We start from the raw sequence: 115343 nt of genomic DNA, 5'->3' as shown, positions 1-115343 counted from the left end.
CCCTGATTGGACACCGATCCCGCCTGGATTGTCCAACTAAATAAACGATTGATTATGCAAAAGCTAATCTAAAAATCAGCTAAAAGCCTCTTATGAAACCATACGAAATCATCTAACCCGGCGTAATGAAATTATAAATTTCCTTTTATTATCAGTAAATTGAAATCAACCACATCAACTTTCTCACCGCCATCATCGAGGGCCGCTGGTTATGCACACTTTTTTCACGCGGCTCGACCAAGCCGGCCTCTCTCCCCTTGCTGATGTGCACTTTGGCTCCCGGGCCGCACTTTTGCCAAGCGGCTCACATTTCAAGAGGTGACAAGGGCGCACAAATCTCCATCCATGCTTGCCGGTTCAGGGGGATCCTGTCCCGCCGTCTCCTTATTCTCATTTGGCTGACAAACCCAAACATCTGTTTTTAAACAGCTTTAACTCAACATTGGCCAATACTATGGCATAAACAAAAATGCGAACCGGCTCACAGGGTGAGGGGACTGACACAAAAATCCAGTAAAGGGCACATATATCCGATTTCGGTGACATGGCTTGGGAGAAACAATAGGCAGGTCAATCGTTTGCTCCATTCGTTACTCATATCACCAGGGCTCGCAGAGCCAGGAGACACCTATGCTCACCACCTTGATAGATGAAGGACTGATCTGCCTCGACATAGCAGCCACCGACAAGCAGGGACTGTTTGTCGAACTGGCCGCCCGGCTCAACGCCTGCGGCAAGATAGGCAATCAGGATCAGTTCGTGCGCGACCTCTGGGCGCGGGAAAACCTCGACAACACGGGTTTTGAACAGGGGGTTGCCCTGCCCCACGCCAAAAGCGAGGCCGTGCTGCAGCCCGCCATCGTCATCGGCATCAGCCGGCAGGGGATCGACTACGGCGCCGAAGATGGACTGCCCTCCAAACTGTTCTTCATGATTGCCTCCCCGGCGGGCGGCGCCAACCACCATATCGAGGTGCTGGCCGAGCTCTCCACCAAGCTGCTGGAACCCGGCTTTATCCCCCGGATGCAGGCGGCCACCAACAAGGCCGAGGTGCTCAAGCTGCTGGCGGCCACGGCGCCTGTCGGCCTAGCCGGCAAGCCGCCGGTGCGCGCCGAGGCAGCAGCTCAACCGCGAGCCAGTGCACCTGAACCCCAGGATCGCAGCATCAAGGCCCAGCTCAACACCCTCAAGCAGCACCTGCTGTTTGGCACCTCCCACATGATCCCCTTCATAGTGGCAGGGGGTGTGCTGCTGTCGCTGTCGGTGATGATGAGCGGCAAGGGCGCCGTGCCCGAGGCGGGCGTGCTCAAGGACATGGCCGACATGGGGATAGCGGGGCTCACCCTGTTTACCGCCGTGCTCGGCGGCTACATCGCCTACTCAATGGCGGACAAACCGGGGCTGGCGCCCGGCATGATCGGCTCCTGGATAGCGGTGCAGCAGTTCCACACAGGTTTTCTCGGCGCCATCCTGGTGGGCTTTATCGCCGGGCTTATCGTCAATCAGCTCAAACGCATAAAACTACCGGACTCCATGAGTTCGCTCGGCTCCATCTTCATCTATCCGCTGATCGGCACCTTCCTGGTGTGCGGCATCGTCATGTGGGTGATAGGTGCGCCCATCGCCGCCATGATGGAGGGGATGAACCACTGGCTCTCCAGCATGGCGGGCTCCGGCAAGGTGATGCTGGGCGCCATCCTGGGTGGCATGACCGCCTTTGACATGGGCGGCCCGGTCAACAAGGTGGCGACCCTGTTCGCCCAGACCCAGGTCAACACCCAGCCCTGGCTGATGGGCGGGGTCGGCATCGCCATCTGCGTGCCACCGCTCGGCATGGCGCTGGCAACCCTGCTCTCACCGCGTCGCTACAAGAAGGAAGAGCGTGAAGCGGGCAAGGCGGCCGCCATCATGGGCATGATCGGCATCAGCGAGGGGGCCATACCCTTCGCCGCCGCCGATCCTGTGCGGGTCATTCCGGCAATCGTCGCGGGTGGGATCGTCGGCAACATCACCGGCTTCATGATGCACAGCATCAACCATGCCCCCTGGGGCGGCTGGATAGTGCTGCCGGTGGTGGAAGGCAAGATGGGTTATATCCTGGGAACCGTGCTCGGCGCCCTGACCACGGCCCTTATCGTCAACCTGCTGAAAAAGCCGGTGACCGAAGATGAGACAGTGACGGCCGACGATAGCGGCTATCAGATCATCGAAGCGGAAGGGGAAGCGGACGTGCTCGCCATCACCGCCTGCCCGTCCGGCGTGGCCCACACCTTCCTCGCCGCCAAGAGCCTGCAAAAGGCAGCCGCCAAGGCCGGGATCAAGCTGAAAGTGGAGACACAAGGCGCCAACGGCATCATCAACCGCATCAGCGCCAAGGACGTGGCCAACGCCCGCTGCGTCATCCTGGCCCACGATGTGGCCATCAAGAACCGGGAGCGCTTCGCCAATATCGAGGTCATCGATGTGAAGACCAGGGAGGCCATCCACAACCCGGAAGGGCTGCTGGCCCGCACCCAGCCGGGCAGCAAGGTGGCCTGACGAGGGCGCTTTATCTGATGTGCAACAGGAGGGGCCCAAGGCCCCTTCGTTTATTTCCATCCATAGATTCTCAATGCCAGGCAGGAGCCAAGCACCAACCCGCTAGCCGTTACCCGGACGGGGATAGCGCCCCCAGCCTGCGACCCGATAGGATAGGCGCCATAATGCACCTTCACATGCCCCACGGCCCTGCGGCCCCTCACGGACGGAGCCTTTAAGCTCATGGAATTGACTGACGTACTGCTCACCCTGGCGGGTCTGGTGACCGCCGGCATCATCCTCAAGAATCGCGCGGTAACCCAGCCAGACTGGGACAAATTGCCCACCCTGCCCGAGTACCTCAGCCTGCATCCCGAGTGCACCACCGAGGATGACGAGAATGCCAGCTGCTGTGCCTGCGGCTCCCACAAGGTGCTGTTCCAGCCGCTGACTGGCGCCGGGGATTACCGCCTGCGTCACACCTGCCTGGCCTGCGGCAAGGTGCTGTTTCGCAGTCGCGCCATTCTCTGACAGGATGCCGCCCCCATGCCATGACTGTACGCCTCCCCCTTGACGGCTTAACCTTCATAACAACCAAACCCAAACAGCACGAAGGGATTTGATGACACCAGATCTGGATCTGAACACCTTGCGCAGACGCTGGCTTAAAAAACATTTGCAAGAACTGCGGGCGGCAAAAAACGAGGAAGAAAAGAAAGGAGGCATGCTGGGATTCGTCGGTATTCTATGCGCTCTGATCCCCTTGCTGACAGCGGCTGTGTACTTTGTGGGAATGCGTTATTACCACGGTTATCTGGGGCAATTCGGACTGGAGTATCCCGAGTTCTCTCAACCCGCAGATGTCACTCTTTTTACCGGTTTCTATCTGCTGATCCAGCTGCTTTTACCCTACGTAGTCCCAGTAATCGTTGCGCTAGGAACGCTTTTTCTTGCTCTCTTTGCCATGTTGTTTGCCGTGAGGTGGCGTCTGACACTCTCCTGGTGGGTTATCCGCTTCTTTGTCCTAAGCCCTCTCGTACTAAAGGGAGGAAAAATCGCCAATAACTACCCAGCCCCCTTAACCTTCAACATCATGCTCTGGTTGCAGAGTTCTATTTTAAAACTCGCTGTTTTTGTCGTGCCTCCCTTGTTGGTCATCATGGCGTCTGAACACCTCAAGCCGATGGGAGAAGCTTTTGCCAAAAAGCAGATAGACCAGTTAGAGCAAGGCAAGTGGCCGCTTACCGAGGCCCATAGTCAGTCTCCTCTGCTGGGGGATGAGCCCCATATCCGCATCGCCTGCAACGGCTCTCACTGCGCCTATCGCCTCAAGGGGGGCGATACCCTGATCCTGCGCTTCGATCAGATAGAGCAGACCCGTTACAAGCCTGAAAAGGCGGCCTCGAAATAAACAAGCCGCCCAGAGGCGGCTTGTTTTATCCGGCGTGCAGCTCCTGCAGCGCGCCTATCAGGGCATCGAGGCCTGTATCTACCTTAGATCGCGGGCAGCCGACATTGAGGCGAAGATAGCCTTTGCCTTCGGGGCCGTAGGTGTCGCCGCGCATGATGGCAACCCGGTACTTCTCCACCAGCAAAGCTTGCAGCGCATCCATCCGCTCGGTGGAGTCGATGCCAAGGCCGCGCAGATCAATCCAGGCCAGATAGGTCCCCTCGGGCACCCGATAGTCGATGGCGGGGAAGGCGGCGTTGAGCCGCGCCGCCACCTGGGCGAGGTTGCCGTGCAGATAAGCTTTCAGGGCGTCGAGCCAGGCGCCGCCGTCCCGATAGGCGCTGATATGGGCCAGCACCCCGAGAATGGGTGGCGATGACAGGCCATGGGCCGCCTTGAGCCGCCGCAGATAGGCGGCCCGCGCATCCGCGTTGACGATAAAGGCGTAGGCACCGCCAAGGGCCGGGATATTGAAGGATTTCGAGCCCGAGCTGACCAGCGCCCAGCCATCATCCACCGCCACCTCACTCCAGGGCAGGTAGGGGGAAAAGCTTATATCCATATGGATGTCATCCGAGATCACCTTGACCCCGTGGCGCTGGCAGATGGCGGCCATCCGGCTCAGCTCATCCCGCGTCCAGACCCGGCCTGTGGGGTTGTGGGGGCTACACAGCAGCAGGATGCGGCAATCGGGGCGAGCGGCCTGTTGCTCGAAGCAAGCCCAGTCGATCTGGTAACTCCCCTGCGCCTTTATTAGCGGGCAGGGAAGCAGCACCCGATCGCTGGCGGTCAGCATATTGCCGAAGGCATCGTAGGCCGGGGTATGTACCAGTACACCCTCGCCGGGGGCCGACCAGAGGCTCACCAGCTGGGCGATCACATAGATGACAGAGGGGCCGTAGACCAAAGTCTCGGGGTCGAGCTTGGCCCCGTAGCGGCGGGCAAACCAGTCGCTGACAGATCCCTTGAAGTCGCCGTGATTCCAGCGGCTGTAGCCAAAGACCCCGTGCTCGAGGCGCGTTGCCAGGGTCTGGCGAATGCAGGGGGCTGTCTCGAAATCCATGTCGGAGATGGTAAAGGGGAGCAGGTCGGCGTGGCCGAAGCGGTCGGCCACATAGTCCCACTGGGTACAGTAGGTGCCGTGGCGATCGACCAGGCGGTCAAAATCAAACGGTTCTGTGTTGGACATCTCTTTTTCTCTCGCCAGCAAAAGCACGAATGAACAAGGGGGCATGGCGCCCCCGTAGGATCAAGGCAACAGGCGGGCCGGATCAGGCCCCCATCAGGCTCTGCAGCTGGTTTTTCACCAGATGCACCTGAGGGCCTATCACCACCTGCAGGTTGTGCTCGTCGAGCTTGATCACCCCGATGGCGCCATTCGCCTTCAATACCTTGTCATCGACCCGGCTCATGTCCTGCACCGACATCCGCAGGCGGGTGATGCAGTTATCCAGCGCCAGTATGTTGTCGGCACCGCCCAAGGCGTTGAGGATGATTTCACCGTTGTAACCGCTGTTGCCCGCCTTCTTGCCCGCTGGCTGGGCGGTCTCGCCGGTTTCGCTCTCCCGGCTCTCTTTTTCACGACCAGGGGTTTTCAGGTTGAAGCGCACTATGGCGAAGCGAAACACCCCGTAGTAGATGGCAAACCAGATGGCCGCCGCCACCGGCACCAGATACCACTTGGTGGCGGTGCCTTGCAGCACGCCGAACACCAGAAAATCGATGAGGTTGCCGTCTGTGTTGCCTATGGTGACACCGAGCAGCCCCATGGTCATGAAGCCCAGACCGGTCAGGATGGCGTGGATGACGTAGAGCACGGGCGCCACGAACAGGAACAGAAACTCCAGCGGCTCAGTGATGCCACCGATGACGCAGGCCACCACGCCGGAGACCAGCAGCGCCTTGATCTTGCCGCGATTTTCCGGGCGGGCGCAGTGATACATGGCGAGCGCCGCCCCCGGCAGGCCGCCGAGGAAGGCGGGCATCTTGCCCTGAGAGAGGAAGGAGGTGGCCGACACCGAGAACTGGGTAGTGTCGGCGCAGGAGAGCTCGGCGTAGAAGATATTGAGGGCGCCGCTTACCTCGTTGCCGCACACAAGCGACGTGCCGCCCGCTTCGGTGAAGCGAATGAGCGCCACCAGAATGTGGTGCAGGCCGAGCGGCAGCAGCAGACGCTCGCCGGTACCGAACAGGAAGGGGCCGAAGGGACCGGCGTGGGAGATAAGCGTCCCTATGCCGTTGATGCCGGCCGCAAACCAGGGCCAAACCAGGGGCACCACCAGACCGACCACTCCCAGCACCAGCGCCGTGATGATGGGCACGAAGCGGGCACCGCCGAAGAAGGCGAGCGCATCCGGCATCCGGTAGGTGTAAAAACGGGCGTGCAGTTTGGCGACTATCACCCCGACTATGATGGCCCCCAGAATGCCGGTGTCGATGGAGCTGATGCCGAGGATGGATTTCACCCCGTAGGCCTTCTCCGCCGCGGCATCACCGATGACATGAGCCACTGTGAGGTAGAAGTTGATGGAGAGGTTGAGCGCCGCATAACCGACGAAACCGGCAAAGGCGGCCACCCCCTTCTCTTCACGGGCCAGTCCCAGCGGAATGGCCACTGCAAACATCACCGGCAGGTAGATAAAGGCCACCAGCCCCACCTTAGTCATCCAGAGGAAGAGCAGTTGCAGCACCATGTTGTCGAGGAAGGGCATGCTCTGCTTGACCGCATCGCTGGTGAGCGAACTGCCGACACCGAGCAGAATACCGGAGAAAGCCAGCAGGGCGACCGGCAGCATAAAGGTCTTGCCGAGGCTCTGCAGAAACTCCCATATGGTGGATTTGGCGGGGGACTTGGCCATGTGTCTGATCCTTGTGAAGTGAAGGTCGCGTCTCGATGCCGATCTCCCGCACTGCGCTCGGCGAGGGCAAACAGCGGAGAGAGCCTGCATCAGGTTTTGCGGATGATAAAACGTTTTATCAACTCGCAAGTGCCGACAGGATCACAGAATGGCGGGCCCGAATGGCGAGAGGATCAAAATCTGTGAGCCAGATCGGCGCAGCCGTGATGTAACGTTTCACTTGGGTATACGAGGGGGTATGCTGTGGTTCTCCGGTCTCTTTGCCCATGGCTGCAGCACTCGCCCTATGTCGTCACAACCCATGCCGTCCAAATCTATGTCGCCCAAACCGCTTGTATCGAAAAACGCCAAGATCACCGATGTCGCCCAGCTGGCGGGGGTCTCGGTCACTACCGTCTCCATGGTATTGCGCGGCAAGGGGCGCATCTCGCCGGCGACTGCCGAGCGGGTGCAGCAGGCCATCAAACAGCTCGATTACGTGCCCAACAGCGCCGCCGCCAACCTGCGCAGCCAGCAGTCCAACCTGGTGGGCCTGATCCTGCGCGACATCACGGACCCCTTCTATACCGAGGTCACGGCAGGGGTGAGCGAAGTGCTGGAGCAGCAGGGCTATCTGCTGTTTCTGACCCAGTGCGGCCACAGCCCGGAGCGGTTGCAGCAGAGCATACAGTCGCTGTCACGGCAGGGGGTGGCAGGCATCATCTTCAATCCGGTGCGCGGCGCGGCGGCCAAAACCCTGGAGACCCTGCTGGGCTCACAGCTGCCGGTGGTGTGCGCCGCACGCTCCTACTATCGTGATGACGTGGACTTTATCGGCCCCGACAACACCCACGCCGCCCAGCAGGCCACCACCTATCTCATCGAACAGGGCCACCGCCATATCGCCTACGTGGGCGGGCGGGCCGACTCCCTCACCCGTGCCGAGCGTATCGGCGGCTACTGTGCCAGCCTGCTGCAATACGGCCTCCCCTTCAAACCCGAGTGGGTGCTCGAGTGCGAACGCACCCAGCGCAGCGCCGCCGACACAATCGCCCAGCTGCTGCACCAGCATCCCAAGGTGACCGCCGTGCTCTGCCACTACCCCGAGGTGGCGCTCGGCGGCATTTACGGGGTGGAGGCGAGCGGGCGCACCGTGGGCAAGGACAACTACATAGGCCAGCAGGTCGCCCTGCTCGGTTTTGACGACGTGGCGGAAGCCGAGCTCACCTCCCCCGCCCTCACCTTCGTCAGCTCACCGGCCCGCGAAATTGGCCGCCAGGCCGCCCAGCGGCTGCTGACCCGGATGCAGCAACCGGAACTTGCCCCCCATCGCCATATCATCACCCCCAATCTGCAAAAACGAGAGTCGGCCTGAGTTGGCAAGGCAGGCCTGTCTGCAGCAGCCCGAACTTGCCCCCATCCGCCATATCATCACCGCTCACCAGCAAACCGCAAAAGCGGGCATCGGCTTGAGGCACACGGTTGCAGCGCGCAGGCCAGGGGCAGCTGTGGTCAAGCAGAAAAGTGCGAGCGCAAAAATGTGAGCCTGCTCACTGCGTCGGCAAGGAGAGATTGAGAGCCAAGTGGAGAGGGATATGATGGGCGCCCACTCTCTTCACGAGCTCCTTTATGAGCAACCCGCACGACCAAAACCCGCCGAGTGAAATCCATCGCTGTGACAAATGCCGGGAGCGCACCCGCCATATCGTGGTGCTGGTAGCCCGCGATCACAGCCAGGACATCATGCCCAAAGAGCCGCGCAAGGCCTTCTGGCAAGCCTTTCGCGCCAGCATCCTCACCAACTGGGCATTTGGCGAAACGCTGGCTTACCAGACCACCCATGTAAAGCACCTGATCTGCGAGCGCTGCGGCGAGAAGTTTCTTGAGTATTGAGGCCCAGAGGACGGCGCGCCCCGGATAATCACTAACACAGAGCAAGATAAAAGCGAGATAAAGATGACGTTTGTCGAGATGGACCCCGGTCAACTGCCGCTGGCGCTGCTGCTGGAGGCGGATCCCGCTGAGCAGCGCATTGCCGCCTATCTGCCCGGATCCTGGGGCTTTGCCGCCCTGGCGGGCAACAATGGCAACGAGGTAGTGGGAGCCTGCGTGGCCGGTCTGGTGGGGGAGCAAACGGCCGAAATCTTCAATATCGCCGTTGCCCCCAACCGCCAGCAGCAAGGCATCGGCTCCGGCCTGCTGCGCTTCGTACTGACGAGCCTGGCCGAGAAAGGGGTATGCCGCGTCGAGCTCGGTACCGGCAGCTTCGGCCACCAGCTCACCTACTACCAACGCCACGGCTTTCGCGTCGATACCGTCGTAAAAAATCACTTCCTTATCCACTACCCGGAACCCTTGATGGAGCACGGCATCCAGCACAAGGATATGCTGCGACTCTACCTTGAACTGGGCTAGGCTATCCCTACCCTCAGCAGCCTGTAGCGCCCTGGGGATAAATGGTGGGGGGATCAATTCAGCGTCGCCACATCTCATCGAAAGCAACGAGAGCCATATCGATCGCCATGACACTGGTAAAGGGATGAATGCAGGATGCAGACAAGAAAAGCCAGCCCAGATGAACTGAATGCCATCTTCTGGATGGGCTTTGATGCTTGGGGCGAAGGACTGTCACCGACTGAATATCTGGCGAGCTGCCACGCCAGTCAAAAATACCGCTCCGGTGTGTGGTATGTCCTTATTGTGGACAATCAGCCTGTCTCTTCCCTTATCGTCTATCGGGACCGATTTGGCCTTGGCCAGGGCTGTTTTGGCATAGGTTCACTGGCAACGACACCTGCGATGAGGGGGCAAGGATTTGGCACCCATCTGCTACGTGGGGTGACAGGCATGCTGCTGGGTAGTCCCGATGCCGTCGCCACCTTCCTCCATGCAGATATCGACCATCACTTCTACGAGAGGCTGGGGTATAGGCGCATTCCGGGGGGTGATTGCATGTATTTCTCTCATAGGCGGCCACGCTATGTCGGCGAACCGCCAACCTACTTTTAATCCACTCTCAGCGTCATCACCTCTACTTTCCAGCCTCCAGATATCTGTTCCAGAAAAGAGCGGTTAAATATCCGCGAGGTCAATCTGGACACTCTTGTCTGGCAGCCAGGCGGCTTTAACCAAAAACGACCCAGCATGAGATTGACTTTGCCATTCAAACACTTGCCCAAGAGCCCTCATGGGTGGTCGAAGGGATATTTGGTGCCTTGGCCGAACAGCTGCTTGATACCGCCGATACCTTGCTATTTCTGGATCTCGACTGGTCTGTATGCCGTGATTCACTGATATCGCGCGGCTCGGAAAACACCAAGCAACGGGATGCAATGGCAGCCGAAGATAACTTTCACAAACTGCTGGTGTGGGCATCGGAATATGGGCAGCGAGCCAGCAAAAGCTCCCGCCAATTCCATCGCGAGCTATTTGAACGATGCCAAAGTGATAAGCGCCATTTCACGACTCGCGCAGAGGTAAATAGCTATCTCACTCAACTGGCCATTCATAGCTAACGGGGGACTGGATGACGCAACACGAGCTGGCAAAGATGGGGAGTGCCTCCGTAAATATCCAGATGCTGGATGGCACTCCTTGCATCAGAAAAAGCGGAGCATCACCGGTCGAGCGCCATTTTTACCAACGCGCAGCTCCCCATTTGCGCGGGGTCAACACCCCGGCTCTGCTCAGAGTCGAGGGGGAGGCCCTGTTCCTTGAGCAGATCCCCAATCCGGTCACCCTCACGCAACTGCACCACAGCGAGCAGACCTTTGTTCAGCTGGCCAGTCTGCACAACAGTCGCTATCAACCCGATTTTGCGCTGAAAGCGCACAGCTGGTCGCTCGCCGATACCGACGCGGCGCTCTCTGTGCTCTGTCTGCCGGAATCAGCCAGTGAGACAATTCACCATATTCAGCAGCTTGGTCACGAGCTGTTTGCGGAGCCTTGTCTCATCTCGGGGGATAGCAATGAGGGTAACTGGGGCACCCGCGACAATGGTGAGCTGGTGTTGTTTGACTGGGAGCGATTTGGTTATGGCAGCCCGGCCATCGATCTGGCTCCGTTGGTGCCACAGGTGGGTTCACTGGCGGAGTATGAAGCCATCATTGAACACTACCTGCGCCACAGTTCGCTTCTCTCTGGCGACCGGTTGCTGCGCCATCTCATCATGGCGAAGTGCTGGCTGATTATTGAGGTCACCAATCTGCTGACCAGAAGAGAGAAACCGCAAGCGCAGCGCTATCTGGACTGGTATCGGCAACGGGTTCCGCACTGGCTCGATTCGGTCGCGCATATGATATAACCGCCTCGCAAAGTGAGCTTTCGCTCCCCTCTCCTGCCAAACCCATTTCTCCAGTTTTTCCTCCCGTGATCTCTTCTCATCTTCCCCAATCACTGCCATTTGTGTGCGTTGGTTCACATACCACCACAGTTTTTCACCTCACAAATTTATAGAAAGAAATAACCTCTCGCTCGAGCAAACACTCGGAGAACAGCCAGAGCACCTCATCACAGAAAAGAATAAAAGCATGATTTATAAAAAAAATAAAATAACAGGCGATTCAATCCATCCCCATCCCTCTTGTCTCCCCGCTTTGCGATCGGGGTCACACTCGAGGTGATGGCGCACAAAAATCCAGTATTCCGCAGCTTTGTCCGATAGGTGTGCTGCCCTGCGGGCGGGATAATAGTGAGGTCAATTTTGTCTGCATGCCGTGCCAGCACGGGTGGCATGCCAACAGGCTCCATCGAGGAGCGGGGAGAACACCATGATCACCACCCTTATCAACGAGCAGCTGATCGCGCTCGATTTAAAGGCCACCCGCAAGGAAGAGGTCTTCAGCGAGATGGCCCGCTTGCTGGTCGCGCAGGGCAAGGTCAGCGATGAGCAACAGTTCATCAAGGACCTGTGGGCCCGGGAAGCGCTGGACAATACCGGCTTCGAGGAGGGCGTTGCCCTGCCCCACGCCAAGAGCGCGGCGGTGAGCACCCCGGCGGTGGCCATCGGCATCAGCCGCAGCGGCATCGACTACGGCGCCGAGGATGGCAAGCCGTCACAGCTGTTCTTCATGATTGCCTCCCCGGCCGGTGGCGCCAACCACCATATCGAGGTGCTGGCCGAGCTCTCCGCCAAGCTGATCGAAGAAGGTTTCATTGCCAAACTGCTGGCCACCAAGACCCCGGCCGCCGCGCTGGCCCTGCTGCTAGAGAAGAAAGAAGAGCAAGCCGCCCCTGTTGCCGACAAAGGCTTCATCATAGGTGTCACCGGCTGCCCGGCCGGTATCGCCCACACCTATCTGGCGGCCGAGTCCCTTGAGCGTGCCGCCAAGGAGCTGGGTTACGAGGTGAAGGTGGAGACCAACGGTTCCATCGGCGTCAAGAACAGTCCGACCACGGCCGAGATCGCCCGCGCCAGCGCCATAGTCGTGGCCTGTGACAAGCAGGTGGACATGGCCCGCTTCAACGGCAAGCCGCTCATCAAGACAGGCGTCAAGGCCCCCATCAAGGATGGCAAGGGACTGATCGAGCAGGCGCTGAAGGCGCCGGCCTATGTGGCTGGCAAAGAAGACAAGAAGGGTGAAGAGAAGAGCACCGGCGGCAGTTCAGACCTCTATCGCTACCTGATGAACGGCGTCTCTCACATGATCCCGTTCGTGGTGACCGGCGGTCTCTTGATTGCGCTGGCACTGGCCATCGGCGGCAACCCGACCCCGAGCGGCATGCAGATCCCGGAAGGGAGCATGTGGAACCAGATCCTCAACGTGGGCGTGGCCGCCTTCACCCTGATGATCCCCATACTGGCGGGTTACATCGCCTACGCCATCGGTGATAGACCCGCGCTGGCACCGGGCTTTATCGGCGGCTGGATCGCCAACAACGGCAGCTTCTACGGCGCCGACGCCGGTACCGGCTTTATCGGTGCCATCATAGCGGGCCTGCTGGTCGGTTATCTGGTGCGCTGGATTGCCACCCGCCAGTACCACAAGATGGTGCAGCCGCTGGTGCCTATCCTGATCGCGCCCATCGTCGGATCGCTGTTTATCGCCGCCGTCTTCATCTTCATCATAGGTGCCCCCATTGCCGACATGATGACGGGTCTGAACACCATGCTGCTCTCCATGAGCGGTGGCTGCCTGGTGCTGCTGGGGATCGTACTGGGGGGTATGGCCGGCTTTGATATGGGTGGCCCGGTCAACAAGGTGGCCTTCCTGTTCTCGGTGGGCATGATAGCCTCCGGCCAGACCCAGTTCATGGGGGCCATGGCCTGCGCCATCCCGGCCGCGCCGCTCGGCATGTCGCTTGCGACTGTGCTCGGTCGCAAGCTGGGGATCTTCGATGCCTCCGAAATTGAAGCGGGTAAAGCCGCCGGTGCCATGGGTCTGGTGGGTATCTCAGAGGGCGCCATTCCGTTCGCCGCTCGCGACCCGCTGGCGGTCATTCCGGCCAACGTGCTGGGCAGCATGACAGCCGCCGTCATGGCCTTCCTGTTCGGCATCACCAACAGCGTGGCCCACGGTGGCCCCATAGTGGCCCTGCTGGGTGCGGTCAACAAGCCGCTGCTGGCCCTGCTCTGCATGATCTGCGGCGCCATCGTCACCGGCGTGGTGGCGGTTGCCCTGAAAAAACTGCGGGTGAAGAAAACCGACGAGGTGGAACTGGCCAAGGCGGCCTGATCCCCCGTGAATACTAGCTTGGAGAGGCCATTCGGCCTCTCCACTTTTTACCCCGCGCTCATCGTTTCCTCTTATCACTGCAACCATTTTCTACAAATTGAGTGCCGTTTCCTGACGGAGTGCACCTCACCATCTCCATAGAATGACCTCCAGACACACAACAGGAGGTTCAATGCAGATCCAAGCCCTACAGACACTCGTCAATCAGCAAATCAGCCAGTTAGGTCACGCCGATCAAGCCGGTCGTCTTGGCAATAGCGGCCGTGGCAACATTGGTGCGGGTGCATCCAGCCAGGAGCATGCATTTGCCAGCGCAGTACTGGAGCAGGTTCGCAACATCTCCCTCAATCAGCAGGAAGTGGCAGGCTTGCTGCCGCATATCGCCAACTTCAAGCTACAGCAAGATACAGGTGGCAATGCAATTCTCGCCGGATTGCGCTCCGATCAGCTATCACTCGCGGATGCCAAACTGCTGCTGGATGCCGCCTCTCGCCAACTGCCACCACCGCTACCCGAGCGCGCCACAACACCGGCTCCCGCCCTGCCTCCCCGTGGCCAGAACGGCATGGTGGATCTGTGCCACCATTTCGCAGGACAAGATGTGCAGGTATTGGCCAGCAAACCGGCCCCCGGCACCAATGCTGCCGCCATTTGGCCCAGTGCCAGCAAGCCGGGACAATTCGGCATATTTATTCCGGACCAAGGCATGAAACACGCACCGACGCTGGCAGATGCCAAGAGTCAACTCGACGCTTACAGTGCCAGCCAGCAAACTCGACAGCTCGAGGCTCGTTGGGGCGGCGCCGTCAGCGTGCTCGCAGAAAAACCGGCAGCCAACTTCGACCGCCCCGCGATTTGGCCCAGCGCCAGCAAACCCGGCAGCTTCGGCATCCATATTCCTGGCAAGGGTGCTCTTCGCGCAGAGGATCTGGCCAAAGCCGACAGCCTGTTTGCCAAAAATGATATTGTCGCCCGCCTGAGCGATGGTCTGCACATCAAGGTCAGCGGCACCAATCTGCCCGAGGCTGCACGCGCTTCGCTGGAGCGGCAACACCAGATAGCTATCACACCCATCACCATCAATGGCAAAGAGATAGCCTATCTGTTCAGTGGCCAACAGCAGCTCAACCGCAATGTGCTCTTCTCATCCCACGGGAGCGGCGTCAATGAGGGGACCTTCACCAAGCCGGAAGGGATTGAATTTGATTTTGCCTCGACCCGCAACAACGTGCTGGTCTCCAACACCATGGCCTTTGCCGAGAAGCTGAAGGATGATCGGGTCGCTTTCCGGGATGAAAGCCAGATCTATGGCACCTTGAGCCGGGAGGCGACCAACTACCGGCTGGATGGCGGCATCCGTACCCAGCCCGAGCAAGCGGCCGAGCTGATCGGCAGAATGAACCGGGACGGCGCCGCGCAACCATTTGACTTCGTGCTGCTCAACCGTGAAGCCAAAGGCGTTCATTTTGCCGATCTACTGCAGGGGTTCAAGGACACGCTGGGTTGGCTGCCGGATCAGCTGGTCTGCCACTTCTGTCGCCCGCAGGATGAGAACAAGGGCCGCTTCAACGTCAGCAACAACTATCTGGGATGAGTCAGACCATGAACCTCTATACGACTCGCCTTGGCGAACTGGCTGCACACCTCGACATCGGAACCATAGATCAGGATGAGACGGGCCATGCCTGCCTCACACTGGACAAACTCTGGGCCATCCATCTGGCCCCACTCGACGGGGAGAGCCTGGTCATGTTTCTGCGTGCAGGCGTGCTTGGCGGCGAAGCGCAGGCCCGCGAGCTGCTGCAGGATAACCTCTTCAGCCCCGAGCCCGGCACTATCCGGGTTGCCTTGGGTCAGGACAATCACCTGATCCTCTGGTGCCAGCTGTCACTGGCGAAGGCCGAGGCACCGCAGCTCCAGCGGGCCTTGCAACAACTGGTAGCAAAAGCAGTGATGCTGGCCAGCGAAACGGGAGAAAGACCACGTGGCGACAGCGTGCCAAGCCTGAGGGTGTAGAAATAGAGATAGGCCACCGCAAGGTGGCCTTTCAACTGTATGGCTCCCCCACCAGTTCGGCACTCGCGACCAGACTCCATGCTTCTCTCACCAACCATGCATCCTCATCCACAGCAGACCCCACCACCAAACAAGCTGAAATGGCGGCAATATGCCGCCACGCTGTGATCCCCTTCACGCTTCATGGCCGGATCCCGCCAAACTAGGAAATTTTCCTAATGCCCCTAGGGATGGCTCTCACGCCATTTGCGCCGCGCCTCATTAAAGTCACGCTACCTGATGTAGTTACCCGACCCTCGCAGTGGCGCAGGGAGTGGGCATGGGTTCAATCGACAGGAGAGCGAGGCGCACAGTCCAACCTCTTGCTGTTGTCCTTTCCGTGGCGCGACCTCTAACACCAACCAAAAAGTGAGGGGCGCGGCGGAAATACCGACTATCTCGCAGAGGATGAATATGTTGGATTTTCTCAAGCAGGTGCGGGTCCCGACCCTGGACTTGCCGGTCGCAGCCCGGCGCAAACTCTGGTTCAAGCCCTTTATGCAATCCTATCTGGTTGTATTTATTGGCTATCTGACCATGTATCTGATCCGCAAGAACTTCAACATTGCGCAGAATGACATGATCCAGGAGTACGGTCTCTCCATGACCGAGCTCGGCATGATTGGCCTTGGCTTCTCCATCACCTACGGGGTGGGCAAGACGGTCGTCTCCTACTACGCCGATGGCAAGAACACCAAGCAGTTCCTGCCGCTGATGCTGATCCTCTCCGCCCTCTGTATGCTGGGCTTCAGTGCCAGCATGGGCGGCACGGGTTTCAGCCTCTACTTCATGATCTTCTTCTATGCGCTGAGCGGCTTCTTCCAGAGCTGCGGCGGCTCCTGCAGCTACTCCACCATCACCAAGTGGACCCCCCGCAACAAGCGCGGTACCTATCTCGGCATGTGGAACCTCTCCCACAACGTGGGCGGTGCCGGTGCAGCCGGTGTGGCGCTGTTCGGTGCCAACTACCTGTTCGATGGCAACGTGCTCGGCATGTTCATCTTCCCGTCCATCATAGCGCTGGTGGTCGGCTTCGTTGGCCTGCGTTTCGGCAGCGATTCACCGGAAGCCTATGGCCTGGGCAAGGTAGAAGAGCTGTTTGACGAGGTGGCCAGCGAAGAAGACATCGCCACCGAAGAGCAGAAGCTGACCAAGGGCCAGATCTTCGTCAAGTACGTGCTGATGAACAAGGTGATCTGGCTGCTCTGCTTCGCCAACATCTTCCTCTACGTGGTGCGCATCGGTATCGACCAGTGGTCCACCGTCTACGCTCACCAGGAGCTGGGCTTCTCCAAGGAGATCGCCATCCAGGGCTTCACCTTCTTCGAAGTGGGCGCCCTGGTCGGCACCCTGATGTGGGGTTACCTCTCGGATCTGGCCAACGGCCGTCGTGGTCTGGTGGCTTGCGTGGCACTGGCGCTGATCATCGCGACCCTGGGTCTCTACCAGCACGCCACCACCCAGTTCATGTTCCTCGGCTCACTGTTCACCCTGGGCTTCCTGGTGTTTGGTCCGCAGCTGCTGATCGGCGTGGCCGCCGTGGGCTTTGTACCCAAGCAGGGCATAAGCGTGGCCGATGGCGTCAAGGGCACCTTCGCCTACCTCATAGGTGACAGCTTCGCCAAGCTGGGTCTGGGCATGATCGCCGATGGCACCCCCATCTTCGGTCTGACCGGCTGGGCCGGCACCTTCGCGGCGCTGGACATGGCAGCCGCCGCCTGTCTGGTGCTGATGGCCTGCGTGGCCGTGGCCGAGGAGCGCAAGATCCGCCGTATCAAACGGGAACTGAAAGCCGCTACTCTGGCTACCCAATCCGTCTGAACCAGCGTGAACTGAACGCCGCCGAGCTGGCAACCCAGTCAGCCTGAACCCGCGTTAACTGAATGCAACCGGCCCCGCCTTCTGGCGGGGCCGGTTTTTTATTGTCGCTCCCATCGTCAGCAGATGAATCCAGGCCCTTGCCATCCCCTGTGCACGCAGGCACCACTGGGCTGCCAAGATCCCATTTTTGCCCCGCAGCTTTGGCAAAGTCCGCCCCTTGGCGCTATCTTGTTGGCCCACCTCTCTTTGCTTCGAGAACCGATGAAGATCCTCGCCGTCACCGCCTGCCCCACCGGCATAGCCCACACCTACATGGCCGCCGAGGCGCTGCAAAAAGCCGCCGACAAGCTGGGGCTGAAGATCAAGGTTGAAACCCAGGGCGCCATGGGACTGGAGAACATTCTCACCGCGCGGGACATCGCCTGCGCCGATCTGGTGCTGATCGCCTCCGACATCGAGATTGAGCAGAAGGATCGCTTCCTCGGCTGCCGGGTTCGCCAGGTATCGCTGGAATCCGTGCTGCTGGACGCCAACGCCGTGCTCAAAACCGCCACCGTCGACGCCTGAATGCTCACCCGCGAGCTCACCTTCTTCTGCCAGCTGGGATTGACCATCACCCAGGCCAAGCAGCTGAGCCGGCTGGCCGGACTGTTCAAGTCCCATATCCAGTTCATCAACGTCAGCCGCCGCCAGACGGTGGAGGCGACCAACCAGCTCTCCCTGCTCACCCTGGCCACCCAGCCCGGCGATCTCTGTCTGCTGCTCATCGAAGGACTGGATGCCGAGCTGGCCCACATGGCCTTCACCTGCTGGTGCGTGGAGCTGGGCCAGCCCCTTGGCCGCCCCGCCACCGCCGCCCAGGCCGAGCAGCGCCTTGGCCAGGCGCTGCCCGACTACTGTTTTTCCCTCGCCCAGCTGGGGCACGCGATGGCATCGCTGGACAAATCCCTGGCCCTGAGGATGCTGGTCGATCTCTTGCCCGTCGAGCTGGTGCGCGACAGGCCCATGCTTGAGCAGGCCATTGCCAAGCGCGAACAGATCGCCGCCACCATCATCCGGCCCGGCCTCGCCATGCCCCACGTGATCTGCCCCGCCATCCGCCAGCCCGCCCTCTCGCTGCTCAGTTGCGCCGAGCCCATCGAGTGGGGATCGGCGCTCGGGCCTGTGCAGACCATCATATTGCTGGCGATCCCGGCCGGGCTCGCCCCCGAGCAGTTGCGCCCCCTCACCCGGCTGGCCCGCGCCATGATGGACGAGGTAGTCAGCACGGCGTTGCTGCACGCAGGCTCGGCCCCCGCCCGTCAGGCCATCGTCATCGAAGGGCTGCTGAGCTGAGATGCTCTGAATAGGGTGCAATTCACCCCGTTCATTGCCCTCAGGGCGTTGGCCTGCCGGGTGAGCGCATCCCCATGCCCCATCCACTCGGCCCCCTGTGATACACTGCGCCATCCCCTGTTTTTGGTATGCATGCGATGAAATCTGCCCGCCCCCGTCTCTCCCTCCAAGGCCGCACGACCGCCTCCGGCCGCACCGCACAGGATGACGCCAACCGGCCCGGTCTTGCCCGCTCGCGGGCCGGCACCCGGCACGCACACGAGGCTGAACAGGCCGGGCAGAAACCGCAGGTGGACCCCGCCGATCGCAAGTTGCTGCTGCTGAACAAGCCCTACATGGTGCTCTGCCAGTTCACCGACGAGGCGGGGCGGGAGACCCTCAAGGATTACATCAAGGAGCCCGACATCTATGCCGCGGGCCGGCTGGACAGAGACAGCGAGGGGCTCTTGCTGCTCACCAACGACGGCAAGCTGCAGGCGCGCCTCACCCAGCCGGGGGAAAAGACCCCCAAGACCTACTGGGTGCAGGTGGAAGGGATCCCAAGCGAGGAGGCGCTGGCCGCCCTGCGCGCCGGAGTCGAGCTCAACGACGGCATGACTCTGCCCGCCGAGGCAAGGCTCATGGACGTGCCCGCTGTGTGGCCGCGCACTCCGCCCATTCGCGAGCGCAAGGAGATCCCCACCCGCTGGCTGGAGATAAAAATCATCGAGGGGCGCAACCGTCAGGTGCGACGGATGACGGCCCATATCGGTCACCCCACCCTGCGCCTCATTCGCTACGCCATCGGCGACTGGAACTTGGGTAACTGGCAAGAAGACGGGCTGGCCCCCGGGCAGAGCCGCAGCCTGCCCGCCCCCGAGTTGGCGCCGGCCCAGCGCCAGCGCAAACCCTCATCACCCCGCTCGGATGGCAGCGCAGCCAAACCGGCAGGCGAGACGCCACGGCGGGCAAACCAACCGAGACGGGATCAACGGCCCCGCAGCACAGCATCGACCACTAGCCCGACCGGCGGCAAGCCCCGCAGCAGCGGTCGCGGCACGGCCCGCCGTCCTGCCCGTCACACCACAGACAAGGAGTCATGATGATCAAGCACCCGCCGATGGAAGAGAGAATGCAAGCCAGATTGACGGTTGCCGCCCTGGTGCACTGGCAGGGCCGCTTTCTGCTGGTGGAGGAGGAGATCAAGGGCCAGCGCCGCTTCAATCAACCCGCCGGCCATGTGGAACCGAGCGAAAACCTGATTGAAGCGGCCTGCCGCGAGCTGAAAGAAGAGACGGGCCTGACCGCCGCCCCCAGCGCCTGGCTAGGCACCTATCTGTTCAAACCGGCCGACAGCGAGGCCACCTTTGTGCGCACCGCCGTCATCTTCGACCTTGAAAAGGCGCCGGGTCAGCACCATCCAGAGGATCCTGACGGCGACGTGCTGGCTTGCCACTGGCTCACCCTGGAGGAGATAGCCGAGTGCAAACCGGCCCTGCGCAGCCCGCTGGTGTGGCAGTGCATCCAGGATTATCTGGGGGGCACCCGCTTGCCACTGTCGGCCCTCAAGGCCTTTATTTGAGAACCTGCCCACGATCTTGCTGCGAGGCCGTGATCAAGGCTCATGTGCTGCTCGCTTGTTTGTAATCAGGAAAGCTCATGTGTATTTACACACTCCGGTTCCTGCGCTGCTCTTTACCGAGCTTCCGGCCTCTCGTGACAGATCGTGAACAGGCCATGTGATGTCGTTTGGCGCCATTTTTTCATCATGGTGCCGACAAATAGAAAAACGATTTCCTGCCGCTGCGCGCCCGATGGGAGCCAGGGCATGGATATGTGACCGGGGGCGCGAAATTCTGGTAGAATACGCCCCGTTTAAACGAACTGGTAACTTCGACTAATGACAGACAACAGCCAAATCAAGGTGATCGTCGGCATGTCCGGCGGCGTGGATTCTTCCGTCTCGGCCTACCTGCTGCAGCAGCAGGGTTATCAGGTCGAAGGCTTGTTCATGAAGAACTGGGAAGAAGACGACACGGACGAGTATTGCTCTGCCTCCCAGGATTTGGCTGATGCCAAGGCCGTCTGCGACAAGCTGGGTATGAAACTGCATACCATCAATTTCGCCGCCGAGTACTGGGACAATGTGTTCGAGCACTTCCTCGAAGAGTACAAGGCAGGCCGCACGCCGAACCCGGATATCCTGTGCAACAAGGAGATCAAGTTCAAGGCGTTCCTCGAATTTGCCGCCGAAGAGCTGGGTGCCACCTACATAGCCACCGGCCACTACGTGCGCCGTGACGACAGCACAGGCCACCCGCGCCTGCTGCGCGGTCTCGACAGCAACAAGGATCAGAGCTACTTCCTCTACACCCTGAGCGAAAAGCAAGTGGGTCAGAGCCTGTTCCCGGTCGGGGATCTGGAGAAGCCGGAGGTGCGCCGCATCGCCGAGCAGCTGGATCTCATCACCGCCAAGAAGAAAGACTCCACCGGCATCTGCTTCATCGGTGAGCGCAAATTCAAGGACTTCCTGGCCAAGTTCCTGCCCGCCCAGCCCGGCCCCATCGAAACCGTGGACGGCAAGGTGATCGGCGAGCACCAGGGCCTGATGTATCACACCCTGGGTCAGCGCAAGGGGCTCGGCATAGGGGGTCGCAAAGACGCCACCGAAGAGGCCTGGTATGTGGTCGACAAAGAGGTCGAGCGCAACGTGCTGGTGGTGGCGCAGGGCGAGCATCCCCGCCTCTACTCCGACGGCCTGGTTGCCAGCCAGCTGCACTGGGTGGATCGCACCCCGATCCGCGCCCCGCGCCGCTGCACCGTCAAGACTCGCTATCGCCAGCAGGACATCCCCTGCCTCATTCAGCCCATCGACGATGAGACCATCAGGGTCATCTTCGACGAGAAGCAGGCTGCGGTGACCCCGGGCCAGTCCGCCGTCTTCTACGACGGGGAAGAGTGCCTGGGCGGCGGCATCATAGAACAGCGTTTCAGCCACCCGGTATAAATGAACAACGAGGGCCGCAACGCGCGGCCCTTTGCAGACCGCATTCGGCCAGCGGGCTTGAATGTGCTTTGAATAATTAACAGAAGGCCGCGAACGTGATCGACAAATTCCAAGGCCGGATCATGGCCTTCGGCGGCATCAGCCGGTGAACGAACAAGACAGGGCCGTGAACATATGACCGACAAATTCCAAGGCCGGATCATGGCCTTCGGCGGCATCAGCCGGTGAACGAACAAGACAGGGCCGTGAACATATGACTGACAAATTCCAAGACAGAACAATGGCCTTTGCCGGCATCTGCCAGGCAGCCTATCTGGTACAGAAAGTAGCCCGCGACGGCAGCTGCGACGAGGCCTCGCTGCGCGAGAGCCTGCAAAGCGTGCTGGTGACCGACCCCAAGCAGCCGCTGGAGGTGTTCGGCAACCACCTGGCCATTCGTGATGGCTATCGCGCCCTGGTCGAACAGCTGGGCGCCGACGGCAGCCAGAAGAACGCCGAGCTGACCCGCTACGTGGTCAGCCTGATCGCACTGGAGCGCAAGCTGGCCAAGCGCAAGGACATACTCAACATGCTGGGGGAGCGGATCGGTCAGATCGGCCGCCAGCAACAGCATTTCGATCTGCTCGACGAGCAGATCCTGGCCAACATGGCGAGCATCTACAGCGATCTTATCAGCCCGATTGGCCCCAGAATCCAGGTGGCGGGCACTCCGCTGTTCCTGCAGCAGCCGCTGGTGCAGCACAAGGTGCGCGCCCTGCTGCTGGCGGGCATACGTGCCTGCGTGCTGTGGCGCCAGCTCGGCGGCAGCCGCACCCAGATCATCTTCGCTCGCAAGAAGATGGTGGAATTGGCCAAACGTTTTTAAGAATCGGCTCGGGCTCCGTCGTGAGAAGCCGGAAGCAAGGTGAAGCGCAGCGCAGGTACCGGAGTTTATGTCGATAAATGAGAACTCTCGGTTACCAACAAGCGAGCAGCACATGAGCCTTGATGACGGCCTAGCAACAGGCGCGCGAGTTGATGAGAATCCCCCACACCAAACATCAGGAGTTCACCCCATGGAGCTGTCCGCGCTGACTGCTGTTTCCCCGATTGACGGTCGTTATGGCGACAAGGCCGATGCCCTGCGCCCTATCTTCTCCGAATTCGGCCTGCTGCGTTTTCGCGTCGAAGTTGAGGTGCGCTGGTTGCAGAAACTGGCCAGCCACGCCGGGATCCCGGAAGTCCCTGCCCTGAGCGCGGCCGCCAACGCCCTGCTCGACGGCATAGTCCTCAACTTCAACGAGAGTGACGCCGCCCGCATCAAACAGATAGAGCGCACCACCAACCATGATGTGAAAGCGGTGGAGTACTTCCTCAAGGAGAAAGTCGAAGTAAACCCCGAGCTGGCTGCCGTCAGCGAGTTCATCCACTTCGCCTGCACCTCGGAAGACATCAACAACAACTCCCACGGTCTGATGCTGAAAACCGCCCGTGACGAGGTCATCAAGCCTTACTGCGAGAAGCTCATCAGCGAGCTCAAGCGTCTGGCCCATGAGTACCGTGACATGCCGCTGCTGTCGCGCACCCACGGCCAGCCGGCCACCCCGAGCACCATGGGCAAGGAGATGGCCAACGTCGCCTATCGCCTGGAGCGCCAGTTCAAGCAGATCATGGCGGTGGAGATCCTCGGCAAGATCAACGGTGCGGTCGGCAACTACAACGCCCACGTCAGCGCCTATCCGGAAGTGGACTGGCACCAGTTCTCCGAGGAGTTTGTCACTTCGCTCGGCCTGAACTGGAACCCCTACACCACCCAGATCGAGCCGCACGACTACATCGCCGAGCTGTTCGACGCCATGGCTCGCTTCAACACCATCCTCATCGACTTCGATCGGGACGTGTGGGGCTACATCTCGCTGGGTCACTTCAAGCAGCGCACTGTGGCGGGCGAAATCGGCTCCTCCACCATGCCGCACAAGGTCAACCCCATCGACTTCGAGAACTCAGAAGGCAACCTGGGTCTGGCCAACGCCGTGTTCCAGCACCTGGCCTCCAAGCTGCCCATCTCCCGCTGGCAGCGTGATCTCACCGATTCGACCGTGCTGCGCAACCTGGGTGTGGCGGTCGGTTACTCCCTGATTGCCTATCAGGCGACCCTGAAGGGCATCTCCAAGCTGGAAGCCAACGCCGGTGCCATGGCCGCCGATCTGGATGCCAACTGGGAAGTGCTGGCCGAGCCGATCCAGACAGTGATGCGCCGCTACGGCATCGAGAAGCCCTACGAGAAGCTCAAAGAGCTGACCCGTGGCCGCCGCGTCGATGCCGAAGGCATGCGTACCTTCATCGACACCCTCGAACTGCCGGAAGCGGTCAAGGTCGAGCTGAAGAAACTGACCCCGGCCAACTATATCGGTCAGGCTCAGCGTCTGGTTGATCTGCTGAAATAAGCGGATAAATGACGTTACCGGGGCCCTGTGCATGATCTGCAACAGGGCCCCGGTTATTTTATGTGACACCCTATACACAGTTTGCAAGAGGGCTTGCCCGAGGCCGGCAGCCGCCTCTGGCAAGACCTCTCTTGACCTTTGTCGAACCCTTTGACGAGAAGACCTATGTACGAACTCAATCTGGATATCGCTCACTTCCTCGAGCATTACTGGCAGAAGCGCCCGCTCCTTATCAAGGGCGGCTTCAAGAATTTTCAGGATCCCATCAGCCCGGACGAGCTGGCGGGTCTGGCCATGGAAGAGGTTATCGAATCCCGTCTGGTGACCCGCTTCGACAACAAGTGGGAAGCGGCCCACGGCCCCTTCGAATCTTATGATCACCTGGGGGAAGAGAACTGGACCATTCTTGTGCAGGCCTGCAACCATTGGGCCCCCGAGGTCAACGAGCTGGCACTGCCGTTCCAGTTCATTCCGGGCTGGCGCTTTGACGACGTGATGGTGAGCTTCTCCACCCCTCACGGCGGGGTCGGTCCCCACATCGACAACTACGACGTCTTCATCACCCAGGGCCTTGGCAAGCGTCACTGGCGCGTCGGCGATGCCAAGCCTCTCAACGAGTTTGCCGCCCACGCGGCCCTGCTGCACTGCGAACCGTTCGAGGCGATCATCGACGTCATCATGGAGCCGGGCGACATCCTCTACATTCCGCCTGGATTCCCCCACGAAGGCTACGCCATCGAGCCTTCCATGAACTTCTCCGTGGGCTTCCGGGCGCCGGATGCCAAGGCGCTCATCTCCTCCTTTGCCGATCACCTGATCGACAACGAGGTGCGCACCGAGCGTTACGGCGATGGGGATCTCAAGCCCCGCGCCCGCCACGGCGAGATCCTGCCCCATGAGATGCACCGTCTGCGCGAGCTGATGCAGCAGGCCCTCGATGACGAGACCCTGTTCAAGGAGTGGTTCGGCACCATGATCTCCGAGGCCAAGCACGATCTGGACGTCAATCCGGTCGAGCCTGACTACAGCGCCGAGGAAGTGGCCGACCTGCTGACCCAGGGCGAGCCCGCCATCAAGGTGCCTGGCCTGCGTACCGTCTGGTTCAGCGGCGACAGTCAGCAGTGCTATATCGACGGCGAAACCTGGACCCTGGCAAGCGAAGATGCAGCCGCCATTTCGCTCTTGTGCGACAAGGACATCATCACTCAGGCCGACATGGTTACGCTTACCGATCAGGCCGGTTTCCTGCAACTGCTGACCCGTCTGGTCAACCGTGGTTACTGGTTCTTCAGCTGATTTGGCTGACTGACAGAAACGACAGAGGCGCCTTGATGGCGCCTTTTTTGTTACTCCGCGGCAGTACAATTAACAATCGATTCGCGAAGCTGAACCCACTCTTGACGAGCAAACAGATGGTGCTTTCTTGAGCGAAACCGGACCAGTATCATGCGTCCGTCCCTGTTCAGAAGAGAAGCGTCACCATGCAGATCAGCTCCCGGCCCATGCCGCTGCCCGATTACAGCAAGTATCCCTCCTACCCCGACGTAACGCCTGAGCAGATCAATCAGGCCCGCAACCAGGCACTGGACAAGAAGGATGAGGTGCAGGCGCAGAGCGAGGAGAAGGCAAGCGCCCGCAGAACCATGGCAGTCTCCTATGCCGCCCACCAGCAGGATAAAGCCGTGGTGGAGCGTTACCTGCAAGCAAGCGGGCAGGAGAGCAGTGAAACAACCGCCCCCAGCGCCACCGACATCTATCGGATGGAGAATCGCTACCAGCGCCAGCAGGTGCGCATCGACTACCTGCAATACCGGCAGAGCCCGCTTGGAAAACAGCTGGAGGGCATGACGGGTGCCGAGGATCGCAAGGGTAACCTGCTCGATACCAGCGCCTGAGCAAGACCCAGTGCAGAGCGTGGGATAACCTAAAAAAAGCCCTCGCTGAGGGCTTTTGAGTTTTGCCGATAAGGGCGCTGCTTATTTGCGGCACTGTCACGCTCAATACGGGCCCTTCATGGCCCAGAGATTGAGAGGGTACTGGCTGCGTTATTTAGGAATAAATGCATTCTTGTAGAAGGATCTGAATCCATTATCCGGCACCTGAAACTCAACCCCATTGTGCAATGACAATGAGGCATCGCCAGTCTTATTCATAATTGCGCCATAGCGGGCATAACCACTTTTTCCATCGTGATACATAAAGTCCATCCGCGAAACCAGATCGTTGGTTTTCTTGAACAACCTGCCAACTATCGGCGAGTCTGAGGACAGGGGATTATTGATGGTCCGCAGTAGTTTCATACTGGTATAGTCACCATTGTCATCCCGGGTCAGCAGATAATGGTAGCGGGTCTCGGGAGCCTGCAGACCATTTAACCGATAGATCAAATTCACGTTGGTACCGAGTGCCAGTGCATTCAGACCATAGGTTATCGGTGCATCGCGCTGACCGACAAAGTCAGATATTATCCTGCGTGCTACACCACCTTTCACCTGATAGATGTGTCGGGTAGTAAAGATAAGGAACATGGTCTCATCAAGGCCATTGATGGCAACCACATCCAGCGGATATTCTTGCCACTCCAGATTTAATTGACTCGTCAGCTCATTGCTACTTGTCGGGGCATCTTCCAGATGAGAGGTCAAGAAGGCGCGTGAAAAGCTTGAGCCGTTGCCTAGCACCACGAATATTGCGGCGCGACTATTATTGCTTGCCTGACTCTCAACGGCATGCCAGCAGGTCTGCAAATCACTCCCCGGCCGCCAGTTACTGATTGGGGTTGTGGCTCCCGCCGTGAAGAAATTCGATATATTTCCGTAGCCTGGCTTCTGAATATTGGCAAAGTTATAAATCTTGCCATTTCTTGGGGAGGTTACCAATGCCCCTGGCTGAGTATAAATCGGGTTATCATGATCAGCGATACTTGGGACGTAATCCCAATCGGTATTCATGGTCCTTGCATCGAATGCGCATACCAGAGTACGCTTCCAGTAACTGGATACCCGGCAAATATATGCACCAAGGTCTTCATACTCAAGCCCTCGTGGTTTAATATATTCGTTGGTATATCTCGCGATTGGGGTAGGTTTGATCTCTTCTTTCTTGAGTAACGAGTAGATCCACTGGGCGATGGCCACCACTATGCCTATCACCGCAATAATAATACCCAAGGGGCCGGCAATGGCAACCCCCATAAAAGAGGCAATGGCAACGCCCAACGCCACAGTGGCGACCAACATATTTATTGCAGCAAATATAATATCCCCAACATCCCCGCCCTCGACAGCCTGATATAGGTTATACGCGGCCAGGGCTGCCCCCAGCGCCGCCAATCCAATAAAACATATATTGATAACCCGAGCGATATTTTGAGTGGCGAGAAACATCTTGCTGGCTATCTGCCGCTCTAGCACATTCGTGAGATGCTGGCCTTTGGCTGTAAGGTTGCTCAAGAATTGACTGAATTTCCCCATATTAATGGCTATGCTATTTATGATGCCTTCACCATTGCCATAAATAAACATGGTCACTTTATCAAGGAACCGACCGAGCTGGATCAGATTCAATGTCACATCAAAAAGGGCCGCCCCCAACTCCATCAAAGGAACAGGGTTGCTCCATTCCTCCCGATCGGTCGCCGTCAACCAGGTAAAGTTGCCCACCCCCAGCAACAAGGTGAACACGGAAAGGAATGAATCTATGGAGAAGGCAGCGGGAGCCACACCGGAGAAGGCTGTGGGAGCCATGCTGCCCGTCGCCCCTGCCAGAGCAGGGTATCTTTGAAGAATACGCTGCCGGGCATCCCCATCCTGCAAGGTGCTCGTTCTCAAGCTCATATTATTCAGTTCATTCCAGAAGCTATCCGGGCTATTTTGGTTGAAGAAATTGTTCCAGAAGGTGCGCTGAGTACCGCTTTCATTTCTCAACAAGGTCACCACATCATCGAAATTTCTCCTGTTGGCCAGGACTGTGTATTTCTCGCTTTGGTGACCCCAGCTCATGTTCATGGCAAACCCGCTGTAAACAGAACCCGCCATGGTGCGTTCAAATTTTTTCAGCTCATCACTGGAGATGTGACTACCGGATGAGATATTAAGCGCTCTTACTTTATTGATGGTGTTATATACTTTCCACATCGCCTTTTCAAACGATGAGCCTGACCCCAGATACTCCTGAACTTTAAAAGAACTGATAAGTTCGTCTAACACCTCATTCTTGGAGTAGTGCCCGATAAGTTGACGAGCCCAGTTTTCTCCCCCTGCTTTGTAGGCGGTTAACTTTCCATTTTGACAATAATGGGTGGCGACAGAGTATAGCTGATCGATAATCTCTTTAAATTGCGCCCCCTTTTCTGCTTGCTTGATATTCGCATTTACCTTCACCATATCCCAAGAGTTATACAGCTTCCGGTCAGCCACTGTGACATCTTTTTGTTTGCTATATGAGTGCTGCAACAAGCCACTCACATATTCAACCATATTATCGGTAAAATAGCGTCGATTGCTGTTGAAAATAGCGTTGACCGAGTTGATGCCATCACTCATTGTCAGCACATTATTATTAGGCTTCATGCCAGCGCCCAAGTCTGCACTTAATGTGCTGTTCTGATACTGGAATTCGAATTTCATCAACTCTTGAAACATCACCTGTGCAAGATATTGAGCCTCATCGGTTTCTTGTACAAAGTTGACCCGATTTGAATCAACGGTGGGCTGGTTAGACGCCATCACGTAAAAGTCGATCGCATCCAGTTCGGCGAAAGTGCCACTATTCAGGATAGAAATAGCGGCCTTCACCGGGGCAGGAAAAACGCTGCTCGCCGCCAAGCCAAGCAATGACATGGAAGAGAAAGTGAGGAAATCGCGACGACCCTGTGAAACTTCACGATGGATTATTTCTGAAAGTTTTTTCATATAATATATCCCTATCAGTGCTCAATGGTTTTTCCAGATTGATCGATATCTTCAGACAATAGCTGGGCAGGCATATCATCATGACCGAGCATATGGTTGTTGTTTTCCGGTGAGAAAATAAAATAGGTTACCGTATCAGAATGATTGATACGCATATGACAGCAACGCTACTAATATATATAAGACAAGGGCAGGTATAGATAATCAAGACCATGGCAATCGCGCCGGGCCTCCTTGTTTATATATTTCACAACCTACCTTTACATCCTCATTTGAGTCAAACATCAATAATGAGGTCAAACCAGAAAATGTTACCCGTTAGACAAAAACAGATCTTGCTGAGAGCAAAATTGTAACAAGATATTGCAACGAAACACGTCCGGAAAAATGCAACGACGTGCAATCAGACAGCGAGTCAGCACCGTCATATTCAGGGATATGGCGACTTGCTCCGTATATCCCGATACGGGGCCAAGATGCGTTTACTCAATTGCATGGTCGCGGATATTGCCCAGGATGATTAAGCGGGGGAGTACAGCGACTCATCGGCTATTCGAGGGGGAAAGGCAGAGCGCTTGCTGCTCATTCAGATAACAAAACGGCAGCCAAAGGGCTGCCGTTGCTTTGCTCATTGTTCTTCGGGAAGCTCGTCAAACAGCGGGTGGTAGAGCACCTCGCCGGCCATGCCGGCCAGCCCCCCTTCCTGCAGCTCCATCGCCAGAAAACAGTCGGCGGGCACCTCGTAGATGCAGTGCAGGCCGAACTCGCTGGCGGGACGAAAACCGAAGCGGCCGTAATAGGTCGGGTCGCCGAGCACCACCACCGCCTTCCAGTCCATCTCCAGCGCCGTATCCAGCCCCTCACGCACCAGATCCGAGCCTATGCCCTGCCCCTGCCAATCCGGATGCACGGCCACCGGCGCCAAGCCGAGCCAGGGCCCTTCCAGGCCGTTAATGGTGATCGGGCTCAGCATCAGGTGCCCCATGAACTCGTACTCTTCCTCTTCGACCATGGTCACCACGGCGGCGCCACACTCGCGCAGGCGGTTGACCAGTTCGGCCTCATCGGAACGGCCAAAGGCGGCGCTCACCAGTTCATAGACCGGCAACATGTCGCCGGGGCGCTCGGTTCTCAGCATACAGCGTTACTCCTCGTACAGCAGAGCGGGCATTATTCCACAAAGTGCCGGTCAGCCTGAGCACCTTTGTCCAGAAATGGGAGGGTGGACTCAGGAAAACGAGCCGCAAGTTGCCGCAGCAACCCCAGCAAGGCCGCCGGCGTCAGGGTGTCAATGGCCTCGCGGTAGGCCGCAAACAGCCCGGCATCCTCTCGCTCAAGCCGTGCCAGCGCCAGCTCGGGCCCCTGATGCCAATGCCCGGCCAGCTCATCGATGAGGGCAGGCAGCTCCACCAGCAGCCAGAGCTGGCGATAGCGCCCTGCCACCGCCTCCCCGGCACTGGCCTCGGTCGCGGGCAGGCCGGTGCGGCGCGCCATCTTGCCAATCCAGCCGAGCCGCTGCTGTCGCTGCGCGCGGGTGAGCAGGACGGGCCCCTGACGCCGCAGGCTGGCCAGTTGCAGCAGGCAGGCAAGCCCCTGCTCATCCCTGTCCTTGAGCAGCACACCACCCAGCAGAGGCAGCCGCTCGGGTTCGGCCAGATCCAGCTCACTGAGCGGATAGCAGATGACATCGAACCTGGCCCCATCATCAGAGGCGACCCCCGGCGAGTCGGGATCATAGCCCTGCTCATCCAGAAACAGGGTGAGCTGCGATGGGCGGCCATGTTCCAACCCTGTCTGTGCATCGGCACCCTGCAGGATAGCCACGGCCACCCGCCCGTCCGCCAGCCAGGGCGCCAGTTGCCGGGTCACTGGCTCGGGCAGGCTGATGGCCCTGTCCAGTCGCCAATAACTCACCTCGCACGGCTGCTGGGCGGTTCGGCCGCGCAGCCCGCGATAGTGCATGCCGAGCTTGGCCATCACCCGGCCGGAGGCGAGGTTGCCCGGCATGTGGCGCGCGGTCAGCGCCGGCAGCTGCAAGGTGTCGAATGCAAAGGACTTGACCCGCTGCGCCGCCCGGGTGGCCAACCCCTGGTTCTGCCAGGGGACGCCGACCCACCAGGCCAGCTCGCCGTTCCAGTGCAGCGAGATCACCCCGACCAGCGGGGCCACTTCCTCCCCCAGTGGCAGCGTCATGGCCCAGCTCCAGCCCAGCCCCAGTGCCGCCTTGCGCCAACTGCCGACGAGCCAGTCACTGGCCCCCTCCGGCGGGTAGGGGTGGGGAATGTTGAGGGTATAACGGGAGAGCGCCTCGTCACCGCAGTAGCGCACCACTGCGGCCTCGTCGTCGGCCAGCAGCGGCCGCAGCACCAGCGCAGCCGAGGAGGACGCAGCAGCGGGCTCACGCAGCAGGGGCACGGTCAAACGGCGGGCGAGCAGGCGGTTGAGCACGGCGCCCATGTCGTCGTCCGCGGTCAGCACCAGATCGGCCCCGAGCGGACCCAGGGTAAGCAGACCGCTCTCCTTGGCCAGGGTCAGCAGGGAGGCAGAGGCGCTGATGAGGATCTGGCGGCTGGGGTCCGCCTGACCATCCGCGATCAAATCGCCGTCGAGCCAGGCGGCCAGCAGCGAAGTGGCCGAGAGGAGGCCATCGGGTCGGCAGGTGGACCAGAGATCATCCTCCTCTGCCAGATGGGACTCGGCCTCCTTGCTGAGCAGCAGTTGCCAGCGATGGCCCTGCCGCTGCCAGGCCTGCAGCACTTGGGCCCAATGGGGTTGCCACAGCGCCCGTTCGATCAGCAGCTCCATCAGCCGGCCTGACAGGCCGCAGGCAGGCTCAGGTGACGAGGATGGGCTTCTATGCGGGCGATCCAGGCCTGGATGGCGGGCCAGCCCTGCAGCGAGAAGATCCCCTCCTCCGCCACATGGGTGTAAGCATAGAGGGCGATATCGGCGATGGTCGGTGCCTCGCCGCACAGATAGGGGGTTCGCTTGAGCTGCTGCTCCATCACCGCCAGCGCCCGCTCGCCACCGGCCTTGAGGCCGTCGAGTCGCGCCTCCTGGGACTCGGGGCGGCCCAGATAGTGAACGATAAAGCGCGCCACCGCTATGTAGGGCTCGTGGCTGTACTGCTCGAAGAACAGCCACTTGAGCACCTCGGCCTGCTGACGCGGCTCCGCCGGCCAGAGCGCCGAGCCCTGCGCCAGATAGAAGAGGATGGCGTTGGATTCCGCCAGGGTATCGCCGGGGGCCAGCTCCAGCACCGGGATCTTGCCGTTGGGATTCATGGCCAGAAAGGCCGGGGTTTGGGTGTCACCGGCCTGGATATCCACAGAGACCCAGTCGAGAGGCAATGCCAGCCAGCGGGCCAGCAGCCAGCCCTTGTAGCAGTTGCCGGATCTCAGATCGCCATACAGACGCATACAGACTCCTTGTCAGCACAGGATTGCAGAGGATAAGCGGGGGATCAGGGGGCCAGCCGCTCTATGTGCCAGCCTTCCCCTTCACGGCTGTAGTAGAAACGGTCGTGCAGCCGGTGCTCACCACCCTGCCAGAATTCGACCGTGTCGATGACCACTCGGAAGCCGCCCCAGAAACTCGGCAAGGGCACCTCGCCCTTGGCAAATTTCTGTTTGAGTTCGAGGAATTTGGCCTCCAGCACGCCACGGGCCGAGATGCGGGTCGACTGCTGGGAAACCCAGGCGGCTATCTGACTGTCCTTGGGGCGGCTGTGGAAGTACTTCATCACCTCGAAGGTGCTCATCTTCTCCACCCGGCCGGTCACGTGCACCTGGCGGTCCAGGGTATGCCATGGGAAGAGCAGGCTGATGCGGGGGTTGCCCTCCAGCTGGCGCGCCTTGCGGCTGCCCATGTTGGTGTAGAACACCATGCCCTCTGCGTCGTAGTGCTTGAGCAGCACGGTGCGCTGCCAGGGTTGCCCCTCCGCATCCACGGTCGCCACCACCATGGCGGTGGGATCGGTCAACTTGGCCTCGCAGGCCTGGGCCAGCCACTTCTCGAACAGTGCCAGGGGGTCGGTCGGCAGATCGGCCCGGTGCAATCCGCCCCGGGTGTATTCACGGCGCAGATCAGCCACATCCATCATCTTGATTTTCCTTCTCTCTTGCCGCCGATGCGGCCATGCGTGCTGGCATTGTGCGACGAGCACGCCATGGGTACAAGCCTCAGGGCGGCCAAATGCCAGCGCCCAAAAAAGAAAGGGAGGCTTGCGCCTCCCCTTTTCTGCCCACACCCGGCTGCGGGCTTATTGCTTGCCGGCGGCCGGTGGACAATGGGCCAGCATGCGCTGGTTATATTCGGCCGCATAGGCCCTCAGCCTGGCCTGAGCCTCTTTCTGATCGGGCTTGATGACATCCCCCAAGCCCTCCAGATAACGCACGCCACAGCGCGCCTTGGCCGCTTCCTGCTCACCGGTCGCAATGCCGGGCGCCACTTCGCCACGCCCGGCCCGCACTATCAGCCGGTAATCCTGCCTGGCAAGGCTGGCGCTGACCGCCTGCTCCAGGGTGTCGGCATCCGCCTGACAACCCCCTAGCAGCGTGAGCAGCAGCAAGCCGGTGACTCTCATGCCCGCCTCCGTTGCCAGCCGAGCAGGGCCAGCGCCAGTGTCCAGAAACCGAGCGTACCGCCACCACCACCGCCCGAGTTGCCGCCACTTTGCACCACAGGCAACTTGAGCGGGCTGATGGCGAAGAAGATGTTGTCGCTGCAGGCGACTTTCAACCTGACGCTGCTGGTGAGCTTGGCCGGCAGGGTGACGGTAGCCGAGCCGCTGTTGGGCTGGCCGGTGGCCAGGGTCGCCCAGTTTGCGCCCTCATCCTGAGTCACGGACAGGTCTACCTTGCTGCAGTTGATCGGGGCTGCGCTGGTGCCAGCCACATCCCAGCCGACCGCCTGGCTGGCGCCCGGCGTCACCATAACGCCAAGGGGGCTGGTCAGGCGGAAGGCGCTGCCGGTGTTGACCACCTGCACCTTCATGTCATCGCTGGCGACGCCGCCCTTGCCGTCACGCACCGTGAGCCGGAAGTTGAGATCCCGGTTGGTGGTGGGCCAGGCCTCGCCCTTGGCCAGCGAGCCGGAGAGCAGGGATGGCAGGCTCGGCAGGATCCGCTCCGGCGAGCTGGTCGGCGACACGAAGCGGAACAACGGACGGGAGCCGTCATCGATCATGTCGAGGGCGCTGCTGGACGGGTTGCCCAGATCAATCTGCTCCCAGGTGTAGGTCAGGGGATCCGTGTCCAGATCAGCCCCGGCCCCCTTGAGCACAAACGGGGTATTGGCGGGAATGATATGGCCGGCCCCGGCAGCCGCCTGGGGAGCATTGTTGGCAAGGGGCAGCGTGGTGCCGCAGGTCGGCACGGTTGCCATGTGCGCCCGCATCTGCTCGATGGATTTGCTGTGGAAATAGGGGTCACTGTGGGGCTGGATGTTCTCGTCACCACAGATACCGGCATAGGCCATGATGGAAGTGCCGCTGCCCGGCTCCCAGGCCTGTGCCGCCTCACGGTTGCCACCGCCACAACTGCCAGTGGTGCCGTTGAAGGTGTGATCGGCACCGAACTGGTGGCCGATCTCGTGGGCCACATAGTCGATAAAGAAGGCATCCCCCACCGGGGTGGATGAACCCGTCATGCCATCCGACTTGGTGGCCGTACAGAGCACACCCAATCCGGCCAGACCACCACCGCCCGTGTTGACCACATGGCCTATGTCGAATGGTCCCAGCGCCCCGCTGGGCAAGGTCTGCGCATTGGCCTGTACCGCACCGTTGACATCGACATCCGTGTCGTCATTGTTGAACGGATCGCTCGCCGGATCGGTAAAGATGATGGCGTCATTGCCGCTGGCCAGCTGGAACTCGGCAGCAACGTCACGCTGGTACACCTCGTTGACCCGGTTGAGCAGGGTGGCGAGAGCGCCCATGGTCAGCACCTTGGAGCCCCCGTGGAACTGGGTATACTCCCCGGCCGCCGAGATGGCGATGATGTAGCGCTTGCGCTCGTTGCCATCCACTTGCACCTTGCGGGCCAGGGCTTTGGCGTCGGCCCCGATCACCTTGTCGGCCTCTTCTTCCAGCCGGCTGTAGGCATCCTGCTGGTAATAGACGGCATAGCCTTCGGCATTGCGCAGCGGATCGACGAACACCGTCTTGCCCTGGTGGGTGAACATGGCGTGGAAACCTTGCGGGCCCAGGTCGAAGCGACCCGTCTCCACCGGCGCCGCCGGGTTATGGCCCTTGAAGGTCAGGATCTCGGGATACTTGGCGGCGAGATCGGCGGGCAGCAGGTCATAGGCCTGCAGGGTGAAGCTCACCTCACCCCCGTCCGGCAGTGGCAGGGTCAGCTGACGCGCCCCGGCCTGCAGCCCGGCAAAGTAATCGAGGGGCACCTTGGCCACCCGGAACTGGTTGGCCCGCACTTCATAGCCGTCCGCCGCCGTGGCGCGCGCCGCCACCGTGTTCCACTCCTTGGCCGCGAGGCCACCCGAGCTCATCAGGCTGGCCACGACCAGCGCCAAGGGAGAATATTTCATTAACTGCATCTTTTTAGTCCTTTTAAATGCACTCACCTGAACTACAACCGGCATCATTTTCCTGCTGGTCTGATTAGTCCAGCGCCATCGTCTGTATATTCCCCGAATGGGGAGTGTTGCACCAACCCTGTCTAGCCCCTATCATTGCGCGGATTTATCAGTTTTAGAGCTGCGTCACCATGACGACAGTTCGTCTTTATCTGACCAAGGTTAATCTCATGCTCAAATCCCCACTGTTGCCCCGTTTCGGGGACCTGATCGTTGCCATTGTTGACGATGTGCTGGGCCAGGGTCTCACTCTGGACCGCGCCTATGCCCGTCACTTCTCCGGCATCGAACTCAAACCGCAAGAACAGGCAAGGATTGCTCTGGTCACTGGCGATCTGCTGCGTCGCCTCAGCCTCTATTGCGCCCTGACTGGCATTCAGGTACGTCAGGCCGAGAAGAATGTCTGGCCGCTACTGCACAGCTGGCACGCTTTTCACAAGATAGCTCAACCCAACCATCCGACCCTGGATCGTTTCAATGAGGAGGCATTCCGTCGCCGCCTGACCGAAGCGAAGAAGAACCCCGTGCTGATGGACGGTTGCCCCAGCTGGCTGGAAAAACTGGGCAGCGAGCAGCTCGGCGAGGCCTGGCCTGCCGAGCGCGCCGCCCTGGCCTGGATGCCCAAGCGTTACCTGCGGGTCAACACCCTCAAGTGCACCCGTGAAGAGCTGCAGGCCATTCTGGCCAAAGAGCATGTCACTACTATTCCCGTTGAGGGCGTGGATACCGCCCTGCAGGTCACCTCGGACGCCGCCCTGTTCCGCACCAAGGCCTTTGCCGATGGCTGCTTCGAGCAGCAGGATGCGGGCTCCCAGCTGGTGGCTGCCGCGCTGGAAGTGACGCCTGGCATGCGCGTCATCGACGCCTGCGCCGGCGCCGGCGGCAAGACGCTGCACATCGCCGCCATGATGAACGGCAAGGGCCGTCTGCTGGCGATGGATGTGGAAGAGTGGAAGCTGGAAAACCTCAAGCAGCGCGCCCGCCGCGCCGGTGCCCACAACGTGGAAACCCGCGTCATCGAGAGCAGCAAGACTGTCAAGCGCCTCAAAGGCACCGCCGATCGCGTGCTGCTGGACGTGCCCTGCTCGGGCCTGGGCGTGCTCAAGCGCAACCCGGATGCCAAGTGGCGCGACACCGCCGAGCGGCTGCCTGTGCTGGTCGCCCTGCAAGAGGAAATCCTGCAGCGCTACAGCCAGATGGTGAAGGTCGGCGGCCTGCTGGTCTATGCAACCTGCTCCATCCTGCCCCAGGAGAACCGCCAGCAGGTGGACAAGTTCCTGGCTGCCAACGACAACTATCGTCTGCGGGATGACCACACCGTCAGCCCGTCCGCGACCGGTTTTGACGGCTTCTACATGGCACGGATCGAACGCATCGCCTGATGCCAGTCGTGGAATAAAAAAAGGGGAGCCATTGGCTCCCCTTTTTGCATGATGCAGATGCGACCTTATTCGGCGGCAGCGTCATCCTGCTTGTGCTTGGCGGCCGTTTCCTTGATCAGGGTCTGCAGCTCGCCGGCCTGGAACATCTCGATCAGGATATCGCAGCCACCGACCAGCTCACCCTCGACCCACAGCTGCGGGAAGGTGGGCCAGTTGGCAAACTTCGGCAACTCGGCACGGATGTCCGGGTTTTGCAGTATGTCGACGTAAGCAAACGGCTCGCCACAGGACATCAGAGCCTGGGAGGCCTGGGCAGAGAAACCGCAGCTGGGTAGCTTGGGGGAACCCTTCATGTAAAGGATGATGGGATTGTCAGCCAGCTGCTGTTTGATCTTTTCAATAGTTTCCATAGGTGCCTCACTAGAGCGATTTCGGCGGCCATTCTACTGCAATCCGGGCAGACCACAAACTGACAAACCGTCCCGGATGCAAGAAGTGATGAATCAATACGCCGCAGCTTGATCCAAGTCATGGCGAGAATCAAGAGTTGTTAGCCCATCTTTGATGCTGGTACAATCGATGGGCTTTGGGCCGTTTGGCCCCATCATTTCAAGAACAATTCTTTTCAAAATAGAAAAGAGTACGCAATGTCTTGCAACCGTCGCCTTCGCACGGCCAGCCAATGGAGAGTAGAAAATGGCATTCGAACTTCCCGCTCTGCCCTATGCAATCAATGCTCTGGAACCGCACATCTCCCAGGAAACTCTGGAATACCACCACGGCAAGCACCACAACACCTATGTGGTCAACCTGAACAACCTGGTGCCGGGTACCGAGTTTGAAGGCAAGTCCCTGGAAGAGATCATCAAGACCTCCACTGGCGGCATCTTCAACAACGCCGCCCAGATCTGGAACCACACCTTCTACTGGCACTGCCTCTCCCCGAACGGCGGCAACGAGCCGACCGGCGCCCTGGCTGATGCCATCAACAAGGCGTTCGGCTCCTTTGCCGAGTTCAAGGATGCGTTCACCAAGTCTGCCATCGGTAACTTCGGTTCCAGCTGGACTTGGTTGGTGAAGAAAGCCGACGGCTCCCTGGCCATCGTCAACACCTCCAACGCCGGCTGCCCGCTGACCGAAGCCGGGACTACCCCGCTGCTGACCGTCGACCTGTGGGAGCACGCCTACTACATCGACTTCCGCAACCTGCGTCCCAAGTACATGGAAACCTTCTGGACTCTGGTCAACTGGGAATTCGTGGCCAAGAACCTGGCTGCCTGATAGCCGCTTCTTGCCAAACGCCCCGCACTGCGGGGCGTTTTTTTATGGGCGGCATTCGCGGCACCGAGATGAAAAAGGCGCCCACAGGCGCCTTTGTTGCACAACCAGTGGCATCACTGATCGATTTCATCCAGGTATTCATCCAGATTGGTGTCGTCCACCTTCTCCTTCTGCTCCTGCTTGATCTCGGTCTGGCGACCCGTCACCTTGTTCTGGTTGTATTGCAGATAGAAGTCCTTGGTCAGGGCATAAGGATCGAGCGCGTTGTCAATGATCCGCTCCTGATCGATCAGCTTGGAGCGCGTACCCAGGCCATCCAGCGCCCAGTGCGTGATGCGCAGCGGCAAGGTCAGCAGGGCATAGGGGAAGTAAATGGTATCTATGGTGTCCCCCACCAGCTTGCGGGTCGTGGTCGGGCCGTAGACGGGCACCATCAGATAGGCGCCATCACCGATGTCGGCACGCCCCAGCACAGTATTGAGTTCCAGCTTGTTGCGCTCGAGCCCTGTATGCTTGGCCACATCGAAGATCCCCAGCAGCCCTACGGTCGTGTTGAGGGTAAAGCGGCCCAGGTTGGTCCCCGCCCCCTTCAGATCCCCCGTGATCAGGTGGTTGACCATACTGCTCGGTTCGTTGAAGTTCTCGACCAGGTTCTCGATGCCGTCCTTCATCCCTTGCGGAATATAGCGGGCATAGCCATGCACCACGGGGCGGGCCACATAGGGCTCAAGCACATCGTAGTTGACCGCCCACATGGCCCGGTTGGCCCCCTGGAACGGGTCACGGCCATCGCTGGCCGTGCTGGTCGCCTCTGGTCGACTCGGGGTCTCCTTGAGGTCAAGGCTTTCGGGACCCGGCTTGGGCGGGCCACCTGCACAGCCACCCAGCAACAAGGCCACCATCAATGCCCCTAAACGCACATGCATATGGAAGTCCTAGCTTTTTATTGTGATTAATCTGAATTATAGGTAGCCCGGCCCCATCGAGGGGCCGGGCCAAAGGAGTATTAGAGGGCGTGATCGATGCGGATGTCAATCGGTGCTGACGGAATGGCGTCCGTCGGGATCGGAGCCGATACCCCTTCAAACGCCCCCTCCTTGTTCATGACGTTGCCACCGCGGGAGAGCCGCGCCTTGAACTGCAACTGCGGGTAGGTGGCGAGCTTGCTGCCCTCCATCATGGCATCGCCATCCCCCAGTGACAGGGTCAGCGGGAACTGGGGACCCGGGATGCGCTTGACCGCGATGGGCATGGGCGGACCGTTGGGGATCACCGCAAACACGAACAGATGGGCATCCTCCGGCAACTGGATGCCGGGAGCCAGGGTGACATGCAGCGGGAACTCACCGGCCTTCACTTCCAGCACCTGGGCAGGCGCCTGGCTCTGTGCCTGTTCGCCTTGGGTCACCGGCACGCCTGGCGCCGCCATGCCACGCTGCTTCAGCTGCTGCTCGGCATAGTCGATGGAGCGCTCCACCATGGCGTAGCGGGTCGAGCCCTTCTCCATCAGCGGCAACATCTCGCGCCAGCGCAGCAGCGCCGTCTTGAAGTCCTCTTTTTGCAGCGCCATGAAGGCATAGACGGAACGCGCCTCTATGTTGGCCGGATCCAGCGCAATAGCACTACGCAGCAGCTCATCGGCCTGGGCGTCATCCCCTGTCATCATCAGCGCCTGGGCATAGGGCACGGCCACCATGGCCTTCTGTGGTGCCAGCGCATAGGCCCGCTCCAGCGCCTCACGGGCCATCTCGGGATCATTGCCATCCAGCGACAGGCGACCCAGCAGCAGCCAGCCGCGATAATCGTTCGGTTCGTCTTTCAGACGGGTGCGCAAGCCCAGCATGAAGTCCATCAGATCCTGCTCGGTTACCTGGGCATCCCGCTCCACCAGGATGCGGTTGCTCAGCTCACCGAGCCGGCTGTTGGCATCCTGCCAGCGCTGGACTTCCCGCCAGGAGCCAAGCTGGTAATAGAGTCCCAGACTCACCACCACCAGCACCAGCACACCCGGGATCCAGATCAGACTCTTGCCACCCCGGGCGGTCTGCTCCACATCGGGAATGTCGTCCAGCAGGCTGCGTTGCAGCTCGACCAGAGAGTCCGGCTCCTCCGCCAATATGCCCTGTTCACGCTCTTCGCCAATCTCCAGCAGACGCTGGCGATAGAGCTGCTTGTTGAGGGCCGAACGGCTGATGCTCTGCTTGCCCTCGCCGCGCCACAGCGGCAGTACCAGCGCCAGACTCACCAGCACCAGCAGGGCCGCGATCACTATCCAAAATGCGGTCATTGTTTCTCTTCCTCTTTGAGCAGGGCAGTCAGACGACGCTGCTCCTCCGCGCTCAGGGCGCTATCCGTCGGCCTGGCCGCCGCGGGACGGCGGCGGCTGCGCACCACCACAGTGACGACACCTATGATGATCACCAGCAGCGGGCCCAGCCAGAGGATCAGGGTCGACGCCATCAGTGGCGGGTTATACAGAATGAAGTTGCCGTAGCGGGCGACCATGTAGTCCACCACTTCCTGCTTCTCCTTGCCCTCGCGCACCATCTGATAGGTTTTGTCGCGCAGATCCTTGGCCAGCCCGGCGTTGGAATCGGCTATGTCCTGGTTCTGGCACTTGGGGCAACGCAGCTCCTTGGTCAGCTCGCGAAATGTCTGCTCCTGGGCATCGTTGTCGAAGGTGTAGACATCGATGGCGGCCAGCGCCTGACCGGCGCCACCCAATCCTGCCAGCAACAGCAGGGATGCAATCAATACTCTCATCAGGCTCTCCCTCACTTCATGGCATCAAAGATGGGTTTGAGGGTCGACGCCCAGACTTCGGGGTTGACGTCCCCCACGTGGCGATAGCGGATGATGCCCTGGCTGTCGATGAAGAAGGTCTCGGGCGCGCCGTAGACCCCCAGATCCAGCCCCAGCATGCCATCCGGATCATACAGGTTGATCTGGTAGGGATTGCCGAGCTCCGCCAGCCAGTTGATGGCCTTGGCGCGCTCGTCCTTGTAGTTCATGCCGACTATGTAGATCCCCTGCCCCGCCAGCTGCTTGAGGTAGGTATGCTCCCCATAGCAGGTCGGGCACCAGGTGGCCCAGACGTTGAGCAGCATGGGGCGTCCCTTGAGGATGCTCCTGTCATGCTGCTTGTTCAGGTCATAGATGTCCTGCAGGGTGAACACCGGCACCTCCTTGCCCACCATCACGGATTCAAGCTTGGTGGGGTCTGAGTAGAGCCCGCGAAACAGGAAGACGGCCCCCAGCAGAAAGATGATGAAGGGGATCAGAAACAACCAGGTCTTCTTGCTCATGCCTTGGCCTCCTCGTCACGACGGCCGAAACGGTAACGCTTGTCCAGCATCGCCAGCACGCCGCCTATGGCCATGAAGACGCCGCCGAACCAGATCCAGCGCACGAAGGGTTTGTAGTAGATCCGCACCGCCCAGGCGCCGTTGTCGAGCTGCTCGCCGAGCGCCGCATAGAGATCCCGGGTGAAACCTGCGTCTATGGCCGCTTCCGTCATCGGCATGCGGCTCACCTTGTACATGCGTTTCTCGGGTTTAAGCAGGGCTATCTGCTTGCCATCCTTGTGCACTTCCAGCACCCCCTTGAAGCCGTCGTAGTTGGGGCCGTTCTTCTCCTTGATACCGGTGAAGACGAACTCGTAGTCGGCAAAGTGCACCCGATCGCCGGCCTGCATGCGCAGATCCTTTTCGATGCTGTAGTTCTGGGTACAGGCGATGCCTATGATGCTGACCGCGAGCCCCACGTGGCCCAGGATCATGGCCCAGTGACTGTTGCCAAGCCGGCGCACGCCGACGGCAAAGCTGTGCTTGTGGGTGGCGCGCACCCAAGTCTCCTGGATGCTGGTAACTATGATCCAAGTGCCAAGACCAATGCCGAGCGCGGCCCAGGGTTTGAACTCCTCGGCCAGCAGCAGCGGCAGCAGGAAGGCAGCGGCCAGGCTCAATACCAGCGCCAGTATCACCTTGCCCTTGAGCTCACCCAGATCCTGACGGCGCCAGCGGAACAGCGGGCCCATCCCCAGCAGCAGGGCAAACGGAATGATCAGCCAGCTGTAGATGTGGTTGAAGAAGGGAGTCCCGATGGAGATGCTGCCAAGCCCCAGCTCCTTGTGCACCAGCGGCAACAGGGTGCCGAGCAGCACGGTCAGCAGACCCGCCACCAGCATGATGTTGTTGCACAGCAACAGGGTCTCGCGGCTCCACAGCTCGTGCTTGCCGTGGCTCTTCACCTGGGAGCCCTTGAAGGCGAACAGCAAGAGCGAGCTGCCGATCACCGCCAGCAGGAAGCCCAGAATGAACAGGCCGCGGGTCGGGTCGGAGGCAAACGCATGCACCGACACCAGCACGCCGGAGCGCACCAGGAAGGTGCCGAGCAGGCTCAGGGAGAAGGCGGAGAGCGCCAGCAGCACTGTCCAGGCCTTGAAGGTGGCTCGCTTCTCGCTCACCGCCAGCGAGTGCAGCAGGGCTGTGCCCGCCAGCCAGGGCATGAAGGAGGCGTTTTCCACCGGATCCCAGAACCACCAGCCACCCCAGCCAAGCTCGTAATAAGCCCACCAGGAGCCCAGCACGATACCGAGTGTCAGAAAGACCCAGGCCGCCATGGTCCAGGGACGGGACCAGCGCGCCCAGGTGGCGTCGAGGCGCCCCGTCATCAGGGAGGCGATGGCGAAGGCGAAGGCGACCGAGAAGCCCACATAGCCCATGTAGAGCATGGGCGGGTGGAAGATGAGGCCGGGATCCTGCAACAGCGGGTTGAGGTCGCGTCCATCCACCGGGAAGTAAGGCAGAGTGCGGGTGAAAGGATCCGAGGTGAACAGCACGAAGGCGGTGAAGCCGACCGAGATCAGCCCCAGCACACCGAGTACCCGCGCCACCGCATCGAGCGGCAGGCTGCGGCTGAACAGGGCCACAGCCGCGGTCCAGCCACCCAGGGTCAGTACCCAGAGCAGCAGTGAGCCCTCATGGGCGCCCCAGACGGCGGAGATCCGATACGCCAGCGGCAGCAGGGTATTGGAGTTGGTGGCCACGTACTGCACGGTAAAGTCATTGTCGATGAAGGCCCAGGTCAGGCACAGGAATGACAGCAGCAGCAGCAGGAATTGGGCATAGGCCAGCGGACGGGCCGCCAACATCATGCCGAGCCGCCCCCACTGGGCACCGAGCAAGGGATAGACGCCCAGCAGCAGGGCGGTGGCAAAGGCCAGGATCAGTGAAAACTGTCCTAATTCCGGGATCATGGCTGAACTCCTTTCAAATGAGCCGCAGCACGAACCTGTAAACCGGCTTGAAATGGTGAAAACGGTGCGAATGCTGTCGGGATCATTGCTTGGCTCCCTTCAACTGCGCCTCGGTATATTCCGGCTTGAAGTGCATGCCGTTGGTGGCATCGGCCACTTCCGGCGGCATGTAGTTCTCATCGTGCTTGGCCAGCACCTCGAACGCCTCCACCGTAGTGGCGTTCTTGAGGGTACCCTGGGCCACTATGCCCTGCCCTTCGCGGAACAGGTCGGGCAGTATGCCGTCAAACTCGACGGTCACCAGATGGCCGCCGTTGTCCACCAGCTTGAAGGCCACCTTGAGGCTCTGCTGATCCCGCTGCACAGAACCCGGTACCACCAGGCCACCGATGCGCAGGCGCTGCCCCTCTTCCGGCTTGATCTTGTCCGGTCCCTTGCCCTCCACCAGCTCGCTCGGGGTGTAGAAGAGATCGATATTCTGGCTGAGGGCATAGAGCACCAGGCCTATCACGGCGGCGAGGCCAAGACTTATCGCCAATATGATGGTGAGGCGTTTCTTGCGTCTCGGGTTCATAGGGTGTTCTCCATCTGCTGGGCCGCCTTGCGGCGGGTCTCGCGGGCCTGCTTGCTGCGCAATTCGCCGAGCAGGCTGCGGGTCTTCAACCGGGTGGAAATGACGATGCCGACCAGGCAGATCAGGGTCAGACCGAAGGAGAGCCAGACATAGAAGGCGTAGCCGCCCATCGCCATGAAGTCACTGAAAGAGGCAAAGTGCATGCTTACTTCTCCTGCTCGGCAATCTCTTTGACCCAGGGGCGATGCCACTCCCGCATCAAGAGCTCGTTGCGAAAACGCATCAGGGAGAGGGCCCCGAGGAAGGTGGCAAAGGCCAGTATCATGATGAGCAGCGGCCACAGCATCTCGGGGGAGATGGAGGGCTTGTCAAACTTGGTGATGCTGGCGCCCTGATGCAGGGTGTTCCACCACTCCACCGAGTAGTGAATGATGGGCAGGTTGATCACCCCCACCAGGGCCAGAATGCCGGCGGCGCGACCGGCCAGCACCTTGTCGCTGAAGGCGTTGTAGAGCGCGATCACCCCCAGATAGAGGAACAACAGGATAAGCTCAGAGGTGAGACGGGCATCCCATACCCACCAGGTGCCCCACATGGGTTTGCCCCAGGCGGCGCCGGTAAACAGCGCTATGAAGGTGAACACAGCGCCGACCGGCGCAACGGCGGCCACCGTCATGTCGGCCATCCGCAGTTGCCACACCAGCCCGATGAAGGCGGCCACCGCCATGGTGGAATAAGCCCCCATGGAGAGGATGGCGGCCGGCACATGAATGTAGATGATCCGGAAGGAGTCACCCTGCTGATAATCAGCGGGCGCAAAAGCCAGGCCCCAGAGGGTGCCTATGATGAACGCCAGCAGGCTTGTCACGGCAAACCAGGGCAGCAAGGTCCCTGCCAGCTGATAGGCGCGCTCGGGTTTAGCGTAAGGGTGCAACCATTTCCACATAGCTCACAAAACCTTTCTGTTATTAATATAGTGGCGAGGCCTACCATACCCACTGCCGGAAAACATCACATCCCCCGAAAGCAATAAGCAGCCATCCTCTTGATCTATCTCAAGTATATTTTTTATAACAGCCCATCCCGAGCCGCCTTACCACAGCGTTCATCAGTTCACGCTGACCCGCAGCGCCGCCGAGACCGCCAAGGGGGTCAGGGTCAGCGCACCGGCCAGCATGGCCCCCAAAATCGCGAGCTGGCCCGAATAGGGCAGCCCCATGCCCGCCGCATCGATGGCGGACGTGGCAAAAATCAGTACCGGAATATAGAGCGGCAGGATCAGCAGGCTGAGCAGTACCCCCCCCTTGCGCAGCCCGACCGTCAGGGCGACGCCGACCGCCCCGAGCAGGCTCAGCACGGGCGTCCCCAGCGCCAGGGTGGCGACCACCGCCAGATAAGTGTTCATGTCCAGCGACAACAGGATGGCGAGCAGCGGGGAGATCAGCAGCAGCGGCAGGCCGGTCAACAGCCAGTGAGCGATCACTTTGGCCAGCGCCAGCAAGCCCAGCGGATGAGGCATCAGCATCATCTGCTCCAGCGCCCCGTCGCTGAAGTCATCGCGAAACAGCCGCTCCAGCGAGAGCATGGCCGCCAGCAGAGCCGCCACCCAGATGATGCCGGGGGCGATACGGGCCAGCAGCTTGGGCTCGGGGCCTATGCCAAGGGGAAACAAGGTGATGACGATGAGGAAGAACCAGAGCGGATTGAGTATGTCGGAGCGCTGGCGCAGGGCCATCAGCAACTCGCGATGAATAAGGTGGATTACGGCGCGCAACATCAAACTACTCCTGCAGCAAGGGCGTGAGGGAGAGGGTCTTCAACCGCCCTTCCATCAGAGTCATGTCCTGATGGGTGGTGAGGATCACCATGCCACCCCGCTCGGCATGGGCCAGGAACAGCCGCTCCAGCACCTTGACGCCCTGCTTGTCGATGGCGGTGAACGGCTCATCCAGGATCCAGAGCGCCGGCTTCTCACTGAGCCACAGGCGGGCCAGCGCGACCCGGCGCTGCTGGCCGGCGGAGAGCTGCCCGGTGGGATAGTCCTCAAACCCGGCCAGGCCGACCTGGGCGAGCACCTGCCACAAATCTACCGTCGCTTGAGCCGGATGATGCAACTTTTGATAGAAGGTGAGATTTTCGAGCGGCGTCAGCGCCGCCTTGACACCAGGCTGATGGCCCAGATAGAGCAGATTGGCATGATATTCATCACGACAGCTGCGGATATTCTCGCCATTCCAGCACACCTCACCGGCAAATGGCTGCGACAGGCCGGTCAGCAACCGGAGCAGGCTGGTCTTCCCCACTCCGTTGGGGCCTTCAATTTGCACCAGATCGCCGGGAGCCACCGCAAAGGAGAGATGTTCAAACAGAGTGCGATCTTCACGCACGCAGCTCAGATTGTTAATTTGAAGCAGCATGAGGATGTAATCAGTGAAAAGAAGCGGCCTGCATATTAACACAGTATTGGAGAGCGTCTTTTCAAAGATGCCAACTATCAGCAGGATTTGTGGGGGAGATCCCGCCTTTTTGGCACGCCGGACGGGTGAAAAAAATCAGGAAGGCGGGCGCCTTCCTGAGGATCTATGAGCGGCCTTTTCGCAATGAAATCAACAGTTCTGCCTCGGCCTTCGGCAATTCACATTCATTCATGACCTCGTCGAGGTCGGCGCCCAGCTCCACCATCTTGGCGGCACGGCTGTAAAGGCGGCGTTCCGGATCCTGCAGGGTCAGCTCCTGCTGGCGATCATTGACCTGCTGCATGGCCCCTTCAACGGACTGCAAACGCTGACCCATGCCGATGGCCCCCGTGTGCAGCTCCATCATCTGCTTGCGCAGACTCTCAAGCTGGCCTTGCAGTGTCTCCACCCTGGCCTCGGACTCTCGCTGGCCACGTCGGCTGCTGATCACCCCGTACAGGGCCAGCACCAACGCCAGCAAGGACACCCCCAAGGCGGCTATTTCAATCATCAACACATCATTTTCCTATCAGAGGGAACCAATATCTTCCCACTCTTCATCGGAGAGCAGCTTGTTCAGATCGACCAGGATCAACAGCTGACCATCGCGGTTACTGACGCCCTGAATGAACTTGGCGCTCTCTTCTGTGCCCACGGCAGGGGCGGCATCGATCTCGGAGGAGCGCAGATAGACCACCTCGGCCACGCTGTCGACCATGATGCCGATCACCTGCTTCTCCGCCTCGATGATGACGATGCGCGAGTTCTCGCTCACATCGCCGGAAGGCAGGCCGAAACGGGAGCGGGTATCGATGACAGTCACCACGTTGCCACGCAGGTTGATGATGCCAAGCACATACTCGGGCGCACCTGGCACAGGGGCGATTTCGGTGTAGCGCAACACCTCCTGCACCTGCATCACGTTGATGCCGTAGGTTTCATTTTCCAGCTGGAAGGTGACCCATTGCAGCACTTCATCTTCGGCCAGATTCTGTGCAATATTGCGCTTTTCTGTCATGTTTTTATTCCTTTTATGAAAACGTCTACTGGTAAAACTAGCAATAAAACAGCACAAGTGCAGAAGTTATCAGCGACCTTCTATGTTGACCCCACGCTCCAGCAACAGGAGCAATTCCCTGACGTGCAGCAGGGCACACATCTTCTCCTTGACCATGCCTGCCAGCCAGGGGCGCTTGCCCTCCTGGTGACGCCATTTGACCTGATCACGATGCAATAATTCTGTGCCCTTCAGATGATGGCAGGCGAGTCCCCAGGGAGATTCGCCCAGCATGATCAGATACTTGTAATCCGCTATGTCCAGATGCTGACCCGGCATCACCCACTGCGCCGTGTCCACCACGTTCATCTTCTGCTCGCGGGAGGTCATGATGCCACGGTACCAATCCGGCTGACCGAACAGTGACGAGACCTCTCCCAGTTGATGGATACCGCCAAGCTCGGTCAGGGGCACCGCGAAGGTAACGCCGGCGACTTCGAAGAAGAGCGCCTGAAACTCCTTGCCAGTGTCGATATTCTCCCATGTCGATGGTGCGACTTCTGCCTGAGGGGCCAGTTCCACCGCCGTCTCTGTCATCACCAGCGCCGATGGCTCTGTCACCACAGGGGCTGGCATCTCCTCCGGCCATACGGGTTCAACCGGCAGCAAGGCATCTTCGGCCTCGATCTGCAGCGGCTCGCTGATCACCTCTTCGTGGCTCAGGGCGTCCATCTCAAACTGCACCTGACCCACCTGGGCGAGCAGCTCGCTCAGTTGTTCGAGCCGCTCATCTGCCTCCAGATAGGGTTGCACCACCACCTCGGGCTGCACCTGAGGCTGACGTAGCAGCCGGACAACGGGCGCAGGTTCCGGTTCCTCTGGCAGATCAGGCAACAGCGCCTCATCCAGCAACAGGGAGTGGAAGTAATCATCCATGGCCCTGACTTGGGTCGTGTCGCTCATGATGCCACCTCATGAGCACGTTGACGCTCCTGGGCATCAAGATAGTTGAGCAAGGTCTCATAGGCATAAGTGCCGCGACTGCTCGGCGAATAAATGGAAGGGGGAATGTGGAGCAAGCTGGCATCCCGAAACTTGGTGTCTATGGGGATGACGGCGTTCCATACCGCATCGCCATGTTGATCCTTGATGGACTTCAGTGTCATCAGAGAGGCACGGGTACGCTTGTCAAACATGGTGGGGATCACTGTGAAACGGAACTTCTCCCGCTTGGATCGCTGCATGATCTCGAAGGTCTTCATCATCCGCTCCAACCCCTTGAGGGCCAGGAACTCGGTCTGAACCGGCACCAGGATCCGATCGCAGGCCGCCAGGGCGTTGACCATCATGACCCCCAGCACTGGCGGACAGTCGATGAGCACGTAGTCATACTGATCCTGAATGCGCAGCAGGGCACGCTTGATCACCAACCCCATGCCTTCGCGGTTGCCCATCACCCGATCCAGAGTGGCCAGGGTAATGGAGGCCGGCAGCAGGTGGATGTTCTCAAACTTGGTTCGCAGCGTCAGTTTATTGACCAGCTCGGCCGTCGGTTTGACGGCCTGAAACAACTCATAGAGAGTGCCGTCCAGTCGATCCGAGTCAAAATCGAGATAAGAGGTCAGGGAAGCATGGGGATCGGTGTCAATCAATAGCACCCGCTGGCCACGCTGAGCCAGGATACCGGCTAACGAGACCACTGTGGTGGTTTTACCGACCCCACCTTTTTGGTTGGCAACCGTCCAAACAATCACTGTATCAATCCTGCCTTGTTGTTATGCGTATGCCACCACCTGGCAGAGTGATCACCTTGACCTCGCCTGCCTCTACCGCCTGTTGCACTGCAGGAACCGGCTCCACCATCACAGGCTTGACGGGAGCGGGTGGCGCCCAGGCGAACTTGGAAATAGCGACCACCACCTTGCGATTCTGTAAGCGTCCCTGTTCGCTGTCATTCCCGGCAAAGGGAGAAAACTCCCCGTATGCCTCGTAGGCAAGCCGCTGTGGTGCTATGCCCTTGGCGATGAGAGCTGTGAGCACAGCCTCGGCCCTTGCTGCTGACAGCGTCCAGTTGGAGCGAAAAATTTCATTATTTATCTGCTGGTTATCTGTGTAGCCCCGCACTCTCACATAGTTATCGACCGGTTTCAGAATACCTGAAAGCGTATTGAGCACAGGGTCGGCATTGGTGCTCATAAAGGCACTGCCGCTGCCAAACAAGAGACCCGAGCTCAACTCCACCGTCAACCAGTTATCATCCAGCGTGAGCTTGACCACACCGGCCTCGACCAGGGTGCCCATGTTCTCTTTCAGCTGCGTATCTATCTTCGCAAGCGTCATGCCATCTTGTTTGATGGGCACACCGGAGATGGGAGCGAGGGAGGGAGAAGGCGGCAAAGCACTCTCCAGCACTGAGGGGGCAGCCGATACCTCGTTGTTCAACAGCGACTTCCCCTGCCCTTCCAGCAGGCCATCACTGCGTGGCTGCATGACGTTGAATGCCTGGGTCATGCCGTCGATGACGGCGCGATATTTGTCTTTGTTGACCAACGCCACCGAATAGAGCACCACAAACAGCGCAAAGATCAGCGTCATGTAGTCGGCGTAGGAAACCAGCCAGCGATCGAGATGTTCTCGACCTTGCAGATGCAAACGATAGCGCTTGCGCATGGCTACTCTCCTTTCAGATAAGCCTTCAACCGCCGCTCAACCTGCGGGCCATTCTCACCGTGGGCAATCGCCATCAAGCCTTCCAGCGTCATCTCCTGGAACAGGGCGTAATGATAATGAAAGGCGCGCAGACGGTTGGCAATCGGCAGATAAAAGAGGTTGGCAAAGCCGACCCCGTAAATGGTGGCAACAAACGCAACGGCAATGCCGGCGCCGAGGGCTGCCGGATCCTCCAGATGGAACATGGCCTGGATCAGACCCATTACGGCACCTATGATGCCGATGGTCGGACTGTATCCCCCCATGGCCTCGAAGACCCGGGCCGAGTGCTCGTTACGCTCCTGCTCGATGTCGATGTCCGCTTCCAACAACATGCGAATATCATCTATCGACACCCCGTCCACTATCATGGTGAGCCCCTGACGGGTGAACTCATCGCTCTCCTGATCGGCCTGATTTTCCAGCGCCAGCAGACCCTGCTGGCGGGCAAACACGGCCCATGCCTGCAAGCGTTCGGCCTGATTGACCAGATCCCAACCAGGGGGGAGCAACATCCAGCGCAGCTGCCTGATCGCCTCAAGCAGATATTTGCGCGGCGTCTGCAAAATGACGGCCCCCCAGGTGCCACCAACGACGATGACAAATGCAGGTCCGTCGAGCAGGGTGAGCAGGGTGCCGCCATGCCATAGCTGGGCAATGGCAATGGCTCCCAGAGCCAGGATCAGGCCAAACATGCCCATCTTTAGCGACCCAGCTCAACCAGAATACGTTGTGCTACCCGGTCCAGCGGCAGTGACTCAGTGGCGATGCCCGCCTTGGCGACAGCTTGCGGCATACCGTATACGACGCAAGAGGCTTCATCCTGGGCCCAGATGGTGGAGCCCTGCTCCTTGAGCAGACGCGCACCATCCCGACCATCCGCCCCCATGCCGGTCAATACGATGGCAAGCACCTTGTCGGCATAGGTTTTGGCTGCCGATGCGAAGGTGATATCCACGCACGGCTTGTAGTTGACCTTGTCATTGCCATCGACGATCCGGATGCGGGCACCGACTCCGCGCCCTTCCAGCAACATCTGTTTGCCACCTGGCGCCAGATAGGCGTGACCGGGTTTGAGTACATCACCATCCTCCGCTTCCTTGACTCCGATCTGGCACAGACCGTTGAGACGAGCGGCAAACGCGGCGGTAAAGGTTGCCGGCATGTGCTGGATCAGCAGAATGGGATGAGGGAAATCGCCCGGTAGTTTGGTCAGCACATTTTGCAGGGCCACAGGGCCACCGGTAGAGGTGCCGATAGCCACCAGCTGGTAGGTTTTCCCGCTGCGTTTAAACGCGGCAACCGGTACGACCCGTTGTGGCTCGACCTGACGATCGCCGGGACGTGACAACGAGCCGCCCAGTGGGCTGCGAGCGGCCGGTTCAGGGGCTTTTGGCCTGGCGGGCGCGGCCATCAGGAAGCGCTTGCGCGATATCTCCTTGACCCGCTGTTGCAACAAGCGAACGGCTTCGTCCTTGTCACGGGCTATGTCTTCGAACTTCTTGGGCAGGAAGTCGAGAGCGCCCGCATCCAGGGCATCGAGGGTGGCCTTGGCCCCTTCATGGGTCAGGGAGGAGAACATCAGGATCGGAGTGGGACACTTGGCCATGATCTCGCGCACGGCGCTGATGCCATCCATCACGGGCATCTCTATGTCCATGGTGATCACATCCGGCCGCAGAGCCAGCGCTTTGTCTACCGCTTCCCGTCCATTCTGGGCCGTATCGATCACCGTCAGCATAGGATCCTGATTGATGATCTCACTGACCCGGCGGCGGAAGAAGCTCGAGTCGTCGACAACTAATACCTTGACTGCCATTGTTATTTTTCTAACTCCTTGGGCCTGAGCTATCAATGTCTACGCGCATATGCTTTGAGCAGACTCGGCACATCCAGAATGAGTGCAATACCACCATCGCTGGTGATGGTGGCCCCGGCCATGCCAGGGGTTCCTTGCAGCAGGTTGTCCAGCGGCTTGATCACCACCTCTTCCTGGCCAATCAGATTATCCACGACAAAGCCTATCTGCTGAGTGCCAATCTGCACTATGACCACATGGCCCGTATCCTGCCGTGACTTCTTGTTTGTCCCTTTCACCAGCCACTTGTGCAGGTAGAAGAGCGGGATGGCCTTGTCGCGCACTATGATGGTGAGCTGACCGTCCACCATGTTGGCCTTCTTGAGGTCCAGATGGAAAATCTCGTTCACACACCCCAGCGGCAAGGCAAATGTCTGCTCGCCCACTTCCACCATCAGCGTTGGCAAGATGGCCAGGGTCAAGGGCACCTTGATCTCGAGGCGAGTGCCCTTACCCCAAGTAGAGTCGATATGCACAGAGCCATTGAGGCTCACTATGCTGGTCTTCACCACATCCATGCCGACACCGCGACCGGAGATATCGGAAATCTCGGACTTGGTCGAGAAACCGGGAGCAAAAATCAGGTTATAGGCATCGCTGTCGCTCATGCGCGCCGCCGTGTCTGCATCCAGTACGCCACGATTGATGGCAATGGACTTGAGCTTCTCCGGATCCATGCCGGCACCATCGTCTTCGATACAAAGCAGAATGTGGTCACCTTGCTGGGAAGCGCTCAGGGTAATGGTACCCTGCCGTGGCTTGCCCGCTTTTTCCCGCACATCCGGCATCTCGACCCCATGGTCGCAGGAGTTGCGCACTAGGTGAACCAGCGGATCGGCCAGGGCCTCGACCAGGTTCTTGTCCAGATCTGTCTCTTCCCCGACCATCACCAGCTCAATATCTTTCTTGAGGGTGCGGGCCAGATCGCGCACGACTCGGGGGAAGCGGCCGAATACTTTCTTGATGGGCTGCATGCGCGTCTTCATCACGGCGCCTTGCAGATCTGCGGTCACCACATCCAGATTGGCAACCGCTTTTGACATGTCTTCATCGTTGCTGGCGATCCCCAGGCTCACCAGACGATTCCGTACCAGCACCAATTCCCCCACCATGTTCATGATGACGTCCAGCGTCTTGGTATCCACCCGCACAGTGGTATCGCTTTGCACCGCATTCTCTGCTGGTGCAGCGGCTTGCTTGACGGGGGCCGGTGCCGGTTTGGCGGCAGCAACAGGCGCGGCTGCCGGTTTGGGTGCAGGAGCAGGCGTTGGCTTGACAACGGGGGCAGGCGCCACAGGGGCTGCAGGCACCGGTGCGGCGACTGTTGGTGCAACAGGGGGCGTGATGCTGGTTTTTGGCCCTTGACCACGACCATGCAACTCATCGAGCAGACGTTCGAACTCATCATCATCGATCAGTTCGTCGACCTCTTTTTGCACCGACTTCAACGGATTGGTCTCAGGCGCGCCGCTATGCTGACCCTGACCATGCAACTGGTCGAGCAAGGCTTCAAACTCGTCGTCTGTGATATCCCCCGTACCGGTCAGCACTGGGCTCGCAACCGGGGTCGGGGCTCCGCCGACGCCATGCAGTTCATCGAGCAGGCGCTCGAACTCATCGGCTGAGATCTCATCGATGGAGCCGCCACCATTGACGGCGACAGGTGCGGCAACCGCTTCAGGCTCAGGAGCCGCGATCACCTCGTCAGCAGATGCCGCAGTCTCAGCGGGCGCACTATTGCCCGCCGAGGCGGTCAACAACTGCTCCTCGCCTTCGGGTTTGCAGAGCTCATGCAGGTCATGCAGAATTTCAGCTGAGGCAGGGCTAGGCGGTTCGCGATTTTGCACCTGGGCAAACATCACATTGATGGCATCCAGCGCCTGCAAAATGACATCCATCAATTCGGCCGTGACGGTTCGCTTGCCATTGCGCAAGATATCGAACACGTTTTCAGCACCGTGACAAACGTCTACCAACTCACCCAGAGAGAGAAAACCGGCGCCGCCTTTGACGGTATGGAAGCCGCGAAATATGGCATTCAACAGATTCTTGTCATCGGGTCGCTTTTCCAAGTCGACCAGTTGTTCGGACAACTGTTCCAATATTTCGGATGCTTCGACCAAAAAGTCTTGCAGTATGTCTTCATCAACTTCGAAGGCCATGCGTCACTCCATTAAAATCCCAGGCTAGACAGCAGATCGTCCACATCATCCTGACCATTGACCACATCGGAACGAGTCTCAGGGTTCATGATGGGGCCTTCAGCTTCAATCCCGCTTACAGGAAGGCTGCGAGATGAATGCTCAACAGATGCCTCACCAAACATAGTCAGCATTTCTATTAATTTAGTTTCAACTTCCTGAACCAACTTGATGACCTTGCGGATCATCTGGCCGGTCAAATCCTGAAAATCTTGCGCCATCAGGATCTCTGTCAGCAGTTGCCGTAATTTATCGGCATCAGATTCAGAAGCCTTAATAAAATCATCCAGTTGGTGACACAAAGACTTAAATTGCCCGACATTCATCTCCCTGCTCATCAGGGCATTCCAGTTGGGCATAACCAGCTGGATGTTGTCATTGAGCCGGTCGGCAATCGGTAGACTGGCTTCCACCGCATCCATGGTGCGGTTGGCTGCCTTGTCTGTCATGTCGATGACGTAGCTGAGACGTTCCCGGGCATCGGGAATTTCATGGGTTGCCAGGTCGGGGATCCGGGAATCCAGCCGGAAATCTTGTAAGGAGCTGTGCAGTTGTCGGGTCAGCTGACCCACTTTGTCAAACAGAGCAGCCGCATTGGGAGCACATGCATCTGCGATGATAGTATCGGCCTGTTCAAACTCGCCTTGCTCAAGATGGGCAACAAGCATCCTTGCCTGATCGAGCGAAATCATTGCACTCGTTTTGGCCTTCATCCCTGCTGCTCCTTAGCCGATTCGTTCAAAGATTTTGTCGAGTTTCTCTTTGAGCGTTGCAGCGGTGAAAGGCTTGACGATATAGCCATTGACACCCGCCTGGGCGGCTTCAATGATCTGTTCGCGCTTGGCTTCGGCCGTTACCATCAGTACCGGCAGATGCTTGAGCTTGTCATCGACACGAATAGCCTTGAGCAAGTCAATGCCTTGCATACCGGGCATGTTCCAGTCGGTGACGACAAACTGAAAATCACCATTTTTCAACATTGGCAAGGCCGTGTTGCCATCATCTGCTTCGTGGGTATTGTTAAATCCCAGGTCACGCAGCAAGTTCTTGATAATCCGGCGCATCGTTGAAAAATCGTCAACAATGAGGATTTTCATGTTCTTGTCCAAAATTCCCTCCTAAATAGCCGCCATAGCGGCTCACTTACATGATGCAGATCGCAGGTTTTGTTTTGCGGATTATGCCTTAGAGTTTTGTTTCAGTGTAGCCAGTACAAACACTTATACATGCCAATCTCTTAAACGAGCGCGTAATCTGTGCATGGCCTGACTGTGTATCTGGCTCACGCGAGACTCGCTGACATTCAATACCTCGCCTATTTCACGCAAGTTCAGTTCTTCATCGTAGTAAAGGGAGAGGACCAGCGCTTCCCGTTCCGGCAGACGGCCTATGTGTTCGGCTAGGGCGCCTTGAAAACGCTCGGCCGCCAGCTCGTCAAACCCGCTGTTGCCTGCGGCATCGTCGGGGTGGCCTATCACATCCTCACTAACCCCCAGATCCTCGATACCGATGATCTTGCCGCAGGAGACATCCTGCAGCATGGCGTGATACTCGCCGAGGCTGACCCCCATCTGGGCGGCCACCTCGGTATCACGGGCATCACGACCGTGCGCTTGTTCAACATTTTCGATGGCTTCGGCGATGGAGCGGCTGTTGCGGTGCACCGAGCGTGGCACCCAGTCCCCCCGCCGTATCTCGTCGAGCATGGAGCCGCGGATGCGGATCCCGGCATAGGTTTCAAAGCTGGCGCCCTTGCTGCCGTCAAAGTTGCGGGAAGCTTCGAGCAGCCCAATCATACCTGCCTGGATCAGGTCATCCAGCAAGACACTGCTTGGCAGGCGAGCCAACAAATGCTGGGCAATCCGTTTCACCAGCGGAGCATGACGCTCGACCAGCACATAGGAATCCTGATGACGCAAGTACGCTTGGGCTTTATTCACGGGAACCTTCCTGTGCTATGACCGGCCTTTGCAGCAAATTTTCCAGGAAAAATTCGAGATGACCGCCGGGTTGGTTAGGAATGGGCCAGCTTGCCGCCTTGTTGGCGAGGGCGCGAAACGCCAGCGCCGCAGGTGACTTGGGGAAGGCTTCGACAATCAGCTTCTGCTTGCGCACGGCGGCGCGCAGGTTGGTGTCGTAAGGTACGCACGCCACCAGCTCCAGCGAGGTATCCAGAAAGCGGTCCGTGACTCGGGTCAGCTTGGCGTAGAGCTCCTGCCCCTCGCGCAGGCTGCGCACCATGTTGGCCACCACCTTGAAGCGAAACACGCCGTGATCCTTGGAGAGGATTTTGATCAGCGCGTAGGCATCCGTGATGGAGGTCGGCTCATCGCACACCACTATCATGATGTCCTGGGCGGCGCGGGTGAAGCTCAGCACCATGTCGGAGATCCCCGCCGCCGTATCCACCAGCAGTATGTCGACCTGGGTCTTCATCTCGCTGAAGGCGCGGATCAGTTCGGCATGCTGCACCGGAGAGAGCTCGACCATGGACTGGGTGCCCGATGTGGCCGGCACTATCATCATGCCGTAGGGACCCTCGACTATGATGTCGTCTATGGTGCACTCGCCAGCCAGGACATGGGAGAGGTTGCGGTGTACCCGCAGCCCCAGCATGACGTCAACGTTAGCAAGGCCAAGGTCGGCGTCCAGCACCATCACCCGTTTGCCTTGTGCGGCCATGGCTCCTGCCACGTTCAGGGTCACGTTGGTCTTGCCCACGCCACCCTTGCCACCGGAAACGGCGATCACTTTTACTCGATTGTTTTGACGCATTTTGCGCAGACCACTCGCCTGATCCATATACATGTTACTCATAAAACTCCGAATCTTCGGCCTCGCCAAAGCCTGCACCCCAGAAATAGGGTTCTTCTGTTTCCCGCTCCAGCGAGCCCATGGCAGCTCCGACGAGCTGCGCCGCATTGGCAACTTGAATATCTTCCGGAACCCTTTGTCCATCAGTGATATAGCTGATGGGCAGTGCATTCTGGATACACACGTTAATCACTTCGCCCAGATTCAGACTCTCATCCAATTTGGTAAGTATGCAGCCGCTTAATGGAATACGCCGGAAATGGTCCACCGCCTCCTGCATCACCCGACGCTGGGAAGTGGCGGACATCACCAGGTAGCTGCGGATGCGTACCTTGGCATTCTTGACCAGGGTATCGAGCTGCTCGGTCAGACGGATATCCCGCTGCCCCACCCCGGCGGTATCGATCAGTACCAACCGACGATGGCGGAACTGATAGAGCGCAGTGGCCAGCTCCTCGGCATCCCTCACCTGCCGTACCGGGCAGCCCATGATGCGACCATAGGTCTGCAACTGCTCATGGGCGCCGATCCGGTAGTTGTCCGTGGTGATGAGCGCCACCTGCTCGGCGCCATACTTCATGGCAAACCGCGCCGCCAGCTTGGCAATGGTGGTGGTCTTGCCCACCCCGGTCGGTCCGAGCAGGGCAACCGCCCCACCCTGACGTAAAATATCGTCTTCGCTGATCTTGAGCTGGGCAGTCAACACCTCGGCCAGCTGGGCCATGGCCTGATGGATGGACATGTCCTCGGGGATGAGGCCCGCCAGCTGATCGGCAAACGCATCGTCAAAGCCTATCTTCTTGAGCTCCTTGATGAGCAGCGCACGCATCGGCTCGCGACGTTCCACCTCCTGCCACATCAACCCGGAGATCTGGTGCTCCAGCAACTTGCGGATGCTGGCCATCTCCTTGCGCATCCCTTCCATCTCGGGATCCCGCTGTGCGGGTTGGGAAGCGCGGCCGGGAGCGGCCGCCCTGGCCTTCGGCTTGGCGGGCTCGGGAGCCGCTCCCCACTGGCCCTGTTCGGCCAGCGTGCGGGGAGCTGAACCGGCGGCGGCAACGGGTGCCGCCCCCTTGAGACCGGCCGGATTGGCCGGGTTCAACTTCTGCTGGCGCGCCAGCAGGGCGGCCAGGGTATCGGCATAGTGTTCGTTCTGTTCCTGGGCCTGGGTGGGCGCAGGACGGGTCATCTGCCGTCCGGCAGACGAGATATTGACGCTCTCATCGTTCAACTGACGGCGAACCGGCGCATCTTTGGGTCCCGGGACCTGGGATTGATAATCGACAGCGGCGACTATCTCCACCCCACCAGTGACCTTCTTGTTGGACATGATGACGGCGTCAGGCCCGAGAGTCTCCTTGACCTCGGCCAGAGCCGTTCGCATGTCCTTGGCAAAAAACCGCTTAATCTTCACCCGTCATCTCCGCTAACTAGTTCTGTCCTACCGCACTGACGATGCGGATTTGCTTGTCATCAGGCACTTCCTGATAAGACAGAACGCGCAATCCAGGAATGGCATTCTTGACAAATTTCGCCAGGGTATTGCGCAGTATCCCTGATGTCAGAAGCACGGCCGGTTGGCCTTCCAGTTCTTGTCGTTGAGTGGCTTCCACCAGCGAGCGTTGCATCCGCTCCGCCAGGCCCGGCTCTATGCCGGCGCCATCACCACCCCCTGCCTGCAGGGATTGATGCAATATACGTTCCAATTCTGGTGCCAGGGTGATCACCGGCAGCTCGGGATCCGGGCCTGCAATCTCCTGCACTATCAGGCGACGCAGGGCGATACGGCAGGCTGCCGTCAGCACTTCCGGATCCGGACTGCGCGGGGCGTATTCCACCAGGGTCTGCAGGATAGTGCGCATATCGCGGATTGGCACGCCTTCATTGAGCAAATTCTGCAATACCTTCACCAGGTTACCCATGCTGATGACTTCAGGAACCAGTCCTTCCACCAGCTTGTTCTGATGCTTCCCTATCATGTCGAGCAGCTGTTGCACCTCGTCATGACCCAGCAGCAGGGCCGCATGGTTGGAGAGGATCTGGCTCAGATGAGTGGCGACCACGGTGGCGGTATCCACCACTGTATAGCCGAGGGTCTGGGCCTGGGAGACCTGCTCCTTGGCGACCCATACGGCTTCCAGCCCGAAGGCGGGATCCCGGGTGGCGATACCCTGGATCTGGCCGAACACCTGACCCGGATTGATGGCCATTTCCTTATCATGGTAAACATTGGCCTCGCCGGTACTGACCCCCATCAAGGTGATGCGATATTGGTTGGGTGCGAGATCCAGATTGTCGCGAATGTGCACGGCCGGCACCAGAAAGCCCAGCTCCTGGGAGAGTTTCTTGCGTACCCCCTTGATCCGGTTGAGCAGCTCCCCGCCCTGATTGCGATCCACCAGCGGGATGAGCTGATAGCCCACCTCCAGCCCTATGATGTCCACCGGCATCACGTCGTCCCAGCTCAGCTCTTTCTGCTCATGGGGTTGGTCGGTCGTGGCGGGCATCAGTTCGCCCTTGGCAGCCTTGGCGGCGGCCCGCTTCTCGCGGCGCAGCAGCCACCAGGCACCGGCAGCCGAGAGAATCCCCAGGCTCAGGAAGGCAAAGTGCGGCATGCCGGGTACCAGCCCCATCATCAGCAGTATGCCGGCCGAGATGATCAGCGCCTTGGGGTTGTCAAACAGCTGGCCCAGCACGGCCGTGCCCATGTCCTGATCCGTGTTCTGCCGGGTCACTATGATGGCCGCGGCAATGGAGAGCAGCAGGGAGGGGATCTGGGCAACCAGACCGTCACCTATGGCCAGCAGGGTGTAGATCTGAGCCGCTTCACTGAAGGTCAGCTGGTGCTGCATCATGCCGATGATGAAGCCACCTATGATGTTGATGAAGAGGATCATGATGCCCGCAATGGCATCCCCCTTCACGAATTTGGAGGCACCGTCCATGGAGCCGTAGAAGTCGGCTTCCTGGGTCACGTCCTGGCGGCGCTTCTTCGCCTCTTCCTGGTTGATAAGCCCGGCGTTCAAATCGGCATCTATGGCCATCTGTTTGCCTGGCATGGCATCCAGGGTAAAGCGGGCGCTCACCTCGGCGATCCGCCCGGCACCCTTGGTGATCACCACGAAGTTGATGATCATCAGGATCGTAAAGACGATGATGCCGACGGCATAGTTGCCGCCGATCACCACGTTGCCGAACGCCTCGATCACATGGCCGGCCGCCGCACTGCCGTTGTGGCCTTCCAGCAAGACCACCCGGGTTGACGCCACGTTGAGCGCCAGGCGCAGCAAGGTGGCGAGCAGCAGGACGGTTGGAAAGGCGGCAAATTCCAGCGGGCGTCGGGTATAGACGGCAACCAGCAGCACGACGATGGAGAGCGCGATATTGAAGGAGAAGAGCACATCCAGCATCAGCGGCGGTATGGGCAGCACGACCATACCCAGAGACGCCAGCACCAGCAGCGGTGTCCCCACCCCCTTGGTCAGCAATCCCCTGTGCTCTTTCAATCGGCCCAATGATGCCTGGAATTTCATCTTTTTTCTCAATCTCAAACCGCTGGTGCAAGATTAAAGCAAACATCAAGCCAACAATTCAATGTATTGATTTTAAATGATTTTATTTTGACTGTGTCAGAAGTTTGTCATTTGCGGAATTCAGGCGGAATGGGCAGATCCTTGGCGAGCGGATTGGGGCGCCGGCCACGGCCACGGCGGAACTTCTTGAGCTGATACACATAGGCCAGCACCTGAGCCACGGCGGCAAACAGCCCTTCCGGTATCTCGTGACCTATCTCGGTGGAGTGAAAGATGGCGCGGGTGAGCCCGGGAGAAGGCATGATGGGGATCTCGTACTCCCTTGCTATCTCCCTGATCTTCATCGCGATCTCATCAGTGCCCTTGGCTACGACCTTGGGCGCGGCCCCCGGCTTGGCGGTATCGTATTTGAGCGCCACCGAGTAGTGGGTCGGGTTGGTGATGACCACGTCAGCCTTGGGCACATCCCCCATCATGCGGCGCATCGCCATCTCCATCTGCAAGCGGCGGATCCGCCCCTTCACCTCGGGCTTGCCCTCGCTGTCCTTGAACTCGTCCTTGACCTCCTGCTTGGTCATCTTGAGCTGGCGCATGTGGTTCCACTGCTGGAACGGCACGTCTATGGCCACTATGGGGATGAGGGCGCAACAGAGGATGATCAGCATCCACAGCAACAGATCCAGCGCATCTATGATGCCACCCGGGTAGCCCTCCAGGGAGAGGTTGAGCAGGTGGTTGAACTGGCTCGACAGCATCCACCAGGCAAACAGGGTGATGAACACCACCTTGGCGATGGACTTGATCAGCTCGACCAGAGATTGCACCCCGAACATCCTCTTAAGACCATTCAAGGGGCTCAGCTTGCTCCACTTGGGCAGCATGGCCTCGGAGGAGAAGTTCATGCCCCCCATCAGGGTGTTGCCGACGAAGGCGGCGATAGCCACCAGCATGAACAGCAGGCCGAGCGGATGCAGCAGCTCCCTCAACAGGGCGGGCACCATGGCCCCCATGGCATTGGGATCGAAGGCCTGATCCCGATCAAGCGTGAAACCCATGGTGAGGATCTTGACCATGGCGCCGGCCAGACTCTCCTTGACCATCAAGAGACCAAAGACGGCCGCCAACAGGACGCTGGCGGTACCCAGCTCCTTGGAACGTGCAATCTGCCCTTTTTCCCGGGCCTGTTGCAGTCGTTTGCCCGTGGGTTGTTCGGTACGTTCCTGATCGGTATCAGCCATGTTGCCGACCTCCGACACGCGGGAGCTTGCTCAGTTGTGCTCGCCCCCGGAAGGCATCGAGTCGTTCGCTACCCAGCTGCACGCAATCAGCCATTCTGGCCACCGAAGCACTGGACGTTGATGAGCTCGCAACTGGTCTCCTGCACCCGCTCCCACATGGAGTCGAAGTGGCCGAGGAAGCCGCCTATGGTGAGCCAGAGGATGAGCAGCCCGGACATCATGCTGACCGCGAAGCCTATGCTGAAGATGTTGAGCTGGGGCGCCGCCCGCGTCATGACCCCGAACGCAAAGTTGATGAGCAGCAGCGCGACTATGGCCGACAGCGCCATCACCAGCGAGGCCTGGTACATGACCCCCAGGAATCCGACCAGACTGCGGATGGCGGGCAGGGTGAGCCCGGCATCTGAGACCGGCAAGGTATCAAAGCTCAGCACCACCATGCGCAGCATGATGAGGTGGCCATCCACCGCCAGAAACACCAGGGTCGCCAGCATCAGATAGAACTGGCCCACCACGGGGGCCGACTGGCCGTTCATGGGATCCACCAGGGTGGCAAAGCCCAGACTGGTCTGCATGGCGATGACCTGACCGGCCATCACGAAGCTCTCCATCAGAAACTGGGTCATGAGGCCAAGCGCTATGCCGATGAGCAACTGCTGGGCCAACACCAGAAAACTGCCGACGGAGAACAGCTCTATCTTGGGCATGGGAGGCAACAGGGGGGCGATCATGAAGGTCAGCGCCAGCGCCAACCCGATACGGATACGGGCCGGCGTCAGGCGACTGCCAAACACCGCCATCACCATCAACAGGCCGCTCACCCGCGCCAACGGCCAGAGGATGGAAGACAACCACTCCATGATGAGAGCGGTCGTGTAGGTCATCTCACCACCCCGGGGGTGGCGTGAGATGCCGCCATCAGCGGGCCGTCAGGGGACGTCCCAGAGGCTTGCCGGGCATGGCTCATCCCACCACCTCGGGAATCTGGCTCACCATCAGCAGGAAGAAGTCCATCAGACTCTGCAAGCCCCAGTGCGCGCCCGCCCCCAGCGCAAACAGGGTGACGATGAGACGGGGCAGGAAGCTCAGGGTCTGTTCGTTGATGGAGGTGGCGGCCTGAAAGATGGCCACCAGCAGGCCGACGCACAGGCTCGGCAGGATCACGGCGCACACCATGACGGTCACCAGCCAGAGTGCCTCGCGAAAGACGTCGATAAAGGTTTCCGGACTCATGCCATTCGCTCCTTGCGTTTGTCCGCCTTAACCACCGGCACCCAGCCCGAAGCTGTTGGCGAGGGATCCCAGGATCAGGTTCCAGCCATCCACCATGACGAACAGCATCAGCTTGAACGGCAGTGATACCAGCATAGGCGACAGCATCATCATCCCCATGGCCATCAGGATACTGGCCACCACCAGGTCTATCACCAGGAAGGGCAGAAACAGCATGAAACCTATCTGGAAGGCGGTCTTCAGCTCGCTGGTGACGAACGCCGGGATCAACACCCGCAACGGCACCTCGGCGGGCTTGTCCACCTGCACGTTGGCTATCTCCATGAAGGTGTTGAGATCCTTGATCCGGGTCTGGGCCAGCATGAATTGATGGATGGGCAGCTCGGCCTTCTCCAGCGCCTCCTTGGCCTGGATCGTCTCGGCCAGATAGGGCTGCAGCGCCTCGTTGTTGATGCGATCCAGCACGGGCGACATGATGAAGAACGACATGAAAAGCGCAATGCCGACCAACACCTGGTTGGAGGGGCTCTGCTGCAGACCTATAGCCTGGCGCAGTATGCCCAGCACTATGATGATGCGGGTAAACGAGGTCATCATGATGACCATGGCCGGCAAGAAGGAGAGCGCCGTCATCAGCGCCAGCACTTGCAGGGTCAGGCTGTATTCCTGACTGCCGTCCGCCATGGTCTTGATGGTCACAGCCGACATGCCATCCTGGGCCAGTGCCAGCGGTGACAACAGGAGCAGGGATGCCAACAGGCCGACCAGCAGCCCAAGCTGTGACCATAAGCGGTTAGGTTTTTTCATGCTTGCCCATCAATTTGCCAAGCTGCTGGGAAAACGCCTGGGGCTGGCTCTCGTCCAGCGGCTCCTCCAGGCGATAGAGGAAGTTGACCTGCTGCGGCGTCACCCCGATCAGCAGTTGCTGCTCACCCACCTTGACCACCAGCAGCTTCTCCTTGTAACCCACCGGCAGGCTGGCGATGACCCGCATCTGGCCGCCGCCCATGGCGGTGGCTATCTTGCTCTTCTTGAGCAGAAAGCCCAGCACCAGGATGAGGCCTATGACCATCAGACTGGAGAGCAGCCAGGAGGTGAGGCTGGGGGGATTGGCCCCCGCACCGGGATTGGCCAGTGCCGGGAGGGACAACAGCAGTAACGGGAACGCGCGGATCATGTGATTTTGTTGATCCTTTCGGCCTGATTGATGATGAGACCAGTCAACGCAATGATTCTGGTCATTTGAGTTTCTTGATCCTTTCAATCTGACTGATGACATCGGTCAGACGGATACCGAACTTGTCGTTTACCACCACCACCTCGCCGTGGGCGATCAGGGTGCCGTTGACCAGCACGTCCAGCGGCTCGCCCGCCACCCGATCCAGCTCCACCACCGAACCCTGGTTCAGCTGCAGCAGGTTGCGGATGCTGATCTGGCTGCGGCCCACTTCCATGGCGATGGTGACCGGGATGTCGAGTATGGTGTCGAGCTTGCGCCGCTCCTCGGCACTGATGGGGGCGTCATCGGTCAGCTCCTCGAGGGGAGCCGGCTTAGCTTCGGCAATCACCTGCTCTTCCAGGGCGGCTGCCCAGGCGTCCGCCATCAGATCCTCTTCATCAGTTCCGCTCATCTTGCTTCCTTATGCTGCTTCGTGACCGTCTGTCGTGACAGGCAGTCCATGTTATCGCTGTTGATCTTCGATGCTGCGCTCGAGCTCTTCCAGCTCGGCCTCACCATCGATGCGTATGCCGCCCCGGGTCACCAGATGCATCTCTGTCTTGACCCCTTCCGGGCGTTTGAGTTTGTCGGTAATCTTGAGCGCCACATTCTCCTTGGTCCGCCCCATCTTGGCGTGGAAGGTGGGCAAATCTTCCACATAGACCAGCAGGTTCTCCGGCATCTCCACCGGTATGATGTCACCGGGTCGCAGCTCCATCAGCTCGCGCAGGGTCAGATCCGTCTCCAGCAGCTTGGCTCTGATCTCGACCTTGACGTCCATGATCTCGTCACGCAGCGCCTTGCTCCAGCGCACGTCGGTATCACCCTTGTCGCTCTGCACACCGGCATCCAGCAGCTCGCGGATAGGCTCCAGCATGGAGTAAGGCATGGCCACGTGGAAATCCCCGCCGCCGCCATCGAGCTCGATGTGGAACGAGCTCACGACGATCACCTCGGTGGGGCTGACGATGTTGGCCATGGCCGGGTTCACCTCGGAGTCGAGGTATTCGAAGCCCACATCCATCACCGGCGCCCAGGCATCCTTGTAATCCTCGAACACCAGCTTGAGCAGCATCTGGATGATGCGCCGCTCGGTGGGGGTGAACTCACGCCCCTCGATCTTGGCGTGATAGCGGCCATCGCCGCCGAAGAAGTTCTCCACCAGGATGAACACCAGGCGGGCTTCCATGGTGATGAGGGCCGTGCCCTTGAGGGGACGGAAACGCACCATGTTCAGGCTGGTCGGCACGAACAGGGTATGGACGTACTCGCCGAACTTGAGCATCTGCACGCCGTTGATGGAGACCTCGGCGGTGCGGCGCATCATGTTGAACAGGCTGATCCGCATGTGGCGGGCGAAACGCTCGTTCACCAGCTCCAGGGTCGGCATGCGACCACGGACGATGCGGTCCTGGGAGGAGAAGTCAAACTGGGCGACGCCGGGATCTCCCGCCGCGCCTATCTCTTCCTCTTCGACATCATCGACACCGTGCAAGAGGGCATCAATTTCGTCCTGACTTAACAGATCGCTCACGCATCACCCTTATTGCATTACAAAGCCGGTAAACAGCACTTGTTCGATAACGGGGGAAGAGACCAGGTCATTGAGCACCCGACGGCACTCTTCCAGTGAATCCTTGCGCAGCTTCTCCTTGCCTTCGAAGGTCATCAGCTGCTCGCTGGTAGCGGCACTGAAGACCCGCAGCAGGGTACCTTCGATCAGGGGGACATTCTGCTTGGCCAGGGTCTCGTCGGCGGCGCCACGCACCATCAGCTGGATCTTGATCTGCACCAGTCGATCCCGCTGACCACCCGAGACGTTGAACACGAAGGGGCGCGGCATGCCCACATAGAGCGAGGGCTGGGCCGCCTCCTCCTTGGGCTTGGCATCCTTCCCTTCCGCCGAGGCTTCGGCCGCCGGCTTGTCGCCGCCGGACAGCATCAGCCAGGCACCGGCACCACCGCCACCCAGCACAATCACGGCCAGGGCGACTACCATGATCAGCTTCTTTTTCTTGCCTGCCGCCGGGTCTTTCAGCGTCAGTTCGTTATCATCTGCCATCCCTTGTCCACCCTAGTCTCAAACTTGTTCGATATCATAAACTTACTCAGGCTGGCATCAAGCATAGAAATCAATTCCGCTGTCGTTTGTCGATTCCGTCAGCAAACGACTGCCTGCGGCCGTGACCTCTGCCTCAGTTTGGCCTGTTTCGGCAAAAGTTCCGCTCTCTTTTTGACCTTGCTGGCCCTGTCCGGCAAAGGCCGACTGACCCTGTGACTGTTGCTGCGGCTGCTGTTGCACCAGGGTCTGACCGAGCTGGATGCCCTGCCCGGCCAGCATATCACGCAGCCGTGGCATGGCCTGCTCCAGCATCTCGCGGGTCTGGCCATGTTGTACCACGAAGTGCACGTTGGCCTGGTTGTCGGCGCCAATCTGGATCTGGATCTTCATCTTGCCAAGGCCAAGGGGGTCGAGCTGGATCTCCGCCTGCTGCAACTTGTCCGCCAGCATCAGGTTCACCTTCTGGTGCAGCTGGGCCGGCGCCTCCGGGTTGGCCAGCTTGAGGTGGGGCAGATTCTGGGGATCGCGCCGCGCCGCTATGTCGACCGTGGGTTTGCTGTCGTTGTTGGCCACCTGGGGCTGGCTGTTCTGCTGCACCTGCTGGCTGTGATGACTGTCGTGGGTGCTGGACTCGGTCCCGAGGACGCTGCCTTTGCCAAACTCGGCCACCTTCTGCTTCACGTCCACCTTGACCTCGCTCCTGACCTTGGCAGACTCGCGGCCTTCGCTGGCCTCCATCTGCTTGATCCCGGCCGACAAGGCGCTCAGCGAGGCCTGCGGCCCCTGGGATTCACTGCTGGCCAGCACCTGTTGCGGGGCCGTTAACACGGGTTCGGCTGGCGGCTGGGCAGCCGGCGCCGTGGCGCTGCTGCCAGCGGTGGCCAGCGGGCTCTCTGACTTGGCGGCCGTGGTCGCCCTGGCCTGGGGCTGCTCGCCCCCCTCGGCAGCGCCCCTGGTCTGAGCGCCATCCGCCGAGCGGGTCGTATCCGTGTCAGCCTGCTCCTGACCCGCTTCAAACGCCCTGGTGGCGCTCGTCTGGGTGGGCACGGCCTGCTCCATCGCACGCTGGGGATGTGCCTTCTCGGCGCCCTCCTTGTTGCCCATGGAAGGAGTGACGGGTTTGGCGCTGGCATCGATCTCGACGGACTTGTTCCCCTCGCCTTTGGCGGCCTTGTCCACCGCCTCGGTCGGCAACACCTTGCTCAGCAAGGCGGCCCGCTCGGCGCCGGTGAGTTCGGCCTTGTCCGCTTTGTCTGTGCCAGCCGCGCCTTTGTCCTTGCCTGCCTCTTTCGGCTGGGCAGCCATGGCGGCAGCATCGCTCTCCATGGCTTGCGCCTCGCCCTCAGCTGCCGGCACCTCAACCCCTTCCCCCTTGAGCAGGCTGGCGGCCTGTTGTGCCTGCAAGGCTGCGCCGGTTGCGGCTTTTCTGTCATCCAGGCTGAGCGGCTTGTCGCCCGCGCCGACCAGCACATCGGCCGCCTCTGCGTCCTCCCCCGCTTGCGGCAACATATTGCCGTCCGTTTCCACGGCTGGCGCGGTCGCTACCAGGTTGAGGGGCGCGGGGGAGACCAGGCTGGTGTCCTGCTTGAGGGCATCTTGCAGACGCTGCAAGAAATCGATGGGAGAGGCGCTGCTCTCGGCTTCTTGCGTTTTTTTCTTTTTATCGTCGCTGGCCGCCGAGCCTTCGGTGGCATTCGCCAAAGATTTGGCATCGGCATGCTTGTCACTGGCACCTTTGTCACCAGCCACAGGGTCAGTGACGACCTGACCACCGGCCTTCGGCTCGCCTGCAGCCGCCTGAGCGGCCTTGGTCACAGGCATACCCTCTGCCTGGGCCTTGGCCATCACATCGGAGAAACCGCCTTTCGGCTCACCCTGTGGCGTCAGTTCAGCGCTGTCAGAGGGGGGAGGGAGCGGAGCACTCTTGTCGGCAGGCGCAGCAGCCTGAACGGGGGGGGTATTGGTTAGCAGTGTCTGCATCATGATGAAAATCCCTGACGACAATCGGGTTCTGGTGCGGCCCTCACGAACGCGATGGCAGTGAGGCGCACACTGGATGGACAGAATAAAGCAAGTTACAGGCCAGAATGATGGAAGCGGCGCAGCATGGCGTACTCATCCAGCATCTTCTGCTCCTGACGCTGGGCCTTCTGCTGCTCACGCCCGGCCTGCTTGGCCAGCAGCAGCTCCACTGCCTTGCGCCTCTGCTGGGCGGCCAGCCACTCTTCGCGCCGCAACGCCAGTGCCTGGCGCACCTGCAGCACACCTTCGTACTGCTGGGTAGCCGCTTGCTCAAGCTTGTTGATGAAGGCGTGATACTGGGCATTCTGCTGGGCCGCTATGCCCTGCAGACCGCGATCTGTCCACTGCTGATGGTAGATCTGGCGGTACTGGTTGAGCGCTTCCTGCTGTTCCATGAAGATTTTCAGATCCTGCTGGGCCTTGGCCAACGCCAGCGCCGCCTGCTGTTCGGCCTCCACCAGCCGCTCGGACAACATCACCAAGCCTTTACTCATGACTGCCTTCCCTCTTCATCATATGGTCAACGCATCAGGGGCATGGCCACCAGTTGCAGGGATTGCAGGCCCTCATCGTAGTGAATGACCTCGCGCATTCCCTGCTGCAAGAACTGATCCAGATAGGGTTTTTGTATTATGGCGCGATCGATGCGGGGATCCGAACCCTGGCTGTAGGCGCCTATGGTGATGAGATCCCGGTTCTGCTGATAGAGGGAGTAGAACTGCTTGAGAGTCCGCGCCAGCTCCATGTGCTGGGGCGACGTGACCATGGGCATGACCCGGCTGATGGATTTTTCGATGTCGATGGCCGGGTAGTGACCCGCATCGGCCAGCTCGCGCGACAGCACTATGTGGCCGTCGAGGATGGCCCGCGCCGCATCGGCGATGGGATCCTGCAAGTCATCCCCCTCGGTCAATACGGTGAAGAAGGCGGTGATGGAACCCTGGCCGTCGCTGCCGTTGCCGGCCCGCTCCACCAGCGCCGGTAATTTGGCAAATACCGAGGGCGGATACCCCTTGGTCGCCGGCGGCTCGCCCACCGCCAGCGCGATTTCACGCTGGGCCTGGGCGTAACGGGTCAGCGAATCCATCAAGAGCAGCACGTTGAGCCCCTGATCGCGAAAATACTCGGCGATGGCGAGCGCCGTCTCGCACCCCTTGAGGCGCATCAGGGGCGAGGCATCGGCCGGGGCCGCCACCACCACGGAGCGGGCACGCCCCTCCTCCCCCAGAATGTCTTCGATAAACTCTTTCACTTCCCGGCCCCGCTCACCGATGAGGCCCACCACCACCACGTCCGCCACCGAGCCACGGGTCATCATGCCGAGCAGCACGGACTTGCCGACGCCCGAGCCTGCGAACAGCCCCATCCGCTGGCCCTGCCCCACGGTCAGCACGGCGTTGATGGCGCGCACGCCCACGTCCATCGGTTGATGGATGGGTCGGCGGGAGAGCGGATTGATGCGGTGCTGGGCAAACTGCACCGTCTGGGAGGAGAGAATGGGGCCAAGCCCGTCCAGCGGCTGGCCTATGCCGTCTATGACCCGGCCCAGCAGGTTCATGCCGACCGGAATGCCGTGCTCTTCGGTGATGGGCACCACACGGGCACCCGGGATGACCCCCTTGAGCTGCTCGCTCGGCATCAGGAACAGGCGATCGCCGGAGAAACCCACCACTTCGGCCTCCAGCATGCCGTCCTGGGTATCGATGCGACAGAGGGCGCCGATGGCGGCGCGGCAGCCGATAGCTTCCAGCGTGAGGCCCACCACCCGGGTCAATTTGCCAGCAACGGGCGGCTTGGGCGCGATATCGCGCACCCGATACCCTTGCAACCGAGTGAGTAACGAGCCGCTCATCTGGCCTCCTGAAAGCGATATTGAGATGGGTCATGCCTGCGACGGGCCGGCTTGCGCCGGCCCGTCGCAGGTTATTCGTGATTGTCCCGCAAGAAGTTGCGCAGCAGCTGGTCGATGCGGCCCGCCAGCGTCAGATCGATGCTGGAGAGTTCGGTCGCCAGCTGCAAGTCGCCGGGGGAGAGGGTGGGATCGCTTTGCAGCCGCCAGTGACGCTTGGCGCACTCTTCCACCCCGAACGCCTGCTCGACCCGGGTGATGTCATCGGGATGCAGCATCAGGGTGACCCCCTGCTCGGCGGCAGGCAGCAAGGCCAGCCCCTGTTTTAGGGCTTCCAGCAGGATGCGGGGGGACGTCTCCGCCTCGTGCCGGATGAGGGCGCGGGTCAGCTGCAGCACCAGGGCGATGAGTTGCTGCTCCACCGCCTGATCCAGCTCGTTGAGGGGGGTGGCGAGACGATCGACCAGCGACTGCCAGTGGGCCAGTTGCTGATCCACCAGCTCGCGGCCCATGGCCAGTCCCTCCTCCTTGCCCTGCTCCAGCCCGGCGGCATGGCCCTGTTGCAGGCCTTCCAGCTTGCCTTCCTCCAGCCCCTTGGCAAAGCCGGCAGCCTGGCCTTCGGCCATGCCCTCGTCCCAGGCGGCCTGACGGATGGCTTCCAGCTCTTCTGCCGTGATGCTGGGAGTCGGCTCCTCTGCCGGCTCCTCGACCGGCGCCTCTTCCTCCTGCCGATACCAGTCCGGCGTCAGCCCGAGGGCATTGGTCTCGACCTCGGATTCGACCTCCATCTCGGGCCAGCCCCAGGCCTCGACCCGGGCGTCGTCCCCGTCGGGACGTACATAGCCACGCAGCTTGTTGTTCATGCTTTAGAGGCGCTCCTCGCCACCGCCAGCTGCGGCCCGGCGAAACGGTAGAATTGATGGTCCATGGTTTAGAGGAACTCCTCGCCGCCACCGGCACCCAGCATGATCTCGCCGGCATCCGCCAGACGGCGGGCGATGGAGAGGATCTCTTTCTGGGCGGCTTCCACTTCGGAGACCCGGATAGGCCCCATGGCCTCCAGATCGTCCGCCAGCATCTCGGCGGCCCGCTTGGACATGTTCTTGAATACCTTCTCGCGCATCTGATCGTCCGAGCCCTTGAGGGCCCGTTGCAGCAGATCTCCCGGCACTTCCCGCAGCATGGTCTGGATGCCGCGATCGTCCACATCGATGAGGTTTTCGAACACGAACATCAAGTCCTGGATCTGCTGGCTCATCTCTTCGTCCGACTCGCGGATGGAGTCCATCAGCTGGCCTTCTATGTTGGTATCCAGGTAGTTCATGATGTTGGCCGCCGCCTTCAGGCCGCCCATCTTAGCTGCCTGGGCACCCGCCGCACCGGCGAACTGTTTCTCCATGATGTCGTTCAACTCTTGCAACGCCGCCGGTTGCACCTCTTCCAGGTTGGCGATCCGCATCACCAGATCCAGGCGCACCTGCTCCGGGAACTGGCTCAGGATCTCGGCGGACTGCTCCGGCTCCAGATAGGAGAGCACTATGGTCTGGATCTGCGGGTGTTCGTTCTGGATGATGCTGGCGACCTGGCGGGCATCCATCCACTTGAGGGAATCGAGACCACGGGCACCGGAACCCAGGATGATCTGATCCACCAGGTTGCTGGCCTTGTCTTCGCCAAGGGCCGCCACCAGCGCCTTGCGCACGAAGTCTTCACTGCCGATACCGATATTGGTGTACTTCTGGATATCGTCGATGAATTGACGGTGCACCGCCGCCACCCGGTCGTGACTGAAGTCCGACATGGAGGCCATGGACATGCCGAGCCGCTGCACCTGCTTGGGCTCGAGGTGGCGGAAGATCTGGGCGGCATCCTCTTCGTTGAGGCTCAGCATCAGCACAGCCGCCATCTCCATCCCGCTCATCTGGTCCAGGATCTGGCGCTGGCTGTCGGTAATGTCATTGCCGGTGACTTGGGTCTTACTTTCTTCAGGCATCTTTGTTCGTTACCCATTCTTTAATGACCTGTGCGGCCAGATCCGGTTCGTTCGCCACCAGCGCACGTACCGCCTTGAGCAAGTCCTCGTCACGGTGCAGATCCGGCAGTTTCAGATGGCCGTCACGTACCCCGAACACAGGCTCGGAATCGGCCTGAGCCGCCAGCAGACTGAGCTCGTCATCCCCACCCAGCACTATGCTGTTGTCCATATCCAGATCCCCTTCCGGACGGGCATCCGGGTAGAGCAGGCGTTTGAGCATGGGGCGCACCACTGTCACGATCAACACTATGATGACCAGCACCGAGGCGGCGATGCGCACCGCGCGCCAGAACCAGGGCTGCTCGTAGATGGGCGCTTCGGCCACGTTCTCAAGCTCTGGCCGGTTGAACGGGATGGCGACCACTTCCAGAGTATCACCGCGGGTCACGTCAAAGCCAAGCCCGCCGCTCAGCAAACGGCGCAGGGTATCGAGCTCTGGCTGGGTGCGCGCCTCGCGGGTCACCTTGCCGTCGGCGGCGGTGATTGATTTGTAATCCACCGCGACCGAGACCGTCATGCGGCGAATGCCGCCCATCTGGCGCCGGATATGGCTGACTGTGGTATCCAGTTCGAAGTTGCGGGTCGCCTCCTTGCGGGAGCGGCCGGAGGCAGCGGCGCTGGCATCGGCATTGGGGCCGGTCGCCTGCTGGGGAATATTGGAGGCGGCAGGCGGCTGGTTGGAGAGGGCGCCGGGTACACCGCCGCTGCTGCCATTGGCGCTGTTTTCTTCCAGGGTCATCTCGGAGCGCACGGCCGGCAAGTCCGGGTTGTAGGTCTTGCGGGTCTGTTCCTGCTGGGAGAAGTCGAGGGAGAGATCGACCTCCGCCGTATAATTGTCGGCGCCGAGCACGGGGATCAGGATGGCGTCAATTTTTTGTTTGTACTCCACCTCCTGCTTCTGCTGCATCGCAAACTCCTTGCGAGTCTGGGCAGAGACGGGATCCTGGGAACCCGAGTTGAGCAGGCGGCCGTTCTGGTCGGTCACAGTGACGCGGGTCGGCTCCAGGCCGTGCACGGCGGAAGCGACCATGTCGACGATGGAGTCCACTTCCCCCTGGCCGAGGGCGTTGCCCTTGAGGTTCAGCACCACGGTCGCACTGGGCTTGCGCTCGTTGCGGGCAAACACGTTGTCTTTCGGAATGGCCAGCAGCACCTGGGCCTTGGCCACGTTCTGGAACTGCTCGATGGCGCTCGCCAGCTGACGCTCGCGGCTCAGCTTGAGGCGCTCCGTCTCCATGCGCTGGCTGACGCCGAAGCTGGAATCCTTGAGCAGGATGGACTCGCCATCGTTGCTGGCATCGGTATTGGTGGCGAGACCGGCACGGGTCAGGCGCAGGCGGATATCGGCATATTTTTCGGCGTTGACCAGCACGCTCTTGCCATCCACCTCATAGGGGATCTTCTGCTGATCCAGATAATCGAGGGTCGACACCAGCTCCTGGGTACTGTAGGTGCCCAGCGGACGCATGTCCGGCTCCTTGCCCCACAGCAGGATGAAAACGGCGATCGACAGGCAGATGGCCAGCCCCAGGATCAGGGTGATTTGCCGCAGCACATCCGTGTTGGACAGGAAGCCGAGTGCGGAGCTCTTCTGCTCATTCTCATCGAGGGCGGCGGAGCCCTCATCGTTCATCAGCAGTTCGCCGTTTTGGTCAGTAGCCACGATTTATGTCCTTATTGCTGACATGTTCATGATGCTCAGTCACCACGATTTACGATCCTTATACCGGCATGTTCATGATGGTCTTGTAGGCATCGACCATCTTGTTACGCACCTGCACAGTCGCCTCGAAGGCGATGGAAGATTTCTGGCCGGCGATCATCACCTCGGACAGGTCGATAGACTTGTCACCCATGTCGAAGCGAGTACGCAGATCGTTGGCGGCCCCTTGCAACTCGTTGACGTTGCCGAGGGCCTGCTGCAGCAACTGACCAAAGTCGGACGTGACCTGACGACCGGGCTGAGCCAGCGGTGTCGCCCCGGATTCCACCTTGAGTGCCTGCATCTCTTGCATCAGGCTGCTTGCACTAATTTCCATATTTCATCCCCAGACAAATCATTGACGCTGACAGCGAATAAGCAATTAGAGTGCCAATGCGCTCGAGGCGAGTGATGAGGGGCATGAAACGAACGCGAGGCAGCCGGTGTGAGGGCAAGATTTCAGCAAGGCGGAGCACAACGAACATGGCCCGCATAATGCGGGCCATGTTCGGGGGATGAGCGGCATCCTACTTTTTGGTCAGATCCTCGTCCACCCAGTATTTGGATCCCGAGATGTTGGCATCGAGCAGCAAGCCCTTCTCGCCGATCTGGTAGATGGCCATGCCGCCGTTGTATTTGGCTCTGAGCTCGGCGCTCTCCTTGCCCGCCACGGCTCCCACCTCCGAGGTGGCCTCCCAGCCCTGGGTCACGAAGGCGTCGAACCTGGCCTTGTCTTCAAACAGGATCACCTGCTGGTAGAACTTGCCGCCGAGCCCGGCCGCGAGCCCGGCGCCGAACATCTTCATGTAGGTGTGCTTGCCGCTGGTGCGATTGACCGCCACCCCGGCGCCCTGATTGGTGTGCAGCATCAGGGAAAACTTGCGCGAGTCGAACACCGCATAGCCATAGGCCTTGTCAAACAACAACTTGGCGGAAGGTTGCTGGTTGAACAGTCGCACCAGCGCGGTATCGGCCATGGTATCGAGGGCGAGCCGCGCCTCCTCGGCCGTCTTGGGCTCGAGCATCTCGTCGAGTTTCTTGTCGGCCACCACCAGCCACTCCTTGCCGGTCGCCATGCTCTTGTCGGTCCAGACCCCGGCGGTGTTGAACGCCTCCGAGCCCCACTGTGAGACGGATGCCCAGGTCGCCTTGGAGAAGTCGGTGACGCTCCGCCACGCCTCCTTGCTGGTGTCACTCACAGCAGTCCCCAGGTCGGTCGCGGCCGCCTTCAGCTTCGCCCAATCGGCCAGACCGGGGGTCGACGCCAGTGCCAGCGTCGTTGCAATCACCAGGAATCGAATCTTCATGCTGTTCTCCACCTTCTGTGATGAGTCGATGGTCACAGTAGCAGATTTGGACGACGCCGGATCGGGCTATGCTCACGGCGCGGTCAAGCAGTGACGCAGCCCCTGGCCGCCATCGACACCCGAGCGTCTGTGCACGAGGGCGCCTGGCGCCCTCGTGATCATTGCTCATGTCTGCGCTTATGACTTGAGGCGCTTGCCACTCGCATCCACCACCTGCTCGCCATCCTCCTTGGCGAAGGCCCCTTTTTGCTGATCGGGCAAAATATCGAGCACCAGCTCCGACGGGCGGCACAGCCTGGTGCCAAGGGGCGTGACGACTATGGGGCGGTTGATAAGGATCGGATGGGCCAGCATGGCATCGATAAGCGCCTCATCGCTGACGCTACCTTCCGCCAGCCCGAGCGCCTCGTAGGGGGGTACGTTCTTGCGCAGCAGCTCGCGCACCGGCATCCCCATGGCGGCGATCAGCGCCACCAGCTGGTCGCGGGAAGGCGGCGTCTCCAGATAGTGGATCACGGTGGGCTCGACGCCGCTGTTGCGAATAAGCGCCAGGGTGTTGCGGGAGGTACCACATTCCGGGTTGTGATAGATGGTGATTGCACTCATTTGCGTGTCTCTCATGGCTTAAGTGAATAAAAACATTGGATAAAAAGGGTTAGCGGCGCAGACCCGCCTCGTACCAGGGTTTGCTGGCGTTGACCACGCGCACCACCAGCAGCATGACAGGCACCTCGATCAACACGCCGACGACAGTGGCGAGCGCCGCGCCGGAGTGAAAGCCGAACAGGCTGATGGCGGCGGCCACCGCCAGCTCGAAGAAATTCGATGCCCCTATCAGGGCAGAGGGGCCGGCCACCGAGTGCTTCTCCCCCACCTTGCGGTTGAGCCAGTAGGCGAGTCCCGAGTTGAACAGCACCTGGATCAGGATCGGCACCGCCAGCAGGGCGATGACCAGCGGCTGCTCCATGATGGCGTTGCCCTGAAAGGCGAACAACAGCACCAGGGTGAGCAACAGGGCCGCCACCGACCAGGGCTGGATACGGGCCATGACACCATCGAAACTGGCCTGCCCCTTTTTCAGCAGCGCCTTGCGCAGCAACTGGGCGATGACCACAGGGATGACGATATAGAGCACCACAGAGGTGAGCAGGGTATCCCAGGGCACCACTATGCTGGAGACCCCGAGCAGCAGCGCCACCAGCGGGGCGAAGGCAAACACCATGATGAGGTCGTTCACCGCCACCTGCGACAGGGTGAAGTAGGGATCGCCGTTGGTGAGGCGACTCCAGACAAACACCATGGCGGTGCAGGGCGCCGCCGCCAGCAGGATCAGGCCCGCCACGTAGCTGTCGAGTTGATCCGCCGGCAGCCAGTCGGCAAACAGCACGCGGATGAAGAGCCAGCCGAGAAAGGCCATGGAGAAGGGCTTGACCAGCCAGTTGATGAAGAGGGTGACGCCTATCCCCTTCATGTGGCCCTTCACCTGATGCAGAGCCCCAAAGTCGATCTTGAGCAGCATGGGGATGATCATCACCCAGATGAGCAGCCCCACCGGCAGGTTGACCTTGGCCACCTCCATGGCGCCGATCGCCTTGAACAGATCCGGCAATCCCTGCCCCAGACCAATGCCCACCAGAATACAGAGCAGCACCCAGGCGGTGAGATAACGTTCAAAAAAGCCGATGGCAGGGGCTGCCTTGGCATCACAGATTGCAGACATAAAAGCTCCCGATGCGGCGCAATCCCGCATCTTCTATTTGTTCAAAACAAGGTTCAAAAAAGGGTTCATCACAAGTTGACGGCATATTCAAGCCGCCCCGGCAACGCACCGGGGCAGCGATTCAATGGTGCTGACAGAGGCGGCGCAGGGCGTCCGGCCCCACCGGCTCTTCGGCCAGCAGCGGCACCACGGCGTAGCGGCTGGCGTGCAGCTGTTCGACCGCCTCGATATGGGGCAACTGGCGCTCGGCCCGCAGTTGCAGCAAAGGCGAGCTGACCGCCTCCTGCTGCAAACTGTGGTTGATGAGCCAGCCCCAGGGCTCGATCCCGGCGCGGCGCAAGTCGGCCTGCAGGTTGGCCGCCTCCTGCACCGGCGTGGGCTCGGGCAGGGTGACGATCAGCACCTTGGTCTGTTTGGGGTCCTGCAGCTGCATCATGGGGGTGGTGAAGTGCAGCCCCTTGCTGCCCATCTGGCGAGCGATCTCTCTGTGATAGGCGCCGGTGGCGTCGAGCAGCAGCAGGGTGTGGCCCGTGGGGGCGGTATCCATCACCACGAAGCGCTTGCCCGCCTCGCGTATGATGCGCGAGAAGGCCTGAAACACGGCGATCTCCTCGGTACAGGGGGAGCGCAGATCCTCCTCCAGCAACGCCCTCCCCTGCTCGTCCAGCGCCGCCCCCTTGGTGGCCAGTACCTGGGCACGGTAACGTTCAGTCTCGGCGTGGGGGTCGATGCGGCTCACCTCGAGATGGGGCAGGCTAGCTGCCAGCGTCTCGCTCAGGTGAGCGGCAGGATCCGAGGTGGTGAGGTGCACCGGCAGACCGCGGCTCGCCAGCTCCACCGCCACGGCGGCCGCCAAGGTGGTCTTGCCCACTCCACCCTTGCCCATCAGCATGATGAGGCCGTGGCCATCGGCGGCCAGCTCGTCCACCAGCGTCCCCAGATCGGGTTGGGCCACACTGTCGTGAGGCTGGGCAACGGATACCTGACTCCCTTTGGATGCACAGGGTTGCAGCAACTGACGCAGGCTCTCAACGCCCACCAGATTGGTGGCAAGCAGCGGGATCGGATCCTGCGCCAGGGCCCTGAGGGCCAGCGGCATGGTAGAGAGGGCCTGCTGCTCACGCTGCCAGAGGGCCTGGGCCAGAGGATCACCGGCGATGGCACCCTCGGGGAAGAGGCCATTGATGACAAGCTGCTGATTCATGAGCCCGATGGCAGCCAGCTCCTCGTGGGTGCGGGCCACTTCCCGCAGGGTGGAACTTTGGGCGCGAGCCACCAGCACCAGCCGGGTGTGGGCAGCATCCGCCAACGCGGCGACGGCGTCGGCGTACTGGCTGCGCTGTTTTTCCAGCCCCGCCAGCGGGCCAAGGCAGGAGGCATCCCCCTTGCCCTGCTCCAGAAACTCGCTCCAGGCCCCCGGCAGTTGCAGCAGGCGTATGGTGTGGCCTGTGGGCGCCGTATCGAACACTACATGGTCATACTCGGCCAGCAGCGCCTGATCGGTCAGCAGGGCGGTGAACTCGTCAAAGGCGGCAATCTCTGTGGTGCAGGCGCCGGAGAGCTGCTCCTCTATGCTGCGCACCACGCTCTCGGGCAACTTGCCGCGCACAGGCCCGACGATCCGCTCCCGATAGGCCCTGGCCGCCGCGGGGGGATCTATCTCCAGCGCCGACAACCCCGGCACAGCCGCGATGGCGGTGATGTGATTGCCGATGGTGGAGGCAAACACCTGCCCCACGTTGGAGGCGGGATCCGTGCTCACCAGCAGCACCCGCTTGCCGGCATCGCACAGTGCCACGGCACTGGCGCAGGCCAGCGAGGTCTTGCCCACCCCGCCCTTGCCGGTGAAGAAGAGAAAGGGGGGCGGATCGGTCAGAAACTGAAACATGACGAACTCCTGTCGACAGAGTGGCGAGCCCGGCTGGGCAATCTGGGTTGACTCAGGGGATCAGCAGCAACCGCTGCCGGAGCAGCAATCACCCTTGACGATCCCCTTGATGGCCGCTTGCGGCGCGGGCAGACCCGCATAGCGGGCCAGCTCGCTGCGGCTCGGATAGCGGCCGGTCAGCACCACCTGCCCCTCCACCAGCACCAGCGGCAGCCCCTCCTCCCCAGCATGGGTCAGAAAGGCGCTGACGGCCGGTGTCTCGGCAAACTGCATCGGCTGCTGCGCCAGATTGAAGCGCTCGATGGCAACCCCCTGCTCCTTGGCCCAGGCAAGGTCGGCGGCAAAGGTGACCAGCGCCTGCTCGACCTGGGTACCGCAGACACCGCTGGAGCAGCAGAGAGCGGGATCAAAAATCTGAATGGCTGACATGGCATTACTCCTTGTTGCAGCAGGGCTGCGTGGGCAGAACATGGGGAGAGCAGGCGGACTCGGCGCGCATCATGCCGCACGCCTCTGGGTGGCCGGCGCAGCACTCCTCGGTGAGATAACCGATCAGGTCCAGCATCAGGGGAATGTTGGCGCGGTAGCGCAGAAAACGCCCCTCCTGCGCCACCGACAGCAGGCCGGCATTGAGCATGGCCTTGAGGTGAAACGACAGGGTATTGGGGGCGACATCGAGCTCGCTGGCCAGTTCGCCGGCGACCCGCCCATCCAGCCCCGCCTTCACCAGCAGCCGCCACACATCCAGCCGAATGCCGGAGGCGAGCGATTCAAACACCTTGGTGGCCGTCTCTTTATTCATGCTGTTCACCTTTGTTCTCAGACTCATGATTTCAACTATACAAGAACTATTGAAATGATCAAGTCGCAAGCAAGGATCCACGATGAGTCACCCCTTGCCAACCGGCATCGCCAAGCCTCATCACATCAGGGCAATTCGCTGGCGCCGCTCGTGCTGCGCGTTCGGATCAGCCGATCATGTACCCGAATCACATCTTCCCTTAACTGGCATATGCCAATTACCATGGAGATATATGGCATATGCCAATCAGGAGCCCCCATGCCCAGACCCAAGATTGCCCGCCAGATCTGTGGCCGCCCCGCCAACAGCTGCTTCAAACCCAATGGCCGCCCCATGCACCAGCTGGAGCAGATCACCCTGGCCGCCGACGAGTTCGAGGCGCTGCGGCTGGTGGATCTGGAAGGCATGCAGCAGCAACAGGCCGCCCTGGTGATGGGCGTCTCCCGCCAGACCCTGGCCAACATACTAAAAAAAGCGCGCTACAAGATGGTGGACTGCCTGAGCCAGGGCAAGGCCCTGCTGATGCAGGCCGGCGACCCCGACCCCCATGGAGAAGAGTTTCAATGAATCAAGCAGATAACCAGACAAGCAACAGCGCCGTCATGCTGAGCCAGGGCCGGCTGGCCGCTCACTTCACTCGCGCCGAACAGCTGCAAATAATGAGCCCGGAGGGCGCCGTGCTCGCCACCCTGCCCAACCCGGCGGCTGGCGAGGGCTGCAGCGGCAAGCAGGCGCTGCTGGCGGCGCTCAAGGCCCACCGGGTTAGCCGGGTGCTGGTGCGCAACCTAGGTGAACGCATGCTGGGACGCCTGCTCGCCAGCGGCCTGCAAGTGATGCAGTGTCGCTCAGCGCGCTTGCCGTGGCCGCAACTGCTGGCATCGAGCAACCTGCTGCCACTGACCCAGATCAGTCAGGGCCGCCCATCCCGGCGCCATGCCCATGCATCCACCATTCACGCCATCAAACCCCTCGGCCACGCCGATGCAGACGAGCCTGGCCGCCATGCTTGTCAGGGGGGATGCTGCCACGGCGAAGGGAAAACAGGGTGCCACCAGGGCAAGGAGGAAGGCGCACGCCACGCCTGCTGCTAGTCCCTGCCCAGACAGGCGAGGAGTGCCGTGACCGGCTTGGCATACAGATTGGGTGGGAGGCCAGGCGTGAGCAAGGGAGTGCGCGAAGCAGCCCTAGCGGGTGGCGAGATCCTGATACTGCAGATGGATGGCGCGAAACGCCTCCTTGTTGCGAAGCGCGGCCTCCACGCAGACGGGATCAAACTGGCTGCCGGCATGCTCCTCCAGATAGGCAAACGCCCTGTCAAACGGCCAGGCCTGCTTGTAGGGGCGCTCGCTGGTGAGGGCATCGAACACATCCGCCACCGCAACGATGCGAGCCTCCAGCGCTATGGCCTCCCCTGCCAGCCCCTCCGGGTAACCTTGACCGTCGAAGCGTTCATGATGGTAGGCGATGATGTTCTTCAACATGTCGGTGTGATGGATGCCGTCGAGGCCAAATTCACTGATCATCAGCGCAATCATCTCCCGCCCCTTGCCGGGGTGGATCTTCATGATCTCGAACTCTTCCGGCGTCAGCTTGCCCGGTTTGAGCAAGATGGCGTCCGGCACCGCAATCTTGCCGATGTCGTGCAGCTCGGAGAAGAGGTAGATAAACTCCACCTCCTCGTCGCTCAGCGCATGGCGCATCGCCACTGAGCTGGCGATCAGCCGGGAGTAAGCCGACATGCGGCGCAGATGGTTGGCTGTCTCCTCATCCCGGTAACGGCTGAACTCCCGCGCCGTGGTGAGGGCGCCACTCAGGGTCTGAATGGAGAAAAATTCCACCGCTATGATGGCCGCCAGCATCTGGGCATAGGCTGCCAGTTCGCTGCGAATGGGCTCATTGAAGTAGCCAGGCTCCATCGCATCGCAAAATAGAAAGCCAAACAGCCTGCTGTTGAACAGCAGCGGCTCGGTATAGCTGGAGGCATATCCCGCTTCCAGCAGTTTGCGGCTGTGCTCCGAGCTCGACCCCAGCAGGGAGTCAAGGCTGTCGAGCACGCGGGGCTGTTTATGTTCGGCCAGATAGCGCAGGGAGGGCACCTCGCTCAGCTTGACCTCGTACTGCACCAGAGGGGATTGCCCCTCAGTGCTGTGGGCAAAGGTCTGGAGCCGATCCGTGTGCTGGTCATAGATAGCGATGGCCACCCGGCTCAACTTGTCAAAGCGCTGCCTGAGCGTGGCGTGCACATTCTGCATTTTCTCGCCAAATGAGCTATCCATCCCCTTCTCCCTGCTGGTGTGCCTGCAGCTAGTATAGTGACGCCCATTTGCAGGTTTCCGTCTCGTTAACTGAAAGCTCAACAAGATGTGAGCGGGTCGACGGTTCGGCCTGCCCCGGTGAGATACCCCCAAAGGGGCGATGTGACCGGGGTCACACCCGCACAATCTTGCCCCGCCAGAGATATTGTTCAGTTCTGCCATGCTGGCTGTATAGTTTTTGGTTAGCCATTCCGGTAAAATCCGCGCCCTTATAAGAGAGCCACCTAAGAGTGATTGAGCGATGTCCAACACAAAACAGGCCCCCAAAGTAGGATTCGTCTCCTTGGGTTGACCCAAAGCAACAAGACCAATCCATGGCTAATACTGTCAGTAAGGCTTGTGCTGGCGGGCTCCCATCACTGTACCGGTGCCGGAGTTGCAAGCTGTATTACTGACATGTTGCTCAACACAGGATCATATATCCCGTTACCTAGGAGGTGTTCGTCCGTTCAACCATCAGGATACGCCCGAACTCGCTCAGGCTGTGCTCGACCTCCTCAGCCGCATCGAGCATGGGATCCTGACTGAACGCCTAGGCTAGGATGTTATGTTGGGTTTACCGATATTAAAGAGGTGCTTAATGACGTCCGTCTCTATGGAGACTCATAAGGCGATAAAAACGCTAATTGGCGCCGGTTATAATCCAAAGAAGCTGAGGCTACGTTGGCATTACTTTACGAGGATGAGCGACAAATAAGTCCACCAATACAGCAAACCGCGAGAAAGACCCGAATGCCCTCCATCATGTCAGAGACTTGTTCACTTTCTTAGCTCCTGAGGTATCGGCCATTGCTGCTTAAAATCCATAAATTCGGCAACAAACGAAACCATAATGCTCTTAACAAATTCATCATATACGGATTGATTGATAGTGACATGTACGAATGACTCCACTCTCAAAGAATCTCCTACTGCGGCTAGGAAATCCGCATCTTGAAAGGTTAGTGTCACTGTGCCACTTTTTTGATTCTGGCTCAGAACGATCTGCTGATTGGACATTTTCTACCTCGAAATGATGCTTATATGCAGTGTCATTATATGCGTGTACTCACAGCCGTGTACAGCACGCCGTATAACGTAGACCATAGATCCTCTAGTGAGGAGATAAAATGGATTCTGACGAGTTTGAGCTGGCGATGCTCGCAACTGCATTCGGTAAAAATGTACGAGAGCTGCGGTCTGCACGAGGTATGCAACAGGAAAAACTAGCACTAATTGCTGGTATAGACCGTGGTCATATGGGAAAAATCGAACGTGGGGAAACTAGGGTAACCCTGGAAAAAGTTTATCAGATCGCCAAGGCCCTAGGGGTCTCGCCTGCATCATTGCTGCCATAACCATAGCTGTTGCTCTAACCAAATGGCCTGCCAATAAACTCGAACATGCCAAACACCTAACCTTATAACTGCATACAAACCACCCAAGTCTGGTCTGGTCTGGTCTGGTCTGGTCTGGTCTGGTCTGGTCTGGTCTGGTCTGGTACAGTTTCAGCCAGTGCCAGGCGAAACCACATTCGTTGTCATCAGAAGCATCGTCCAGACGGCCAACTAGAAACCGGCAGGTTTCTCGATCCCCTCATTGTTGACCACAACAAAACCATTGAAAACAATAACCCTGAGCTTGGGGGCATTCTGAAAATATCGATGATACTGAGGTTGGTGTACTCAGACTCGACTGCACAGGCATTACACAGCGTATCGAGCGCTGAAATTAATTTAGCTCGACCGGTATGAATCGCTACACCGCATCGTACAGCATCATCCAATCTGCCATCTCAAGCCCTATCCATATCACCAAAAAATGTATTCTGGCTCATAGTTAGCCAGTTCTGAGTGTGCAGCCAAGCTGGGCTGGCTAACATTTCGTTTTAATCATATACACAACCCCGTAGCTCTCATTTCTACTCTGCCACCAGTACAGCGACGAATAACTATGGGGAACGATCCTACCGGCTGAAATAGATAGGACTGCAACGCAGAGCGAAACGGCGTTGGAGCACTCTTGCATCCTAGGTCACATATTTTCATGTCAGATACAATCATAGGTAGAGACATTGTGCAGTCATCTTCGTTTTACCATTTACAACGCGGGCAGACAGCCCACTTTTTGCTTGATATAAAGAGGGTTCAAGCAAGCAGGCGTTGTGATTCTCTATAATCTAAGAGATTTTGTTGTAAAAATAGAAAGTCACATGCAAATCAATAACTTATTACTATATGATTTGTTGACATTTTTTTAGCTAACCATATGTTTTTATGATGCTTTTGTTTTTACAACAAAATGTCCTTCCAACTTAGTCCCTTACACCATAATTACAACAAATCAGAGAAATACCGTCATGGTTTTTCCGATTCAGGAATTAAAGAATATAGCTAAGTGTCTAATTTTAATTGATTATTCATCACTGTTGTAAACTTCATGTATTGTTGTTTAATGCTGATTGTAACCTAATCAATCTTTGCTTCATTGCCAATTTTAAAAATCATGAAATCCCTCGTAAAACTCACAAAAAACCAAAAAAGACATTGATATATAAGAAATTTTAAATAAGTCAAAAGCTATTTTGCGGTAATTTTAGTTTTGGTGTGGCGATTGATGTTTGCAGCACTATAATGAACAAAAAGACCAGTTGTTGTATTTTTATGGAGTGGCAATTATGAGCATTAGGCAGTTGAGAGAACGGATCATTCAAGGCATTGAGAGTAGCGACAAAACTGAAAGTGCGCGTTATAGGCACCATCAGACAGCACTCAACATGTTACTGAAAACATCAATTGTGCAGTCCGAGGATGAGCTGGAAACTGCACTGTTAGAAAATCGCAGTGAAACAATAGAAAAGCTGAAAATGACCTTGGCACGTCAGAGCAGGAGTGATACGCGAGGCCCACTGACACGAGTGCGTCGGTTGGCAGAGTTCTACGCTCAAATAAACAACATAGATTTCAGCAAAATGACTTTTTGTGAGGCTCTGGCAGCAGCAGTTCAGAGGAAATACGGTGAGCGTCTCTGGCTCGATGAAGTCACTCCTAAGACGCAGAATAATATTAAGAAAAGCTTCATTACATACAGAGAAGTAGCACGTGAAATTATCAACGCGTCATTATCTAACTGCCCAGAGGCATGGCCAATTCTGAAAAGTAGCCCACAAGCGATTGGCAGCGCAACAAAAGTTTTGCGCGATTATATGATGGGTACATCACACCCTGCCGAGCGAGTACCTGATGTTCGCATCAATTTCATTGAAAGTTATTTTAATTTACCAAAAAACTTGTTGTTAGATAAAATTCATAGAAAAGTTGACCATCAACGTAGAGGAAAAAATCGGTCAGATCTTGATCTGTCGGCTATCAATCGCAGCACATTCATTAGCTCGTCACTGAATCCAAATCTACAGAAGGTTTATGATGAGTATTGTGAGTATAAAATAAATAAAAAACAACCAGCGATAATAAACATTTCTGACGAGCTTAGGTCAGATCGACGCTATGAGATACGAGCAAAAGTCAATGAAAAAAACAGAAGAAACAATGAATGGACAATCAACGCGAAGGGCGAATGCGGCTCTGCTATCGCATTTAAAAGTCAGCTACTTTCATTTCAACATTTTTGTCATACTGAATTAGCTATTGATTACATGTCTGTTAGCAGTTATCACTTGACAATACCTGAGATTATGCAGGCTATGGCTGAATATTCGGAAGGACTGCAAACGGGTACAAGCCTATTCTCTAGAGTGCTAAATTTTGTAAAACGAGGGTCGGATTCGAAGGGCTACCTAAGGTTTTGTGCCGATCGTGGTAACAGAACAATCGAGGAGTTTTTTAAAGACCTAGATTTTATTATCGAGGAATATCCTAATTGGTTTAAGATGGCAGAGAAAGGCATCAACAGTCGCGGCCAAGCGGGCAAGAAAGGGAAACTGAACATTCAATTCTTACTCAACATACCTGCGTCAGATCGCCGAAATGCGGTTTATAGGGCCAGCCAGTGGTTATTCGATAAAGCAAAAGTATACAAGACCAATGCTGAGCAAAAAAATTTACTTTCGAATAACACAGACGATAAAAAACTAGAGCTGGCGCATAGAAAAAGTGCAGCATCTCAGATTGGCCGTGCGTTGCAGTATTTTAGAGCAGGACTGATACAAACAATCAGTTTTTATCAATCTCCACGCAGCGCAAACTGGACTGAATTGAAATTTTACCCTAATGCGACATCACAGAACAAAAACTATGCAAGTATAACATATCATCGTCAGCGTAACCGATTCCAACTATATATCCCATGTTTTGGTACATCGATGGTTAGTGACGATAACACAAAGTACAGATATCTTAAAAACGCAAATGCAAAAAATAGCGTGGATGTTGATGTTGAGTTACCAGAACAGCTTACCCCGCTGATCAAAGAGTATTTGAACATAAGGCGCAGCTATATTGAGTTTGATCTCATGACCTTTGCGGGCGTTCAGTCAATTGACGATATTGATATCTTTTTCCCTTGGCGTAGCATTCGACAAAGCCAAGTAAACAACGAGGAAAACCTTAAAATAAGAAGTAAATATATAGAAATATCATCAAAACTGTCAGATAATTTCATATCACTGACATATCAGGCCTATCTGATGACGATGCCTCATGATAAACAACATGGTATCAACATTCATGCGTTAAGACACCTTGTTGCAGAAACGCATCTCGAGGAACATCCTGGTGATTTTATTGGTGCAGCAGCGAAGCTCAATGATGACGTGGAGCAAATAATTAAGACCTACGGTGATAAGGATAGAGCTAAAGCGATGCGCAGAGTATCTGACAATGAAACGCTGGACTTCTCATTTACGTTATAATAAGCAGTAGAGAATATTTATACAGTTCTAGTTATCACCTGACACCGACCTAAAATCGGTGTCTTGTTTACGCTACTTTCGTGCGCCCTTCCTTTGGTATCAATATCAGAGCCTTCCACCGTACTGCATCCATCCCCCCTCCCTGATTACCAGCCCGCTCCTACGCATCCTCTAAAGCCCAATGAGCTCGCCTGGGGAGTGGTCATATCTCTAAATCCGATTGAATCTTGATTAAGTTCAAAACAATCAAATGGAAGTGTATGATTTTTCATGAAAATGTTGTAGTAACTGATGTGGTGTACGCATCTACGTGGGCTGAATAAACTGATGCGCTTTTATACATAGATCCATTTGTGGGTAGGATAGAGATGGCAAGAATCCTGATGACTCGCGCCCTTGATGGCAACGGCCATATCGTTGATGTCAAAGACGTTGTGAGTGGAAAAGCATGCAATTGCACATGCATTGGTTGTCAGGGAGCTGTCTGGGCAATGAAAGGGCCAATTAAAGCCCATTATTTTGCTCATGAGCCTAATTCAATCGAACAGAACTCCTGTACCTGGAAGCCGGAAACGGAAATACATATCCTAGCTAAAGAGGTTTTAGCAACTGACAGGCAGTTGTTACTGCCTATTGGAACTATAAACCCAATACATCAAAATATATCCTTTGATGAGATGGCATGTGAGGTTTATGAAGGACGAGTTATCCCTGATGTAATTGGTTTTATCGATGGAGAGAAGGTTCTCATCGAAGTTGCAGTTACGCACTTTTGTGATAGAGAGAAAATTAAAGAACTAAAGAAGGTGAATGCAACCTGCATTGAACTTGACCTGAGTGGATTTCGTGTGAAAGGAGAGATAATATCAAAAGATGAGATTAGAGATTACATAAAAAAATGCCCTAAAAAATGGGTGTCTGTAGCCCCTGTTGGCAACTTCTCCGAAATGTTGTATACGCATAATAGACAACAGTTACTATCTTTACAGAATCAGTATTCATCTTTGAGTGCAAAACATCATGCAGAGGTTAAGAGGCTTAATGCAGAATACAACGCGATAAAAAATACGAGTCAATCTGAGCTAAGTGATATGCAGCGAGTAATTCAACAGTCTCGGCATGCAGAAGGCAAGGCTAACGCAATTTTAAAAAGATGGGAGAGAGTATTAAAAGAAAAAGAATCGTCCCTTTTAGAGGCACAGGAAAAGATAATCCTATTGGAAGACCAATACAGAAGCTTTGAAATGGAATTGAAAGACCGTCTCTATCATATACAAGATGAAGTTGATCAAAAGCAAGACTTACTACGCGACCTTCTTAATTTAGATGAACTTAAGGCAGAGTTTTATTCTCAGGTTGATGATATAAATAGAGCAATGAAAGCCAAAGAGGTTCAGCTTGATGCTGGTGAAGTCGAAATACGCAGGCGTTCAGCTTCCTTAGATCTAATACAGAAAAATTTAAATGATAGCCTCATCTCACTACAAGCACGAGAAAATGCCTTAACAGAAAAATCCAAAGACTTGGCAAACATCGTGGATATTAAAGCAAGAGAGCAGGCTAAAGTAATGTTTGAGCAATTGCTAAAAGAAAAATCAAATGAGATAAAAGCACTGGAGGAAAAAGAAAGGAAAGCAAAAAAAGATATTGATGATTTAAGGCGAAAATATAGTTCATATATCAAAATCCCATGATTTTCACATATAGATTGTACAGATCTAGTTATCACCTTGCACAAATCTCAAACAGGTGTCTTGTTCACGCTACTTTCGTGCGCACATCCTTTGGCATCAATTTCAGTGAGCTGTAGGGGGCTCTGCTTGCATCACCCTTCCCTGTTGGTCTGCCTGCCCCTGCCCATCCTCTAAAGCCAAATGAGTTAACCTGGTGAGGGTACAATCGCTACCCCTTTGCAACCAAGTAACCTGTCGAGCTAGCCATTGGCCCCATAGTTATGATTTGACGGCTGTAACCGATTAGTGTGTTGCTGACGTTATTAAGCTTTTTGGTGAGTACGAGTAGGCAGAGTCTACTGGGTGAACATATGGTGATGCCAGATAACACGGTAGGGATATGGTTTTATTATCCGGTTTGAAGCCGAATCAACACTCCCTTTTGTGGGCACCTGTCAGGTGAATACCATCACCATTCAGAGAGAGTTGACATCAAGTCAGCCATATAACTAGAAATGGTTCTTATTTACTTACTTTTGTGATCCCAGTGCCTATTCGTTAGTGTTGAAGGTGATGTAGATCACAACCCTAACTGGATTTATTTGATACGCAGCAAGAATTAAACAACGAATAAAGGATTGTTAACATTGCTTGATATTGGTCAAATGCGTATTTCTTGAATGCCTGCAAAGCTAATCATCTAGGGACACAATGGATGGTTGATGCTATGTCGGCTCATAAACAAGAATTTCTAATTTCCAGACGGGGCTTTTTGCTCGGCGCTAGTGCTTTGGCTGCTTCGTCAATTTTCACCCCCAATGCCATTACCATGGCGATGGCCAAGGCTGGCATGGTGTATCGACCCGGTGAGGGTGAATGGCTACCTTCAACCTGTAATGGCTGCACCTCATTTTGTGCCAAGCAGGTTTATATGCTCGATGGCAGAGCACTGCATATCAGGGGCAACGAGCACTCCAAGGTGCATGGTAAATCCAGCTGCCCAAGACAATACCTCGCCCTGCAAGAACTCTATGATGCCGACAGGCTCAAGACTCCACTACTACGTACCAACCCCCAGAAAGGTCGGGGTATAGACCCTGGCTTCAAGCCCATCTCTTGGCCAGAGGCGATCAACCTCATCGCTGACAAGTTGATGGAGTTAAGGGCCAATGATGAAACCCATCGCTATGTTGCATTGCGGGGCCGTTACTCAGAATTGAGCGATGTCTTGATCAAGAACTTTACCGCAGTGCTGGGATCACCCAACGCGATCACTCATAGCTCCCTCTGCGCAGAAGCCGACAAGTTCTCCAGTTTCTTTACCGAGGGGGACTGGGGATATCGCCAATACGACATCCAAGACACCCGCTATATCCTTTCCTTCGGTGTCGATCCGCTCAGCGCCAATCGTCAGGTCTCCTACTACAGCTCCGCTTGGGGAGACATGTTGGACAAGGCTCAGGTTGCCATTGTAGACCCTCGTTATTCATCCTCTGCTGCCAAAGCGGATGAGTGGCTGCCCGTTATTCCAGGACAAGATGGCGCCCTTGCATTGGCACTGGCCCATGTGATCTTGACCGAAGGCCTCTGGCATAAGCCATTCGTCGGTGACTTCACTGACCCTGAGCAGCGCTTTGTCACCGGGCAGCCGGTGAGCGCAGAACTCTTCACCGAGCGTCATACCCATGGTCTGGTGCAATGGTGGAATCTAGAACTGAAAGATCGGACACCCGAGTGGGCAGCACCAATATGCGGTATCCCTGTTGAGAAAATTCGCCGGTTGGCGCACAAGCTTGGGGATGCGGCTCCCAGAATCCAGATTTGGCGCTCCAGAGGCATCCAGATGCAACAACGCGGTGCTTACATTGGGCTTGCCTGCCACGCATTGAATGGCTTGCTCGGCGCCGTTGATAGCAAAGGTGGAGTCCTGCAATACAACAAGACCTTCCTCACTGATTTTGCGTCTGGCAAAGAGTATGCGGATGAGATCGCCAAGCATGGCCTCAAGCAGGAGAAGATCGACAGAGTGGGTCGCTTGGAATGGCCCGCATTGAAAAAAGGGGAGAGTGGTGCCGGTGTCATGACCAACGTGGTGGCAGACAGCATTCTGGAAGAAGACCCCTACCTTCCCAAGGTATTACTGGGCTATTTCAATAACTTTGCCTTCTCGGCCCCCGGTGCCGGTCGTTGGGAAAAGGCGCTGGCGAAAGTCCCCTTTGTGGCTCACGTTTCGACCCACGTCAGCGAATTCAGCTGGTTCTCCGACCTGCTGTTACCCGCTCCCCATTTCATGTTTGAACGATGGGGCATTCAGAGCACCTCGGGTAACCGCCACTCTCAGGTCTCAATCACAACACCGCTAGTTACTTCGCTCGGCAATGACATTGGGGATGAGACTGGCCTTCCTTGGCTGTTAGCAGAGGCTCTGGCCAAGCGTGGCTATGATGCCCCGCTGCGCTATTTCCAGGAGCAATTCAAAGACCCTGAAACCGGAAAAAGCCCCGCCAATCACGCAGAGCTGGGGTTGTTTGCCACCAAGTTGATGACGCAACCGCTGTGGGATCCTGCGCAATATACCAATGGTGATCGCTTTGACGGCTGGGAGCACTTCAAGAAGATCGGAGTCTGGAACTCATCGCCATACTCTTTCGAATCTCGCTGGAGCAAGATGAAAACAGCAACTCACAAGTTCGAGTTCTACAGCGAAACCCTAAAAGTCGCACTGGAAACTCATGCCAGTAAGCATGGCAAGTCGGTCAATGACGTGATGAATGCGTGTCACTACACCGCCGAAGGTGAACTTGCCTATGTTCCCCACTACGAGCCGCCATTCCGATTCGGCGATGTCGAGACCTATCCCATGCTGTTTGTCGATCACAAGTCGCGCCTGAACCGGGAAGGCCGTTCAGCAAATACCACCTGGTATCAGCGCAACCGGGATTTGGATCCAGGGGAGAAGAAAAATAAAGACGTGGTGAAGATCAACCCGCTCGATGCCAAGTCATTGGGGCTGAGCGAGGGAGATCTCGTCAAACTCACCACCGTACAGGGCAGCATTACCTGTGAAGCGACATTGTTTGAGGGTGTCCGGCCAGGCACGGTTGCCAAGGCCTTTGGTCAAGGGCACTGGGCCTATGGACGAACTGCCGCATTGGAATTTGGCAAGCTGCCACGAGGTGGCAATAACAACGACATCCTACCGCCAGCTCACGAGCATTTGTCGGGGTCTGCTGCATATTACGGGGCGATTGGTGTCCGGGTTGAGAAGGTGTAGGTAAGGAGACAAGTCAATGCGTTATGGAATGGTAATTGACCAACAGAAATGTGTTGGTTGCAGTGGCTGTGTCTTCGCTTGCAAAGCGGAAAACAACACCACACCCGATATAAACTGGTGCGACAAGATCATCAAGTCCGAAGGGGTCTTCCCTGATGTGAGATTTGAGTACATCTCCACCATGTGCAACCACTGTGACAATGCGCCCTGCGTCAACGGCTGCCCTACCAAAGCCATGCATAAGGGCGAAGGGGGACTGACACTCCACGACCCCGACAAGTGTATTGGCTGCAAGGCCTGCATGGTGAATTGCCCATACGGTGTCATCAGCTTCAACTGGAATAAGCCTCACGAAGAGTGGCAGCGGCTAGATGGGGTGTTGCCTGCTGGCACCTACACCCCCAAGACCATGCTGGAAGCATCTGGAGGTGAGGGATGTCCCAACAGTAACCCCGAGCGTGGCAACACCTATCCAGTATTGCGGCATCGTGGCAAGGTGGAGAAATGCACCTTCTGTGACCACCGTCTGAAAGTGGGGCTCAATCCTGCTTGTGTCGATGCCTGTCCGTCACATGCTCGGGTTGTGGGCGATTTGGATGACCCTAACAGTGAGGTATCTGTCCTGATCCGCCAATTTGATGGCAAACCGTTGAGAGCTGAATTAGGCACTCAGGCCAAGGTTTTCTATATCAGACAATACACACCAACCCGCCGGGTATAGGGAGGCGCTATGACTAATACATCCAGGATGACCCTGTTACTGGCGGTGGCTGGCTGTCTTTTCGGTGGTTTTTTCGCTATTGAAGAGTGGTTTTTCCACTCTTCATTCAAAACCAACGACAGCATGATCTGGACGCTGCCGCTGATCACCTACATTTTTCTGGCATTGATGAGCACGGGGGCATCCATCTTGCTCGCGTTGGCTGAGATATTGGATGATGACTGGCTGAAACAGAACAAGAAGCAGTTGCTGCTCACCGCCATAGCCCTGTTGCTGGGAGCCTTCACCGCACTGGCGACGGAGATGGGGTCACCCTTTAGCATTATCTGGTTGGTCTTGTCCCCGAACGTGATGTCCCCGATCTGGTGGATGGGAACACTCTATTCCATTGAGCTGGTGTTGTTGTTGCTCAAGTTCTTGGCTGAATGGAAGGGTATACACCTTGCAAAAGGCAGTGTACTGGCTTGGAGCACCTTGATCATTGCTTGTCTGGCCTCCCTCACATTGGGATCGGTATTTGGTACTGTCGTTGCTAGAGCGGCTTTTTCAGGGGCACAGTCAGCGCTGTTTACCCTTGTCTGCGCCATGGTCAGCGGGGTCTCCATTATCGGCTTGCTGCAAGTAACCCGCGCATTCAATCCACGCTTATGGGGTATTTGGCGGCTAGCAGTGATAGCCCAGATTATCCTGCTCTCTGTACTCTGGGTTTACAGCATCAGAAACAGCGGAGTGGGAAACGGTATGTGGGTACAGGGCTGGCTGCCACTCGGTTTTGTCATCGCCTTGGCGCTGTCATTCATGAATGTGAAAGTGGCCATGCTGGTGACCTTGCTCTGGTCTTTCCTGGCTGAGGTTGCCTTTGTGACCAGCGGACAGTTGGTGTCTCTTGGGCCAAAATCGACCTGGTTTGGTGCTGTACAACACTATGTTCCTAACCTGGCCGAGATCGGTATTCTGATCTTGGGGATTTCAATGGCTGCGTTGTTGTTCCAGCTGATGGGGTTGTTCATCAACACACGCTCATCAATAGCCAAGTAATTTTCCCGTGTAAAAAAGGGTCTTCAGTTTCAGAAGGCCCTTTGTCATTTATGCAAACAGCAGTTGGGTCAAGTGGCCCATCATGATAACCATCCAGAGGTACACCGGCTGGAGGGTTACGTGATTGGCCTACTGCCCGTAGAGTTAAGGCGGTGCAAAAAGTAGAGTTTAATGACGTTCTTGGAGAATCCTTTCTACACCTCATTCGTCTTCTTAGATAAGGCGCTTCACTGGGAAGCTGCTTTACTCCTCAAGGAACAAATCAAATGACAGAGAGCGAATTTGAGGTAGCACTTGCCTTTCATGGTCACAAATGTCCTGCAATGCCTTTGGGGCTGCGGGCTGCACATGCAGCCATGAGAGTTCTGGGCGTTGAACGGTCACAGGACAAGGAGCTATATGTCATCTCGGAGACCGGAAAAGGTCATGCGGCAGGCTGTTTTCTGGACGGTATCATGAGTGCAACAGGATGCACATATGGCAAGTCAAATATTGAGAAGCGTTACTACAACAAGATGGCATTTACCTTAGTCGATGTGAATGCCGGGCGTGCCGTGCGTGTGCGACTGAATGATGATTTCTTCGGTAACATGTTGAATTCCCCCTTTGTTATGCAACGTAAACAAGGGGTCACTCCACAAGATATACCATCTCAAATTACAGACGCGTTAGTTAACAAAGTATTGTCTATGCCAGAAGAAGCATTTTTGGAGATCAGCAAACCAATGCCATTTACTTTGCAATCTGGCAAAAGCTGCTTTGATACTAACTTGTGTACTGAATGCGGTGAGCGTGTCTTTATTAACAAACTTAGTAATACGGAAGCGGGGCTACTTTGTATTCCTTGCCAAGAAAAATTGAGTATTGCCCCCAACACCCCATGTTGTTAAGGAGATAGCATGCTTGCCATCGCCGCCGTTATCACATTTCTTTTGACCACTGTTATGGCCATGGCTGGAGTCGGGGCCGCATTTATTCTCGTTCCAGTTTTCTTGGCGTTAGGTGTTGAAATCCACAGCGCGATGGCAACTGCATTGCTTTTGAATGCAATATCGACAAGCATATCGACAACGACATTCATTAGAAAACGCTTGGTTGAATGGCGCTTGGCACTCCCTATTCTAGTCGTGGCTGTTTTATTTTCTCCTTTTGGAGTCCATGTCAGTCAGGGGTTAGAAGGAGATTTTTTATTATGGCTGTTTTCAGGTTTTCTGGTTTTTGCAAGCATGATGATGTTGTTTTACTCACCAAGTACGATAGGATCTCAACCTAATGTAATACGTCAGATATTTAATGGTTCCATCCTTGGTGGGATCGCCGGGTTTGTTGGTGGTCTTTTGGGTGTAGGTGGTGGAAGTATTATTGTCCCAGCCCTGGTTGGTTCGGGTATTGAGCCGAAACGAGCATCCGCTACAGCATCATTTGTCATTGTTTTTGCTTCACTGACTGGATTTTTTGCACATGCCACTTTTTCTGGGATGGATTACGACCTTGTTTTATGTACAGGGTTTGCCTCGGCAGCAGGTGCCGCATTGGGCGCTTGGTTAATGACGGAGAAACTAAAAGGAAAGCAATTAAAATATATCATCGGGTTTGTTCTGCTCGGAACTGCTATCAAGATAATCGTGGATCTTATTTAGTCTCAAAGGAATCATATAATGTCAGAACATGCACATGATGGGCATAACCATGGCAATGCAACAGGGGCTAAATTGTACTGGGCTCTTGTACTTACACTTGGATTTGCAGCAGTTGAAGCGGTCGCTGGCTGGGCATCAGGTTCTTTGGCATTGTTGTCTGATGCTGGCCATATGGTAACAGATGGTGCAGCGTTAGGGCTGGCTGCATTCTCGGCTTGGTTGGCAGCCAAGCCGCCCAGCAGTCGTCATTCTTATGGATGGGGGCGCATCGAACTACTTGCTGCACTCATCAATGCTGTCAGTATGCTGATTGTTGTTATTGGTATTGGTTATGAGGCTTGGCAACGATTTTCAATACCACAGGAAGTACAAGGTGGCACAGTTAGCATCGTTGCGGCTATTGGTTTGATTGTTAATATATCGGTGGCATGGTCACTATTCAGAGGTCAATCAAATCTAAATGTTCGTGCCGCATTTGTACATGTATTGGGTGACTTGCTTGGCTCGGTTTCAGCGCTTATTGCTGGGCTCGTCATCTGGCTGACCGGATGGACACCAATAGATCCATTACTTTCACTCCTGATCGGAGGGATTGTTTTATCATCCAGTCTTAAATTATTACGAGAATCATTGCATGGATTATTGGATGGTGTCCCAAGAACACTCTCCCTACCCGTATTGGCAAATGAACTTACCAGTGCGACCGATGTATATAAAGTGGTCGATTTACATGTTTGGAGTATATCTGCCGAACGACTAGCTATATCTGCGCATGTGTATGTAGCCAATCTTGAACATTGGGATGTTACATTAAAAAACCTAACTAACATTGCAATAAAAAACAATATTTATCATTGTACATTTCAGCCTGAGGTAATGAAGAGTTGGGAAGTGTCATCTAACGAGTCGTACCTTTGTATGATAAAGGCTGAACATGAACATGAACATGAACATGAACATGAACATGAACATGAACATGAACATGAACATGAACATGAACATTTTAATAAAAAAAGCTAAAGCAAAGGTTGCAATAATTATAAGTTGAATGCCTATGGGTACTTTTCATGATTACGCCTGATGTGGCAAGCTAACGTATCTGAAAGGGCCTTCTGACATAGAAGGCCCTCTGTCATTTATGCAAACAGCAGTTGGGTCAGATAACCCATCATGACGGCCATCCCCAGTATTACGGTCAGGAACGCCACAATCATAGGTGTTCTGAACATCGACTTGAGCAGGATCACCTCGGTCAGGCTGGCCCCCGCACTACCGATAATCAGTGCCATCACCGCCCCCATGCCCATTCCTTTGCCCAGCAATACCGATGCCAGAGGGATAACGGCTTCTGCCCGGATATAGAGTGGAATACCCACAACTGCGCTGAATGGGATCGCCAGCGGGTTGTCTACCCCGGCGTGGGCCGCTATCCACTCGGCGGGGATGAAACCATAGATAAATGACCCTATCAGCACCCCCAGCAACAAGTAAGGCAGCACTTCTTTGAATTGTTGCCAGGCATCGATACGCGCTTTGGCGAAGGCCGTGGGAATGACTGGGGCCTGGGTCAGTGCCGCAGTGCCATCTGCGCAGCAAGAGACAGTTGGCGCGGCCTCATCGGGTTGCGCAGTACAGCAAGATGCCTGAGCTTTTAGCGGTTTGACGGACTTGATAGCATTGCTTGAGCAGCAGGCTGTTGCACTCACACTTGCAGGTTCTTGTGTAGTGGTGCCACAACCGGTGCCACAGCTGCTTTGCTTGGCCTCTTTGGGGTCAATGACATGACGCTCAAACCCCAGCATGTCCAGCAGCATACTCGCCAGTACAGAAACGCCTGCTGCAATCACGGCATACAGTACCGTCACTTTCCAGCCGAAAGTGGCCCACATCAAGCCGACGATGATCGGGTTGAGCAGCGGCGAGACAAACAGGAAGGTCAGGGTTGGCCCAAAACCGGCTTTGGCAGACAAGAGTCCGCGCAGCATAGGAATGGTTGAGCAACTGCAAAAAGGGGTCAATGCCCCCAGTACCGCAGAAATCAAATAGCCTCTGCCTTTTCGTGCCCCCAGCATGGCTTGGATCTTGGCGTCGGGTATCTTCTGGCGGATCAAGCTGACCCCGGCACTGATCACCAGGAACAGTACAGAGAGCTCAAAGGCCAGGAACAAAAACATCTGAGATGCATCTGTCAGCATGGTTAACCAATCATTCATCTTCATATCCTCTTTGATTTACTACATTTCCAGAATAATCGAATAATTGGGGTGGTCAAGATATTTCTGGTATTATCGAAATATGTTTCATCAAGGAGAGCGAGCTATGGAGTTGGAAGAGGTTGCCAAGGCATTGAAAGAGCTGGGTCATCCGACCCGTTTGTTCATTTTCAAGCATTTGGTCAAGGCGGGAGAACAGGGCCTGCCTGTCGGAGAGTTGCAAAAGCAGCTCGCCATTCCCGCATCGACCCTGAGCCACCACATTGCCGCACTGGTCTCGGTGGGTCTGGTCAAGCAGAACCGGGAGAGCCGTACTCTGCTGTGCGTCTCTCAATACGAAGTGCTGGAAGAGATCATCGCGTTTTTCCGTGAAGAGTGTTGTGTAAACAGCACCTGTACCTAAATAAATCAATGGCAAGGTCTGGGTGGGTTGATCATTTCAACTATTCTTGTATAGTTGCACTCATGAAATGAATGAAGAGGTTCAAATGAATAAAGATACAGCCACTAAAGTCTTCGAGTCTCTCGCATCCGGTATCCGCCTCGATGTATGGCGTCTGCTGGTCAAGGCAGGGCTGGAGGGTATGGTCGCTGGCCAGCTTGCCAGTGAACTGGATATCGCCCCGAACACTCTTTCATTCCATCTGAAAGCCATGCTGCATGCAGGCCTTGTCTCGGTGGAGCAAGAGGGCCGTTTCTTGCGTTACCGCGCCAATATTCCCCTGATGCTCGATTTGATCGGTTACCTCACCGAAGAGTGCTGCTATGGCAATCCAGAACAGTGCTCGGATATGCGCAGCACGGCCAATTGTGCTGCTGAGGTCCTTCCGCCTGTTCATATCTGCACTAACAAGGAAGGTTGCTCATCATGAATATCTTGTTTCTATGCACCGGCAACTCGTGCCGCTCCATTCTGGCAGAGGCGACCTTTAACCACCTGGCCCCTGCCGGTTGGCATGCCATGAGTGCCGGTAGTCAACCAACCGGTGAGGTGCATCCCCGTTCACTGGCGTTATTGACCAGCGAGGGTATCGACATCAGCGGATTGCACAGCAAATCCTGGCATGAGCTGCCGGTGACACCCGATGTGGTGATCAGCGTGTGTGGTAACGCGGCCAATGAAACCTGTCCTGTCTATTTGGGGCCTGTATTGCGAGCCCACTGGGGCGTAGATGATCCCGCCCATGTGACCGGCAGCGAGGAGCAGATAGCGCTCGCCTTCCACTGTGCATACTCGACGCTGAGAAAGCGTATCGAAGCCCTCTTGTCGCAGGATGTATCCCGTTTTTCCAATGATCGCGAGGGGCTAAAAGCAGCTCTGGATGCGATTGCCATCGAGATTAAGTGAGGAAGAAATCATGAGACTGATACAGGTATTCGACCCGGCCCTGTGCTGCTCCAGCGGTGTATGTGGCGCAGATGTTGACCAAAATCTGGTGATCTTTGCTGGTGATGCCGAGTGGCTCAAACAACAAGGTGGCTCTCTATACCGATTCAACCTGGCACAACAGCCCCTGGTCTTCGCTGAAACCCCGGCAGTGGCTTCCTTCCTGGAACTGACTGGGGAAGAAGGATTACCGGTGACGCTGGTTGATGGCCAAGTGGTACTCACCGGTCGTTATCCCAGCCGCGCTGAACTGATCCGTTATGCAGGGCTGGAGTTGCCGAAAGCACCAGAAAGCGATGGTGCCGACGTTGAACAGCCAGAAGCTGAGTCCAACAAAGCCGGGGCCATCAAAGGGATCGTCAAGAGTGGATGCTGCTCCGGTAGCAGTGGTTGCTGCTAAGCACCATCGTGTGGTTGGAAAGATCTCTGTTTGCTTTATGGCCTCGTTCTTCCTGATAGGAGTCTCTCATGTCCCCGTTTCTGAACTACTCGTTTCTCAATGATGCGCCCCCATTTCTCTTCTTCACCGGTAAAGGTGGAGTGGGTAAAACATCGCTGGCCTGTGCCAGTGCGGTTGCCTTGTGTGACAGTGGCAAACGGGTACTGCTGGTCAGCACAGATCCGGCTTCAAACGTAGGCCAAGTGTTCGACACCCAGATAGGGAACCAGATCACCAGGATCCCGCAAGTCGATGGGTTATCAGCACTGGAGATTGACCCGCAAGCCGCCGCGCAAGCCTATCGCGAACGTATCGTTGGCCCAGTGCGCGGCAAGCTGCCCGAAAGCGTGGTACGCAGTATTGAAGAACAGCTCTCCGGTGCCTGCACCACAGAGATCGCCGCCTTTGACGAATTCACCGCGCTCTTGACCGACAGCAGCCTGGTGGGGGAATACGACCACATCGTGTTCGATACGGCACCGACCGGTCACACCATCCGTCTGTTGCAATTGCCGGGGGCATGGAGCGAGTTTCTGGAGCAGGGCAAAGGCGATGCTTCCTGTCTGGGGCCATTGGCTGGACTGGAAAAGCAGCGCAGCCAATATGCTGAGGCCGTTGCAGCACTCTCTGATGCCGGGAAAACACGGCTGATCCTGGTCGCCCGTGCGCAAGCCTCGACCCTGCGGGAAGTGGCACGTACCCATGACGAACTGGCGACCATCGGTCTTGCCAATCAGCAACTGGTTATCAATGGCATCTTCCCGCAAAGCGAGCTGGTTGATGATCCCTTGGCAACAGCCGTATGGCAACGTGAGCAGCAGGCTATGGCTGATATGCCAGCGCTGCTGGCAAGTTTGCCACAAGACAGAGTGCCGCTGTTAGCGACCAATCTGGTGGGCGTGGACAGCCTGCGCCAGCTACTCAGTGCAGAGCCGGTTAATGGGAGCAGTGAAGCTCCATGCACTGCCACTGAGCAACACCCCGGATTGAAGCAGCTGGTCGATGAATTGGCCAGCGATGGCCACGGGCTCATCATGCTGATGGGCAAGGGCGGTGTGGGTAAAACGACCCTGGCTGCGGCAGTGGCGGTAGAGCTCGCCAGCCGGGGCCTGCCGGTTCACCTGACCACCTCAGATCCCGCAGCCCATCTGGGAGAGACCCTGGCTGGGGCACTGCCCAGCCTGGAGGTCAGTCGCATCGATCCCCACGCCGAGACAGAGCGTTATCGCACTCAGGTGCTGGCCACCAAGGGGGCGAGTCTGGATGCCCAGGGCCGCGCTCTGCTGGAAGAAGATTTGCGTTCCCCCTGTACCGAAGAGATTGCCGTGTTTCAGGCCTTCTCGCGGATCATTCGCGAGGCAGGCAAGCGCTTCGTGGTGATGGATACCGCGCCCACCGGCCACACCCTGCTGCTGCTCGATGCGACTGGTGCCTATCACCGAGAGATCGCCCGTCAGATGGGTGGCAAAGGGATGCACTTCACCACCCCCATGATGCAGTTGCAAGACCCGAAACAGACCAAGGTAATGATCGTCACCCTGCCCGAGCCCACTCCGGTACAGGAGGCGGCCAACCTGCAAGCCGACCTGCGCCGTGCCGGTATCGAGCCCTGGGCCTGGGTAGTCAATCACATGTTGGCCCCGGCAAGCGTCACCTCGCCACTGCTGGCCCAGCGAGCGTATCGCCAGCAGCCCCATATCGAAGCGGTCAAGGAGGAGCATGCCAAGCGTTATGCCGTGGTGCCCTTGCAAGCTGTCGAGCCGGTGGGCGTGAAAGCGCTGCAAGATTTATGTCACCCCATCTACAAGGAGATGTGAGATGCAACGTCCGTTCAATGTGCTCTTCCTTTGCACCGGCAATTCGGCCCGCAGCATCATGGCTGAGGCGCTACTCAACCGGCTCGGTCAGGGCAACTTCAAGGCGTTTAGTGCTGGCGTCTCCCCGAAAGGGGAGATACACCCGCTGACCCTTGAATTGCTGGCGCAACACAATCTGGACACCAGCACGCTGCGCAGTAAGAGCTGGGAAGAGTTTGCCCACCCAGATGCCCCCAAGATGGATTTTATCCTGACGGTATGTGACCAGGCAGCAGGCGAGCAGTGCCCGGCATGGCCGGGGCAACCCATCACCGGCCACTGGGGCTTTAGCGACCCGGCTGCCGTGACAGAGAGTGATACGGCGCAATGGGCGGCATTCAACAAGGTTTATCACGAAATCGGCAACCGGCTGCGGATTTTTCTGAGCCTGCCACTGAACAAACTGGATCGCATCTCGCTGCAACAAGCGATGCGTACCATCGACCTATCTTCACCCACCTAACGTTCTCAATGAGACATGGAGTCGCTGTTTATCATGCACCCGTTTGACATCCTGAACCTGGATAATGGCGCCCGCCTTATCTTCACCCCCTGCCCTGGCACCAAGGAGGCTTCCTTGCAAGCCTCCCTCAAGACCCTGCAAGCCGCAGGGGCAGATGCGGTGGTCACCATGATGCCCGATGCCGAGCTTAGCGAATTCAAGGCCGATAGCTTGCCCGCAGAGTGCGCCGCGTTGGGGCTGGCCTGGTTCCAGCTGCCGGTAGAGGACGATTGTGCCCCCGAAGCGCCCTTTGCCGCTGCCTTTGCCAACCACAAGGCAGATCTGCTGGCGCGTCTGGCGGCGGGTCAGACCCTGGCCATTCATTGCCGTGGCGGCTCGGGTCGTACCGGACTGATGGCAGCCATCTTGCTGCTGGAGGCGGGCTACGCCCCCACACAGGTCAAGTCGCTTGTGCAAGGGCTGCGCCCTAAGGCGCTGACCCTGGCGCCCCACGTTCACTACCTCAATATCCACTACACATTCGCCGGTTAAGGAAGACAGCATGACTATCAAAGTTGGTATCAACGGTTTTGGCCGCATGGGCCGTCTCTCATTTCGCGCCGCCTTCGACTGGGCGGATGTGGAGTTTGTGCGCATCAATGACCCGGCTGGCGATGCCGCCTCTCTGGCACACCTCATCACCTTCGATTCAGTCCATGGCCGCTGGCATCATGAAGCCAGCGCCGAGGGAGACGAGATGGTGATCGGTAACCATCGCATCCTCTGCACTCGCAACAAGGAGATAGGCCAGACCGACTGGTCCGGCTGTGATGTGGTGATCGAGGCCTCTGGCAAGATGAAAACCAAGGCCCTGCTCAATGCCTATCTGACGCAAGGGGTGAAGCGTGTTGTGGTGACCGCTCCGGTCAAGGAAGAAGGTGTCCTGAACGTCGTGATGGGGGTCAACCACCACCTCTACGACAAGGCGCAGCACCCTATCGTGACGGCGGCCTCCTGTACCACCAACTGTCTGGCGCCAGTGGTGAAGGTGATCCACGAACAACTGGGCATCAAGCACGGCTCCATGACCACCATTCATGACATCACCAACACCCAGACCATTCTGGATGCCCCCCATGCTGACCTGCGCCGTGCCCGCGCCTGCGGCCTGAGCCTGATCCCCACCACCACGGGTTCTGCCACCGCCATCACCCATATCTTCCCCGAGCTCAAGGGCAAGCTGAACGGTCATGCGGTGCGGGTGCCGCTCGCCAACGCCTCCCTCACCGACTGCGTGTTCGAGGTGAACCGCCCTACTACCGAAGCCGAAGTCAATGGCTTGCTCAAGGCTGCCGCTATGAGTGAGCTCAAGGGGATCATGGGCTATGAAGAGCGCCCGCTGGTGTCAGTGGATTACAAGACGGATCCGCGCTCCTGCACCATAGATGCACTCTCCACCATGGTGGTCAACGACACCCAGGTGAAGATTTACGCTTGGTATGACAACGAGTGGGGCTATGCCAACCGCACCGCCGAGCTGATGCGCATGGTCGGTCAAATGGACAAGGCGCAAGGATAACCCCGCCATGGAACTGACCCGACTCTCCCCCGAGATCCGCCAGTATCTGCTGGTGACCGGCAACTACTGGGCCTTCACCCTGACCGATGGCGCTCTGCGCATGTTGGTGGTGCTCTACTTCCATGGGCTCGGTTACAGCCCGCTGGCCATCGCCTCCCTGTTTCTCTTTTACGAGATCTTCGGGGTGGTGACCAATCTGGTGGGGGGCTGGCTCGGGGCTCGCCTTGGGCTCAACCGCACCATGAACATAGGGCTGGCCCTCCAGGTGCTGGCATTGGGCATGCTGCTGGTGCCGCCGCTCTGGCTGACGGTGCCCTGGGTGATGGGGGCGCAGGCGCTTTCGGGGATAGCCAAAGACCTCAACAAGATGAGCGCCAAAAGCTCCATCAAGTTGCTGGTGCCGGGAGAGGCGCAGGGTCAGCTCTACAAGTGGGTGGCACTACTCACCGGCTCGAAGAATGCCCTGAAAGGGATGGGCTTTTTCCTCGGTGGCGCCCTGTTGACCCTGCTCGGGTTTCAGGGGGCCGTGCTGGTTATGGCCCTGGCGTTGGCGCTGGTGTGGTGCGTCAGCATGCTGACCCTGAAACGGGATCTCGGCAAAGCCAAGAACAAGCCCAAGTTCAGCGAAATCTTCTCCAAGAGCCGCGCCATCAATTACCTGTCGGCGGCCCGTCTGTTCCTGTTTGGTGCCCGTGATGTCTGGTTTGTGGTGGCGTTGCCTGTCTACCTCGCCTCCAGCTTTGGCTGGGATCACTGGTATGTGGGGGGCTTCCTAGCGCTCTGGATCATTGCTTATGGCGTGGTTCAGACCCAGGCGCCCCGCTTTACCGGCAAGCGAGAGGGACGTGTACCCGATGGCAAGGCTGCGATGCGTTGGGCGCTAGTGTTGGCACTGACCCCGGCCCTGATTGCCCTGGCGCTCCACTATGAGGTGCATCCGGCCATCAGCCTGGTGGGCGGCTTGATGGTGTTTGGCGCTCTGTTTGCCATCAACTCCTCCCTGCACAGCTACCTCATCGTCAGCTATGCCGGTGCAGATGGGGTATCGCTGGATGTGGGTTTCTACTACATGGCCAATGCCCTGGGGCGCCTGCTAGGCACCCTTCTCTCCGGGCTGGTGTTCCAGCTCTATGGTCTCGAGGCCTGCCTCTGGATCTCCACCCTCTTTATCCTGCTGGCGGCGTTTATCTCCATTGGTTTGCCACGCCATCAGCCTTCCACTTCATCCAACCCTCATGGAGTCTCGTGATGAGTACAACAGCCTGCTGCGATCTGCCCGTCAGCAAAAAAATGAGTTTTCTCGACCGCAATCTCACCCTCTGGATCTTCGTCGCCATGGCCATCGGGGTGGGAATTGGTTACCTGTTCCCCCAGGTGGCTCAGTGGAACGAGGCGATGTCGGTCGGCACCACCAATATCCCGCTGGCCATAGGCCTCATCCTAATGATGTATCCGCCGCTCGCCAAGGTGAACTACGGCACCATGGGCGCCATGACACGCGACCGTCAGGCGATTACCCTCTCATTGGTAATGAACTGGTTGGTTGGCCCCATCCTGATGTTCGTGATCGCCCTTACATTCTTGCATGATTACCCCGACTACATGGTTGGTCTTATCTTGATTGGCCTGGCTCGTTGTATCGCCATGGTGTTGGTATGGAACGACCTCGGTGGCGGCAACAAGGAATACGGCGCGGGTCTGGTGGCCCTCAACAGCGGTTTCCAGATCCTCACCTATAGCTTCATGGCCTGGCTGTTCATTACCGTGCTGCCGCCGCTGTTCGGTTTGCAGGGTTTCGCAGTGGATATCACCATGCTGGATATCGCCGAAAGCGTGCTGATCTATCTCGGCATCCCCTTCCTAGCAGGCTTTTTGAGCCGTCACTATCTGGTCAAGGCTAAAGGAGAAAAGTGGTACACCGAGCGCTTCATCCCGGCCATCTCCCCCATTACCCTGATCGCCTTGCTGGCCACAATCGTGCTGATGTTCAGCCTCAAGGGGGAGATGATAGTTGAGCTGCCCATGGATGTGGTTCGCGTTGCTATCCCGCTGGTGGTCTATTTCGTGCTGATGTTCTTTACCAGCTTCCTGGTGGGCAAGAAGCTGGGTATTCCCTATGACAAGAACGCCTCCATCGCCTTTACTGCGACCGGCAACAACTTCGAGCTGGCCATCGCGGTCTCCATCGCGGTATTCGGCCTGAACTCGGATCAGGCCTTCGCCGGTGTGATAGGCCCGCTGGTTGAAGTGCCCGTGCTGATCGCCCTGGTCAACGTGGCCCTGCGCATGAAGCGCAACTATGGCAAAGCGGAGGCGCAAGCATGAGTGACCCCAAGATCACCATTTACCACAACCCGGCCTGTGGCACCTCTCGCAATACGCTGGCACTTATCCGCAACTCAGGGGTTGAGCCGACCGTCATCCACTATCTGGAGACGCCGCCGAGCCGCGAGATCCTGGTCGCGCTTATTGCCGCCATGGGGATATCGGTGCGCGACCTGTTGCGCAAAAACGTGCCGCCTTTTGAGGCGCTTGGACTGGCCGAGGAGAGATTCAGCGACGACCAGCTGATCGATGCCATGCTGGCCCATCCCATCCTGATCAACCGTCCCATAGTGGTGACCCCGCTTGGCACCAAGCTGTGCCGTCCGTCAGAGGCGGTGTTGGATATCCTGCCGAGCTCTCAGCAAGGGGCCTTTACCAAGGAGGATGGGGAGCAGGTGGTGGATGCCCAAGGAAAACGCATCAAGTGACCCAGCCAACCGGTGCGCCGCCTTGCCTGATGACGGCATGGCAACAGCATGAACATGAGATCTATGGGTGGCTACTCAAGCAATCTGGCAGCCCGATGGATGCAGATGATCTGCTACAAGAGACCTTCTTGCGAGCAATCCGCCAGCAGGGCAAGTTCTGCGCCATCGAGAATGCCAGGGCTTGGCTGTTTGAAGTCGCCAGACATCTGGTGATTGATAGAAGCCGGCGACAACGCCCGATGTTTCAACTACATGACGAGCTGGCAATGCAGCAGAGTGAGCTTGATGCGGTCGATTCATTGGCTGGCTGCTTGCCTAGAGTGCTGGAGAAGCTGGCCCAGGCTGACCGGGATATTCTCGGACACTGCGATTTGGAGGGGATGAAGCAGGCGGATTATGCCGCCCAATACGGCTTGACCCTCACCGCCACCAAGTCGCGTTTATTGCGAGCCAGGCAACGCTTGCGTCAGCAGCTTTCTCTGGACTGTCAGGTCAGGCTGGATGAGACGGGTCGGGTGTGTTGCTTCACTCCGGCTGCGAAGTAAGCCATGACCCATGTTCAGCAAAAAGGCCAAGGTGTTCACCTTGGCCTTTTCTTTATTTTTTCTTGGCTTCGGACAGGTACTCATCCAGGGTTTCCTGGTTGGCTGCTTTAATGGTCATGCCATTGGGGCCTGCCCCGATATTGCTGAACTGTTTTGCCGGTTCGCCATGTTGCTTGAACTCTTCCAGCTCTGGCGAACCTTCTTTAAAGACCCATAGCCGCCCATCTTCCACTTCGGTCACAAAACCGGGCAGGTTGAATTCGCTCGCAAAGGCGGCGGTGCTAAGCAGACTAAAGCCCAGCAGGGCGGCGGAAGCGACGATTTTCTTCATGTTCATCTATCCATACTGGTTGATTAATTCTTATTAATCATCGCTGGGGAGTATGACGAGAATATGACAATGCCTGGGTCAGGTTGACGTGGTTCAGAAAATTGAAGTGCATCCTTTTCGCTGCTTGCGCGTCTTCCTCGTGACGTGCTGCGCTCGTCTGATGAGGATATGAAGATCGCTGTGCGATATGAGGGCTGGGCAACCAGGCCTTGAGGTTCGTGAGTCAATAATCAGGATCGTATGATGAGTTCTTTTGACATCCAGAAAGCCAAAGATGATGCAGTCGAGTGGGCATTAACCCACGGTGTCGCCTTTAAAGAGTCGCTGTATTCTGCCGTGCATACCCCATTTACCCTGGCGCCGACACCGATCAGCCAACGGGACTACCTGCATTTGAAAAGTGCGGCACAGACCTTAAGCAAACTGATTTATGCCGTCTCAGAGGATCATGGCTTTTTATATGATGCCATTCATCCCATTACGGCGGGCGATCCCTTCTTTTCAGCCCTGCTCAGCATGCATCAACAGATACACTCATCAGCCACCAAGCCACCCCGGCTGCCATTGCTCATCATGCGCAGCGACTTTATGGACGACAAACAAGATGGCCACAAGCTGGTCGAGTTCAATGGCATCGCCGCTGGTATGGGGCCATTTGGTCAGCGAATACATGAACTGCACCACTATCTGCAACGGCAATGGCCTGCTGCGTACATGCAAGAGCCGCATCAGGCAATGGGTGAACTTGTCAGTAATCATGCCATTGAAGGATTGTCAGCAGGTATTGCCGAGGCCACCTTCAAGATCAAGCGTGAGTTTGGCGACCCCGGCCCGGCAAGGTTTCTGATGATTGTGCAGGAGCATGAAAACAATGTGTTTGATCAACACCTGCTTGAGCTGGCACTCCAGCAGAAAGGGATTGAGACACAGCGCAGAACCTTTCGTGAACTTCATAATCAACTGAGCACGGGCGCTAACAACAGGCTGCTCCTCGATGGTGTCGGCTCCCTCGATACCGTCTACCTGCGGGCCGGATACCAATATTCGGATTATGAGGCTGCTGATCTCAAAGAGCAGAGATGTTGCCAGTCGCTGATGGCGACCCGTGTGTTGATTGAGCAACACAGAGTCGCCGTCAATGCCACGGTTGCCCAGCAATTGGCGACCAGCAAACGAGTACAAATGCTGCTGTCGCGTTTGGGAGAAGAGGGATTCGCTGCATTTGGCTTGACCCTGCAAGAGGCTGACACAGTGAAAGGTGTTCTGGGGGAGATGCACCCTGTTACCCCTGACAGCGCACACTTTATAGAAGCTGCGCCCGCCGATAGTTGGGTGCTTAAAAATCAGGGTGAAGGGGGTGGGCATTGTCTGTTTGGGGCAGACATCCTGGCAAAATTAGAAACACTGGAGCCCCGGCAATATCAGGCTTGGTCACTGATGGGCCGATTACATCCTGTTCCTAGACCGATGGCAGCCTGGATAGTACGCAAAGGAGAGCTGCATCGGGTGACGGACTTGATCAGTGAACTAGGCATGTTCACCGTTCAGATAGATGGCAATCCTGGTTGCGCCGAGCCGAGCTTTGCTGGATACCTGCTTCGTAGCAAATCAGCCGGATCGACAGAAGGAGGCGTTCATAGCGGGCAAGGCGTCCTTGATTCATTGGTATTCAGTGATTGATGAAGGGGCTGGGGGCGAACCATGAGATCGCGGCGTTAGCAAAAAACAAAAAATATGAGCATCTTTTGCGGACATGCCACGTCTTCTGGATAACACCGATGTTGATGGAGTCATTATGTTTCAGATTTTCACCGACCTAGCCAGCTGGCTGGTCTACGAGCAATTGGGCATGAGCCCGCAAACCAAGCTGGGGGATGCGCTGCATTTCTTCGTGGAGGATGTGAGCAAGATCTTTGCCCTGCTGCTGGTCATGATTTACATCGTGGCCATGTTGCGGGCCTCCCTGAATGTTGAACGGGTGAGGGACTATTTGGCGGGCAAGCACAGAGGGTTGGGCTATCTTCTTGGCTCCGGCTTTGGTGCCATTACTCCCTTCTGCTCCTGTTCGAGTATCCCTGTGTTCCTCGGCTTTACCTCGGCCGGTATCCCGCTCGGGATCACCATGGCCTTTCTCATTACCTCACCGCTTATCAACGAAGTGGCCGTCCTGTTGCTGGTCAGTCTGTTGGGCTGGAAGTTTACCCTGATTTACGTGGCGGTCGGCATGGCGGTTGGCATGCTGGGTGGGGCGTTTCTGGACAAGATCAAGGCAGAGCGCTGGCTGGCCGATTTTGCCGCCGAGGCCCTCAAGCAGGGGCAGCATCAGCAAGGTGATATCGTCCAGCAGCATACCGATGCCCCGAGCCTCTCGCTGGCCAAGCGTCATGCCTTTGCTAAAGATGAAACAATCACCATTTTCAAACGGGTATGGCTCTGGGTCATTGTCGGTGTGGGGCTTGGTGCCGCGCTTCATGGCTTTGTGCCTGATGGCTGGATTGCCTCACACCTTGGTGCCGGTCAATGGTGGTCAGTGCCTGTGGCGGTTCTCATCGGCATTCCCCTCTACTCCAATGCCACCGCAGTGATCCCGGTGATGGAGAGCTTGATTGTCAATGGGCTGCCGATTGGGACAACACTGGCATTTTGTATGAGCACAGTGGCGGCCAGTTTTCCTGAATTTATTCTGCTCAAACAAGTGATGCAGTGGCAGTTACTGGGCACCTTGCTGCTGGTGCTACTGGTTTCCTTCACGCTGGTTGGGTGGGTGTTTAACTTCGTATCGCCGTTAATTTCTTGATGAGGAGTATGAGATGAAACATGTAAAAGTGCTGGGCATGGGCTGCGCCAACTGCAAGAACACCGTCCAACTTATCCAGCAGGTGGTGGATGAACTTGGTGTTTCAATTCAGCTTGAGAAGGTGGAGTCATTGCCCGAGATAATGAAGTACAAGGTGATGTCTACACCGGCAGTCGTCATTGATGACAAGGTAGTTCATGCGGGCGGGATCCCGGCTAGAGAGGCGGTGCAAAGCTGGTTCTGATACACGCAGGGGCGGGTTATCCCGCCCCTGACTATCTCAGCAACAACAGAGAGGCTTGGGTCGTTTTCAGTATTCCCGTTGTGGAGCTGCACACGATAAACAACTTGATCCGTGAGTGACCCTAGGCCCCCATCATGATCAGGTCGCTTACTGTCTCGCTGGCATACTGGCAAATCACCGGCACCACATCCCCTTGCAGCAGTATTGCTTCAACCCTGATACCATCTCAAGACCTGTTTGGCTTGTGCCTGCGGGTGTTTGGGCTCGTCACTTGCTGACCATCACCCAGTCACATTCCAGCCCCTTGAGTTTCGGGCGGCATAGTGCATGAAAGCCCAACAGTACCACCACAATGGAATTCTTATGGGTGTGCATGGGCGTTGTTTCCCAAATCAACCATCAAGCCACAACCGCCCCAGCCCCAAGTGACCGTTACACTCGGGGCTTTCTGACAGGCAGACCAAGGGTGTTCAGTTTGTTGATTGCACCAACATACGCCATCACTTCCCCTACCTGACCGTTGTATGTTCGCAGACTGATTTTGCCCGTCATCAACTGTTTGAACCGATACATCGCCGTCTCTGCCAGCGAGCGTCGGTGATATCCCGATATCTTCTTCCAGTGCGCTAGCCCTTCCTTGCGCATTACCAGCACGGCGTCATTTCTTGGGTGTCCCTTTTTCCATAGCCCAGCGTTCTTGCGAGGCGGGATACAGGCTGTCGCCCCTTTGCGCGAGATTAGCTGATGGCTGGCTTTGCTGTCATAGGCGCCATCCGCATAAACACGTCCCAGCTTGCGCCGCAGTGGGTTGAGCAAGGTGGGCAACACCTCGGCATCATGGACATTTTCCAGCGAGACTTCCGCCGCCACGATATCGTGGCTCACTGGGTCTACTGCCAGATGCAACTTGCGCCAGACTCGCCGCTTCTCAGCGCCGTGTTTTCTGACTTTCCACTCGCCTTCACCAAACACCTTCAACCCGGTTGAGTCGATAACCAAGTCGGTAATGCGTCCCTTTGGGGGCTGTCGATAAGCTACCGTCACCGTGCGTGCTCGCTTGCTGACACATAGATGGTCGCCCCGGTTTGCCAAGCCCTCAATCAATGAAAGTGAGTCAGGTTGAGATTGCAGCCATAGATCCGGATTTCACCGAGGCAACAGCCTCTATCCCTGATGGAATTCGCTGACTGGCTCCTCTATCAGCTAAACGCACTTATTAGTGCCCTGTGTCTGTCGGGTTTTGCCAGTCACGGTCTGACCTGTCTCGCCATCACGTCATGATCGCCCGTGCAATCGGTGGTACTTTCTAACTCTGGTTGTTAACTCGATACTTTGTCACGCTTGCTATGAAACACCGTTCCTGTGCTAGCTATTGCGCTCAGGCCGCCACTGCGTGATCAGCATCGTACTCGCGCTCATGGGCAAGTAATGCCCAGATGGTGCGTGCATTCTTGTTGGCCAGTGCCACTACCGTTACATTATGGTTACGTCGCTCCATTACCCCCGCAAGCCAGCTTCCTGCGTACTCTGTCTTACGCTCAGCGACCCGGAGCACGGAGCGGGCCCCGTGGATCAGCAGTGTGCGTAGATAGATGTCACCGCGTTTGCTTATCCCCAACAGGGTCTGCTTGCCGCCGCTGGAATGTTGCTTGGGTACCAAGCCCAGCCAGGCTGCTAGCTGGCGGCCATTTTCGAACTGCTTTGCATCGCCGATAGACGCTACCAGTGCACTGGCCGTGAGAGGACCAATACCCGGCATCTTAGCCAGCTTCTGGCTTGCCGAGTTTTCTTTGTGCCAACACCAGATCTGCTCTTCCAGTTCATTCACCTGCTTGGCGAGCTCTTTGAGGTGCTCCCCTAAACGCTCAATTAATTGACGAAACGTTCCGGGTAGGTCGTTCTCTGCATCCTCCAGGAGCTCGGGCAATCGTAGGCTAATGTGTGCAATACCTTTAGGGACAATGATGCCATGTTCAGCCAGCAGGCCCCTGATTTGATTAGCTTGTGCCGTTCTGGCTTTGACGAACCCTTGCCTTGCGCGATGTAGCGCCAACACGGCTAACTGCTCGCCATTTTTTATTGGCACAAACCGCATATTGGGTCGGGTGACGGCTTCGCAGATAGCTTCTGCATCCGCCGCATCGTTCTTGTTGGTCTTCACATAGGGCTTAACGAACTGCGGCGCCATCAGTTTGACGGTATGCCCCATTCCTTGCAGTTTATTGGCCCAGTAATGGGCACTGCCGCATGCCTCCATGCCGATCAGGCTAGGAGGAAGATTGGTAAAGAATGAGAGCATCTGATCCCGCTTCAACTGTCGCTTGAGGACCGTCTTGCCATGTTGATCAACGCCATGTAATTGGAAGAGATGTTTTGCCAGATCAATGCCGATAGTCGTAGCCTTCATGGTGGTCGCCTCTCTCATCAGTGGGAACTTACATTCGCCACTTTGGCACTCAGATGCCGTCTTGGGGAGGGGCGACCATCCCATTAGCTATAGTCCGGTGCGCACAACGGCACGTTCATCAACTCGAACATGGAGTCGAGTAGACCCTGAGTTGCTCGTAGAGTGAGGTTGAAAATCCCCTTGAGCATCAGAAAGGTTGAGATGGTCTGGCCGGTGTAGAGCTGGCTGCGCCCCCGCCGCCCATGATGGTCGTGGTGAAACCAGTTGCTCATGGCTTCGGCATCAACCCAGAAGGTGAGTGAACCACGGTTAATCAAAGACTTGTTGTATTGAGGCCAGTTGGTGATGGGGTGAAGCGACTTGCCCATGATGCAGACTTGAAGAGGATGGTGGTGATCAGATCACCGCGCCCTCAGTAAGTTCCATTCAGGCGTTATCGATTTGGGAAACAACGCCGTGTGCATGGCGTTCTCGATAATTATCGTTCTGTCAGGTATAACTAACCGCTCTTGGTAGAAAGTTTATTTCTGAAAATGCATATTTATAATTCCGCCCTTGGCGGAGAATGCAACCAGACATTTATTTTTTCCATCAAGCGTGTACTATTTCTACTTTTCTAGAGTGTATTCATTGCTTGATGGTCTTCTCAAGGAGTATTGATTTTTATGAAGATGGATTTAATTTCTACATTCCATGTTTATATTTAATTTGGAAGAGAAAACAAGGTGGGAAAGTAAAACCTGGTTTCTCTTCGCTGCGCAGCAGCGGAATGTTCAAACGCTGAAATTTAATTCAAGCTCTCATAATTAGTAAATGGACAGTTTTCCGAATTTTTCAAGTGGGGGATGTGAAAAAATTTTGAAAATCATTCTGTTTGGTTGAAGTTTAACCAATTGAGATGGTTTTATCCTCTCAGCCCCCCGATTTATTGATTATTGGAAAACCCCATGCTCAATCCGTCCCACAAGATCGATAACAGCCTGAACACCCATCGGTGTAGTCAATAGATCGGCAGGTGCTATGCCACCAAGGCCCCATGCAGGACGGTGTAACCACGACAATGCCATGACGACATCGTTTTCCTGAAGGGACAGAGCGGCATAAAGGGCGAGCACTACTCCATACACCCTGACACCTTGTGATATTGATAAAGGGGTATCTGCTCTGAGCCTGCGAGTCACCGTGCTATGGCTAATACCAGCAAGCTTACATATCACACCAACATCAGTTTCAACCAGCGCAGCTAGCTTATGGATGATGTCCGCCGGAACCCCTGCCACAATCCACAGGTGAGCACTCAGTGCTTCACGAGGAACACCCAAGGGGTCAAGGAGTGTCGTTCTAAGGTTCAGATTATGGACTGCATCGGGTGTCATGTTACATACCTCTGTCTGCATGTGCTCTTTATCATGCCCTATCTCACCCCACACTGTCGTGCCCAGTGCTCAACAAAGTTTGCACATGTTGCAGAGCCGACTCTTGGTTTCCAACCAACTAGGTTGGTGTCTTGATTTATTGATGGACATCATGAGCAACCCCGAGCAATATTCTATAGTTTCGAAGAGTTCGATAATGGATAGGGGTTATGCCTATTTATACAAGTGTTTTAAAGTTGGATAAACCAATCGGAACACCACCCCATCAAGTAGAAGTTAGCGTCTATTCCAGCCCGCATGGTGGCTATATAAGAGTCCGTGAAATAGATGCTAACAATGGGAGCGATGCCACGTTCACATCTGCTTTAATGTCCGCAGATGAGTGTCGTGCCCTTGCTAGGTCACTGGACGCGATGGCCTCAGTTCTTGAACAATCGGAACGAAATGGTGATATGTTCAAACAGTGAGGAGATTCGATGACTGAGTTGATCTGTACTGAGCCCGGCATAGGTATTGAGCGCGGTGCAACCTTTCAGGTTCTATCGGAGAACGGCTCCGAGTGGGAGATCTTGCTGGGAAGTGAGTATCGCAGGATCAATAAACGCAGCGGGCGCGTTACAGGTTGGAAAACACCTCCAAAATTTGAGTGCAAATACATCCAAAAATAACAAATGAGAGTTCAATGCTGGTTATGCCAGTGATAAATAGTCAGCCCAGGTTACTCCCACATCAAAAGCAGAAAATTATAGTTTTCATAAAGCCTTAAATAAGGAGTTCAGCATGCTCGTAAAAGAAATTGTGCCAACAGAGCAGGTCGTTGACATTCTCTGTGATGTCTGTGGTCGTAGTACAAAAACGAATTTTGGAACCAACCAATACGGCTCGTTATCGGCGGATTTTGGCTATGGTTCCCGTCACGATGGTGAGCGTTATCAGGTGCATCTTTGTGAAATGTGTTTTTTCGGTACACTCGCAACAGTGAGGGAGATGCATCGTGGAGATCATATGTGTGACGATGACTATGAGGCCGCAAACCCAGACACATTTGGGCGTGATTATTCTAATAGGGAAATAATATGAGTAATATGCTCCCATACTCTAGTTTGTGTGGAGATAAAAATCTCTTATCATCGACTCATTCTGTGAGCCAATGATATTTTTCAATCGGCTCATTTCGTGAGCCGAACAAGATCCTTCATCGGCTCATCTGGTGAGGTTGTCTCAACGCTCACTACCACTTGGATTTAATTTTTAGCTACATAGTTTCATAGCAGATTGGAGCTAGGCCAATAAGTAGATCCAAACGCAATTTAGCTCACGAATTTTAAATGATGCTTTTTCGAATCATCTTGGTGCCAAAAACAGTGGAGCTGATGCTGGGATTGAGAGATAATTTTCCTGATATAAAAATGTGATACATGAGGATAAAAATGAACGATTTTTTGAAAACACTGATGAATATTCGTAGTCTGCGAGCTGCGTTGCGTGAGTTGTCATTTGAGCAGTTGGTCGAAGTTAAAGAGAAATTGGATGAGGTTTTTGCTGAGCGTGAGCAGCAAGAAAACAAAATCAAAGCCGAATCTGCCGAGCGCCTGCAAAAGCTGGCTGAGTTTACCGAGATGCTGAGAGACGCAGGCATCGATCCGAGTGAGCTGGTTGGCACTGCAACCACCGCAAAAGCCGAGGGCATAGTGAAGGCTAAGCGAGCACCTCG

Annotated in this window: 114 protein-coding genes and 2 pseudogenes (1 of these 116 only partly in view); 53 read left to right on the top strand and 63 right to left on the bottom strand. The window is 57.5% G+C overall.

The window, feature by feature from the left end; translation table 11 throughout:
* Positions 1-630: 630 nt before the first annotated feature.
* The 3 genes from AACW87_RS06815 (at position 631) to AACW87_RS06805 (ending at position 3928) form a co-directional block, all read left to right on the top strand.
* Entirely contained in the window at positions 631-2538 is a 1908-nt protein-coding gene (locus AACW87_RS06815; protein WP_241324555.1) for a PTS fructose transporter subunit EIIC, read from the top strand.
* Between the two features lie 222 nt (positions 2539-2760).
* Positions 2761-3048 carry a hypothetical protein gene (locus AACW87_RS06810; protein WP_241324554.1) on the top strand — a complete coding sequence of 96 codons (288 nt, stop codon included), beginning with the start codon at positions 2761-2763 and terminating at the stop codon, positions 3046-3048.
* A gap of 91 nt (positions 3049-3139) precedes the next feature.
* Complete coding sequence (locus AACW87_RS06805) at positions 3140-3928, top strand: hypothetical protein (RefSeq protein WP_241324553.1); 789 nt, start codon at positions 3140-3142, stop codon at positions 3926-3928.
* Positions 3929-3953: 25 nt separating this feature from the next.
* Here AACW87_RS06805 and AACW87_RS06800 read toward each other — a convergent pair whose 3' ends face one another.
* Positions 3954-5156, bottom strand: a complete 1203-nt coding sequence (locus AACW87_RS06800; protein WP_241324552.1) for a MalY/PatB family protein — start codon at positions 5154-5156, stop codon at positions 3954-3956.
* Between the two features lie 82 nt (positions 5157-5238).
* A complete protein-coding gene (gene malX, locus AACW87_RS06795; protein WP_241324551.1) occupies positions 5239-6825 on the bottom strand; it encodes a maltose/glucose-specific PTS transporter subunit IIBC in 1587 nt (528 codons plus the stop codon).
* A gap of 316 nt (positions 6826-7141) precedes the next feature.
* On the opposite strand from malX, the gene AACW87_RS06790 reads away from it, so the two are divergent.
* The 19 genes from AACW87_RS06790 (at position 7142) to AACW87_RS06700 (ending at position 25996) form a co-directional block, all read left to right on the top strand.
* Entirely contained in the window at positions 7142-8179 is a 1038-nt protein-coding gene (locus AACW87_RS06790) for a Mal regulon transcriptional regulator MalI (protein WP_241325012.1), read from the top strand.
* Between the two features lie 254 nt (positions 8180-8433).
* Positions 8434-8697, top strand: a complete 264-nt coding sequence (locus tag AACW87_RS06785; RefSeq protein WP_241324550.1) for a hypothetical protein — start codon at positions 8434-8436, stop codon at positions 8695-8697.
* Between the two features lie 63 nt (positions 8698-8760).
* On the top strand, positions 8761-9219 hold the full coding sequence (locus AACW87_RS06780) for a GNAT family N-acetyltransferase (RefSeq protein ID WP_241280286.1): 459 nt from the start codon (positions 8761-8763) through the stop codon (positions 9217-9219).
* A 135-nt stretch (positions 9220-9354) separates the two neighbouring features.
* The gene (locus tag AACW87_RS06775) at positions 9355-9813 is read left to right on the top strand and encodes a GNAT family N-acetyltransferase (RefSeq protein WP_241280287.1); all 459 of its coding nucleotides are present in this window, start codon (positions 9355-9357) and stop codon (positions 9811-9813) included.
* Between the two features lie 206 nt (positions 9814-10019).
* Positions 10020-10319, top strand: a complete 300-nt coding sequence (locus AACW87_RS06770; protein WP_241280289.1) for a hypothetical protein — start codon at positions 10020-10022, stop codon at positions 10317-10319.
* 11 nt (positions 10320-10330) lie between these two features.
* Positions 10331-11107: a phosphotransferase family protein gene (locus AACW87_RS06765; RefSeq protein WP_241324549.1), complete on the top strand. Its 777-nt coding sequence runs from the start codon at positions 10331-10333 to the stop codon at positions 11105-11107.
* Between the two features lie 466 nt (positions 11108-11573).
* Positions 11574-13478, top strand: coding sequence for a fructose-specific PTS transporter subunit EIIC (locus AACW87_RS06760; protein WP_241324548.1), 1905 nt, complete (start codon positions 11574-11576; stop codon positions 13476-13478).
* A 172-nt stretch (positions 13479-13650) separates the two neighbouring features.
* Complete coding sequence (locus tag AACW87_RS06755) at positions 13651-15072, top strand: hypothetical protein (RefSeq protein ID WP_241324547.1); 1422 nt, start codon at positions 13651-13653, stop codon at positions 15070-15072.
* Between the two features lie 8 nt (positions 15073-15080).
* A complete protein-coding gene (locus AACW87_RS06750; RefSeq protein ID WP_241324546.1) occupies positions 15081-15494 on the top strand; it encodes a CesT family type III secretion system chaperone in 414 nt (137 codons plus the stop codon).
* 453 nt (positions 15495-15947) lie between these two features.
* The gene (gene uhpT / locus AACW87_RS06745) at positions 15948-17354 is read left to right on the top strand and encodes a hexose-6-phosphate:phosphate antiporter (protein WP_043134733.1); all 1407 of its coding nucleotides are present in this window, start codon (positions 15948-15950) and stop codon (positions 17352-17354) included.
* Between the two features lie 261 nt (positions 17355-17615).
* A complete protein-coding gene (locus tag AACW87_RS06740) occupies positions 17616-17921 on the top strand; it encodes a PTS fructose transporter subunit IIB (RefSeq protein ID WP_241280296.1) in 306 nt (101 codons plus the stop codon).
* Entirely contained in the window at positions 17922-18689 is a 768-nt protein-coding gene (locus tag AACW87_RS06735; RefSeq protein WP_241324545.1) for a PTS sugar transporter subunit IIA, read from the top strand.
* Positions 18690-18826: 137 nt separating this feature from the next.
* Positions 18827-19771, top strand: a complete 945-nt coding sequence (locus AACW87_RS06730) for a pseudouridine synthase (RefSeq protein WP_445206847.1) — start codon at positions 18827-18829, stop codon at positions 19769-19771.
* Positions 19771-20250: an NUDIX hydrolase gene (locus tag AACW87_RS06725; RefSeq protein ID WP_241324543.1), complete on the top strand. Its 480-nt coding sequence runs from the start codon at positions 19771-19773 to the stop codon at positions 20248-20250. The genes AACW87_RS06730 and AACW87_RS06725 overlap by 1 nt, the downstream gene beginning before the upstream one ends.
* A gap of 318 nt (positions 20251-20568) precedes the next feature.
* Complete coding sequence (mnmA, locus tag AACW87_RS06720) at positions 20569-21675, top strand: tRNA 2-thiouridine(34) synthase MnmA (RefSeq protein ID WP_241324542.1); 1107 nt, start codon at positions 20569-20571, stop codon at positions 21673-21675.
* Positions 21676-21928: 253 nt separating this feature from the next.
* On the top strand, positions 21929-22540 hold the full coding sequence (gene hflD, locus AACW87_RS06715; RefSeq protein WP_241280300.1) for a high frequency lysogenization protein HflD: 612 nt from the start codon (positions 21929-21931) through the stop codon (positions 22538-22540).
* Between the two features lie 190 nt (positions 22541-22730).
* Positions 22731-24101 (top strand): adenylosuccinate lyase, encoded by a 1371-nt coding sequence (gene purB, locus AACW87_RS06710; RefSeq protein ID WP_042872066.1) that lies wholly within the window; start codon positions 22731-22733, stop codon positions 24099-24101.
* 165 nt (positions 24102-24266) lie between these two features.
* A complete protein-coding gene (locus tag AACW87_RS06705) occupies positions 24267-25397 on the top strand; it encodes a ribosomal protein uL16 3-hydroxylase (RefSeq protein ID WP_241324541.1) in 1131 nt (376 codons plus the stop codon).
* 185 nt (positions 25398-25582) lie between these two features.
* On the top strand, positions 25583-25996 hold the full coding sequence (locus tag AACW87_RS06700; protein WP_241324540.1) for a hypothetical protein: 414 nt from the start codon (positions 25583-25585) through the stop codon (positions 25994-25996).
* A 150-nt stretch (positions 25997-26146) separates the two neighbouring features.
* On the opposite strand, the gene AACW87_RS06695 is transcribed toward AACW87_RS06700, so the two are convergent.
* The 7 genes from AACW87_RS06695 to AACW87_RS06665 form a co-directional block, all read right to left on the bottom strand.
* A complete protein-coding gene (locus AACW87_RS06695; protein WP_241324539.1) occupies positions 26147-29014 on the bottom strand; it encodes a hypothetical protein in 2868 nt (955 codons plus the stop codon).
* 628 nt (positions 29015-29642) lie between these two features.
* Positions 29643-30152 (bottom strand): GNAT family N-acetyltransferase, encoded by a 510-nt coding sequence (locus tag AACW87_RS06690; RefSeq protein ID WP_016350073.1) that lies wholly within the window; start codon positions 30150-30152, stop codon positions 29643-29645.
* A gap of 32 nt (positions 30153-30184) precedes the next feature.
* A complete protein-coding gene (locus AACW87_RS06685; protein ID WP_241324538.1) occupies positions 30185-31819 on the bottom strand; it encodes a GNAT family N-acetyltransferase in 1635 nt (544 codons plus the stop codon).
* Complete coding sequence (locus tag AACW87_RS06680) at positions 31819-32433, bottom strand: glutathione S-transferase family protein (protein ID WP_043134721.1); 615 nt, start codon at positions 32431-32433, stop codon at positions 31819-31821. Before AACW87_RS06680 ends, AACW87_RS06685 begins: the two co-directional genes overlap by 1 nt.
* Positions 32434-32477: 44 nt before the next feature.
* Positions 32478-33116 (bottom strand): pyridoxamine 5'-phosphate oxidase, encoded by a 639-nt coding sequence (gene pdxH, locus AACW87_RS06675; protein ID WP_241324537.1) that lies wholly within the window; start codon positions 33114-33116, stop codon positions 32478-32480.
* Positions 33117-33275: 159 nt separating this feature from the next.
* The gene (locus tag AACW87_RS06670) at positions 33276-33599 is read right to left on the bottom strand and encodes a hypothetical protein (RefSeq protein WP_043134719.1); all 324 of its coding nucleotides are present in this window, start codon (positions 33597-33599) and stop codon (positions 33276-33278) included.
* Positions 33596-35572: a reprolysin-like metallopeptidase gene (locus tag AACW87_RS06665; protein ID WP_241324536.1), complete on the bottom strand. Its 1977-nt coding sequence runs from the start codon at positions 35570-35572 to the stop codon at positions 33596-33598. The genes AACW87_RS06670 and AACW87_RS06665 overlap by 4 nt, the downstream gene beginning before the upstream one ends.
* Before the next feature lie 209 nt (positions 35573-35781).
* Here AACW87_RS06665 and AACW87_RS06660 point away from each other — a divergent pair, with 209 nt between their 5' ends.
* On the top strand, positions 35782-36993 hold the full coding sequence (locus AACW87_RS06660; protein ID WP_098984593.1) for an RsmB/NOP family class I SAM-dependent RNA methyltransferase: 1212 nt from the start codon (positions 35782-35784) through the stop codon (positions 36991-36993).
* A gap of 65 nt (positions 36994-37058) precedes the next feature.
* Here AACW87_RS06660 and AACW87_RS06655 read toward each other — a convergent pair whose 3' ends face one another.
* A complete protein-coding gene (locus AACW87_RS06655; protein ID WP_043134716.1) occupies positions 37059-37403 on the bottom strand; it encodes a Grx4 family monothiol glutaredoxin in 345 nt (114 codons plus the stop codon).
* Between the two features lie 286 nt (positions 37404-37689).
* On the opposite strand from AACW87_RS06655, the gene sodB reads away from it, so the two are divergent.
* Positions 37690-38274 (top strand): superoxide dismutase [Fe], encoded by a 585-nt coding sequence (gene sodB, locus AACW87_RS06650; RefSeq protein ID WP_005319233.1) that lies wholly within the window; start codon positions 37690-37692, stop codon positions 38272-38274.
* A 113-nt stretch (positions 38275-38387) separates the two neighbouring features.
* On the opposite strand, the gene AACW87_RS06645 is transcribed toward sodB, so the two are convergent.
* From AACW87_RS06645 to AACW87_RS06425, 45 genes are all read right to left on the bottom strand, one after another.
* Positions 38388-39200 carry an MlaA family lipoprotein gene (locus AACW87_RS06645; protein ID WP_241324535.1) on the bottom strand — a complete coding sequence of 271 codons (813 nt, stop codon included), beginning with the start codon at positions 39198-39200 and terminating at the stop codon, positions 38388-38390.
* An 80-nt stretch (positions 39201-39280) separates the two neighbouring features.
* Entirely contained in the window at positions 39281-40561 is a 1281-nt protein-coding gene (gene ccmI / locus AACW87_RS06640) for a c-type cytochrome biogenesis protein CcmI (RefSeq protein WP_241324534.1), read from the bottom strand.
* Positions 40558-41037 (bottom strand): cytochrome c-type biogenesis protein, encoded by a 480-nt coding sequence (locus AACW87_RS06635; RefSeq protein ID WP_241324533.1) that lies wholly within the window; start codon positions 41035-41037, stop codon positions 40558-40560. Before AACW87_RS06635 ends, ccmI begins: the two co-directional genes overlap by 4 nt.
* An 11-nt stretch (positions 41038-41048) precedes the next feature.
* Positions 41049-41579 carry a DsbE family thiol:disulfide interchange protein gene (locus tag AACW87_RS06630; RefSeq protein ID WP_042872041.1) on the bottom strand — a complete coding sequence of 177 codons (531 nt, stop codon included), beginning with the start codon at positions 41577-41579 and terminating at the stop codon, positions 41049-41051.
* The gene (locus tag AACW87_RS06625) at positions 41576-43531 is read right to left on the bottom strand and encodes a heme lyase CcmF/NrfE family subunit (protein ID WP_241324532.1); all 1956 of its coding nucleotides are present in this window, start codon (positions 43529-43531) and stop codon (positions 41576-41578) included. Before AACW87_RS06625 ends, AACW87_RS06630 begins: the two co-directional genes overlap by 4 nt.
* An 82-nt stretch (positions 43532-43613) precedes the next feature.
* Positions 43614-44105: a cytochrome c maturation protein CcmE gene (ccmE, locus tag AACW87_RS06620; protein WP_042872036.1), complete on the bottom strand. Its 492-nt coding sequence runs from the start codon at positions 44103-44105 to the stop codon at positions 43614-43616.
* Positions 44102-44308, bottom strand: a complete 207-nt coding sequence (gene ccmD, locus AACW87_RS06615) for a heme exporter protein CcmD (RefSeq protein ID WP_042872035.1) — start codon at positions 44306-44308, stop codon at positions 44102-44104. Before ccmD ends, ccmE begins: the two co-directional genes overlap by 4 nt.
* A gap of 2 nt (positions 44309-44310) precedes the next feature.
* Complete coding sequence (locus AACW87_RS06610) at positions 44311-45051, bottom strand: heme ABC transporter permease (RefSeq protein ID WP_043134710.1); 741 nt, start codon at positions 45049-45051, stop codon at positions 44311-44313.
* Positions 45052-45213: 162 nt separating this feature from the next.
* A complete protein-coding gene (ccmB, locus tag AACW87_RS06605; RefSeq protein ID WP_042034081.1) occupies positions 45214-45882 on the bottom strand; it encodes a heme exporter protein CcmB in 669 nt (222 codons plus the stop codon).
* Positions 45883-45886: 4 nt separating this feature from the next.
* The gene (ccmA, locus tag AACW87_RS06600) at positions 45887-46522 is read right to left on the bottom strand and encodes a cytochrome c biogenesis heme-transporting ATPase CcmA (protein WP_103472013.1); all 636 of its coding nucleotides are present in this window, start codon (positions 46520-46522) and stop codon (positions 45887-45889) included.
* A gap of 163 nt (positions 46523-46685) precedes the next feature.
* Positions 46686-47072 (bottom strand): DUF2802 domain-containing protein, encoded by a 387-nt coding sequence (locus AACW87_RS06595; protein ID WP_043134707.1) that lies wholly within the window; start codon positions 47070-47072, stop codon positions 46686-46688.
* A gap of 18 nt (positions 47073-47090) precedes the next feature.
* On the bottom strand, positions 47091-47579 hold the full coding sequence (locus AACW87_RS06590; RefSeq protein WP_005298836.1) for a chemotaxis protein CheW: 489 nt from the start codon (positions 47577-47579) through the stop codon (positions 47091-47093).
* 69 nt (positions 47580-47648) lie between these two features.
* On the bottom strand, positions 47649-48521 hold the full coding sequence (locus AACW87_RS06585) for a chemotaxis protein CheW (RefSeq protein ID WP_241324531.1): 873 nt from the start codon (positions 48519-48521) through the stop codon (positions 47649-47651).
* Positions 48518-49312 (bottom strand): ParA family protein, encoded by a 795-nt coding sequence (locus AACW87_RS06580; protein ID WP_043555988.1) that lies wholly within the window; start codon positions 49310-49312, stop codon positions 48518-48520. The genes AACW87_RS06585 and AACW87_RS06580 overlap by 4 nt, the downstream gene beginning before the upstream one ends.
* 4 nt (positions 49313-49316) lie before the next feature.
* The gene (locus AACW87_RS06575; RefSeq protein WP_098984602.1) at positions 49317-50228 is read right to left on the bottom strand and encodes a flagellar motor protein MotB; all 912 of its coding nucleotides are present in this window, start codon (positions 50226-50228) and stop codon (positions 49317-49319) included.
* A gap of 2 nt (positions 50229-50230) precedes the next feature.
* Complete coding sequence (locus tag AACW87_RS06570; RefSeq protein WP_043134702.1) at positions 50231-50968, bottom strand: flagellar motor protein; 738 nt, start codon at positions 50966-50968, stop codon at positions 50231-50233.
* Between the two features lie 2 nt (positions 50969-50970).
* Complete coding sequence (locus AACW87_RS06565) at positions 50971-52086, bottom strand: protein-glutamate methylesterase/protein-glutamine glutaminase (protein WP_043555984.1); 1116 nt, start codon at positions 52084-52086, stop codon at positions 50971-50973.
* A gap of 32 nt (positions 52087-52118) precedes the next feature.
* Complete coding sequence (locus AACW87_RS06560; RefSeq protein WP_241324530.1) at positions 52119-54287, bottom strand: chemotaxis protein CheA; 2169 nt, start codon at positions 54285-54287, stop codon at positions 52119-52121.
* An 11-nt stretch (positions 54288-54298) separates the two neighbouring features.
* On the bottom strand, positions 54299-55039 hold the full coding sequence (locus AACW87_RS06555) for a protein phosphatase CheZ (protein WP_043134698.1): 741 nt from the start codon (positions 55037-55039) through the stop codon (positions 54299-54301).
* Between the two features lie 12 nt (positions 55040-55051).
* Positions 55052-55423 carry a chemotaxis response regulator CheY gene (gene cheY, locus AACW87_RS06550; protein WP_005298814.1) on the bottom strand — a complete coding sequence of 124 codons (372 nt, stop codon included), beginning with the start codon at positions 55421-55423 and terminating at the stop codon, positions 55052-55054.
* 123 nt (positions 55424-55546) lie between these two features.
* Positions 55547-56266 (bottom strand): RNA polymerase sigma factor FliA, encoded by a 720-nt coding sequence (locus AACW87_RS06545; RefSeq protein ID WP_043134697.1) that lies wholly within the window; start codon positions 56264-56266, stop codon positions 55547-55549.
* Positions 56259-57134 carry a MinD/ParA family protein gene (locus AACW87_RS06540; protein WP_042872011.1) on the bottom strand — a complete coding sequence of 292 codons (876 nt, stop codon included), beginning with the start codon at positions 57132-57134 and terminating at the stop codon, positions 56259-56261. The genes AACW87_RS06545 and AACW87_RS06540 overlap by 8 nt, the downstream gene beginning before the upstream one ends.
* A gap of 1 nt (position 57135) precedes the next feature.
* Positions 57136-58554 carry a flagellar biosynthesis protein FlhF gene (gene flhF, locus AACW87_RS06535; RefSeq protein ID WP_241280326.1) on the bottom strand — a complete coding sequence of 473 codons (1419 nt, stop codon included), beginning with the start codon at positions 58552-58554 and terminating at the stop codon, positions 57136-57138.
* Positions 58555-58570: 16 nt separating this feature from the next.
* Positions 58571-60673, bottom strand: coding sequence for a flagellar biosynthesis protein FlhA (gene flhA, locus AACW87_RS06530; protein WP_241324529.1), 2103 nt, complete (start codon positions 60671-60673; stop codon positions 58571-58573).
* A gap of 107 nt (positions 60674-60780) precedes the next feature.
* The gene (gene flhB / locus AACW87_RS06525) at positions 60781-61911 is read right to left on the bottom strand and encodes a flagellar biosynthesis protein FlhB (RefSeq protein ID WP_043134781.1); all 1131 of its coding nucleotides are present in this window, start codon (positions 61909-61911) and stop codon (positions 60781-60783) included.
* Between the two features lie 86 nt (positions 61912-61997).
* Positions 61998-62795: a flagellar biosynthetic protein FliR gene (gene fliR / locus AACW87_RS06520; RefSeq protein WP_098984606.1), complete on the bottom strand. Its 798-nt coding sequence runs from the start codon at positions 62793-62795 to the stop codon at positions 61998-62000.
* Between the two features lie 79 nt (positions 62796-62874).
* Positions 62875-63144: a flagellar biosynthesis protein FliQ gene (fliQ, locus tag AACW87_RS06515; RefSeq protein ID WP_098984607.1), complete on the bottom strand. Its 270-nt coding sequence runs from the start codon at positions 63142-63144 to the stop codon at positions 62875-62877.
* A 27-nt stretch (positions 63145-63171) separates the two neighbouring features.
* On the bottom strand, positions 63172-63951 hold the full coding sequence (gene fliP, locus AACW87_RS06510; protein ID WP_098984608.1) for a flagellar type III secretion system pore protein FliP: 780 nt from the start codon (positions 63949-63951) through the stop codon (positions 63172-63174).
* Positions 63938-64321, bottom strand: coding sequence for a flagellar biosynthetic protein FliO (gene fliO / locus AACW87_RS06505; RefSeq protein ID WP_043134690.1), 384 nt, complete (start codon positions 64319-64321; stop codon positions 63938-63940). The genes fliP and fliO overlap by 14 nt, the downstream gene beginning before the upstream one ends.
* A gap of 61 nt (positions 64322-64382) precedes the next feature.
* On the bottom strand, positions 64383-64775 hold the full coding sequence (gene fliN / locus AACW87_RS06500; RefSeq protein WP_017412373.1) for a flagellar motor switch protein FliN: 393 nt from the start codon (positions 64773-64775) through the stop codon (positions 64383-64385).
* A gap of 51 nt (positions 64776-64826) precedes the next feature.
* Complete coding sequence (gene fliM, locus AACW87_RS06495) at positions 64827-65897, bottom strand: flagellar motor switch protein FliM (RefSeq protein WP_043134689.1); 1071 nt, start codon at positions 65895-65897, stop codon at positions 64827-64829.
* Between the two features lie 9 nt (positions 65898-65906).
* Positions 65907-66425 (bottom strand): flagellar basal body-associated protein FliL, encoded by a 519-nt coding sequence (gene fliL / locus AACW87_RS06490; RefSeq protein ID WP_043134688.1) that lies wholly within the window; start codon positions 66423-66425, stop codon positions 65907-65909.
* Positions 66426-66482: 57 nt separating this feature from the next.
* Positions 66483-68408 (bottom strand): flagellar hook-length control protein FliK, encoded by a 1926-nt coding sequence (locus tag AACW87_RS06485; RefSeq protein WP_241324528.1) that lies wholly within the window; start codon positions 68406-68408, stop codon positions 66483-66485.
* 92 nt (positions 68409-68500) lie between these two features.
* Complete coding sequence (fliJ, locus tag AACW87_RS06480) at positions 68501-68941, bottom strand: flagellar export protein FliJ (protein WP_042871992.1); 441 nt, start codon at positions 68939-68941, stop codon at positions 68501-68503.
* 26 nt (positions 68942-68967) lie between these two features.
* Complete coding sequence (fliI, locus tag AACW87_RS06475; protein WP_043134686.1) at positions 68968-70299, bottom strand: flagellar protein export ATPase FliI; 1332 nt, start codon at positions 70297-70299, stop codon at positions 68968-68970.
* 71 nt (positions 70300-70370) lie between these two features.
* Positions 70371-71159 carry a flagellar assembly protein FliH gene (fliH, locus tag AACW87_RS06470; RefSeq protein ID WP_043555967.1) on the bottom strand — a complete coding sequence of 263 codons (789 nt, stop codon included), beginning with the start codon at positions 71157-71159 and terminating at the stop codon, positions 70371-70373.
* 68 nt (positions 71160-71227) lie between these two features.
* Positions 71228-72289, bottom strand: a complete 1062-nt coding sequence (gene fliG, locus AACW87_RS06465; protein WP_098984612.1) for a flagellar motor switch protein FliG — start codon at positions 72287-72289, stop codon at positions 71228-71230.
* Positions 72282-73994, bottom strand: coding sequence for a flagellar basal-body MS-ring/collar protein FliF (gene fliF, locus AACW87_RS06460; RefSeq protein ID WP_172955386.1), 1713 nt, complete (start codon positions 73992-73994; stop codon positions 72282-72284). The genes fliG and fliF overlap by 8 nt, the downstream gene beginning before the upstream one ends.
* A gap of 58 nt (positions 73995-74052) precedes the next feature.
* Entirely contained in the window at positions 74053-74370 is a 318-nt protein-coding gene (fliE, locus tag AACW87_RS06455; RefSeq protein WP_043134682.1) for a flagellar hook-basal body complex protein FliE, read from the bottom strand.
* 190 nt (positions 74371-74560) lie between these two features.
* Complete coding sequence (gene befA / locus AACW87_RS06450; protein WP_103471261.1) at positions 74561-75340, bottom strand: beta cell expansion factor BefA; 780 nt, start codon at positions 75338-75340, stop codon at positions 74561-74563.
* Between the two features lie 177 nt (positions 75341-75517).
* On the bottom strand, positions 75518-75946 hold the full coding sequence (gene arsC, locus AACW87_RS06445; protein ID WP_098984614.1) for a glutaredoxin-dependent arsenate reductase: 429 nt from the start codon (positions 75944-75946) through the stop codon (positions 75518-75520).
* A 49-nt stretch (positions 75947-75995) separates the two neighbouring features.
* Positions 75996-77060, bottom strand: a complete 1065-nt coding sequence (gene arsB, locus AACW87_RS06440) for an ACR3 family arsenite efflux transporter (protein ID WP_043134678.1) — start codon at positions 77058-77060, stop codon at positions 75996-75998.
* A 121-nt stretch (positions 77061-77181) separates the two neighbouring features.
* Positions 77182-78948: an arsenical pump-driving ATPase gene (arsA, locus tag AACW87_RS06435; protein WP_241324527.1), complete on the bottom strand. Its 1767-nt coding sequence runs from the start codon at positions 78946-78948 to the stop codon at positions 77182-77184.
* Positions 78949-79008: 60 nt separating this feature from the next.
* Positions 79009-79377: an arsenite efflux transporter metallochaperone ArsD gene (arsD, locus tag AACW87_RS06430; protein WP_103471264.1), complete on the bottom strand. Its 369-nt coding sequence runs from the start codon at positions 79375-79377 to the stop codon at positions 79009-79011.
* A gap of 4 nt (positions 79378-79381) precedes the next feature.
* Positions 79382-79750 carry an ArsR/SmtB family transcription factor gene (locus tag AACW87_RS06425; protein ID WP_043555962.1) on the bottom strand — a complete coding sequence of 123 codons (369 nt, stop codon included), beginning with the start codon at positions 79748-79750 and terminating at the stop codon, positions 79382-79384.
* 258 nt (positions 79751-80008) lie between these two features.
* On the opposite strand from AACW87_RS06425, the gene AACW87_RS06420 reads away from it, so the two are divergent.
* Both AACW87_RS06420 and AACW87_RS06415 read left to right on the top strand, forming a co-directional pair.
* On the top strand, positions 80009-80317 hold the full coding sequence (locus AACW87_RS06420) for a DUF134 domain-containing protein (protein WP_241324526.1): 309 nt from the start codon (positions 80009-80011) through the stop codon (positions 80315-80317).
* Positions 80314-80841 (top strand): NifB/NifX family molybdenum-iron cluster-binding protein, encoded by a 528-nt coding sequence (locus AACW87_RS06415; protein WP_241324525.1) that lies wholly within the window; start codon positions 80314-80316, stop codon positions 80839-80841. The genes AACW87_RS06420 and AACW87_RS06415 overlap by 4 nt, the downstream gene beginning before the upstream one ends.
* 93 nt (positions 80842-80934) lie before the next feature.
* Here the strand turns inward: AACW87_RS06415 and AACW87_RS06410 are convergent, their stop codons facing one another.
* Positions 80935-82026 (bottom strand): HD-GYP domain-containing protein, encoded by a 1092-nt coding sequence (locus AACW87_RS06410; protein WP_241324524.1) that lies wholly within the window; start codon positions 82024-82026, stop codon positions 80935-80937.
* Between the two features lie 798 nt (positions 82027-82824).
* The gene (locus AACW87_RS06405) at positions 82825-83064 is read right to left on the bottom strand and encodes a hypothetical protein (RefSeq protein ID WP_042024897.1); all 240 of its coding nucleotides are present in this window, start codon (positions 83062-83064) and stop codon (positions 82825-82827) included.
* Between the two features lie 110 nt (positions 83065-83174).
* On the opposite strand from AACW87_RS06405, the gene AACW87_RS06400 reads away from it, so the two are divergent.
* From AACW87_RS06400 to AACW87_RS06360, 9 genes are all read left to right on the top strand, one after another.
* Positions 83175-83402, top strand: a complete 228-nt coding sequence (locus AACW87_RS06400; protein ID WP_080768707.1) for a helix-turn-helix domain-containing protein — start codon at positions 83175-83177, stop codon at positions 83400-83402.
* Positions 83403-84721: 1319 nt separating this feature from the next.
* A complete protein-coding gene (locus AACW87_RS06395) occupies positions 84722-86914 on the top strand; it encodes a hypothetical protein (protein WP_241324523.1) in 2193 nt (730 codons plus the stop codon).
* Between the two features lie 368 nt (positions 86915-87282).
* Positions 87283-88608, top strand: coding sequence for a hypothetical protein (locus AACW87_RS06390; protein WP_241324522.1), 1326 nt, complete (start codon positions 87283-87285; stop codon positions 88606-88608).
* A 694-nt stretch (positions 88609-89302) separates the two neighbouring features.
* Entirely contained in the window at positions 89303-91861 is a 2559-nt protein-coding gene (locus tag AACW87_RS06385; protein WP_241324521.1) for a molybdopterin-dependent oxidoreductase, read from the top strand.
* 16 nt (positions 91862-91877) lie between these two features.
* Positions 91878-92582 (top strand): 4Fe-4S dicluster domain-containing protein, encoded by a 705-nt coding sequence (locus AACW87_RS06380; RefSeq protein WP_005303823.1) that lies wholly within the window; start codon positions 91878-91880, stop codon positions 92580-92582.
* A gap of 9 nt (positions 92583-92591) precedes the next feature.
* Positions 92592-93620: a hypothetical protein gene (locus tag AACW87_RS06375; protein ID WP_241324520.1), complete on the top strand. Its 1029-nt coding sequence runs from the start codon at positions 92592-92594 to the stop codon at positions 93618-93620.
* Positions 93621-93886: 266 nt separating this feature from the next.
* Positions 93887-94510, top strand: a complete 624-nt coding sequence (locus AACW87_RS06370; RefSeq protein WP_241324519.1) for an FmdE family protein — start codon at positions 93887-93889, stop codon at positions 94508-94510.
* 9 nt (positions 94511-94519) lie between these two features.
* On the top strand, positions 94520-95260 hold the full coding sequence (locus AACW87_RS06365) for a sulfite exporter TauE/SafE family protein (protein WP_241324518.1): 741 nt from the start codon (positions 94520-94522) through the stop codon (positions 95258-95260).
* Positions 95261-95278: 18 nt separating this feature from the next.
* Entirely contained in the window at positions 95279-96280 is a 1002-nt protein-coding gene (locus AACW87_RS06360) for a cation diffusion facilitator family transporter (RefSeq protein WP_241324517.1), read from the top strand.
* Positions 96281-96396: 116 nt separating this feature from the next.
* Here AACW87_RS06360 and AACW87_RS06355 read toward each other — a convergent pair whose 3' ends face one another.
* Positions 96397-97473, bottom strand: coding sequence for a permease (locus tag AACW87_RS06355; protein WP_241324516.1), 1077 nt, complete (start codon positions 97471-97473; stop codon positions 96397-96399).
* 106 nt (positions 97474-97579) lie between these two features.
* Between AACW87_RS06355 and AACW87_RS06350 the strand changes: the two genes are divergently transcribed.
* The 12 genes from AACW87_RS06350 (at position 97580) to AACW87_RS06295 (ending at position 106474) form a co-directional block, all read left to right on the top strand.
* A complete protein-coding gene (locus AACW87_RS06350; protein ID WP_005303829.1) occupies positions 97580-97876 on the top strand; it encodes an ArsR/SmtB family transcription factor in 297 nt (98 codons plus the stop codon).
* 85 nt (positions 97877-97961) lie between these two features.
* Positions 97962-98345 (top strand): ArsR/SmtB family transcription factor, encoded by a 384-nt coding sequence (locus AACW87_RS06345; protein WP_241324515.1) that lies wholly within the window; start codon positions 97962-97964, stop codon positions 98343-98345.
* The gene (locus AACW87_RS06340) at positions 98342-98821 is read left to right on the top strand and encodes an arsenate reductase ArsC (protein WP_241324514.1); all 480 of its coding nucleotides are present in this window, start codon (positions 98342-98344) and stop codon (positions 98819-98821) included. The genes AACW87_RS06345 and AACW87_RS06340 overlap by 4 nt, the downstream gene beginning before the upstream one ends.
* Positions 98822-98831: 10 nt before the next feature.
* Positions 98832-99260 (top strand): arsenite efflux transporter metallochaperone ArsD, encoded by a 429-nt coding sequence (arsD, locus tag AACW87_RS06335; protein WP_172729659.1) that lies wholly within the window; start codon positions 98832-98834, stop codon positions 99258-99260.
* A 68-nt stretch (positions 99261-99328) separates the two neighbouring features.
* Positions 99329-101116: an arsenical pump-driving ATPase gene (gene arsA / locus AACW87_RS06330; protein ID WP_241324513.1), complete on the top strand. Its 1788-nt coding sequence runs from the start codon at positions 99329-99331 to the stop codon at positions 101114-101116.
* Between the two features lies 1 nt (position 101117).
* Positions 101118-101618, top strand: a complete 501-nt coding sequence (locus AACW87_RS06325; protein WP_241324512.1) for an arsenate reductase ArsC — start codon at positions 101118-101120, stop codon at positions 101616-101618.
* Positions 101619-101651: 33 nt separating this feature from the next.
* A complete protein-coding gene (locus AACW87_RS06320; protein WP_241324511.1) occupies positions 101652-102149 on the top strand; it encodes a phosphatase domain-containing protein in 498 nt (165 codons plus the stop codon).
* Positions 102150-102159: 10 nt separating this feature from the next.
* Positions 102160-103176, top strand: coding sequence for an ArsJ-associated glyceraldehyde-3-phosphate dehydrogenase (locus AACW87_RS06315; protein WP_241324510.1), 1017 nt, complete (start codon positions 102160-102162; stop codon positions 103174-103176).
* Between the two features lie 7 nt (positions 103177-103183).
* Positions 103184-104425 (top strand): organoarsenical effux MFS transporter ArsJ, encoded by a 1242-nt coding sequence (gene arsJ / locus AACW87_RS06310; RefSeq protein ID WP_005303844.1) that lies wholly within the window; start codon positions 103184-103186, stop codon positions 104423-104425.
* Positions 104425-105501: an ACR3 family arsenite efflux transporter gene (gene arsB / locus AACW87_RS06305; protein WP_241324509.1), complete on the top strand. Its 1077-nt coding sequence runs from the start codon at positions 104425-104427 to the stop codon at positions 105499-105501. The genes arsJ and arsB (AACW87_RS06305) overlap by 1 nt, the downstream gene beginning before the upstream one ends.
* Entirely contained in the window at positions 105498-105929 is a 432-nt protein-coding gene (gene arsC, locus AACW87_RS06300) for a glutaredoxin-dependent arsenate reductase (protein ID WP_241324508.1), read from the top strand. Before arsB (AACW87_RS06305) ends, arsC (AACW87_RS06300) begins: the two co-directional genes overlap by 4 nt.
* Positions 105926-106474 carry a sigma-70 family RNA polymerase sigma factor gene (locus tag AACW87_RS06295; protein WP_241324507.1) on the top strand — a complete coding sequence of 183 codons (549 nt, stop codon included), beginning with the start codon at positions 105926-105928 and terminating at the stop codon, positions 106472-106474. The genes arsC (AACW87_RS06300) and AACW87_RS06295 overlap by 4 nt, the downstream gene beginning before the upstream one ends.
* 52 nt (positions 106475-106526) lie before the next feature.
* On the opposite strand, the gene AACW87_RS06290 is transcribed toward AACW87_RS06295, so the two are convergent.
* Positions 106527-106805: a hypothetical protein gene (locus AACW87_RS06290; RefSeq protein ID WP_241324506.1), complete on the bottom strand. Its 279-nt coding sequence runs from the start codon at positions 106803-106805 to the stop codon at positions 106527-106529.
* A 243-nt stretch (positions 106806-107048) separates the two neighbouring features.
* On the opposite strand from AACW87_RS06290, the gene AACW87_RS06285 reads away from it, so the two are divergent.
* From AACW87_RS06285 to AACW87_RS06275, 3 genes are all read left to right on the top strand, one after another.
* A complete protein-coding gene (locus AACW87_RS06285; protein ID WP_241324505.1) occupies positions 107049-108485 on the top strand; it encodes a glutathione synthetase in 1437 nt (478 codons plus the stop codon).
* A 73-nt stretch (positions 108486-108558) separates the two neighbouring features.
* On the top strand, positions 108559-109602 hold the full coding sequence (locus AACW87_RS06280) for a permease (RefSeq protein ID WP_241324504.1): 1044 nt from the start codon (positions 108559-108561) through the stop codon (positions 109600-109602).
* Between the two features lie 13 nt (positions 109603-109615).
* A complete protein-coding gene (locus tag AACW87_RS06275) occupies positions 109616-109846 on the top strand; it encodes a thioredoxin family protein (RefSeq protein ID WP_052816441.1) in 231 nt (76 codons plus the stop codon).
* A 432-nt stretch (positions 109847-110278) separates the two neighbouring features.
* Here AACW87_RS06275 and AACW87_RS06270 read toward each other — a convergent pair.
* The 4 genes and pseudogenes from AACW87_RS06270 to AACW87_RS06255 form a co-directional block, all read right to left on the bottom strand.
* Positions 110279-110923, bottom strand: a pseudogene (locus AACW87_RS06270) (IS5 family transposase); the annotation flags it as partial.
* Positions 110924-111224: 301 nt separating this feature from the next.
* Positions 111225-112253, bottom strand: a complete 1029-nt coding sequence (locus AACW87_RS06265) for an IS110 family transposase (protein WP_213389710.1) — start codon at positions 112251-112253, stop codon at positions 111225-111227.
* A gap of 86 nt (positions 112254-112339) precedes the next feature.
* A pseudogene (locus AACW87_RS06260) lies at positions 112340-112621 on the bottom strand (transposase); the annotation flags it as partial.
* A gap of 564 nt (positions 112622-113185) precedes the next feature.
* The gene (locus AACW87_RS06255; RefSeq protein WP_241324503.1) at positions 113186-113650 is read right to left on the bottom strand and encodes an antitoxin Xre/MbcA/ParS toxin-binding domain-containing protein; all 465 of its coding nucleotides are present in this window, start codon (positions 113648-113650) and stop codon (positions 113186-113188) included.
* A 455-nt stretch (positions 113651-114105) separates the two neighbouring features.
* On the opposite strand from AACW87_RS06255, the gene AACW87_RS06250 reads away from it, so the two are divergent.
* The 3 genes from AACW87_RS06250 to AACW87_RS06240 form a co-directional block, all read left to right on the top strand.
* Complete coding sequence (locus AACW87_RS06250; protein WP_241324501.1) at positions 114106-114297, top strand: hypothetical protein; 192 nt, start codon at positions 114106-114108, stop codon at positions 114295-114297.
* A gap of 112 nt (positions 114298-114409) precedes the next feature.
* Positions 114410-114709 (top strand): hypothetical protein, encoded by a 300-nt coding sequence (locus tag AACW87_RS06245; protein WP_241324500.1) that lies wholly within the window; start codon positions 114410-114412, stop codon positions 114707-114709.
* Between the two features lie 350 nt (positions 114710-115059).
* A protein-coding gene (locus AACW87_RS06240) for an H-NS family histone-like protein (protein ID WP_139731778.1) crosses the window boundary here: on the top strand, positions 115060-115343 show its 5' portion. Its footprint extends 124 nt past the window's final position; the window shows 284 of its 408 coding nt (coding positions 1-284); the start codon lies at positions 115060-115062; its stop codon lies off the right edge, out of view.

The sequence above is a fragment of the Aeromonas sp. MR7 genome (assembly GCF_963899385.1).
In the GTDB taxonomy this organism is placed as follows: Bacteria; Pseudomonadota; Gammaproteobacteria; order Enterobacterales; family Aeromonadaceae; genus Aeromonas; species Aeromonas bestiarum.
The sequence above is the reverse complement of the archived record's forward strand: the minus strand, read 5'-3'. Positions and strand labels throughout refer to the sequence as shown.

Excerpts from the sequence above, each read along its gene's own strand:
- AACW87_RS06815 (WP_241324555.1), top strand. The coding sequence starts at position 631 with ATGCTCACCACCTTGATAGATGAAGGACTGATCTGCCTCGACATAGCA.
- AACW87_RS06810 (WP_241324554.1), top strand. The coding sequence starts at position 2,761 with ATGGAATTGACTGACGTACTGCTCACCCTGGCGGGTCTGGTGACCGCC.
- AACW87_RS06805 (WP_241324553.1), top strand. The coding sequence starts at position 3,140 with ATGACACCAGATCTGGATCTGAACACCTTGCGCAGACGCTGGCTTAAA.
- AACW87_RS06800 (WP_241324552.1), bottom strand. The coding sequence starts at position 5,156 with ATGTCCAACACAGAACCGTTTGATTTTGACCGCCTGGTCGATCGCCAC.
- malX (WP_241324551.1), bottom strand. The coding sequence starts at position 6,825 with ATGGCCAAGTCCCCCGCCAAATCCACCATATGGGAGTTTCTGCAGAGC.
- AACW87_RS06790 (WP_241325012.1), top strand. The coding sequence starts at position 7,142 with ATGTCGCCCAAACCGCTTGTATCGAAAAACGCCAAGATCACCGATGTC.
- AACW87_RS06785 (WP_241324550.1), top strand. The coding sequence starts at position 8,434 with ATGAGCAACCCGCACGACCAAAACCCGCCGAGTGAAATCCATCGCTGT.
- AACW87_RS06780 (WP_241280286.1), top strand. The coding sequence starts at position 8,761 with ATGACGTTTGTCGAGATGGACCCCGGTCAACTGCCGCTGGCGCTGCTG.
- AACW87_RS06775 (WP_241280287.1), top strand. The coding sequence starts at position 9,355 with ATGCAGACAAGAAAAGCCAGCCCAGATGAACTGAATGCCATCTTCTGG.
- AACW87_RS06765 (WP_241324549.1), top strand. The coding sequence starts at position 10,331 with ATGACGCAACACGAGCTGGCAAAGATGGGGAGTGCCTCCGTAAATATC.
- AACW87_RS06760 (WP_241324548.1), top strand. The coding sequence starts at position 11,574 with ATGATCACCACCCTTATCAACGAGCAGCTGATCGCGCTCGATTTAAAG.
- AACW87_RS06755 (WP_241324547.1), top strand. The coding sequence starts at position 13,651 with ATGCAGATCCAAGCCCTACAGACACTCGTCAATCAGCAAATCAGCCAG.
- AACW87_RS06750 (WP_241324546.1), top strand. The coding sequence starts at position 15,081 with ATGAACCTCTATACGACTCGCCTTGGCGAACTGGCTGCACACCTCGAC.
- uhpT (WP_043134733.1), top strand. The coding sequence starts at position 15,948 with ATGTTGGATTTTCTCAAGCAGGTGCGGGTCCCGACCCTGGACTTGCCG.
- AACW87_RS06740 (WP_241280296.1), top strand. The coding sequence starts at position 17,616 with ATGAAGATCCTCGCCGTCACCGCCTGCCCCACCGGCATAGCCCACACC.
- AACW87_RS06735 (WP_241324545.1), top strand. The coding sequence starts at position 17,922 with ATGCTCACCCGCGAGCTCACCTTCTTCTGCCAGCTGGGATTGACCATC.
- AACW87_RS06730 (WP_445206847.1), top strand. The coding sequence starts at position 18,827 with ATGAAATCTGCCCGCCCCCGTCTCTCCCTCCAAGGCCGCACGACCGCC.
- AACW87_RS06725 (WP_241324543.1), top strand. The coding sequence starts at position 19,771 with ATGATCAAGCACCCGCCGATGGAAGAGAGAATGCAAGCCAGATTGACG.
- mnmA (WP_241324542.1), top strand. The coding sequence starts at position 20,569 with ATGACAGACAACAGCCAAATCAAGGTGATCGTCGGCATGTCCGGCGGC.
- hflD (WP_241280300.1), top strand. The coding sequence starts at position 21,929 with ATGACTGACAAATTCCAAGACAGAACAATGGCCTTTGCCGGCATCTGC.
- purB (WP_042872066.1), top strand. The coding sequence starts at position 22,731 with ATGGAGCTGTCCGCGCTGACTGCTGTTTCCCCGATTGACGGTCGTTAT.
- AACW87_RS06705 (WP_241324541.1), top strand. The coding sequence starts at position 24,267 with ATGTACGAACTCAATCTGGATATCGCTCACTTCCTCGAGCATTACTGG.
- AACW87_RS06700 (WP_241324540.1), top strand. The coding sequence starts at position 25,583 with ATGCAGATCAGCTCCCGGCCCATGCCGCTGCCCGATTACAGCAAGTAT.
- AACW87_RS06695 (WP_241324539.1), bottom strand. The coding sequence starts at position 29,014 with ATGAAAAAACTTTCAGAAATAATCCATCGTGAAGTTTCACAGGGTCGT.
- AACW87_RS06690 (WP_016350073.1), bottom strand. The coding sequence starts at position 30,152 with ATGCTGAGAACCGAGCGCCCCGGCGACATGTTGCCGGTCTATGAACTG.
- AACW87_RS06685 (WP_241324538.1), bottom strand. The coding sequence starts at position 31,819 with ATGGAGCTGCTGATCGAACGGGCGCTGTGGCAACCCCATTGGGCCCAA.
- AACW87_RS06680 (WP_043134721.1), bottom strand. The coding sequence starts at position 32,433 with ATGCGTCTGTATGGCGATCTGAGATCCGGCAACTGCTACAAGGGCTGG.
- pdxH (WP_241324537.1), bottom strand. The coding sequence starts at position 33,116 with ATGATGGATGTGGCTGATCTGCGCCGTGAATACACCCGGGGCGGATTG.
- AACW87_RS06670 (WP_043134719.1), bottom strand. The coding sequence starts at position 33,599 with ATGAGAGTCACCGGCTTGCTGCTGCTCACGCTGCTAGGGGGTTGTCAG.
- AACW87_RS06665 (WP_241324536.1), bottom strand. The coding sequence starts at position 35,572 with ATGCAGTTAATGAAATATTCTCCCTTGGCGCTGGTCGTGGCCAGCCTG.
- AACW87_RS06660 (WP_098984593.1), top strand. The coding sequence starts at position 35,782 with ATGCTCAAATCCCCACTGTTGCCCCGTTTCGGGGACCTGATCGTTGCC.
- AACW87_RS06655 (WP_043134716.1), bottom strand. The coding sequence starts at position 37,403 with ATGGAAACTATTGAAAAGATCAAACAGCAGCTGGCTGACAATCCCATC.
- sodB (WP_005319233.1), top strand. The coding sequence starts at position 37,690 with ATGGCATTCGAACTTCCCGCTCTGCCCTATGCAATCAATGCTCTGGAA.
- AACW87_RS06645 (WP_241324535.1), bottom strand. The coding sequence starts at position 39,200 with ATGCATGTGCGTTTAGGGGCATTGATGGTGGCCTTGTTGCTGGGTGGC.
- ccmI (WP_241324534.1), bottom strand. The coding sequence starts at position 40,561 with ATGACCGCATTTTGGATAGTGATCGCGGCCCTGCTGGTGCTGGTGAGT.
- AACW87_RS06635 (WP_241324533.1), bottom strand. The coding sequence starts at position 41,037 with ATGAGAGTATTGATTGCATCCCTGCTGTTGCTGGCAGGATTGGGTGGC.
- AACW87_RS06630 (WP_042872041.1), bottom strand. The coding sequence starts at position 41,579 with ATGAGCAAGAAGACCTGGTTGTTTCTGATCCCCTTCATCATCTTTCTG.
- AACW87_RS06625 (WP_241324532.1), bottom strand. The coding sequence starts at position 43,531 with ATGATCCCGGAATTAGGACAGTTTTCACTGATCCTGGCCTTTGCCACC.
- ccmE (WP_042872036.1), bottom strand. The coding sequence starts at position 44,105 with ATGAACCCGAGACGCAAGAAACGCCTCACCATCATATTGGCGATAAGT.
- ccmD (WP_042872035.1), bottom strand. The coding sequence starts at position 44,308 with ATGCACTTTGCCTCTTTCAGTGACTTCATGGCGATGGGCGGCTACGCC.
- AACW87_RS06610 (WP_043134710.1), bottom strand. The coding sequence starts at position 45,051 with ATGTGGAAATGGTTGCACCCTTACGCTAAACCCGAGCGCGCCTATCAG.
- ccmB (WP_042034081.1), bottom strand. The coding sequence starts at position 45,882 with ATGTTGCGCGCCGTAATCCACCTTATTCATCGCGAGTTGCTGATGGCC.
- ccmA (WP_103472013.1), bottom strand. The coding sequence starts at position 46,522 with ATGCTGCTTCAAATTAACAATCTGAGCTGCGTGCGTGAAGATCGCACT.
- AACW87_RS06595 (WP_043134707.1), bottom strand. The coding sequence starts at position 47,072 with ATGATTGAAATAGCCGCCTTGGGGGTGTCCTTGCTGGCGTTGGTGCTG.
- AACW87_RS06590 (WP_005298836.1), bottom strand. The coding sequence starts at position 47,579 with ATGACAGAAAAGCGCAATATTGCACAGAATCTGGCCGAAGATGAAGTG.
- AACW87_RS06585 (WP_241324531.1), bottom strand. The coding sequence starts at position 48,521 with ATGAGCGACACGACCCAAGTCAGGGCCATGGATGATTACTTCCACTCC.
- AACW87_RS06575 (WP_098984602.1), bottom strand. The coding sequence starts at position 50,228 with ATGCGCAAGCGCTATCGTTTGCATCTGCAAGGTCGAGAACATCTCGAT.
- AACW87_RS06570 (WP_043134702.1), bottom strand. The coding sequence starts at position 50,968 with ATGGGCATGTTTGGCCTGATCCTGGCTCTGGGAGCCATTGCCATTGCC.
- AACW87_RS06565 (WP_043555984.1), bottom strand. The coding sequence starts at position 52,086 with ATGGCAGTCAAGGTATTAGTTGTCGACGACTCGAGCTTCTTCCGCCGC.
- AACW87_RS06560 (WP_241324530.1), bottom strand. The coding sequence starts at position 54,287 with ATGGCCTTCGAAGTTGATGAAGACATACTGCAAGACTTTTTGGTCGAA.
- AACW87_RS06555 (WP_043134698.1), bottom strand. The coding sequence starts at position 55,039 with ATGAAGGCCAAAACGAGTGCAATGATTTCGCTCGATCAGGCAAGGATG.
- cheY (WP_005298814.1), bottom strand. The coding sequence starts at position 55,423 with ATGAAAATCCTCATTGTTGACGATTTTTCAACGATGCGCCGGATTATC.
- AACW87_RS06540 (WP_042872011.1), bottom strand. The coding sequence starts at position 57,134 with ATGTATATGGATCAGGCGAGTGGTCTGCGCAAAATGCGTCAAAACAAT.
- flhA (WP_241324529.1), bottom strand. The coding sequence starts at position 60,673 with ATGAAATTCCAGGCATCATTGGGCCGATTGAAAGAGCACAGGGGATTG.
- flhB (WP_043134781.1), bottom strand. The coding sequence starts at position 61,911 with ATGGCTGATACCGATCAGGAACGTACCGAACAACCCACGGGCAAACGA.
- fliR (WP_098984606.1), bottom strand. The coding sequence starts at position 62,795 with ATGACCTACACGACCGCTCTCATCATGGAGTGGTTGTCTTCCATCCTC.
- fliQ (WP_098984607.1), bottom strand. The coding sequence starts at position 63,144 with ATGAGTCCGGAAACCTTTATCGACGTCTTTCGCGAGGCACTCTGGCTG.
- fliP (WP_098984608.1), bottom strand. The coding sequence starts at position 63,951 with ATGAAAAAACCTAACCGCTTATGGTCACAGCTTGGGCTGCTGGTCGGC.
- fliO (WP_043134690.1), bottom strand. The coding sequence starts at position 64,321 with ATGATCCGCGCGTTCCCGTTACTGCTGTTGTCCCTCCCGGCACTGGCC.
- fliN (WP_017412373.1), bottom strand. The coding sequence starts at position 64,775 with ATGAGCGGAACTGATGAAGAGGATCTGATGGCGGACGCCTGGGCAGCC.
- fliL (WP_043134688.1), bottom strand. The coding sequence starts at position 66,425 with ATGGCAGATGATAACGAACTGACGCTGAAAGACCCGGCGGCAGGCAAG.
- AACW87_RS06485 (WP_241324528.1), bottom strand. The coding sequence starts at position 68,408 with ATGATGCAGACACTGCTAACCAATACCCCCCCCGTTCAGGCTGCTGCG.
- fliJ (WP_042871992.1), bottom strand. The coding sequence starts at position 68,941 with ATGAGTAAAGGCTTGGTGATGTTGTCCGAGCGGCTGGTGGAGGCCGAA.
- fliI (WP_043134686.1), bottom strand. The coding sequence starts at position 70,299 with ATGAGCGGCTCGTTACTCACTCGGTTGCAAGGGTATCGGGTGCGCGAT.
- fliH (WP_043555967.1), bottom strand. The coding sequence starts at position 71,159 with ATGAACAACAAGCTGCGTGGCTATGTACGTCCCGACGGGGACGACGCC.
- fliG (WP_098984612.1), bottom strand. The coding sequence starts at position 72,289 with ATGCCTGAAGAAAGTAAGACCCAAGTCACCGGCAATGACATTACCGAC.
- fliE (WP_043134682.1), bottom strand. The coding sequence starts at position 74,370 with ATGGAAATTAGTGCAAGCAGCCTGATGCAAGAGATGCAGGCACTCAAG.
- befA (WP_103471261.1), bottom strand. The coding sequence starts at position 75,340 with ATGAAGATTCGATTCCTGGTGATTGCAACGACGCTGGCACTGGCGTCG.
- arsC (WP_098984614.1), bottom strand. The coding sequence starts at position 75,946 with ATGAGTGCAATCACCATCTATCACAACCCGGAATGTGGTACCTCCCGC.
- arsB (WP_043134678.1), bottom strand. The coding sequence starts at position 77,060 with ATGTCTGCAATCTGTGATGCCAAGGCAGCCCCTGCCATCGGCTTTTTT.
- arsA (WP_241324527.1), bottom strand. The coding sequence starts at position 78,948 with ATGTTTCAGTTTCTGACCGATCCGCCCCCCTTTCTCTTCTTCACCGGC.
- arsD (WP_103471264.1), bottom strand. The coding sequence starts at position 79,377 with ATGTCAGCCATTCAGATTTTTGATCCCGCTCTCTGCTGCTCCAGCGGT.
- AACW87_RS06425 (WP_043555962.1), bottom strand. The coding sequence starts at position 79,750 with ATGAATAAAGAGACGGCCACCAAGGTGTTTGAATCGCTCGCCTCCGGC.
- AACW87_RS06420 (WP_241324526.1), top strand. The coding sequence starts at position 80,009 with ATGCCCAGACCCAAGATTGCCCGCCAGATCTGTGGCCGCCCCGCCAAC.
- AACW87_RS06415 (WP_241324525.1), top strand. The coding sequence starts at position 80,314 with ATGAATCAAGCAGATAACCAGACAAGCAACAGCGCCGTCATGCTGAGC.
- AACW87_RS06410 (WP_241324524.1), bottom strand. The coding sequence starts at position 82,026 with ATGGATAGCTCATTTGGCGAGAAAATGCAGAATGTGCACGCCACGCTC.
- AACW87_RS06405 (WP_042024897.1), bottom strand. The coding sequence starts at position 83,064 with ATGTCCAATCAGCAGATCGTTCTGAGCCAGAATCAAAAAAGTGGCACA.
- AACW87_RS06400 (WP_080768707.1), top strand. The coding sequence starts at position 83,175 with ATGGATTCTGACGAGTTTGAGCTGGCGATGCTCGCAACTGCATTCGGT.
- AACW87_RS06395 (WP_241324523.1), top strand. The coding sequence starts at position 84,722 with ATGAGCATTAGGCAGTTGAGAGAACGGATCATTCAAGGCATTGAGAGT.
- AACW87_RS06390 (WP_241324522.1), top strand. The coding sequence starts at position 87,283 with ATGGCAAGAATCCTGATGACTCGCGCCCTTGATGGCAACGGCCATATC.
- AACW87_RS06385 (WP_241324521.1), top strand. The coding sequence starts at position 89,303 with ATGGTTGATGCTATGTCGGCTCATAAACAAGAATTTCTAATTTCCAGA.
- AACW87_RS06380 (WP_005303823.1), top strand. The coding sequence starts at position 91,878 with ATGCGTTATGGAATGGTAATTGACCAACAGAAATGTGTTGGTTGCAGT.
- AACW87_RS06375 (WP_241324520.1), top strand. The coding sequence starts at position 92,592 with ATGACTAATACATCCAGGATGACCCTGTTACTGGCGGTGGCTGGCTGT.
- AACW87_RS06370 (WP_241324519.1), top strand. The coding sequence starts at position 93,887 with ATGACAGAGAGCGAATTTGAGGTAGCACTTGCCTTTCATGGTCACAAA.
- AACW87_RS06365 (WP_241324518.1), top strand. The coding sequence starts at position 94,520 with ATGCTTGCCATCGCCGCCGTTATCACATTTCTTTTGACCACTGTTATG.
- AACW87_RS06360 (WP_241324517.1), top strand. The coding sequence starts at position 95,279 with ATGTCAGAACATGCACATGATGGGCATAACCATGGCAATGCAACAGGG.
- AACW87_RS06355 (WP_241324516.1), bottom strand. The coding sequence starts at position 97,473 with ATGAATGATTGGTTAACCATGCTGACAGATGCATCTCAGATGTTTTTG.
- AACW87_RS06350 (WP_005303829.1), top strand. The coding sequence starts at position 97,580 with ATGGAGTTGGAAGAGGTTGCCAAGGCATTGAAAGAGCTGGGTCATCCG.
- AACW87_RS06345 (WP_241324515.1), top strand. The coding sequence starts at position 97,962 with ATGAATAAAGATACAGCCACTAAAGTCTTCGAGTCTCTCGCATCCGGT.
- AACW87_RS06340 (WP_241324514.1), top strand. The coding sequence starts at position 98,342 with ATGAATATCTTGTTTCTATGCACCGGCAACTCGTGCCGCTCCATTCTG.
- arsD (WP_172729659.1), top strand. The coding sequence starts at position 98,832 with ATGAGACTGATACAGGTATTCGACCCGGCCCTGTGCTGCTCCAGCGGT.
- arsA (WP_241324513.1), top strand. The coding sequence starts at position 99,329 with ATGTCCCCGTTTCTGAACTACTCGTTTCTCAATGATGCGCCCCCATTT.
- AACW87_RS06325 (WP_241324512.1), top strand. The coding sequence starts at position 101,118 with ATGCAACGTCCGTTCAATGTGCTCTTCCTTTGCACCGGCAATTCGGCC.
- AACW87_RS06320 (WP_241324511.1), top strand. The coding sequence starts at position 101,652 with ATGCACCCGTTTGACATCCTGAACCTGGATAATGGCGCCCGCCTTATC.
- AACW87_RS06315 (WP_241324510.1), top strand. The coding sequence starts at position 102,160 with ATGACTATCAAAGTTGGTATCAACGGTTTTGGCCGCATGGGCCGTCTC.
- arsJ (WP_005303844.1), top strand. The coding sequence starts at position 103,184 with ATGGAACTGACCCGACTCTCCCCCGAGATCCGCCAGTATCTGCTGGTG.
- arsB (WP_241324509.1), top strand. The coding sequence starts at position 104,425 with ATGAGTACAACAGCCTGCTGCGATCTGCCCGTCAGCAAAAAAATGAGT.
- arsC (WP_241324508.1), top strand. The coding sequence starts at position 105,498 with ATGAGTGACCCCAAGATCACCATTTACCACAACCCGGCCTGTGGCACC.
- AACW87_RS06290 (WP_241324506.1), bottom strand. The coding sequence starts at position 106,805 with ATGAAGAAAATCGTCGCTTCCGCCGCCCTGCTGGGCTTTAGTCTGCTT.
- AACW87_RS06285 (WP_241324505.1), top strand. The coding sequence starts at position 107,049 with ATGAGTTCTTTTGACATCCAGAAAGCCAAAGATGATGCAGTCGAGTGG.
- AACW87_RS06280 (WP_241324504.1), top strand. The coding sequence starts at position 108,559 with ATGCCACGTCTTCTGGATAACACCGATGTTGATGGAGTCATTATGTTT.
- AACW87_RS06275 (WP_052816441.1), top strand. The coding sequence starts at position 109,616 with ATGAAACATGTAAAAGTGCTGGGCATGGGCTGCGCCAACTGCAAGAAC.
- AACW87_RS06265 (WP_213389710.1), bottom strand. The coding sequence starts at position 112,253 with ATGAAGGCTACGACTATCGGCATTGATCTGGCAAAACATCTCTTCCAA.
- AACW87_RS06255 (WP_241324503.1), bottom strand. The coding sequence starts at position 113,650 with ATGCAGACAGAGGTATGTAACATGACACCCGATGCAGTCCATAATCTG.
- AACW87_RS06250 (WP_241324501.1), top strand. The coding sequence starts at position 114,106 with ATGACTGAGTTGATCTGTACTGAGCCCGGCATAGGTATTGAGCGCGGT.
- AACW87_RS06245 (WP_241324500.1), top strand. The coding sequence starts at position 114,410 with ATGCTCGTAAAAGAAATTGTGCCAACAGAGCAGGTCGTTGACATTCTC.